The following is a 112209-nucleotide window of genomic DNA, read 5'->3' as shown; positions in this document are numbered from 1 at the left end:
CGAACGCGCGAATTGCATAATGCCGAGCGCCGGAACCCGGATCATTTCCTTTGAAACGATGCGGGGAGCCGCGCAAGTATACCGGGCGCACGCAACACGCCGCGCTTGAACTGTTGCGGCGCGGCGATGTCGATATACTGACCTCGCAGCAAGCTGGCCGCTCCTGCAATGCCGGAAGGCCGCACAACCCGCGCCACCAAACCTGATTAGAGAACGGGTGCCATGAAACGCTATTTGTCTATTTGCTTCGCTTTCCTCCTTGTCTCGCTGTCCTTCGCAGGCGAGGCACTCGCACAAACGAGTCCCGATGCCGTCGTGAAGAACGCCGTCGAAGGCACCGTCAACGCGATGAAGGCCGACCCGCAGGCGCGCGGCGGCGACATGGCGAAGATCACGCAGCTCGTCGAGACGCGCTTCCTGCCTGCCACCGACTTCCAGCGCACCACGCGCATCGCGGTTGGGAAGGCCTGGGCGAGCGCCACGCCCGAGCAGCAAAAGCAGCTCTACGACCAGTTCCAGACGCTGCTGGTTCGCACCTATGCGGCTTCACTTGCGCAATTGCGCGATCAGGACGTGAAGTTCAAGTTCGACGCCCCCAACATCGATGCCAACGCGAAAGACACGGTCGTCGAATCGCACGTCATCTCCACGGGCGGCGACAATCCCGTGCGCTATCGTCTGGAGAAGACGCCGCAGGGCTGGAAAATCTACGACATCGACATGATGGGCGCTTGGCTCATTCAGGTCTATCAGCAACAATTCGCCGGCCAGTTGCAAAAGGGCGGCGTCGACGGTCTCATCAAGTTCCTTTCCGAGCACAACGCCCGTTCGGCGGGCTGACGCTCGCGTCTCTCTGGCAGGCCGGCCTCATGTTCTGCGGTGCTCCACCGCGAACTTGATCAGCTCGGCCTGTCCATCGATATCCAGTTTGCGCTTCAAATTCAGCCGATGCGTTTCCACCGTACGCACCGACAGTCCATGCTGCAGCGCGATCTGCTTGCTCGATAAACCTTCGGCCAGCGCATCGAGAATATCGAGCTCGCGCGGCGTCAGACGTTCGAGCGGCGTCTGCATCGACTGTGCCTGAATCATGCGCGCGGCGAGCCCGGCGCTGAAAAAGGTCTTCCCGGCGAGCACCGCATCGATCGCCTGAATGATCTCGGTGGCGGGCGAATCCTTCAGCACGTAGCCGCTCGCGCCCGCGCGCACCGCCTGCTTCACATACTCCACGTTGTCGTGCATCGACAACATCAGCACGCGGATGCCCGGGTGCCGCTCGTGAAAAAGCGCCGCCAGTTCGATGCCGCTCATGCCGGACATCCCGACGTCCATCAGCGCGAGATCGGGCGGGTTCGCTTCGTCGGCGGCGAGCGCGAGCGCCTCTTTTGCGTTGCCCGCCTCGCCGATCACGGAGAGACGCGGCACGGAGTCGAGGCGGGCGCGCAGGCCGTCGCGCACGAGCGGATGATCGTCCACGAGAATGATGCGGGCGGGTTCAGCGCTCATCGGTATGTCCTTGAAGATTGGGTGCGGCGAGCGGCAGCGGCACGCTCGCGGTGATCGACGTGCGGCCGAGTTGCGAGCTGATCGCCAGTGTGCCGCCGAGCGTGTCGAGCCGCTCGCGCATGTTGCGCAGGCCGACGCCGCTCGCCGGGTCGGAGACTGCGCTGTGCGCATCGAAGCCGCGGCCGTTGTCGGTGATGTCGAGCGTGACGGCGTGCGTGGCGATATCGAGCGTGATCGCCGCGCGCGAAGCCTGCGCGTGCCGCGCGATGTTGGTCAGCGCTTCCTGCGCGATGCGAAAGAGCACGGTGTTGACGGGATCCGGCAGGGTGGTGCGCTGCGTCGCGCAGGGCTTGCCGTGGTCCATCGCTTCGAAACGCGCCTCGATGCCGTCGTGTCCGTCGAATTCTCGCGCGAGTTGCTCGAGCGCGGCGGCGAGACCGAGATCATCGAGCATCGCGGGACGCAGCGCATGCGAGATGCGGCGCACTTCGCGCAGCGTGCCGGAGAGGCGTCCGAGGCTCGTCGCGAGCGCGGCTTCAGCGGTCGGCTCGCGCGCCGCGCCGCGCTCGAAACGCGCGAGCGCCGATTCGAGCAGCAGCTTCACCGAGACCAGCATCTGGCTGATGCCGTCGTGCAACTCGCGCGACAGCCGCGCGCGTTCCTGTTCCTGCGAATCCACGACTTGCCGCGCGAGGCGCTTCAGTTTCGCATCGGCGCTGCGATGCTCGCTGATGTTCAGCACCGCGCCGCACACCGCGATGATCGCAAGCGCGGCGAGCGCGATCGCGCCGATCCACATCAGCGTGCGTTCGATGTTCGCGGCCGCCTGCGCATCGATGCGCGCCAGCGTCGTTTCGACATCTTCCAGATAGATGCCCGTGCCCATCATCCAGCCCCAGCGTTCGAGCGGCACCACGTAGCCGAGCTTCGGCGCGAGGAGGCCCGTGGACGGCCGCCGCCAGACGTAGCGCACGTAGCCGCCGCCTTTCGATGCCTGCTCGACGAGTTCCTGAATGGTCAGCGCGCCGTTCGGATCGCGCATCAGCCAGAGATCGCGTCCGACGAGATCAGGCTGGCGCGGATGCATGAGCGACGTGCCGTGCATCGTGTAGACGAAAAAGTAGCCGTCCTGTCCGAAATCGAGGCGCTGCAGCGCGTCGAGCGCGAGGCGGCGGCGTTCGTCGTCGCTGCGCGGATCGGTGGCGGGTGCATCGTAGTACGGTGCGATGGCGCTCTTCGCGATCTCGACGTAGTGCCGCAGCTCGATTTCCTTGCTCGACATGTACGCGGCCTGCGTGGTGTCGTGCTGCGCCTGCGCGAGCGATTGCGCCTGCTGGCGCACGCCGTAGGTGATGCCGCCGATCGCCAGTGCGAACGGAACGATCGCGAGCAGGAAGATCTTAGCCTTAAGGTTCATCGATACAGGGTTTTCCGCTACGTGAAGCCACGTAGCGCGCATACGTAGTTATGCGCTTGTAAGCGCCGTGGCGAAAGCGAATACTACCGCCCAATGCGCTATCACGGCGCATCCATCGACCTGACGGGTCAATAACTAAGGAGACGCCATGAATCGGGCTTCCGGATTCCTGGGCTGGATCGCGCTCGCGCTATTGGGCGCGTTCGCATTCGGCACTATTGCACTCGCGCACGGCGAGCGCATCAGCGCGCTATGGATCGTCATCGCGGCGGTCTGCGTCTATCTCATCGCTTACCGGTTCTACTCGCGCTTCATTGCGTCGAAGGTGCTGCAGCTCGACGGCCTGCGCATGACGCCGGCCGTTCGTCATAACGATGGCCTCGACTACGTGCCGACGAACAAGTACGTGCTCTTCGGGCATCACTTTGCGGCGATCGCGGGCGCGGGTCCGCTGGTCGGCCCGGTGCTGGCCGCGCAGATGGGCTACACGCCCGGCATGCTGTGGATTCTCGGCGGCGTGGTGTTCGCGGGCGCGGTGCAGGACTTCGTCGTCCTGTTCATCTCGACGCGTCGCGACGGCCGCTCGCTCGGCGATCTCATCAAGATGGAGCTCGGCACCGTGCCCGGCGTGATTGCGCTTTTCGGCGCGTTCCTCATCATGGTGATCATTCTCGCGGTGCTCGCGCTGATCGTCGTGAAGGCGCTCACCAATTCGCCGTGGGGCACGTTCACCGTCGCGGCGACCATTCCGATCGCGCTCTTCATGGGCGTCTATACGCGCTACATTCGTCCGGGTCGCATCGGCGAGGTGTCGATCATCGGCTTCATCGGTCTGATGCTCGCGATCGTGTATGGCGGCCAAGTCGCCGAATCCGCGACGCTCGCGCCGTACTTCACGTTCACCGGCGTGCAGCTCGTGTGGATCCTGATCGGCTACGGTTTCGTCGCGTCGGTGCTGCCGGTGTGGCTGTTGCTCGCGCCGCGCGACTATCTGTCGACGTTCCTCAAGATCGGCACGATTCTCGGCCTCGCGATCGGCATTCTGATCGTCGCGCCCGAGCTGAAGATGCCGGCCTTCACGAAGTTCGTCGATGGCAGCGGGCCGGTGTGGTCGGGCAACCTGTTCCCGTTCCTGTTCATCACGATCGCGTGCGGCGCGGTGTCGGGCTTTCACGCGCTGATCTCGTCGGGCACGACGCCGAAGATGATCGATAACGAAGCCAACATGCGCTTCATCGGCTATGGCGCGATGCTGATGGAATCGTTCGTCGCGATGATGGCGCTTGTCGCCGCCTGCGTGATCGAGCCGGGCGTGTACTTCGCGATGAACAGCCCCGCCGCGCTGCTCGGCTCGACGCCCGAAGCGGTCGCGCAGACCGTGTCGAGCTGGGGCTTCCTGCTGACGCCGGACATGCTGACATCGACGGCGAAGGCGGTCGGCGAGACGACCATCGTGGCGCGTGCCGGCGGCGCGCCGACGCTCGCGGTCGGCATGGCGCACATTCTTCATCAGGTGATCGGCGGCCCGGCGATGATGGCGTTCTGGTATCACTTCGCCATTCTGTTCGAGGCGCTCTTCATCCTGACCGCCGTCGATGCGGGCACGCGCGCCGGCCGCTTCATGCTGCAGGATCTGCTCGGCACGTTCCATCCGGCGCTGCGCCGCACGGAGTCGCTGCCGGCCAACCTCGTCGCGACGGGGCTGTGCGTCGCCGCGTGGGGCTACTTCCTGTATCAGGGCGTGGTCGATCCGTTCGGCGGCATCAACACGCTGTGGCCGCTCTTCGGCATCTCGAACCAGATGCTCGCGGGCATCGCGCTGATGCTCGGCACCGTCGTGCTGTTCAAGATGAAGCGCGAGCGCTATGCGTGGGTCACGCTGTTGCCGACGATCTGGCTGCTCATCTGCACGTTGACGGCCGGCTGGCAGAAGATTTTCGACGCGAATCCGAAGGTCGGCTTCCTCGCGCACGCGGGCAAGCTGAAGGATGCGTACGACGCGGGCAAGGTGATGGCGCCGGCGAAGTCGCTCGCGGAAATGCAGCGCATCATCTTCAACGATTACGTCGATGCGGCGCTTGCCGGCTTGTTCATCTTCGTGGTGGTGAGCATCGCGGTGTATGGCGTGCTGGCGGTGTTGCGCGCGCGTCGCGAAACGAAGCCGACGGTGCGCGAGACGCCTTTCGAAGCGATGCCCGCCGGCGCGAGCGCGGCGGTTCGTTCGGGCCACTAGGGAGCGCGCGATGTTCACCGATCTTCGTCAAGCAGGACGGTATCTCGGCCAGGCGATGCGTCTGATGGTCGGGATGCCTGATTACGACGCGTATGTCACGCACATGCAGACGACGCATCCCGACAAGCCGATGATGAGCTACGCGGAGTTTTTCCGCGAGCGTCAGGAGGCGAGGTATGGATCGGGGGCGGGGAAGTGCTGTTGAGTTGATGGCGCTTGGCGGCAGTTGACGAGAACGCGACGGTGATGAGCCGTCGCGTTTTTTTATGCGTGCGGAAATGGCAATTTTCCACAACTTTAGACGCGCCCTCCGGAAACCCGCCACTCAAACGATGTTCAAAGCAAATTCGCTTTTGCACTTTTGAGGGACTTCAACATGACAGATCATCAAAAGCCGATATCTGATATGCAGCCATCGGCCAATGAAATCCTTTCGCCGCTTGAAGAGTTGCGCGGGAGCGTGCTGTTCTATATCGATCCGATGGAACCCGTCGGCGTAGATGATTGGGAGGCCATCAAGGATTAGAGGCGGCGAACATCGAAACAAAAAGGGCGGATGACCCAAGTCACCCGCCCCTCGCATTTCCACACGTTCAACGCGCGACTCAGTTCACCGCCGCCGCCGTTTTCGCACCCTTGTTCTTCTGCGTGCGGCCAATCTCTTCCAGCTTGATCTCCACGTGCTTCGAGAACACGTACTCGGCCGGACGCTGCTTGTCGATCGGCAGATCCTTCGCAAATGCGCCCGTCGTGCGCGGACCCGAAAGAGCGATCTTCGCGGCCTTCAGCGGATGCGCCACCGTATCCATCACGGCGGTCGCCTCGAAGCCGCAGTGGACCATGCAGTCCGCGCACTTTTCGTACTTGCCCGTGCCGTACTTGTCCCAATCGGTGGTTTCCATCAGTTCCTTGAAGGTCTTCACATAACCTTCGCCGACCAGATAGCACGGCTTTTGCCAACCGAACACTGTACGCGCCGGGTTGCCCCACGGCGTGCACTGATACGTCTGGTTGCCCGCGAGAAAATCGAGGAACAGCGTCGACTGGCTGAACGACCAGTTCTTGCCGTTGTTGCCGCGCTTGAAGATTTCGCGGAAGAGATTCTTGGTCTTTTCGCGATTCAGGAAGTGCTGCTGATCCGGCGCGCGTTCGTAGGCATAGCCCGGCGAGACCGTGATGCCATCGACGCCGATCGGGCCGAGCGTGTCGAAGAACTTCGCCACGCGCTCGGGTTCGGCATCGTTGAACAGCGTGCAGTTGATGTTCACGCGGAAGCCCCGGCGCTTCGCTTCCTTGATCGCGGCGACGGCCTTGTCGTAGGTGCCCGGCTGCGAAACCGAGTGATCGTGCGCCTCGCGGTCGCCGTCGAGGTGCACCGACCAGACGAAGTACGGGCTCGGCTCGTAGTCGTCCATCTTCTTTTCCATCAGCAGCGCGTTCGTGCAGAGATACACGAACTTCTTGCGCGCCATGATGCCCTTCACGATCTGCGGCATTTCCTTGTGCAGCAGCGGTTCGCCGCCCGCGATCGACACGACCGGCGCGCCGCATTCGTCGACGGCGCCGAGACACTCTTCCAGCGACAGACGCTGGTTCAGGATCGGATCCGGATAATCGATCTTGCCGCAGCCGTTACAGGCGAGATTGCAGCGGAACAGCGGTTCCAGCATCAGCGCGAGCGGGTAACGCTTGGTGCCCGTGAAGTGCTGCTTGAAGATGTAGGCGCCTACGCGGGCCTTCTGGAGCATCGGGATAGACAATTGCGTCCTCTCCTTATTCTTCGCGAGTCGCGGTTGCCGCAACGGCGGCGACCGGCTGAGTGAGCTTCGCGGGAAGTTTGAATTCGACCTTTTCCTCGCGGCCGTTCATCGTCGTGACTTCGACGGTTCCGAACGCGCGCAGGGCATCGATCACATGTTTGACCATTTCCTCGGGCGCCGAAGCACCCGCGGTGATGCCGACCGTCTGCACATTGGCAAACCACTCCGGCCTGATCTCTGAACCGTCCGCGACGAGGTAGCTCGGAACGCCGGTTTCGGCGCCGATTTCCCGCAGGCGGTTCGAATTGGAACTGTTGGTCGCGCCGACCACGAGCAGCACATCCACCTGGCTCGACAGCTCGCGCACGGCGGCCTGGCGGTTTTGCGTCGCGTAGCAGATGTCGCGCGTGTCCGGGCCGACGATATCCGTGAAGCGGCGCTGCAAGGCATCGATGATGCCGCGCGTGTCATCGACCGAAAGCGTGGTCTGCGTGACGTAAGCGACGGGCGTATCGGGCGCGAGGGTCATCTTCTCCACTTCGGCTTCGCTTTGCACCAGCACGACTTCGCCCGGAATCTGCCCGATCGTGCCTTCGACTTCCGGATGGCCCGCATGGCCGATCAAAATGAGCGTGCGCCCCTGCGATACATACTGGCGGCCTTGCACGTGAACTTTGGTGACGAGCGGGCAGGTGGCGTCCAGCACATCGAGCCCGCGCGTCTGCGCATCCTTCTCGACACTCTGCGCGACGCCGTGCGCGCTGAAGATCGCGACCGCGCCGTGCGGCACTTCATCCAGCTCCTCGACGAAACGCGCACCTTTGCTGCGCAGATTATCGACGACATGACGGTTGTGAACGATCTCGTGACGCACATAGACGGGGGCGCCATGTCGTTCGAGGGCCCGATCGACGATTTCGATCGCACGGACCACACCCGCACAAAAGCCGCGGGGTTGAGCAAGGATGATACGCATATTCGAACGAACTCCGACTGACGCGGGTTTCGGGGTTAGCCGGCGCGAAGCTCGCGCTTTCCTTTGATTCGGCCTTCACGACGCCTCGGAGACGTTAAAAACGCCCCGGGAAAGCAGACCGGAAAAAAAGACACGGTGATTTGGTCTGCGCGCCGAAGTTGACCGCGTATTCTAACCCGTTCCCTTTTTGGGTGCTCAATGCCCGCTTCACTGCGTGCAGCCGCCCGGCGCGTGCCGATACGGCAATTTTCAGAACCCAGTAAACTGTCGGACGCCTCGGACCGCATGGCGGCGCGACTTGCGCCGTTGCGCCCCGCCCGGCGGCCTTCCGGACAGACTCCCGGCGTCGTTCGATTTGTGTATTTTTCGCGCAACGCCTCGTCGACCGCGCCATCCGGCTGCGCCACTGTTTCCAAGCTAATTGTTTATTTCATGCTACTGATCGCCTGGCTGTCTTTTTTGATCTGGATCGTGCTGCTGTTCGCCCGCGGCGGCTTCTGGCGCGCGGAACCTGCGCCGGCGCTGTCCGGTACGACGGTACACGCCGTCGGCAACGCGGAGATCGCGCGTCGTGGCGCATGGCCCGCGCTCGTGGCCGTCGTGCCGGCGCGCAACGAGGCCGACGTCATCGGGCGCGCGGTCGGCTCGCTCCTGAAGCAGGACTACGCGGGCGCGTTCCATGTGATCGTCGTCGATGACCATAGCACCGACGGCACCGCCCGGGTCGCGCTCGCCGCCGCACGCGATCTCGGGCTCGAAGACCGTCTGACCGTGCTGACCGCGCAGCCGCTGCCGCCGGGCTGGTCGGGCAAGGTGTGGGCGCAGTCGCAGGGCATCGGCGCGATCGATTCGCTCGGTCTGCCCGCCGAGTTCCTGCTCCTGACTGACGCGGACATCTACCATCCGGCCGATGCCGCGACGCAGCTCGTCGCGCGCACGATTCTCGAGGACCGCGATCTGGTCTCGCTGATGGTGCGTTTGCGTTGCGATTCGCTGTGGGAGAAGGTGCTGATTCCGGCGTTCGTGTTTTTCTTCGCGAAGCTTTATCCGTTCGCCTGGGTCAACGACGTGAAGAAGCCGACTGCCGGCGCGGCGGGCGGCTGCATGCTCGTGCGACGCTCGGCGCTGGTGGAGGCGGGCGGGATCGAATCGATCCGTCAGGAACTGATCGACGATTGCAGTCTCGCTGCGCGCATCAAGCATCGCGCGGGCCGCAACGACGCGCGCCCGATCCGCCTCGATCTCGCCGATCGCAGCGAATCGCTGCGTCCGTACGATAGTTGGCGAGAGATCTGGAACATGATCGCCCGCACGGCGTTTACGCAGTTGCGCTATTCGCCGTTGCTGCTCGCCGGCACCGTGCTCGGCATGGCGGTGATCTATCTCGCGCCGCCGGTGCTCGCGCTGGCTTATGGCGCGCGGGCCTGGCCGGCGTGCGCGGCGTGGGCGTTCATGTGCATCGCGTATGGTCCGATGCTGCGCTATTACCGCAGATCGCTTTTGTGGGCGCCGCTTCTGCCGCTCGTTGCGTTGTTTTATGTGAGCGCGACGATCGGCTCGGCGGTGCGTTACTGGAGCGGGAAAGGCGGGCAGTGGAAGGCGCGGGTGCAGGCGCCGGGGCAGGAGGGATCGTAGGTGGGTTTTTGGTTTCGCCGGATCCCGTTTTCGTGTTGGTTTATTAGCACTGCCCCTCCCCGGGGCGGGGGTCACTTTCTTTGCTGCTGCAAAGAAAGTAACCAAAGAAAGCAGCTCGTTTAAGCCCGCGGTCACACGCAGTTTGGCCATGCTTGCCAGCCGGCGGTGGCACTCGCCTAAGTGTCGCCCTCGAAGGACATACCGGGCTTGGCTCGCGCACGGTCTGACACATCGTACCGCTCGCGTCACTGGTTCAGCACCAGATAGCTCCGGCCTGCTTCGCGGCCGACCGGTCAATCGGGTCGGCGCGTGCTTTCTTGCTAACGCCGCAATCTCACCGCATCGGTGGTGCGTTGGTTTCCTTCGCATACCCGACGGCAGCGCGCAGCGCTGTGCCGAAGCTATTTGGTGCTGAACCAGCGCGCTGAAACGTCTCGGGCGTCAGACCGTGCGCGAGCCAAGCCCAGTTGGTCCTTCGAGGGCGACACTTAGGCGAGGACCATTGGCGGCTGGCAAGCATGGCCAACGTGCGTGTGACCGCGGGCGATGAGAAGCTGCTTTCTTTGGTTACTTTCTTTGCAGCAGCAAAGAAAGTGACCCCCGCCCCGGGGAGGGGCAGTGCTAATAGACCGACACGAAACCGGGACCCAGCGAAGAAAAAGCCGAAGCCTATTTCTTAGTCAACATGGCATACAACTCAACGACCATGTTGGGCGAAAACGTAAACGGCACCCAACCATGCCCGGCATGACGCATGACCAGGAGCCGATCGCCATTGGCATATTTCTGAGTCGCCATGACGGGATTTTTAGTAGCCGCAAACCGCCATCCAGGCGCGATACCCCCCGGCTGCTCCGGCGACATCGACGCCCGCACGTTCGACAATTCCTCGATCAGCTCCGACACCCCCTCCGGGCTCAACTTCACCGTCTTGCCCGCAATCGTCATTTCAACTGCATCGCGTTCCGGACGCGAGACGACAAGCGTAGGCGGCTCGTTCAGACCGGGCGGTTCGGCGGGCGCGGCGGAATCGGCCGGTTCGCTCACGTCGCCCAACGCGGGCGGTTCATCCGGCGAAGCCGCAACGGACGTCGAAGCGGTTTCGGTCGATTCAACGGATGATCGGACAGATGCGGCGGCGGTCTCGAGGAGCGTGTCGAGGCTCGACTCAAGCGCGCCGAGCTGGTCTTGTAGATTCATGCGAGTGTGTCTGTGTCTGGCAAGCGGGCGGCGAGGCAACGATTCTACCCGCTCGAATTTGGCGAGGTCGGCACAGGTTGTAACCAATTGCACCGAAACTGCGGATTACACGACAGATTTCTTCGACGCCGATGGCGCAAAACAAAACCGGCATCCCCGAAGAGATGCCGGTTCATCGGGGCGCATGACGCGCCCGTATCGCCTTACTTCGCGCGCACTTCCGCGAGCGCGGCGTTGAGCGTCTTGCTCGGACGCATCACCGCTTCGAGCTTCTTCTCATCCGGCTTGTAGTAGCCGCCGATGTCCGCCGCATTGCCCTGCACGGCGGCGAGTTCGTCGACGATCTTCTGCTCGTTTTCAGCCAGCGTCTTCGCGAGCGGCGCGAACAGTTGCGCGAGTTCCTTGTCGTCCGACTGCGACGCGAGTTCTTGCGCCCAGTACATCGCGAGATAGAACTGGCTGCCGCGATTGTCGAGCAGGCCGGTCTTCGGCGACGGGCTCTTGTTGTTGTCGAGCAGCTTGCCGGTGGCGGCGTCGAGCGCCTTCGCGACGAGCTTCGCACGCGCGTTGTCGTTCTTGATGCCGAGCTCTTCGAGCGACACCGCCAGCGCGAGGAATTCGCCGAGCGAGTCCCAGCGCAGATGGTTTTCCTGCACGAGCTGCTGCACGTGCTTCGGCGCCGAGCCGCCCGCGCCCGTCTCATACAGGCCGCCGCCCGCCATCAGCGGAACGATCGACAGCATCTTCGCGCTCGTGCCGAGTTCCATGATCGGGAACAGGTCGGTCAGGTAGTCGCGCAGGATGTTGCCGGTGACCGAAATCGTGTCCATGCCGCGGATCACGCGCTCGAGCGTATAACGCATCGCGCGCACTTGCGACATGATGTGGATTTCCAAGCCTTCGGTGTCGTAGTCCTTCAGGTACGTCTCGACCTTCTTGATGAGCTCGGCTTCGTGCGGACGATACGGGTCGAGCCAGAACACCGCCGGCGTGCCCGAGTTCTTCACGCGCGTGACGGCGAGCTTCACCCAGTCGCGGATCGGCGCATCCTTCACGAGGCACATGCGCCAGATGTCGCCCTTCTCGACTTCCTGCGTGAGTCCTTCGATGACTTCGTTCGTCGCGTTATCGACGATGCGCGCCGTGCCGTCTTCCGCGATCTCGAACGTCTTGTCGTGCGAGCCGTACTCTTCGGCCTTCTGCGCCATCAGGCCGACATTCGGCACCGTGCCCATTGTCTTGGGATCGAAGGCGCCGTTAGTCTTGCAGAAGTTGATGATTTCCTGATAGATGCGCGCGAACGTGCTTTCCGGAATCAGGCACTTCGTGTCTTGCGGACGGCCATCGGCGCCCCACATCTTGCCGCCGGCGCGGATCATCGCGGGCATGGAGGCATCGACGATCACGTCGTTCGGCGCATGCAGGTTCGAGATGCCCTTGGCCGAATCGACCATCGCGAGCGCCGGGCGGTGCTCGTGGCACGCGTGCATGTCGCGGATGACTTCATCGCGCTGCGATTCCGGCAGCGTCTCGATCTTCGTGTACAGGTCGACGAGGCCGTTGTTCACATTGATGCCGAGTTCTTCGAAGAGCTTCGCGTGCTTCTCGAACGCATCCTTGTAGAACACCTTCACGGCGTGGCCGAAGACGATCGGGTGCGAGACCTTCATCATGGTGGCCTTCACGTGCAGCGACAGCATGACGCCGGTCTTGCGCGCGTCTTCCATCTGCTCTTCGTAGAACTCGACCAGCGCCTTCTTGCTCATGAACATGCTGTCGACGATCTCGCCGTCCTGCAGCTTGACCTTCGGCTTGAGCACGATGGTCTCGCTGCGCTTGGTGACGAGTTCCATGCGCACTTCGCGCGCCTTGTCATTCGTGACCGATTTTTCGCCGTGATAGAAGTCGCCGTGCTTCATGTGCGCGACGTGCGTGCGCGAAGCCATGCTCCACTCGCCCATGCTGTGCGGATGCTTCTTCGCGTAGTTCTTCACGGCGAGCGGCGCGCGGCGATCCGAGTTGCCTTCGCGCAGAACCGGGTTCACGGCCGAGCCGAGGCACTTTCCGTAGCGCGCGCGAATGGCTTTCTCTTCGTCGTTCTTCGGCTCTTCGGGGTAGTCGGGCAGCTTGTAGCCCTTCGACTGAAGCTCCTTGATCGCGCTCGTCAACTGGTGCAGCGACGCGCTGATGTTCGGCAGCTTGATGATGTTGGTGTCGTCGAGCTGCGTGAGGCGGCCGAGTTCGGCGAGGTTGTCGGGGACCTTCTGCTCGTCGGTCAGGAATTCGGGGAATTCGCCGAGGATACGCGCGGCCACGGAGATGTCGCTCGTCGCGACATTGACGCCCGCCGGCGCGGTGAAGGCACGGATGATCGGCAGAAAGGCGCTGGTCGCGAGCAGCGGAGCTTCGTCGGTCAGGGTGTAGATGATGGTGGGTTGCTGATTACTCATCGCTTGTCTCGACATCCGAAAACAGGTTGAAAAAAACCGCCGGCCTCGGCACCCCTCCGGCAACAAACCGCTATTCTGCCTGATTTTTGCGGGGCGCGCGTGTGAATCTCGCCGTGCGAGACGGGCCAAAACGGACGTTTTTCTTGCTATTTCAATGACTTAACTTTTTTCGAGTCTTATACAAGAGTTGCACTCCTGCGCCTCGTTGCCTCGGCCGGAACGTTTCATGAATGATTCCGTGCTTCATCCTGCGAGATAACCGTTCGCCCGGAACCAGTCGAGCGCATCCTTCAATCCCTGCTGGTACGGCCGCGCGCTGTATCCCAGCTCGCGTTCGGCCTTCGCCGACGTGAAGTACATCTTGTTCTTCGACATGCGCAGCGCGTCGCGCGTGACCATCGGCTCCTTGCCGGTCAGCTTGGCGATCAGCTCGGCGCCCAGCGCCACCGGATAGAGCGGCCCGCGCGGCAGCTTGATCGTCGGCGGTTTGCGTCCGACGAATCCGGCGATGTCCGCGAGCATCTGCTGCAAGGGCAGATTCTCGCCGCCGAGGATGTACCGCTCGCCGATGTTGCCGCGCTCCAGCGCCAGGAAGTGCCCGTTCGCGACATCGTCGACATGGACGAGATTCAGGCCGGTATCGACGAACGCGGGAATCTTGCCCGTCGCCGCTTCGACGATGATGCGCCCGGTTGGTGTCGGACGCACGTCGCGCGGGCCGATCGGCGTCGACGGATTCACGATCACTGCAGGCAGCGCGTTCTGCGCGACCATGCGCTCGACGGCGCGCTCGGCGAGCACCTTGCTGCGCTTGTACGCGCCGATGGTGCTCGCCGGGTCCGATGGCTTGGTTTCGTCGGCGATCGCGCCGGAGCTCGTCACCTTCAGGGTCGCGACGCTGCTGGTATAAACGATGCGTTCTACGCCTTCGGCCAGCGCCGCGCGCATCGTCGCCTCGGTGCCTTCGAGATTCGCGCGCTCGATCTCGCTCGGGTCCGGCGCCCAGATGCGGTAATCGGCGGCGACGTGGAAAAGGAATCGCACGCCCTTGAGCGCGGCGCGCATCGACGCTTCGTCGCGCATATCGCCGACGACGATCTCCGCATTCAGCGATTCGACGTTCTTGCGCGGGCTGGTCTTGCGCACGAGCACGCGCACGTCGAAACCCCGTTCGATGGCGAGCCGCGCGACCGCGGACCCGACGAACCCCGAGGCGCCGGTGACGAGCACGCGAGAGCCGGAAAAATCAGTCATTCTTACCTCGTTGAAAATACTGGCGCGGCCGTCTTTCGTAACAACTGCCGCGCGGGAAAGCATGCGCCGATCGGCTGCAAAGCCCGATGTGACAAGGGCTTGCGCGTCATGCTAAGGTCCGTGCCTGCTGCCGGCGCGTGGCCCGCGCAAAACATGAACAGAACCGGTGGACGATGCCTCTAGACACTCGAAACCTACGCTCCTGGATTTACCTCGCCATCGCGCTCTCGCTCGCGGTCGTGTTCAGCATCGATGTGCTCACGCCGATGCGCGTCGCGATCTGGATCTTCTACGTGCTGCCGGTCGTGCTGTGCGTCTGGGCCGACCGGCCGTCGGTGCCGATCGTCACCGCGGGCGCATCGGCCGTGCTGATGATCGCAGGATACGCACTCGCGGCCGCCGACCCGAACACGAGCCGCGACGTGCTCCAGATCAACCGCGCGATGGGCATCGTCGTGCTGCTCGCGCTCGCGGCGGTGGCGCATCTATATATCAAATCGCGGCTGGCCGTACAACGCACGACCTGGCTGCAACAGGGCATCGTGCAGCTCGGCGTCAAATTGCGCGGCGAGCAGTCTCCGGCTTCGATCGGCGTGAGCATCCTGCGTTCGATCATTCCGTACGTGGAAGCGAAAGTCGGCGTCGTCTATGCGCTCGACGGCGATGCGCTCGTGCGCGTCGGCGCTTGGGCGCTGCCGGACGAAGGCGGCGCGCCGGCGAGGATCGCGCGGGGCGAAGGGCTCGTCGGTCAGGCGATCGAGGAAGCGCGCGTGCTCGAACTGCGCGACGCATCGTCGCATTATCTGAAAGCCGGCTCCGCGCTCGGGTCGGCGACGGCCTCGCGCGTGCTGATCGCGCCGCTCTTCGCCGATGGCGATGTCGCGGGCGCGATCGAGCTCGGCTTCGTCGGCAACGAAGGACGTTTCGACGATGCCCGCGCGCTGCTCGACATGGCGTCGGAACCAATCGGCATGGCGCTGCGTTCGACGCGTTATCGCGCGCGTCTCGTCGAACTGCTCGAAGAAACGCAGCGCCAGAGCGAGGAATTGCAGGTGCAGCAGGAAGAGCTGCGCGTGTCGAACGAGGAACTCGAAGAGCGCGGCCGCGCGCTGCAGGATTCGCAGGGGCGTCTCGAACAGCAGCAGGCGGAACTCGAACAGACCAATGTCCAGCTCGAAGAGCATACGCAGCATCTGGAGCGGCAAAAGGCCGAGCTTCTGCAGGCGCAGCAGGAACTGACCGCGAACGCGCTGGAAATGGAGCGCGCGAGCCAGTACAAGTCGGAGTTCCTCGCGAATATGTCGCACGAACTGCGCACGCCGCTCAATAGCTCGCTGATCCTCGCGAAGCTCCTGCAGGACAACAAGCAGGGCAACCTGACCGATGAACAGGTGCGCTACGCGGCGACGATCCATTCGTCGAACAGCGATCTGCTTTCGCTCATCAACGACATTCTCGATTTGTCGAAGGTGGAGGCGGGACAGATGGACGTGCAGTTCGCGCCCACGTCCGTCGATTCGATCCTGCAGACGCTGCGGCAGTCCTTTGCGCCGGTTGCCGGAAGCAAGGGCGTCGACTTCGTCACGCAGCACGGCGAGAACGTGCCGCAATACTTCGTCACTGACAGCCAGCGGCTCCTGCAGGTGCTGCGCAATCTGCTGTCCAACGCGTTCAAGTTCACCGAGCGCGGCAGCGTGACGGTCGCGGTCGAGCGCGCGGGCGACAACGCGCTGCGCTTCGACGTGCGCGACACGGGCATCGGCATCGCCCGCGAGAAGCAGGACATGATCTTCCAGGCCTTCCAGCAGGCCGACGGCACCACGAGCCGCAAATACGGCGGCAGCGGCCTCGGGCTGTCGATCTCGCGCGAGTTCTCGCGTCTGCTCGGCGGTTCGGTGTCCGTGTCGAGCGAGCTCGGGCACGGCAGCGTGTTTTCGGTGACGCTGCCCATCGCGGTGCGTGAAGGCACCGTCACCGCGAAGCTCGATACGATCGCCCAAGCGAGCGAGCCGGCGTCCGCACCCGCGCCCGCGCCGATGCAGCCGCAGCCCATTCATCCGCCGGTCGCGATGCACGAACCGATGGCCATCGCCGACGATCGTGCCGACCGCAAGCGTCCGGGCCGCGTGATTCTCGTCATCGAGGACGATCAGCCGTTCGCCGGGATTCTCTACGATCTCGCTCACGAACTCGACTTCGACTGCGTGCACGCCGCCACGGCGACGCAGGGCGTCGAGCTCGCGCGCTCGCTCCAGCCGAACGGAATTCTGCTCGACATCGGTCTGCCGGATCAGTCGGGTCTCACGGTGCTCGAATGGCTGAAGCACGATCCGCTCACGCGTCACATCCCGATTCACGTCGTCTCCGCGACCGATCACGCCGACGTCGCGCTGCATCTCGGCGCAATCGGCTATACGCTCAAGCCGAGCGCGCGCGACGATCTCGCCCACGCGATCCGCAAGCTCGAAGCGCGCTCGTCGCAGGGCATGCGCCGCGTGCTCGTCGTCGAGGACGATCCGGCGCTGCGCCAGAGCATTCACGCGCTGCTCGCGAGCGAGACCGTGGGTATCGTGGAAGCGGGATCGATCGCGGAGGCCATCGAGGAAATGCAGCGCGCGCCGTTCGATTGCGTCGTGATGGATCTCGCGCTGCCCGACGGCTCCGGCTACGAATTGCTCGAACGCGTGTCGGCGGGCGGAGGGCAGGCGTCGCCGCCGGTCATCGTCTATACGGGACGGCTGCTGTCGCAGGACGAGGAGCAGCGCCTGCGCCGCTACTCGAAATCGATCATCATCAAGGGGGCGAAATCGCCGGAGCGTCTGCTCGACGAAGTCACGCTGTTCCTGCATAGCGTGGAAAGCGCGTTGCCGCCCGAGCAGCAGCGCATGCTGCGCGCGGCGCGTCAGCGCGACGACGTGTTCGAGGGCCGCACGATCCTGCTCGCCGAAGACGACGTGCGCAATATCTTCGCGCTCTCGCGCGTGATCGAGCCGCTCGGAGCAACGCTTGAAATCGCGCGCAACGGACGCGAGGCGCTCGAAGCGCTCGCGCGCCGCGGCGATATCGACCTCGTTCTCATGGATGTCATGATGCCCGAGATGGACGGCCTCACCGCGATGACCGAAATCCGCAAGCGTGCGGAACATGCGCGCCTGCCGATCATCGCGCTGACGGCGAAGGCGATGCCGAGCGATCGCCAGAAATGTCTCGAAGCGGGTGCGGACGACTACATATCCAAGCCCATCGACGTGGATAAGCTCGTGTCGCTGTGCCGCGTATGGCTGCGCCAGCGATGAACGGACCTATCTCTCAGATGAATGACGGCCGGCACGACGAAGAAGCGACGTTCGACATCGAACTGAAGCTGATTCTGGAAGCGATCTACCTGCGCTATCAGCACGACTTCCGGCATTACTCCGTGAGTTCGCTGAGGCGCAGACTCGCGCAGGCGGTGCACGATTTCGGTGTGCCGACGCTGTCGCATCTTCAGGAGCGCATTCTGCGCGACCCGGCTTTGTTCGCGCGGCTCTTTCAGTACCTCACGGTGCAGGTGAGCGAGATGTTCCGCGACCCGCAGTATTTTCGCGCGATCCGCGAGCAGGTCGTACCGATTCTGCAGACGTATCCGTCGATCAAGGTGTGGGTCGCGGGATGCAGCAGCGGCGAGGAGCTGTGGTCGCTCGCGGTGCTGTTCGCGGAGGAGAAGATCGCGGACCGCACGGTGTTCTACGCGACCGACATCAACGCCGAAGCATTGCGTCAGGCGGAAAGCGGCATTTATCCGCTGGAGCGCATGGCGGGCTTCAGCCAGAACTATCTGGCGGCGGGCGGCAAGCGTTCGCTCTCGGACTATTATCACGCGGCCTACGGCGCGGCGAAGTTCTCGCAGACGCTCAAGTCGCGTGTCGTGTTCGCGGATCATAGTCTCGCGACGGACAGCGTGTTTCTCGAAGCGCATCTGGTGTCGTGCCGCAATGTGCTGATCTATTTCGATCGCGCACTGCAGGATCGCGCGCTCGGCCTCTTCAGCGATTCGCTCGTGCGGCGCGGGTTTCTCGGTCTCGGCAGCAAGGAGAGCCTGCGCTTTTCCACGTACGCAGACCGTTTCGCGGACTTCAATCCGCGCGAGCGGCTTTATCAGAAGGTGTGACGATGATCGACGCGAACCGCATCGGGGCAGTCGTGATCGGCGCATCGGCGGGCGGCGTCGAGGCGCTCAATCAGTTGCTGCCCGCGTTGCCGAAGGCGTTCGCGCCGCCGGTGCTCGTCGTGGTGCATGTGCGTCAGGGGCAGCCGAGCCTCCTGCCCGGATTGTTCGCGACGCGCTGCGAGATGGCCATCGTGGAGCCTTTCGACAAGGACGAAATCGCGCCGGGCACCGTGTACTTCGCGCCGCCGGGCTATCACATGCTCGTCGAGGCGGAGGGCGGCGCAGCGCCGGCGATCGCGCTGTCGGTCGATCCGCCCGTGCGCTTTTCGCGGCCATCGGTGGACGTGCTGTTCGAATCGGCGGCGCATGCGTATGGCGAGCGGCTGCTCGGCATCGTGCTCTCCGGCGCGAACGACGACGGTGCGCGCGGCGCACGCGCGATCCGCGATGCGGGCGGCGCATGCTGGGCGCAGGACCCGGCGACGGCGAGCGCGCCCGCGATGCCGCTCGCGGCCATCGCGCAAGGCGCGGTGAACGAAGTGCTCACGCTGGATCACATGGCGATGCGGCTCACGCAGTGCATCGGCTACAGGCAATGAAGGAAGCAAGGCAAGGAGTCACCAGATGACGCAACCCATCCACGTGCTGATCGTCGACGACATCCGCAACAACATCACCGCGCTCGAAGCGTCGCTCGCGCGGCCGGATCTGTCGGTGCTGAAAGCCGAATCGGGACCGGCCGCGCTCGAGCTTCTGCTCAAGCACGAAGTCGCGCTCGCCATTCTCGACGTCAACATGCCCGGCATGGACGGGTTCGAACTCGCCGAGCTGATGCGCGGCAGCCCGCGCACCGCGCACGTGCCGATCATCTTTCTTACGGCGACGGCGCAGGACGCGAGCCGCACTTTCCGCGGCTATGAAGCGGGCGCGGTGGACTTTCTCTACAAGCCCTTCGATTCGCGCATCCTCAATTCGAAGGTCGATGTGTTCATCCAGATGGAGCGCCAGAAGCAGCAGCTCGCGACGCAACTCGCGACCGTGCAGCAACTGCTCGATGCGAACGAGATGCTGATGGCCGTGCTCGGCCACGATCTGCGCACGCCGCTCTCGGCGGTGATCGCGTCGGCGGAATATCTCGCGCGCTTCGTGCCGGACGAGAACGTCGCGAATATCGGCACGCGCATCAAGTCGAGCGGCATGCGCATGGTGCGCATGGTCGATCAGTTGCTGAACCTCGCGCGTCTGCGCGGCGGACGCGTGACCTTGCAGCCGCGCGCGGTGGAGCTGATGACGCTCGCGAAGAATATCGTCGACGAATACGAGGCGCGGGTCGGCGAAGGGCGCATTTTCGTGCTGCGCCAGGGCGATACGCTTTTGCAGGGCGACGGCGATCTGCTCTCGCAGGTGTTCTCGAATCTCATCGGCAACGCGCTGCAACACGGTCTCGAAGGCTCGGCGATTCAGGTGCGCCTCGACGGCAACGCCGACGACGTGATCATCACCGTGCAGAATGCGGGTGAAATTCCCGCCGACGTCCTGCCTACGATCTTCGCGCCGTATCGCTCGGGCCGGCGCCAGCATGAATCGAGCGGTCTCGGGCTCGGGCTCTACATCACGCGCGAGATCGCGCAGATGCACGGCGGCGATGTCAAGGCGCACTCCACCGCCGAATCCGGCACGGTGTTCGTGGTGACGCTGCCGCGCGTGCCGCATCCGCGTTCGGGCGAGCGCGCGGACATGGCGCAGCCTTTCCGTCTGAGTTGAAGAGCGTGGCTACAATGCGGCGTATCGACATCTGAAAGGAGTGAGCACGATGCCAGGCCCGGATCTGGATACGAGAATCGAAACCTATTACGTGCGGGTGCGCGGCGTCGTGCAGGGCGTCGGCTTCAGGCATTACACGGTCAGAAAGGCGCATGCGCTCGGCGTGCGCGGCTGGGTCGCCAATCTCGACGACGGCTCCGTCGAAGCGATCGTGCAGGGCGCGGCCAATCAGGTCGACCTGATGCTCGAATGGCTGCGACGCGGGCCGCCGCATGCCCGCGTCACCGATTTCCACAGCGAAGAGCGCCACGTCGAAAAACGTTACGAGCGCTTCGAGCAGCACTAACTCATTTCGCGACCAGCAGGCTCTCCGCGAACTGCCATTGCTCGTCGCGCCACTGATGCGTGCATTCGAAGCCCGCATCGGCGGCGATCGGCGCGACTTCATCGGCCGCATATTTGTGGCTGCTTTCCGTCCAGATCGTCTCGCCTTCGCGGAACTCGACGTGCAGGTCCGCGCCGCGCACGCGCACGGACAGCGCACGCTTCGCGCGCAGATGCATTTCGATGCTGCGCGCATCCGGGTTGAAGCGCGCGACGTGCTCGAAGGCATCGAGCGGGAAGTCGCCGGAGAGTTCGCGATTGATTCGCGCGAGCATGTTCAGATTGAACGCGGCCGTGACGCCGATCGGATCGTCGTACGCGGCGACGAGCACCGGCAGCGGCTTGATGAGATCGGTGCCGAGCAAGAGCGCGTCGCCGGGCTGGAGCATGCCGCGGATCGAGCGCAGAAACTTCGTCGCCGCGAGCCGCGCGAAGTTGCCGATGGTGCTGCCGAGAAACAGCACGAGCAGTCTTTCGCCATCCTTGCGCTTCGCGCTGACTTCGGACAATCCCGCGAGGTAATCGCGCTCGTGCCCGACGATCGACACGCGCTCGATATCGCTCAACTCGCGCCGGCACAACTGCAAGGCGGTGCGAGAAATTTCAATCGGATGGTAAGCGGTGGGCTGCTTTTTACACAGCGCCTCCAGAATGAGGCGCGTCTTGCGGCCGCTGCCGCTGCCGAGTTCGGCGACCTGGATGTCGCCCGGCATGGCCGCGACGATGTCCGCCGCGTGAGCCTTCAGCACGCGTTCTTCGGCGCGCGTCACGCCGTATTCGGGCAGCGCGGTGATCACTTCGAAGAGGGCCGAGCCGACTTCGTCATACAGATACATCGAAGGCAGTTCTTTTTGCGGACGCTTGCTGAGTCCTACGTACACGGCCTCTGCGAAGGCGTTGGAAAAGCGGGGCGACAGGGCAGGTTGAGTCATGACGTCTCCATCGATGCGGCGTTTTCTTCGCGTGCCATCGTCGAACATGACGGCACGGCGCGTGTTGCTGCGGATGCAATGACGTGAGCGGCGGATGTTCGTACGCGGCGCCGCCCGGACTTCGGGACCGGACCGGCACATGCCGGACCGACAAGGGTCGCCGATCATCGTGACCGGCTAAAGACAACCGCAAGTGACAGCGATCAGGCAGCGGAGTTCATGCGGAAATGCGAAGCATGAAGGAAGCAAAAAGCGGGCACGTCCGGGAATTTCGATTGAAGCGGGTTCTGAAAATTGCGCGCGTGCACCGTTAGAATGCGCGTTCAAGTTTCGTTCGGCTTGCAGTCACCTTCAGCGCGTAGCGCCTCTTTCGATGAATCAGCATGACCTGGGGCGCGGCATCGCGCTGTCCGTAGCCGCTTCCGCGCTCTTCGCGCTTATGTCCGGCTATACGAAATGGCTCGCGCCGCTCGACGGGCTCGACATCTTCGCGTGGCGAATCGTGTGGACATTGCCGGGCGCGCTCGCGCTCGTTGCGCTGCGCAAGCGCTGGCCGCAATTATGCGCGCTCGTCGCGAGGCTCGCCAAAACGCCGCAACTGCTGCTGGCGTTCGCTATTGCCGCCGCGCTGCTCGGCGTGCAGTTGTGGATCTTTCTCTGGGCGCCGTTGCACGGGCGCGCGCTCGAAGTATCGCTCGGCTATTTTCTTCTGCCCCTCGCGATGGTGCTGCTCGGCCGCTTTCACTACGGCGAGCGTCTCGACGGCTTCCAGTGGGCGGGCGTCGCCGCGGCGGCCGTGGGCGTCGCGCATGAACTGGTCATCACCCATGCGTTCGCGTGGCCGACGCTCGTCGTGATGCTCGGCTATCCGCCTTACTTCGTGTTGCGCCGCCGGCTCAATGCCGATCCGCTCGTGTCGTTCGCCGTCGAAATCATGCTGATCGCGCCCGTCGCCGCGATCATGCTGATCGTGCGGGGTTCGTTCGCGGATGTCGCGGGCGAGCCGCGTCTCGGGCTGCTGCTTCTGCCTGGACTCGGGGCGTTGAGCACGATCGCGCTCGCGTCGTACCTGCGCGCGAGCCGTCATCTGCCGATCGCGCTCTTCGGCATTCTCGGCTATGTGGAACCGGTGCTGCTCGTCGGCGTCGCTGTCCTGTTGCTCGGCGAGCCGTTTTCGGCGCGGCAACTCGGTACTTACGTGCCGATCTGGATCGCCGTCGTGCTGACCGGCGTGCACAGCGCGCGTCTGCTGATGCGCGAGCGGTCGCACAAGCGGACATTGCCGATGAGCGAGCACCACGCGAGCGTCGAGCATGAAACCGTCGCGGAGGAAATCGAGCGCGTGGACTGATCAACGCGCGGCGCGCGTTTCGATGGCATCGTGCAGATCGCGCATGAGGCCGAGGCCGAACATCAGCTCGACGAGTATGAAGAGCGGCCCGATCAACAAGCCGACGATATCGTCGACGAAAGCCGGCTTGCGATGTTCATAGCGCACATGCCCGACGAACTGAAACGCCCAGCCGATCACGAACATGCCGATGCCGATCGCGAGCCAGCTCCAGGTACTCTGTGACGCGGCCCACTGCCCGAATACCGCGCTCAACGCGGACACGATACCCATGCCGATGCCGAGCGGCACATCGAGCCAGAGATAGTAGAGCGTGGCGAGCGCGAACAGCACCCACGCAGGCGTGAGCAGAAACGCGCCCGACAATACGGGCCATGCGGGACGGCTCAGCAACGCGGCGATCGCGAGCACGATGAGCGGAATGCCGATGAAGTGCGTGGCAATGTTGCGCCTGTCGCGATGATATTCGGCGTATTGCGACAACTGATCGGTCAGTGTGCGCATGGAGGGCGTCTCCGTTCGTGTTCTTTTAATTCACGAATGATAAGCCGCTCGTCGATATCGGCAAGTAGAGCATTTCCTTTAGTCGCACGCAAAAAGTTGGATCAAAGGAAATGCAAAAAGGCGAGCCCGAAGGCTCGCCTGAATCGAACGCACTGGCTTGTTTATGTGCAATGCCCAGTGCGCGATGCGATGACGCTGGCCTCCCTTACTTCTTCGCCGCGTCCACCTTCGCATCGGCGGCCGTCTTGTTAGCGTCGCTTTGCGCCTCGACTTTTTCCTTATCGGCCTTCGCTTGCGCCACATTGGCATCCTTCGCTGCGTCCTGCTTCTTCTTGTCGGCCTTGGTTTGCGCAGCGTGCTTCTTCTTGTTGGCTTTCGCCTGTGCCTTGGTGGCATCACCGCGGGCGTCGGAAGCCTGTTCCGGCGTGGTCGCCTGCGCTACCTTCGCGGCTTCCTTGTTGGCGTCGGCTTGCGCCGATGCCTTGTCCTCGTTCGCCGATGCCTGCGCCTTCGCGGCATCGTGCTGTGCGTCGGCCTTCTTCTTGTTGGCGGTCGCCTGAGCCTCGGCTTTTTCGTTGTTGGCCTTCAATTGCGCTTTGCCGGCATCGGTTGCGGCGGTCTGCGCGAATACGGTGGTGACGAGCATGGCGGATGCGAGAGCAGCGACGATCTTCTTCATGGTTTGAAACTCCCTTTGATCTTTTCTTTGAGGACACGTGGCGCGCAGTGCGCCGCGTTGACGATGAAAACGCCGCGTCCATGGATCCAGTTGACGTCGTTCTGGTGACAAACGGTAACCAGTGGCTAGCAAATGAAACCGCGTGCGGTAAAAGCGGCTGCATCGTTTCTGGATGTCGAAGCGCGTTACCGACCGCGTCGCGAAAGCTGTTACCGATTGGCGAATTCAATTCCATTTGTAACGGCTCTTATGGAAGTTCGGCATCCGAATCGAATTCTTCCAAGGCGACTTTCCGAAGCGCTATTTGTAATCGTTGAAATGCACGGTTACCAACTGCTGCAGTTATTTCTTAGCTGTCTGCTTAAGATGATCTCCATAAACCCGGCCAAACGGGAAATGGAGAAGCTCATGAAACGCGCAGCACTTGTCTTGTTGATGATCGGTAGTTTGACTGTGGCAGGCCAGGCGTCGGCGCACGGACACGGCGGCGGTCATCGTGGCGGCGGCGGGGATGGCGGTGCGATTGTCGGTGCGCTGATCGGCGGTGCGGTGCTCGGCGCGCTGGTGACGTCGGTGGCGAGTGCGCAGCCCACGTATGCGCAGCCCGTCTATCAGCAACCCGCGTACGCGCAGCCGGTCTATGCACAACCGGCGCAGCCGCCCGGCTACTGCTACGACAACTACCGTGGCGCGTATGTGCCCTGCGGTTATTGATCAAGTGTCGGGCGCGGCACGTCCCTTGCGCTAATGCGAACACGGTCGTTGCATCCAATGCGCAGCGACCGATACGCAAATCAGGGAGACTTGCAATGAATGCGACTACGAAGAAGTTGGTTATTTCCGCGCTGATGTTGGGCTTGTCCGGCGGTGTCTATGCGCAAGCGGGCGGTGGTGGCGGCGCGGCAGGCGGCTCGGCGGGCGCAGGCGGCAATGGTTCGGCGGGTGCAGGCTCGGCGGCGGGCGGCAAGGGCGGTGGCGTCGGCATGGGCGGCGCTGGCGTCGGCGGTTCGGCGGATGGTTCGACCGGCACCGGCGTGAAGAGCGGCATGGGCAACGATGCGACCAACGGCATGAGCCAGGATCAGGGCACCGTGAAGCGCAGCGCGCCGAATAACGGCAACATGAATTCCGGCGGCATGAAGTCGGACGGCACCGGCAACCAGAAGGCGTATTGAATATAAAACGATGTCAGCGCGCTTGCGGGTGCGATCGCCGTGGCGTCATCGAGACGCGGAACCGGCATCCGCCTGGCGGAGGCGCGCGTAGCTTGACGAGATTTACTGTCCGCTCGCCGATGCTGCATCCGCGGATGCAGCGGGTTCGAACGTTTTGACGCGCAAGCTGACCTTTTCGGCGTAGGCGCGTGATCCGCCATAGTTCTTCAGCGCGGCATCGACATCGCCTTGCGCTGACTTCACATAGCCGTGCAGGATTGCCGAGCCGGTTTCGATGTTGTCTTCCGGGTCCGTCAGGTCCACGTTGCGCACGAGTTTCTTGTGCGCCGACGGCACCACCTGCATGAGGCCCGTCGCATTGTTCGGCCCCTTGGCCGTTTCCTTGAAGCGCGATTCGATCGAAATGATGGCGAGCAGGAGCGCCGGCGGAAGCGAATATTTCGACGCCGACGACATGACCGCCGCCGCGATGGTCTGCGCCTTCTCCCGCGCCACGCCGAATTTCCTCGTGAGCATTTCCGAAATCTTGTGACTCGCCTGCTCGGTCTTCGGGTCCGCCTGAGCGACGGACTGCGCGGCCGCGTCGCTTGCTGCGACCGGGCTTTCCTGCGCGAGCGCAGGCTGCGCTGCGCTCAGCGCTACGGTCAGGGCGGCAAAGATAGGAAGGAAACGGCGCATCGGACTCACGGATCAAAGCGGAACCGCATTATAGCCAGATAAAAAATCCTTGTGGATCATGCACTTGTATTAAATATGATGTTTCACCCCGCGAATCGGAATGAATTACGTGCGTTCCGCGCGCTTCGCCGAGGGCGCCGAAATGCCTTCGCCCGCGTCATTCGAGAGCCGCGCGAACATCGGCAACGAGGCCAGCACGACGAGCGCCGTGACGATGAATCCGCATGCGAGTTGCCAGCGCTCCGTGTGCGCGCTGCCGGAAACGAGCATCGTCGCCTGGATCGTGCCGGCCGCGACCGTCACGCCGATCGCCTTCATCAACTGCTGCGCGGTGCCCTGGAACGAGGTGGCGGCAGCGAGGCGCGCCTTGGGCACGTCGGCGAAGGCGAGCGCGCCCATCGTCGCGAAACTGAGCGAACGGCCGAGTCCGCCGAGCAGAAGCAGCAGGAAGATCGCGACGGCGGGCCAGGCTTGCGACATCGTCGAGCAGACGAGCAGCACCGCCGCGAACACGACGCTGCCCGTGCACAAAACGGTTCGGACCGAAAAACGCCGCAGCGCGAGCGCCGTCATCGGACGCATGCAGAATGAGCCGAGCGCGCTCGCGAACGTGACGAGACCGCTCGCGGTCGCGCTGTAGCCGAAGCCGGTCTGCAACGTCAGCGGAACGAGAAAGGGCAACGCGCCCGCACCGGCGCGAAACAGGCTGCCCGCGACCGTCGCCGCATGGAAGGTCGGAATCGACAGTAGCGAGAAGTCGATGGCGGGATTCGGCATGCGGCGGCAATGCAGCACCGTCACGCGAAACAGGAGCAGCCCGACCGCGACGCAGATCCACGGCACGCCGACGGGCAGCACGCCGCGCCCCGCGCTCTCGATGCCGATCATGAACAGACTGAGCGATGCGCCCGACAGCAGCATGCCGCGCAGATCGGGCGACGTCCGATCCTCGGGCGGCGACGGCGGCAGCAGCTTCCAGGTAAGCCACAGTCCGACGATGCCAACCGGTACGTTGACCCAGAAGATGCTGCGCCACGAGAGCGCGTCGGTGAGAAAGCCGCCGAGCGGCGGCCCGAGCAAGGGACCGACGAGCGCGGGCATCGTGAGCCACGTCGTCGCCAGCAGGAGTTCTTCGCGCTTGACGCCGCGAAACAGGATCAGGCGGCCGACGGGCACCATCATCGCGCCGCCGAGACCCTGGACGACGCGCGCGGCCAGCAGTTGCGGCAGATTCATCGCGGCGGCGCACGCGACGGACGCCAGCGTGAAAGTTGCAATCGCCCACATGAACACGCGGCGCGCGCCGAAGCGGTCGGCGATCCAGCCGCTCGCGGGAATGAACACGGTCAGCGCGACGAGATACGCGGTGATCGCGCTGGAGAGATGGACGGGGTCGACCTGGAGATCGCGGGCCATCGTCGGGATGGCGGTCGCGACGATCGTGCCGTCCATGTTCTGCATGAAAAGCGCGCTTGCGACGACGGCGGCGGTGATGCGAAAGTTGCCGCCTTTCACGATGCGTCGCTCGCTCGCGCGCCAAATGGGAAGGTTTGCATGGCGCACAGTCTAGCGCGATCCGCAAACGGGCGTGCCCGCTGGCTCGGCGGCTAACCGAGCGCGATGCTCGCGGCCATATCCATGAAATGCGGCAGCCCGGGCGTCACGCGATGCGCGTCCTTCGCTTCGTCGTCCCAGCGGCGCAACGCGATGGCGTCGTGCGCGTAGGGCTTTGCCAGAAACGCTTGCGCGGTTTCATCGTCGAACACGCCGCCTTGCAGTTGCAGGCTGCGCACCGAATCCGCCGACAGCCGCGCGTGATACGACGCATCGATCGCGCACAGGCAGCGCTTCGCATCGACGTGCAGGCGAATCGGTTCGAGCACGGCGTCGGAAAAGAGCGGGCGCAGGAAGGGCAGCGCGTAGTACTGGTGCAGATCGTCGATGCCGCGCTCGCTCGGCGTCTCGCCCTGCAGATTCAGCAGGTGCCCGAGGTCGTGCAGCAATGCCGCGACGATCAGCTCGGGGCTCGCGCCCGCCGCTTCGGCCAGCGCGGCGCTCTGCAACGCGTGCTGCAACTGCGTGACCGGCTCGCCGCTATAGGCGATCGAGCCGTGCTTGTCGAAGAGATGCCGGATGTCGTCGAGTGTAAGCGCCATCGTAAGGAAAGGGTCGAGCGGGTATGCTGAAGCGGGACAACACGAAATCGTCGCAGGAATTTATGACGCGACGATGGCCACGCGCAGAATCGATTCGACCATGCCTTTCTACTTCAGCCGACGCCCCGAACTCGCCGGACTCGATCGCGCCGCACGCCGCGACGTGCGCCGCCTCGCGTGGCAATTCGCTCAGCGCCACTGGACGCTGCATGCGCCGGCGTTCGTGTGGATCGTCTTCGTGCTGCTGCATACGCGCTATCACGTCGTGCCCGAGCGGCGCGATTATCTGCTGATCACGCTCGCGATCTTCGTGCTGGCGGTGGTCAATATCCGGTTTCACATCTCCCGCTATTTGAAGCCTGCACGCGCGATGTACGACGTGCTCGGCGGCAGGATCAGAGTCCGCTAGCCGCTCGTGTTGCAATGCCGCATCTGACGAAAGGACCCCGTTTTTAGCGTGTTACGATGATCGGCGATCCGTGTCCTCAGAAGGCAAGATGGCAACGCTATATCAGACGCTCGGCGTGGACGAGCACGCCACCGAAGAAGAAATCAAGCGCGCGTATCGCAAGGCCGCGATGCGTTGCCACCCCGACCGTAACGTGGGCAACGAAGACACTGCCCGCGCGAAATTCCTGGAGATCAAGGAAGCCTACGGAATTCTGTCCGACCCCGCGCAGCGCGAGGTGTACGACCGCATCTATGCCGACGAAATGCGTCGCTGGGAAGAACGCGTGCGTCAGGAAGAAGTTGAGCGCGAGGCACGTGAGGCGAAGGAGCGCGAGGCACGCGAGGCGCTCTATGCGGAGCGCGTATCGCTAGCAATGCGCTTTGCATCGCAAGGCTATAACCGCGATGTCGTGTTCGGCGTGCTGCTCGGTGCGCAGTGCGAGGAACCCGTGGCGCGCCAGATCGCGGACAGCGCAATTGCGCTGCATGAATCGCGACAAGCCAGGGGAGAAATCAAGGAACGAGAGGAAGAATCTGCAACGAACAGGAAGGAAGAGAAGGAGCCTGCCAGCGCCGATGCTGCGAATCCGCTCGGCGCGATGTGGTTTCAGTTCCTCAACAACCTTCGTTTCTGATCGCGCGCGGCGGGAGATCAGGCCGCGAGCCTTTCACCGCGCATATTGCTTTGCTTCGGCGCCGGCGGATAGACGCACCAGTGACCGTCATCGTGACGGAAGAAGAACAGCGCTCTCGCCGCCGCGCCGTGCAACGCTTCGACGCACACATAACGACGCCTGTCGGCACGCGTGCGGCTGAACTGTCTCACATGCACCGGCATGCTGCCCGGAGCGAGCCATTTTTCGACCTGGTAACGAAGGGACCGCTCATTCGCGTTTTTCATTTCAGTCTCCTGCGGCATTCATAGATGGGTTAACGGCCGAACCTGCCGATGTTTAAAGCCCGAATCCATGAAAACCCTGCCGCAACGCATCACGTTCTTCATAAAGCACTTGAACTCTACGCCTTGAATTCAGAGCAGTGCCCGTTTTTGCGAAATAGCAACAGCGAACTTTCACGCGCCTTCCGCCATGCCCCGTTCATGAAAAACGCGTAACGCCGTGAACTCATCGTCGTGCAACGCGATGCCGGGGTATGTGCGCGATCGGTCATATGAAATGGCCGATGCGTACGCTACCCGTCACTCGCTTTGAAGCGAATGTCGTGCCTGTGCGTGTGCGTGTTTATCAGAACGGACGCGCGAAGCTCAGTTCGTGGCCGTCGGGATCGGTGAGATGGAAGTAGCGCTCATTCCAGGGCGCATCGCGCGGCGCGAATTGCGGCTCGATGCCGTGCGCCAGCGCTTTCCGGTAGAACGCGTCCACGTCGGACACGTAGATGATCACGCGGCCCCAGAACTGAATCGGGCCGTGCGTTTCGCTGGTGAGATTGAGAAACGAACCGCCGAGCGCGAACGAAGTGAAGGCGTCGTTGGCGCCGCCATGCAGGATGCGAAAGCCGAGCGCTTCATAGAAGCGCACCGCGCGCGGCATGTCGTGCGTCGCGAGCGTGATCGCGCTCAGGCTTTCGACGTGCGCGTCGTCGTCCGGCGATGCCATGCTTTCGTTCGTCATCCCGGATGATGCTGATGCGACACGAGCGGCAACACCGAAAGATCGGGATGCGTGCCATCGACGATGCTCTTGCCGATATGCCGCGCATCGTCGACGGCATCCTGTGCGCTCTTGTAGGCGTCTTCGCCGTCGGCGTGGAAATGCACCGCTTCGCCGGGTATGTCCGCATTCGCGCCGGGCCGACACACATGTCCGATGTACACGTAACGATCCGCCTTGCCCGCCGCCGCGTGTTCGGGTGTCGGCTTCAATTGCGGCTGCACGTGAATCTCGAAACCTTCGTAGTCGAAAACGTGCCACTGAGCGGGATCGTCAGGCATGATCGCCTCCTTGGTGTAGTGTTCGCTCGCGTCGATCAACGTTACTCCAGTTGGCGCGATGAATCCACCGCGAAGGTCATTCACGTCAGATGAAAAGCGTGCTCACATAGATTTGACAGCGTCTTCGCGCGCAGCGGATACTTTTCGGCGCGCTATGCGTTCGCGCGTATACGTCTGCCGTTTTCCCGCATCGGGAGGCGCCGTGAAGCCAGCTACGACACATCGCACGGTTCTCGCGCGCGCCATGCCGCGCGCAGCCGCGCTCGTCGGCGACGTCACCGCCGGCACCGTGTCCACGCTCATGATGCTGTGCTACGCGATGAGCCTCGGCACGCTCATCTTCAGCGCCGATCTCGCGCGCTATGCCGAACTCGGCGTCCCGACCGCGCTCGTGAGCTGCATCGTCACCGCGTTCGTCATCGCGCTGACGAGTTCGATGCGCATAAACATCGGCGGCCCGGACAGCAATGCGACCGCGTTTCTGGTCGGCGTCGCGGCGGGCGTCGCGAGCAGCGTGCGCGCGAACGGCGGGTCGCCTACGGAAATTCTGCTGACGGTGCTCGTCGCCATCGCGCTGTGCTCGCTCGTGACGGGGCTGATTCTCTTCGCGATCGGTTCATCCCGACGCAGCCGCTCGCTGCAATTCCTGCCTTATCCCGTGATGGGCGGCTTTCTCGCGGGCACGGGCTATCTGCTGATCGCGGGCGCGTTTCGCGTGCTGACGGGCGTCGCGCTCGACTGGCACGCGCTGCCGCGGCTCCTGCAACTGCACTGGCTCGCGTGGGCGCCCGCGCTCTTCGTCGGCGCACTCGCCACGATCCTCGCCCGTACCTGGCGGCACGCGGCGGCATTGCCGATCACGCTCGCCATCGGCATCGCGCTCTTCTATGTGCTGCTGAGCATCGCCGGCATCTCGCCCGACGAGGCGCGCGACATGGGTCTCCTGCTCCAGCATGTGCCGACGCACGCGCTGCACATTCCCGAGCTGCATTTGCCGTCGTCGCTTGCGCGCGGCGAGATCGACTGGCATGCGATCGTCGCGCATCTGCCCGAGACGCTCATCGTCACGTCGGTGTCGGCGGTCACGATCATCATGAACTCGACCGCGATGGGCGCGGCCACCGGGCAGGACATCGACCTGAACCGCGAGATGCGCGCCGCGGGCCTCGCGAATATCGCGAGCGGTCTGCTCGGCGGGATGGTCGGCTATCAGTCGTACAACCGCTCGATGCTCAATGCGCGCGCCGGCGCGACGAGCCGCGCGGCGGGCGTGTTCGCCGCGCTCGCGTGCCTCTTCGTGCTGATCGCGTCGCCCGATCTCGTCTCGCTCTTTCCCGTGCCGGTGCTCGTCGGCATGCAGATCTACATGGGCCTGCGGCTCATGATGGACTGGCTCGTCGGCGCGTATCGCAAGCTCACGTGGCACGAATATCTGCTCGTGCCGCTGATTCTCGCGGTGATCGCGTTCTATGGCGTGATCGCGGGCGTCGTCGCGGGCGTGGTCGCGGCGTGCGTGACGTTCGCGCTGCTCTACGGACGCGCCGGCTGCGTGCGCATGGAGTTCGACGGCCGCACGCGCACCTCGAATGTCGAGCGCAGTATCGAGGAAACGCGCTTTCTGATCGATCGCGGCGATGAAATCTGCGGCGTCTGTCTGCAGGGTTTTCTCTTCTTCGGCTCGGCGAACTCGATGCTGCAACGCGTGCGCGAACGCATTCGCTCGCATGGGCCGCGTCCGGTAAGGCATGTCGTGCTCGATTTCGGCTGGACCAACGGCATGGACGCCTCCGTGTCGCTCGCGTTCGTGAAGCTGCGTCAGGCGTGCGCGGCGATCGGCGCGGATCTCGTGCTGACCGCGCTGCCGCACAACTCGCGCGCGCTGCTCAAGCGCACCGGCGCGCTCTCGCTCGGCATCCGCGAGTTCGACACCCTCGATGCGGGCCTCGAATGGATCGAAGCGCAGCAGCTCGCCAAGCTGACGCACGCGCTCGAACCGCGCGTCCCGGCGGGCGATTTTCGGGCGATGCTCGCGCCGCACTTCACGGCGCGCGCGCTGCAAGGGCTGGCCGATTTGCTCGACGTGTGGGATATCGGCGCGGGCGAGGCGCTCTTTCGGCGCGGCGATGCGGGCGATGCGCTCTATATCGTCGAGGAAGGGCGCGTGACGGTGTCGCTGCCGCTCGCGGACGGCCGCTCGGTGAGGCTGCGCTCGTTCGGGCCGGGGACGATCATCGGCGAAATGGCGGTGTACACGAACGCGCCGCGCAGCGCGGATGTCTTCGCCGACGAGCCCGCGCGCCTGCGCCGTCTCACGCTCGCCGCCTTGCGCAAGCTCGAACTCGACGATCCGCTGACCGCGCAGGAATGGCATCGCTTCGTCGTGAAGATGATGGCTTCGCGGCTTGCTGTCGCGGATGAAGCATTGCGCGCGGCCTCTTGATCGTTGCTTCATCGACCGGTATGTTGAAGGGCACATCGACGAGGCCACGATCATGATCCCCACGTTTCGCGCGATGCTCGCGATCACGCTTGCCTTCTTCATGAGCGGCGCGCTCGCGCAGCAGGCGCCGCAGTCGATCGCGATGCTCGATTGCACGCTCATCGACGACAACGCCGCCTACAACGACGCCGAGATCGATCGCATTCAGACCGAGCGACTCGCGGTCGTGAGCGGCGCGTTGCGCGATGATCTGCGCCAACGCGCGCTCTTTCGCGTCGCCGACAATGCGCGGGCGAGCGATCTGATCGCGTCGCTGAAAAGCACGCAGGACATGAACGCGTGCAACGGCTGCGAACGGCGTGTGGCGAAAGAACTGGGCGCGTCGCGCGTCGGCGTGTGCTGGGTGCAGAAGATCAGCAACCTCATTCTCAACATGAACCTTCGGGTCGAAGACGCGGACAGCGGCGCGATGCTCTTTCAGCGCTCCGTCGACATACGCGGCAACACCGATCTCTCCTGGAAGCGCGGGGCGAAAGCGCTCGTCGATCTCCTTGCGAGCGATCCGTCCGCGACGCGCTGAATCCCGCAATGCGGCTTCCCCCGCCGAATTCGGGAATTTCTCCCGGCCGATGCCGTTGCCACGGCAGCGCCGATTAAGCTAAGTTGGATTTGCAGGCATGCGCGCCGTGCGATGCGCCGCGCGCGTGCGCCCGTGAACTCGAACAAGCCTAACGAAACCGCTGGAGACGACCATGCAAGTCAGATTCAAGGCGGCGCGCATCGCCTGCGCGTCGGTGCTCGCGCCATCGCTCGCACTCGCCGCGAGCCTCGCGCAGGCCGCCGCGCCGACCGCCTACGTGACGACCGAGAACGCCGGAGTCGGCGTGATCGATCTCGACAGCCTCTCGCTCTCGAAAACCTGGGATGTCGGCAAGGACGGCCCGCGCGGCCTTTCGCTGAACAAGGATGGCACGCGTCTGTACGTGGCGAACAAGGCGACGAGCGACCTGTCCGAGATCGATACATCGACGGGCAAGGTCGTGCAGCGCGTGAAGATCGGCAAGAACCCGGAGTTCGTGCGCGTGTTCGGCGGCTATGCGTATGTGACTTACGAGCCGGGCGAAAGCGGCGGCCCGCCGAAGCCGGGCGAACCTGAAAAGGATGACGACGCCAACTCGCCGCCCGCCGAAATCGCCATCGTCGATCTGAAGACGATGAAGGTCACGCATTCGGTCAAGAGCGGGCACGAGACCGAGGGCGTCGAGTTCTCGCCCGATGGCAAGCTGATGCTCGTGACCAACGAGGGCGACGACACGGTGTCGGTGTATCGCGTCGGCACCGGCAAGCCGGTGCGCACGGTGAAGCTCGACAAGGGCTCGCGCCCGCGCGGCATCAAGGCGTCGCCGGACGGCAAGCAATATGTCGTCACGCTCGAGAACGCGAACAAGTTCGTCGTGCTCGACGGCAAAAGCCTTAAGACCGTGAAGACCGTCGATACGAAGACGGGCCCGTATGGCGTCTCGTTCGATCCGTCGGGCAAACGGCTCCTGGTTGCGGCATCGCGCGACAAGACCTTGCAGGTGTTCGACGGCGCGACCTACGAGCACGTGCAGGACGTGCCGGTCGGTCAGCGCTGCTGGCACTTCAGCTTCACGCCGGACGGCTCGAAGCTGCTGCTTGCGTGCGGGCGCTCGAACGCGGTCTACGTGCTCGACGGCTCGGATTACAAGGAGGTCAAGCAGATCGGGGATCTGCCGCTCGCGTGGGGCATCGTCACGTATCCGCCGAGCGCGGGGTCGATCGTCGGGCGTTGAGCGGATGCGTGGTTCACATCGGGGAAATGGCCGCGCGTGCGGCCATTTCGTTTTCACTTCCACGCGTAACGCATTCCCACCCACACGCCGCGCGGCGCGCCCACGCCGAGGAACTGCTCGTTCACCGTCGCTCCGTTATTGAACGTGTGATTGGGTCCGTCGAAGAAGTTCTGCCCGAGAATCGCGAAGTTCGCGTAGCGCTTGTTCAACAGGTTCTTCACCGTCGCATAGACCTGGAGTTGCTTGGTCACGTTGTAGGTCGTGTCGAGGTCGATCAGGAAATAACCCGCGACGCTGCCATTCACATCCTGATTGTTCTCGTCGCCACGCGCGAAGATGTTGCTGCGATACGTGAGATTCGCGCCGATGTTCCAGCGCGCGAACGGGTTGTAGTCCACCCGCATCTTCACCGTGTTCGCCGGAATGCCCGGGATGCGGTCGCCCGAATGCACGGTGATGTTGCCGTTGTCGTCCGCGCTCGAATTGCTCGCGCTGCTCTCGGTCCACGTCGAGCGATAGGTCGCGTTCACATAGCTATAGCTCGCCGCGACGCCGACCGGTCCCCACTGCGTGCGGCCCGCGAGTTCGAAGCCTTGCCGACGCGTCTTGCCGACGTTCTGAAAATACCCGAGCGTGCTCGCCGCGCCCTGGCTGCTGACGAACTGGATATCGTCGGTCAGCGTCGTGCTGTAGGCCGCGGCGCTCCACTGCGTATGGCTGCCGATACGCCCGCGCGCGCCGATTTCGAACGTCTTCGAGATCACGGGCTTCAGGTCCGGGTCCGCGATGAAGTCGTTGGGCAGCGAGCAGGGCGCGGCCGGGTCCGCGCACGCGAGCTCGATGGCGGTCGGCGAGCGCATGCCTTCGTTGTACGTCGCATAGGCGGTGAAGTACGGCGTCGGATTCCAGTTGAACCCGACAGCCGGATTGAAGCGCGAGAACGTGTGATTCCCGTCGAGCAGCGGCTGCACGCCGCTTTCATCGCCGATGGTCGCCTTCGCCCAGTTGTAGCGGCCGGCGAGCGTCATCGACCATTGCTCGTTGAAGGAGAACGTGTTCTCGAAGTAGATGCCCAGATTCGAGTTGTGCGTCTTCGCGTCCGTGGTCGGCACGAAGGGGCCGGTGCCGATGGTCGCGCGGTTCTCTTCGAACGTGGCCGGCTGCTCGGCCTGGCTGAAGTGCGAATTCGCGAAGTCGCCCGCCGCGCCGATGATCAATTGATTGTCATGGCCTAGCAGATTGTTGAGCAGCGTGAGTTGCAGGCTCGCGCCGTAGCTGTCCGTCACGATCACCGACTGATCGTTGAAGGCTTGCGTGAGTTCGTCGGCATCGTCGCCGTCCGGATCGAAATCGTCGTTGACGTTCGAACTCACGTTCTTGTTGCGATAGTGCCGGTAGTACACGTTGCCGCTCAACTGCACGTTCGGCGTGAAGTAATGCTCCGCGTTGATCGTCAGATAGCCGACCTGGTTTTCGTTCGTGTCGGGGAACGTATAGGCCTGACGGAAATTGTCCATGAACGAGCGCGGGATCGTCTGCGAGCCGTTCAGCGTGTTGTCCGCGCCGCCCATCGACACGGAGATGGTCGTATCGGCATCGGTGTAGCGGATCTTGCCGAACGCCTGGCGGATGCGGCTCGAATTGTGATCGGCCCAGCCGTTGTCGTTCGTGATGTTCGCGGTGAAGTAGTAATCCAGATGATCGCCGATCACGCCACCTTGCTCGATTTGCGCGTACTTGCGCCCAAACGAGCCGAAGCCTACGTCCACGTTGCCGCCCGGATTGCTGCGGCCGTTCTTGGTCGTCACGGCGACCGCCCCGCCGAGCGTGTTCAGGCCGAAAGTCGGATTCGAGCCGGGGATGATCTGCATCGTCTGGATCGCGGCCTGCGGAATCAGATCCCAGTTGACGACATCGCCGAAGGGCTCGTTGATGCGCACGCCGTCCATGAACACCGACAAACCCTGCGGCGTGCCGAGCAGCGGCGAGGCGGTGAAGCCGCGATAGTTGATGTCGGTCTGCCACGGATTGCCCTGAGCGTCGTTCGTATGGACGCTGACGACGTTCTTCTCCAGGTAATTGCCGATCGTGGGCGAATGCTGCGCCTCGATCTCCGAGCCCTTGATGGTCTGCACGTTCGCCGGCACTTTTTCGAGCGGCGTGCCGACGCCGACGAGCGGCGTGGTCCCGACGACGATGATCGATGGCAGCTCCGTGTTAGGCGGCGTTTGCGCCTGCGTTGCCGAAGCTGCCGGCGGTGTTTCCGCCGCATCGGTCGAAGGCGGCGTTTGCGCCCACGCGGCCACCGTGATGCTCGCGAACGCGCCGCCGAAAACGAGCCGCATCCCTGCTCGGGGTTTGAACGGATGCGCGGGCGCGGGCAGGCGCGGCATGCTTCTCATCGTCGTCTCCTCTTATATTTCGATCCACGCTTCGAGTATGTTTCTTTCAATGAAAGCGTCGCATAAGAATGAACGCGTGGACCGGGAGCTTTTCCCGATCTTGCAGGGAAGCGCTCCCAATCGCGTTCCGGCTACTCCGCAGCACGATGACCCCGTGCGTAGAATGCATTCCGTGATGCCATCCGAATCCCTGCCCTCTCTCGCGAAAGACGCAGACCGTCGCGCGCCGCGCTCGCCGGCATGGCGCGATCTGGCCTGCGTGCTTGCGGTCACGCTCGTCGCCGGCGCGCTCTTCGCACGCTTCGATTTCAGCGAGTACGCGTTTCGCCTGACGCGCAGCGCCGAGCGCTTCCAGCTCGACGAACTGCCGCCGACGCTCGTCGTGCTCGCGATCGGCTTCGCGTGGTTCGCATGGCGGCGCTATCGCGAGGCGCAGTCGGAAGTGCGCCGGCGGCGCGTGCTGGAGGAAGAGGCCGAGCATCTGCTCGCGGAAAACCGGCGGCTCGCGAGCCAGGCGCTCGCCGCGCAGGAAACCGAGCGCCGCCATCTCGCGCGCGAACTGCACGACGAGCTCGGCCAATATCTCAACGCGATGTCGCTCGATGCCGGGCGCATCCGCGATCTGTCGGCGGGACGCGAGGCGGAGGTTCATCGGCTGTCGCTGTCGCTGATGCAAAGCGCGGCGCATGTGTATCGCGAGATCGGCGGGATGATCCGCAGGCTGCGTCCCATCGGGCTCGATGAATTCGGCTTGCCGACCGCGCTCGAACATTGCGTCGACGGCTGGCGCGAGCGTTTGCCCGATGCGACGTTCACGCTCGCCGTCGAAGGCGACTTCGACAATCTGAGCGATGCGCTCAACATCACGCTCTATCGGCTCGTGCAGGAAGGGCTTACGAACGTGTCGAAGTTCGCGCGGCGCTCACGCGTGGAGATTTATCTGGCGCGCGCGCCGCAGGAAATCGTCGTGACGATGGCCGACGACGGGCCGGGCGTCGATCTCGCGAAGCCGCGCGACGGGCTCGGACTGATCGGCATGCGCGAGCGCGTCGAAGCGCTCGGCGGGGAGTTTCATATCGCCAGCGAGCCGGGCGGCGGCTTCCTTTTTTGCGCGCGCGTGCCGGCTCAGGCGGGGCTGCCGTTGCCGACTTCGGGGCCGAACGAAGCAGCAGCCGACGACGCGAAATCGGCGAAGTGAAGGCCCAGGCGATTCGCGATCTGCGCAAGCTGCACGCCATTGTCCGCGCCGAATTTCTGCCGGATCACCGATTGATGATTCGCGACCGTCTTCTGACTCAAACCCAGCTTCTCCGCGATGTTCGGCAGCGTATAACCCTGCACCAGCAGACGCAGCACCTCGAACTCGCGCGCGGATAACTGCCGTCCGGGCGGCCCTTCCTGAATCGTAGCGCGCAATGCCAGCGCCTGCGAAATATCCGGGCTCAGATAGCACGCGCGACGCGCGACGGAACGCACCGCTTCCACGAGCACATCGGGCGCGCTCGCCTTCGTGACATAGCCGCGCGCGCCGGCATCGAGCGCGCGTCGCACAAAGATCGCTTCCTCGTGCACGCTGAAGATGAGCACATGCGCATGCGGTTCGCGCGCCAGCATGCGCCGCATCGCCTCGATGCCGCTCGCGCCGGGCAGCGCGAGATCCATCACGACCACATCCGGCTGCAACGCGCAAAACTTCTGGTACGCCTCGGCGGCATCCGCCGCTTCGCCCGCGACACTCACGTCGGGACTCAGTTCGAGCAGACGCTTGTAGCCTTCACGCACGACGGCGTGATCGTCCACCAGCAGCACGGAGATATCGGCAATCATGGCTTGTCTTCTCCTTCTTCTGAACCATTATCGCGAGCAAGGGCCGCGATGCGCTTCGAGTTCGCATCGTTGCGGAACATGATGGGTTGCTCCTGCGGTTCCTGCCTTGCCGTTGCCGCGCGGACCACTTCGATCACGCGCTCGTGATGCGGGGACTTGTCGCACACCGGGTCCGCATTCGCGGGGTCTTGCGTCAGCAGATACGCCTGACAGCGGCAGCCGCCCATGTCGATGGCTTTCTCGTCGCAACTGCGGCACGGCTCCTTCATCCAGCCGAAACCGCGAAAGCGATTGAAGGCATCGCTCTCGTACCAGATGTCCTTGAGCGGCATCTCGGTGACGTTCGGAAACGTGAGGCCCGGCAGCGAGCGCGCGGTGTGGCAGGGCAGCGCGGCGCCATCCGGTGCGATGCCGAGAAACACCGAGCCCCAGCCGTTCATGCAGCGCTTGGGCCGGCGCTCGTAGTAATCGGGCACGACGAAAAAGATCTTGCACTTGTCGCCGATCTCATTGCGATAGCGCTCGACCACCGCCTCGGCTTCGTCGAGTTGCGCTTTCGTCGGCATGAGCTGCGCGCGGTTCGCATGCGCCCAGCCGTAGTACTGCGTGTTCGCGAGCTCGAGATATTCGGCGCCCATCGCGAGCGCCATATCGATGATGCGTCCGATATGCGGCAGGTTATAGCGATGCAGCACGCAGTTCAGCACCATCGGAAAGCCGTACGCCTTGATGAGGCTCGCGACGCGCTTCTTGTAGTCGAAGGTCTTCGTGCTGGACAGAAAGTCGTTGAGTTCCTGCGACGAATCCTGAAACGAAAGCTGGATGTGATCGAGCCCGGCATCCTGCAATGCGCTGATGCGCTTCTCCGTCAGACCGATGCCCGACGTGATGAGGTTCGTATAGAAACCGAGCTTGCGCGCTTCCCCGACGAGCGTTTCGAGATCGTCGCGCAGGAGCGGCTCGCCGCCCGAAAATCCGAGTTGCGCTGCGCCTAACGCACGCGCCTGACGCAATACGTCGATCCATTGACCGGTATCGAGCTCGCGCGTGTGGTCCGCGTAGTTCACCGGGTTGTAGCAGAACACGCAATGCAGCGGACAGCGATACGTCAGCTCCGCGAGCAGCCACAGCGGCGGCGCTATCGGCACGCCTTCGTGCTCGGGCTTCGCGATCGGTTCGGACAAGTCGGTCATGACGCTACTCCAGCCAGCCGCGCGCACGCGCACCGGCGATGAACGCGCGCACGTCGTCGCCGAGGCCGTTCGCATTGAACGCCTGCTCCAGATCCGCGACGAGCGCGGGAATGTCGCGCGTGCCGTCGCAACGCAGGAGAATCTGCGCCGCGCTTTGATTGAGCTTCACCATGCCTTCGGGATAAAGCAGCACGTGCGCATCCTGCGCCGGCTCCCATTGCAGCCGGAACAGGCGCTTCAGTTTCGGATGCAAGGAATCGTCGGGCGCTTCAACGGCCTCTTGCTTGCGTTGAGTCGGATTCGTGTCGCTCATTGCGGGAACGCCTTTTCGATCGAATCGAGCATGGTCCAGAGAATATCGAGCTTGAATTGCAGGATATCGAGCGCGCGTTGCTGCGCCTCGCGCGTCGTGAAATGCGCGAGCGTCACTTCGAGACCGTGCTCGACATCGCGCTGGGCGAGCGACACGCGCGAGCGGAAATACGAAAGCCCTTCCGGCTCGATCCATGTGTAATGCTCGGGCCACGTCGCGAGCCGATCCTTGTGGATCTGCGGCGCGAACATTTCGGTAAGCGACGAGCACACCGATTCCTGCCACGGCGCGCGCCGCGCGAAGTTCACGTAGGCATCGACGGCGAAGCGCACGCCCGGCGTCACGAGCTTCAGCGACCACAGATCGTCGCGGGAAAGACCCACTGCATCGCCGAGGCGCGCCCATGCCTCGATGCCGCCCGGCTGATCGCCGTAGCCGTCGTGATCGAGAATGCGGAGCACCCAGCGGCGGCGCGTTTCGCGATCGGGACAATTCGACATTACCGCCGCATCCTTGAGCGGAATGTTGATCTGATAGTAGAAGCGGTTCGCGACCCAGCCGCGTATCTGTTCCTTCGAGCATCCGCCGCTGTTCATCGCCACATTGAACGGATGATGGATGTGATACGCCGTGCCCTTCGCGCGCAACTGCGCTTCGAATTCCTCGCGCGTCCACGCGGGTCCATCGTCCTTCACTTTCGAGAAGATCGGGCCTGTGGTCGGGTTGAGCATCGGGTCGAACATCGGGCGGTCTCCAGTATCCGGTGCGAATGTCATAGCTCGAAGGTCATGCCGTCGTGCGCGACTTCGATGCCGTGCTCCGACAGGATGCGTCTTTCGGGTCCATCCTCGATGAGGATCGGATTCGTGTTGTTGATATGGATCAGCACCTTGCGGACGTCCGCGCGATCGATCGAATCCAGCACTTCGATCATGCCGCCCGCGCCGCTCTGCGCAAGATGGCCCATGTCCTTGCCGGTCTTCTTCGTGAGCTTCAGCGCGATCATTTCGTCGTCGGTCCACACCGTGCCGTCGACGAGCAGCAGGTCCGCTTCGCGCATCGCGTCGAGCACGCGCGGTTCCAGTGCGCCGAGACCGGGAGCATAGAACGCGCGCTTGCCGGTCGCGGTATTCGTGAACATCAGGCCGACGTTGTCGCCCGTTTCCGGTGCATCGCGATGCGGCGAATAAGGCGGCGCCTTGCTCGACAAAGGCAGTGCGTCGATGGTCACGCGCGGCAGTTCGGGCACGGAGAACGATGCGCCATCGAGCGCAATGCGCCTGTGCTCCACACCGCAGTAATGCGAAAGAATCGACGTGAGCGGGAAGCCCGTCGAGAGGTCCTGCCACACGGCGTCGGTCGTGTAGAGCGGCAAGGGCGTGCCGCGCTCGCGCAGCATCAGGAGGCCCGTGACGTGATCGATCTGCGCATCCATCGTGACGACGGCGGCGATGCCCGTGTCGCGCACGCGGCGCGCGGGTTGCAGTTCGGGATTCGCCGCGATCTGCGCCAGAATGTCGGGCGAAGCGTTGACGAGCAGCCAGTCCTCGCCGTTATCGGTAACGGCAATGGAAGACTGCGTGCGCGCGTGCGCCGCAATGGTGCCGCGCCGCACGCCGTCGCAATTGCGGCAGTTGCAGTTCCATTGCGGAAAGCCGCCGCCCGCCGATGAACCGAGCACGCGTATTTTCAAGGGAGCATCCTCCGCAAGAGACCGTCGCGGTCGATCAGTTGATGCTTCATCGCGCCGAGAAAATGCAGGATGACCAGCGCGGCCATGATCCACGCGAGATATTCGTGGATGCCGAAAAAGATCTGCCGCAACTGCTTGTCGTCCCAACCCCATTGCGGCAGTGGGATGCCCCAGAGCTTGGTGCCGAATTTGTTGAACGACGAGCCGAGATAACCGGTGAGCGGCATCGCCACCATGCCTGCATATAAAAGAGCCTGCGTAATGCTCGCGGCGGCGCGTTGCCACGTTCGCATCGGCGGCAGAGGCGGCCGGCCATAGGCCAGGCGTACCAGGATGCGGATCAGCACCAGCAGGAAAACCGTGATTCCAAGCGACTTGTGGAAGTTGATGAGGTCCGATTTGAACGGCAGCCCGCGCGGCAGGCCGACCATATAGAAGCCGATACACAGCATCGCGATGATCGCGATCGCGATGAGCCAGTGCAACGCGATCATCGGGCGTGCGTAACGCTCGCTCGCGGCACCGATGCCGCCGTCGCGCGAGGTCGCGGATGTCCGCGCGGTGCTCATCGCATCTCTCCTATGAATGGCCAACAATCCATTGTTCATCTCCAGGCTACGAATTGGCGATCAGCAATTCCCCCCGTCCATCCACCGCGAGGTCGCCAGCGTAGCGTCGCGGCAACACATGACCGGCGAGTGTCGAAAAGGGCGCGATTTCACGGGCGAGCATGCGCGTGAACAGCAGCCAGAACACGTCGAAACCGCGGCCGCCTTCGGTGAAGGTCGGCGGAATGCGAGATGGCGCGTTTGTCAGCAACACCGTGCCGCGCCGCATCCCGTATCCCAAGTGTGCGCCCACTTTTCCTCCGATGCAGACCGAACCCGCGATCAGCCGCGACGCCGCGAAATCGCCCGCATCGCCCGCGACGAGCACCGTGCCGCGCCGCATGCGATCCGCGAGACGCGCACCCGCGTCGCCATGAATCGTGAGCGTGCCGCCCGTCATGCCTTCCATGTCGCCGGGCAACGCGCCCGCCGCGAAATCGCCCGCGTCGCCGTGAATCGAGAGACGGCCCCCTTGCATCTCGCACGCGGCGAAAGCACCTGCGTCGCCTTGTATGTGCAACTCGCCGCCGGACATCTTTATGCCCGCGTAATCGCCTGCGCTGCCGTGCACCGTTAGCGTGCCTTCGGTCATGTTCGCGCCGATGCGATCGAGCCAGTGCGCATCACCTTCGATCGTCAGCGACGGCGCTTCGTTCTCGATCAGCGCGATATCGAAGAGATCGCCGAGCGCGCACGTTTCGCCCGCGCCTTGCAGCACGATGCGCGGCAATTCGGTCCGCGAAGCAACCGCAAGTTCGACAGGCAGCAATTTCGACCCATCGACGCGAAAGCCCGGCGCATTTTTTACGCGCAACGTGATCGCGTTCATGCGCGGCTCCCGTCGATGTCCTTCGACAGTTCATGCAGCTTGAAGTGATACGGCCCGAGCTTGCCGCCGTAATTGCCCGCGGAAACGCGCAGCACGCCGCCCGCGCGGCCGATCTTCGTGGCGGCGGCGATGCCGGCCGTCATCGCGGCGCCGACATCGGCGTCGGTCAAGCCGTCGATCACGATTTCGAGCACGCACGCGACATCGGGCGTCAGCTCGCTCTTCTTCGACAATCCGACGAGCGTCGGACAGAACGCGTCATTCGTCGATGCCGTCGCGCCCGCATACTTCGAGCCGATCTTCGAACCCGAACGCACGACGCCGCCCGGAAACGGCGTAATGACGTTCGGCAAACGATGCATCGCAGCGACGGCGGATTCGGCGGCATGCAGCGCGCTGTCGATATCGCGCGCAAGAAAGAGCAGATTGCCGCCGCCGACCGCTTTCACGGTCGCGGTGAATTCCTCGCAGACGAACTCGCCGTCCATCACGGGCACGCGCCAGTAACGCGTGCCGTCGAGCACTTTCGATATCTGATAGCCGTCGCCGAAAAAACGCAGCCCAGCGCCGAGCGGCGCGTTGTCGGAAAGCGGCGCGCGCGTGGTTGCGGGATCGATGCCGCCATAGACCGCCGTCGTCGGGCACGTCAGCACGCATTGCCCGACGCGCCGCGCGATCTGCTTGGCCAATTCCTTCGACGATATCGCGAAGATCAGCACCGCGACGCCCGGCCTGCCATCGGGCGTTTCATCGCCGGTCAGATCGCGTTCGATGCCCGCCTCGCAGCCGCAATCGATGACGGACGTGGCGAAGCCTGTCAGTGAATTGGCCGCATGCCGCGCCCACGTCGAGGTATGCGCGGTGATGACGAGGCGCGTCGCCTTCATCGGGAAGGCTTCGGCGAAGGTGTCGTCGATCTGCGTGTCGTTGATGCGCATGCGTCAACTCCCGCTCGCCGCGAAGCACGCGACGGGCAAGAGCCGCCCGCCGTTGCAGCACGCGCAGATTTCGTCGTCGCCGATCGCAATATTTTCGAAGCGCGTGGCCAGTTTCGCCTCTGCATACTCGCGCACGCGCTTTTCGATCGCGCGATCGTACTCGGGGCTCACGTAGTGGATGCCGCCAGTGGGCGTGGCGAGCAGCGTGCCGTCGCGCGCGATCAGCTCGCCGTCCTTGAACACGTACGCGGGCGATGTGAACATGCGCTCGCGGTCCGCATCGTCGCGATACACGGCGATATCCGCCGCCGCGCCCGCGCCGAGATGGCCGCGATCCTTCAAACCGAGCAGTTTCGCGGGACCGGCGCGCGTGATGATCGCGATGTCGTAGAGCGAGAATTCGCGCGTGATTTCGCCGAGCGCGCTCGCGGTTTTCGCATCGGCGTTGAGCTTGTCGAGCTGCTCGTCGCGAAAGGACTTGTCCATCAGCAAGCGGATCAGGTGCGGATAGCTCGTGAAGGGCGCGCCGTTCGGATGATCGGTGGTCATCGACACGCGCCACGGATCGTCGACGAGCAGAAAGATTTCCAGCCCGATGATCCATTGCAGCGCGTTCACGAAGCTCTGTTCGCGATACTTGAACGGCACGACGCCGCAGCCCGCATCGCATTCGATATCGCCGAGCACCCATTTGCGCGGGCGGGCCATCGGTGCGTTTTTGAACTGCATCATCGTGTCGCCGGAAGCCGTGACAGTCTGACCGAAGATGATCTGGCCGACATCGATCGTCACATTGGGCCGCGCGTTCACCGCTTCGGCGATGGCCCGCGCGCCCGACGAGAACTTGCGCGGGCCTTCGGTCCCGTAGCTATGAAACTGGATATGCGTCAGATGAATGGGCAGGCCATCGGCTGCGTCCATCGTCCGGATCGTCGATTCAATGTTGCCCGGCACGCCGAGATTGCTTGCGTGGACATGCAGCGGATGCGGCACGCGCAGATCGGTGAGTGCGCGCGTGAGCGTCTTCAATACATCGCGCGGCGTGATGCCGTAATGCACGTGCTTTTCATCGACATCGAGCGAGCGCTGATTGAACTTGAACGCCGAAATGCCGCCGGGATTCACAACCTTCACGCCGAGCGCCTTGCTCGAATCGATCGTCCAGCCGACATAATCGCGCAGACGTTCGAAGTCCTCGTTCGCGGCGAGCATCTGGAGAAATAGCTCGTCGTTGCCCATCATCACGTAGGCGCCGTGATCGATGATCGGCGTGTCGCCCATTTCCAGATGCGCGTGGCGCGCGTTCGATGCGATCATCGCCGGTTCGAACGCGGCCGTGTAGCCCATTTCCGCATATCGATAGCCTGCGGCGAGCGTACCCGGCGCGCATACGCCGCACGAAGGCAGACGCATATAGCGGCCTTCGTTCGGGCGATCGGGCACGGCGCGCGGATCGTCGCGATGATCTTCGGGCAGCAGCAGACGCGACAGATTCGTCTTGCCACCGCCGATATGCGAATGCAGGTCGATGCCGCCCGCCATCACGATCATGCCGCTTGCATCGAAATCGTGTTCGATGCTTTCTCCTTGCGCATGATCGACGATGCGTCCATCGCGGATATAGATGTCGCGCTTCTCGCCGTTCACGCCGTTCGCCGGATCGTAGAGCGTGCCGCCCTTGAGACGCGCGAGGCTCATGACGGCCTCCGTGCCTGCGTGAGTTGCGAGGCAATCGCGGCGACCGTCGGCAGCGCGACATCGCGTGCGGGGTAAAGCTGCGCGACCACGGATGTATCGACGCGAAACAGATGGCCGCCGCTGTCGATGCCGGGCGTCGCGACCGGAATGAACACGGTCGGGCCTTTGCGCGCGGGCAGTGGCGTCGATGGATGGCCGAGGATGATGGCGGGCACGTCGTCGTCGAGCGATGCGGGGAGCGGCTCGGGCGCGAAGCTCGATACCCAGAGCAGCGCATCGATTTCGCCGCGGTTCAGGAGCGTTTCGGTCCGATAGCGATGCGCATCGTGATCGAGCGGCAGGCCGTATGCGACGCGCGTGCGCGACGGAAAGCCCGAGAGCCATGTGATCGTTTGATTGACGGATGCGGCGCCGTCGTCGCCGGTGAGCGCGAGTGCGCCTGCGCGCGCGGTGCGGTTGATCGCCTTCACGATGCGTTGCAGCGCCTCGATCGCGAGCGCCGCGTGTTTGGTCGGCAGCGTCGCAGGCTCGTAGATGAACGCGGTGTATTGCGCTTTTGTGATGCGCTCTGTGAGTGCGACGAGTTCCGCGACCGGAATCGGGCGGCCGCCTTCGACGTGCGCGGACCAGAGCGCGAGCGTATCGAAGGGATCGGTGTTCGACGCGATCGATTCGGCGCGTGCGTTTGCTGCTTTATCGATGTCACATCCGACGAATACGACACTTACGTCGCGGTCTTCGCGGATGGTGCGTTCATAGAAGCGCGGATAGCGCCGCGAGGGCTCGCACGCAAACACGATGACGAGATCGGCGCGCGAGCGCACTTCGGAGAGCGTCGTGAAGAAGGAACCGCGATCTTGCAGCGCGCGGTTGCTGTCGGCGAGCGTGTCGCCGTGAAGGTGATCGAGGATCGCGCCGCAATGCGCGGCGAGTTCATAGAGCGCGCGGGCGCCGGCCACGTCGGTTGTGAGGCCGCCGAAGAGCGGCCGATGTGCGTTCGACAGGATCGCCGCGGCATGAGAGAGCGCCGACGCTAGGTCGGTGTCTTGCCCGTCTATCGCGGGTTTGCGGTTTGCATCCTGCGGACTGTAGCTTGCAAGGGATGCTGCGAGCCGCGGGCATGCGGTGGACGGTGCTGCGAGCCGTCGATCGTCGGTTGGTGCGAGCGTTATGTCGTCGCATAGCATCGGGCAGAACGGACAGGTCCAGGGGTTTCTTGCTGTGGCCTGTGGGTTCGGTGTTGTTGAGGACTCGGGCATGGTCGTGCTTGTAAGCAAGGTCTATGCCGTATTTGGGTTTTTTGGTTTCTCGCCGGATCCCGTATTCGTGTCGGTTTATTAGCACTGCCCCTCCCCGGGGCGGGGGTCACTTTCTTTGCTGCTGCAAAGAAAGTAACCAAAGAAAGCAGCTCGTTTAAGCCCGCGGTCACACGTAGTTTGGCCATGCTTGCCAGCCCGCGGTGGCACTCGCCTAAGTGTCGCCCCCAAAGGCCCATCGGGCTTGGCTCGCGCACGGTCTGCCGCCCGAGAGGTTTCAGCGCGCTGGTTCAGCACGAACGAGCTTCGGCACAGCGCTACGCGCTGCCGTTGGGTATGCGAGGGAAACCGTCGAAGAAGAAGCACATGCAAACCCGATTGACCGGTCGGCCGCGAAGCGGGCCGGAGCTATTTGGTGCTGAACCAGTGACGCAAAACAGTTGGTGCGGCAGACCGTGCGCGGTCCAAGCCCTTATCTGCTTGTGGGGGCACTCGCTATTGCCGGGCCATTAGGCCAATCGTCTGTGCCGCGGCCGGCATGAAGTGCTTAGGCTGGGGATAGCTGTTTCTTTGGTTACTTTCTTTGCAGCAGCAAAGAAAGTGACTGCCGCCCCGCACAGGGGCAACGCCAATAGACCGACACGAAACCGGGATCCGGCGAAACCAAAAAACCCCCAAAAAAAACTGCTCCGCAATGCAACACACTGTCACCTATGCATCACTGAATGCAACACGTGCTTGCCAAAGGATTACAAGCGCAATCAAAGCCCACCCCCCTTGGCACAGATATTGAGTTCAGAGGTCGAAAGCCCCGCGATGCACATCGCGCCGACCCACGGTGCCATCGTGAATCGCGGAGGCCACGAGCCACGCATATGCGCCGCTGTCATCGGCACGAGCGAGATCATCGTCATTGCGGATACCGCCTGCGCCGATCAGTTCACGCGCACCGGCGAGCGCCCGCACGGAGGTGAAGGTATCGAGATCGGGCCCGGCATAAGCACCGACGTGATCGAGCGTCATCACGATCACACGCGACGGCCACCACGAACTCTCGGCATGGAGCGAACCGAGCGCGAGCCCGCCGCGATAGTCGAGCGAAAGGATAGGCTCGAAACCGCAAGCCGATGCTTCCGCGACCGCGCCGATGTCGAGCAACGTCTCGGTGCCGAACACGGGCACGATCGCGGCGGGCGACGCGGCCCGCGCGAGCCGCGCGATACGTTCGACGAGCGCACGCATCGGCGCGAATGCGGTGAAGCCCGCGTCGAGCCAGATGCGAAAGCCCTCGCCAAGGGCATCGCAAATAGCGGCGAGCGCATGGTCGTGCGCGCCGCGCTGCAGGATCGCGCCCAGATCGGCGACGTACAACGTGCGCGCGCCGGTGGCGGCGACGAGCGCACGGGCGATCGCAACCGGATCGCTCGTGGCGCACAAAGAGGACTGGATCGGCCGATAACGCGAACGCTCGCCGCGCACTGCGCGCACCGCGTGGCCGTCGAGCAGATCGAGAACGGGTATCACCTGCATGGATGGCTTTCCTTTGACCAAGATCTTTGTATTCGAGTATCTCACCGGCGGCGGCATCGATCCGGACGCCGCGGGCGCAGGCAGCCTCGCCGACCTCTCCGCGCTGATCGTCGAGGGCCGCGTGATGCGCGACGCCATCGCCGCCGATCTGCGCGCGCTGCCGGGCATCGAAGTGACCGTCGCCAGTTCGCGCTTCGAGCAGCTCGACGACGCACAAGGCTACGTGCGCGCGCAACCCGGCGAGCCGGTCATACGCTTCGTCGCCCGCGTGGCGCGCGAGCACGACTATGCCTGCATCGTCGCGCCCGAGTGCGACGGCTTGCTCCTCAAGCTTTACGACGCCGTCGGCCAGGCGCGCTGGCTCGGCTGCGCGAAGGAAGCGATCCGCGCGGCATCGAGCAAGAGCGCGACGGCCGCGTGTCTCGCCGCGCGCAGCATTCCGGCGACGCCCGCGCTCGAACCGGAGAACGCGTCCGCCGGGATCGGGCGACGCTGGGTCGTCAAGCCCGACGACGGCGCGGGCGGCCTCGACACCTACGTCTACGACGACCTCGCCGCCGCGCGCAACGAATACGCGGCGCGCGCGGAAGCGGGCCGCAATCCCGTGTTGCAGGAGTGGATCGACGGCGAGCCGCTGAGTCTTTCGCTGATTTGTCGCGAACGACTGTCGCGGCTCGTGAGCATCAATCGTCAGCGCATCGGTTTGTCGGACGCGGCGGGATCGGAACGGCGCGCGCGCATCGTGCAGTTCGATGGTGTCGATGTCGATCGCATCGACCGGCACGGTCCGCAAGGGCGCGCGCTCGAACGGCTCGCGTTGCGCGTCGCCGAAGCGTTTCCGGGTTTGCGAGGCTTCGTGGGCATCGACATCGTGTGGCATCCGGAACGCGGGCCGGTCGTGATCGAAGTGAATCCGCGTCTGACGGTCGCGTATGCCGAGTTGAGCCGGCGCGGCGGCAGGAATCTCGCGGCGGAACTGCTCGCGGCGCATCGCGTGCCCGGTTTCGACGGCGACGCCGGTTTGCTGCGCGCGTGCGGCGGAGCGGCGTCATGACGGCATCGACTTCAGCGGATGCGCCGGTGTTCGGCTGGGACGTGGGCGGCGCACACGTCAAGGTGTCGATGGCGACGCGCGCGGGCGTGCTCGCCGATGTCGCGCAATGGGCGTGTCCGCTGTGGCAGGGCATTCCGCATCTGGAACGCGTGATCGACGCGATGTTCGAGCGCTGGCCCGCCGCCGCCGATGCGTCCGCGCGTCACGCCGTCACGATGACGGGCGAAATGGTCGATCTCTTCGCCGACCGCGCGGAGGGCGTGCGCACGTTGACGCGCACGCTCGCGCAGCGGCTCGGGCCGCGCACGATGTTCTTCGCCGGCGACGGCGGCTGGCTCGCGCGCTCGGCGTGCGCGGACGGCTGGCGCAAGGTCGCGTCGGCGAACTGGCTCGCGACCGCGCAGTGGGTCGCGACGTGCGTGCCGGACGCGGTGCTCATCGATATCGGCAGCACGACGACGGACATCATCCCGATCGTCGGCGGCCGTGTCGTGGCGCGCGGCGCGAACGACGCCGAGCGGCTCATCAGCGGCGAACTGGTCTATCAGGGCATCGTGCGCACGCCGTTGTGCGGGGTCGCGCATCGCATCGCGTTTCGCGGCGAGACGAGCGGCGTGATGAACGAATGGTTCGCGACGACGGCCGATGTGTATCGACTGACGGGCGAGTTGTGGCCCGAGCACGACCAGCATCCGAGCGCCGACAACGGGCCGAAGACGGAGGCCGCGAGCCGTGCGCGTATCGCGCGGATGATCGGCCGCGACGCCGCCGATGCGAGCGATGCCGAATGGCGGCGCTTTGCGCAGAGCTGGCGGCACGAGCAGTTGCGCGCGCTGGAGACGAATCTCGCGCGCGTGATCGCGCGGGATGCGGCGCTGGCCGCTGCGCCGATCGTCGGCGCGGGCTGCGGGCGTTTTCTGGCGGCGTCGCTGGCGCGGCAGGAGGCGCGCGGTTATATCGATTTCGCGCGGCTCGCGGGCGTCGCGGACGACGACGCGACGCGCGCCGAGTGGGTATCGACGTGCGCGCCGAGCGTGGCGGTCGCGCTGCTGGCGTCGATGGCGGCGAAGGGCGCGGCAGGCAACGAAGCCCGTCCCCGCGACGATGCATCGCCGCGCGCGGCGTGATAGCGTGCGAAATATAGCGTAGCGAAGACGGCGTATCGAAACCGGGTGCGTGGCCCGGCGGCATCATCGAACGAGGACAGGAACATGTGGGTGGTGAAGATCGGGGGTAGCCTCAGCCACGACCCGGCGCTGCGCGAGTGGCTGACGCGGCTCTGGGAAGTGGGCGGAGGGCGCGTCGTGATCGTGCCGGGCGGCGGCGATTTTGCGGACGCGGTGCGGCAGTATCAGCACGAATGGCAGTTCGACGATCTCGCGGCCCACAACATGTGCCTGCTCGCGATGGCGCAGTATGCGATTCTGATGCAGGGCGTGGTGCCGGAGCTCGTGCTGGCGTCGAACGAGGATCGCATTCGGCGGGCATTGCGAGATGGGCGCGTCGCGGTGTGGGTACCGACGGATCTGATGCGCGCGACGCCCGATTCGATGACCAACTGGGATACCACTTCGGATAGTCTTGCCGCGTGGCTTTCGACGTTGCTCAATGCCGAGCGGCTGATGATCGTGAAGTCGTGTGATGTCGATGCGGATACCCCGCTGGAGTCGCTCGCCGCGAAGGGCATCGTGGATCGGCGGTTTCCTGCTTATGTGCGGGATGCGAATTATATTGTGGAGATTTTTAGTAAGGCTGATGCGGCGGTTATGAGGGATCGGTTGTTGAATGTGGCGGTTTGAGGGTTTTTGTCGCCGGATCCCGATTTCTTATTGGTTTATTAGCACTGCCCCTGTGCGGGGCGGCAGTCACTTTCTTTGCTGCTGCAAAGAAAGTAACCAAAGAAAGCAGCTCGTTCAGGCCCGCGGTCACACGCACGTTGGTCAGGCTTGCCAGCCCGCGGTGGCCCTCGCCTAAGTGTCGCCCTCGAAGGCCCAATCGGGCTTGGCTCGCGCACGGTCTGCCACATCGTACCGCTTGCTTCACTGGTTCAGCACCAAATAGCTCCGGCCCGCTTCGCGGCCGATGGGTCAATCGGGTTTGCGCGTGCTTCTTTGCTGATGCCTCTCCCATAGATGGTTTCCCTCGCATACCCAACGGCAGCGCGTAGCGCTGTGCCGAAGCTATTTGGTGCTAAACCAGTAACGCGAGTGGCGCGACGCGTCAGACCGTGCGCGATCCAAGCCCGGTATGTCCTTTGAGGGCGACACTTAGGCGAGTGCCGCCTGCGGCTGGCAAGCGTGGCCAACGTGCGTGTGACCGCGGGCCTAAACGAGCTGTTTCTTTGGTTACTTTCTTTGCAGCAGCAAAGAAAGTGACTGCCGCCCCGCACAGGGGCAGTGCTAATAAACCAACACGAAAACGGGATCCGGCGACAACCCAAGCAACCCGCCCAAACTAACCCCCAAACCCATGCAAAGCCCGAACCCACATCCCCACGCGGCTGGGATCAAGCCGCCCCCCCCTCCCATGACGCTCATCACACAGCGCCCCGCGAAACCCGGCAATATCCGGCGCAAGCCTGCGAATCCTGTCGAGATCGCCCCAGCCAAGAGAACCAGCGACCGCAATCATCGTCCCGCGAGCGCGCGCATCGACGATGCATGAAGCAAGCGCGTCCGCATCGACGCAATCGAACAACGTCCGTCCGTCCTTGCTCGCCGTATCGAACACGATGCCGACAAAGCCCAATTGAACCGCCAGCGCGGCCAGCTCACGATCCACGCCATCATCCGATAGCAACACCGGCACCACCGCCGCCGGCAAGCTCGCCAGATGCCGCAAGCAGGCGGAAGCGCCAGCACCGGGCGTCACCCCGACCTTCACATAATCGACACCCGCCGCCGCGACATCGAGCACGCGCGCAGTCATCTCGTCGAGCGCATCGTTGGGCAAGTCGCCGATGGTCGCGCTGATCGGCCGCACCGCATAGCGCGCGCGCAACGCCCGCACGATAAGCGCAATATCGCCGATCACCACGCCGCCCAGCGCGCCCGCGTCCGGCTCCTTCAGGTCGATCAGTTCCGCGCCGGCGTCGGCGGCATCGAATGCTTCGTCGGCCGAGCGGACGCTCGCGAGCAATGCGGTCATCGTGAAAACTCCAATGGAAATGCCACGGAAGATGCTTCAGGTGAGCGCTTTGGCGCGATGCGCCTCGATTGCCCGCAAGAGCCATTGCCATGCTTCACGCTCGACATCGCCAGCGGTCTTGTCGATCGCGATCTTCAGGTATGCAATCTCGCTGTCCACTTTCTCCGCCGGCAGCATGAAGAGCCGGCTCACCAGAATCGCGCCTTCGACGACAGCGGCCTGCGCGCGATTGAAGCCCGCAAACGGCGCGTGCGTCGCGCGATGCACGCATGCCATGCGCAGCGTCGGACGCGTTTCGTCGTCGACAAGTTCAGCGAGACGCAGCTCGGTATGCGCAAGCGTGGATGCGAGCCGCACGCTCGGCACCGTGTCCGCGGCGAGCGTCGGCCAGTCGCGCGCGTAGCCCGTCACGCAGCCCGCGAACACGCGCACGTCCGTCGTGAAGTTGATGACGGCGCTCTGCGTCGCGATGACGTTGTCGAGCGTCGTCGATGGCCGGAACGGCGCGAGGATCGCGAAACCGTCCTCGAAACGCACGCCCATCGGCGCGATGTGGGGCCGGCCATCGCGATCCGCGGTCGTGACGATGGTCTCGTAAATCATGATGGTCGGCGAAAGTCTTCGAAGCCGCACGAAATGACCGCGAAACGCTTCGGCGCGGCTTCGTGCGGGTTTGATCCGCGTTTAGCGGGTGGCGATATACATCGTGATTTCAAAACCAAAACGCATATCGGTGAAGCTTGGCGTGGTCCATTGCATGCGCGTTCCTCCATGTGAGTTGGGTTGATGCCTCGGTTACCGCTTCAATGATTTGCCGATGCGGACGAATCCGCCAGGCGGCCGGGAGGGGGCCGGCACTTCGACGATGCAAGCGCCATGCCAACGGCATGAAGCGGATGCCGAAGAACGCGGCTCGCTCATCGTGAGCGCCGACTGTGACGAAATCAGAACAAAGTGTCCCACTCGCGCAGCCACAAACGCATCAGGGCTAATCCCGACTAAGGCATCGCTTATGGTCCGGCAAGTTATTCGTGAATTCCTTTCCTCGCGGCCAGTGCGTAGTCTGGAATCACAGCGGGCAACACAAGCGCGACGGTCGCTTCGGACATCGGGGCGCACGTCACTCTCATCTCACTGTCGAGGAAACGGAATGAACGACTTCAGCAAGGCCGCCGTCGAGGCGGCGCGCAATCCGTCCGATCCGCGCTCGCGCTATGCGGCCGGCGTCATGAAGTATCGCGAGATGGGCTACTGGCAGCCCGACTACACGCCGAAGGATACGGACGTGATCGCGCTCTTTCGCATCACGCCGCAAGCGGGCGTCGAGCCGGAAGAAGCGGCCGCCGCCGTCGCGGGGGAATCGTCGACGGCGACGTGGACCGTCGTGTGGACCGACCGTCTCACCGCGTGCGACATGTATCGCGCGAAGGCGTATCGCGTCGAACCCGTGCCGAACGCACGCGCCGACGAGCCGCAATACTTCGCGTACATCGCCTACGAGCTGGATCTCTTCGAGGAAGGATCGGTTGCGAACCTGACGGCGTCGATCATCGGCAATGTGTTCGGATTCAAGCCGCTGAAGGCGCTGCGTCTGGAGGACATGCGCATTCCGGTTGCGTATCTGAAGACATTCCAGGGCCCGCCGACGGGCATCATCGTCGAGCGTGAGCGGCTCGACAAGTATGGGCGGCCGCTGCTCGGCGCGACCGTGAAGCCGAAGCTCGGGTTGTCGGGAAAGAACTATGGACGTGTCGTGTATGAAGGACTGAAGGGCGGTCTCGACTTCCTGAAGGACGACGAGAACATCAACTCGCAGGCCTTCATGCACTGGCGCGACCGCTATCTCTTCGCGATCGAAGCCGTGAATCGCGCGCAGGCCGAAACCGGTGAAGTGAAGGGCCATTACCTGAATGTGACGGCCGGCACGATGGAAGACATGTACGAGCGCGCCGAATTTGCCAAGGAACTGGGCTCGTGCATCGTGATGATCGATCTGGTGATCGGCTGGACCGCGATTCAGTCGATGTCGAAATGGGCGCGTCGCAACGACATGATCCTGCATCTGCATCGCGCGGGGCATGGCACGTACACGCGGCAGCGCAATCACGGGATTTCGTTCCGCGTGATCGCGAAGTGGCTGCGCATGGCCGGCGTGGACCATGCGCATGCGGGCACGGCGGTGGGCAAGCTGGAAGGCGATCCGTTGTCGGTACAGGGCTATTACAACGTGTGCCGCGACGCGCGCAATGAGCCGGATCTGTCGCGCGGCATTTTCTTCGATCAGCCGTGGGCGGGTTTGCGCAAGGTGATGCCGGTGGCGTCGGGCGGCATTCACGCAGGACAGATGCATCAACTGCTCGATCTCTTCGGCGATGACTGCATTCTGCAATTCGGCGGCGGCACGATCGGGCATCCGCAAGGTATTCAGGCCGGTGCGACGGCCAATCGCGTTGCGCTCGAATCAATGGTGAAGGCGCGGAATGAAGGGCGCGATATTGCTAATGAAGGACCGGAGATTCTTGAAGCTGCTGCGCGGGGGTGTACGCCGTTGAAGCAGGCGCTCGATACCTGGCGCGATGTGACCTTTAACTATGCTTCGACGGATACGCCGGATTTTGCTGTTACTGCTACGGCGGTGTAAGGGGTTTTTTTCTTCGCAGGATCCCGTATTCGTCTCGGTCTATTAGCACTGCCCCTATGCGGGGCGGCAGTCACTTTCTTTGCTGCTGCAAAGAAAGTAACCAAAGAAAGCAGCTCGTTCACGCCCGCGGTCACACGCACGTTGGCTATGCTTGCCAGCCGCAGGCGGCACTCGCCTAAGTGTCGCCCTCGAAGGACTTACCGGGCTTGGCTCGCGCACGGTCTGACACGCTAGAAGTTTTAGCGCGCTGGTTCAGCACCAAATAGCTTCGGCACAGCGCTACGCGCTGCCGTGGGGTTTGCAAGGGAAACCATCTATAGGAGAGGCATTAGCAAAGAAGCGCGCGCAACCCGATTGACCGGTCGGCCGCGAAGCGGGCTGGAGCTATTTCGTGCTGAACCAGTTTCTTGTGTGGTGCGATTTGTCGGACCGTGCGCGGTCCAAGCTCTTGTCTGCTTGCGGGGGCACTCGCTACTGCCGGGCCATTAGGCCAATCGTCTGTGCCGCGGCCGGTGTGAAGTGCTTAGGCTGGGGATAGCTGTTTCTTTGGTTACTTTCTTTGCAGCAGCAAAGAAAGTGACCCCCGCCCCGGGGAGGGGCAGTGCTAATAGACCGACACGAAATCAGGACTCTACAAACGCATAAGCAAACGATAAGGATGCCGAAATGAAAATCACCCAAGGAACATTCTCCTTCCTTCCCCCCTTAACCGACGAGGAAATCTCCAAGCAAATAAATTACGCCCTAGACCAGGGCTGGTCATGCTCAGTGGAATACACCGACGATCCCCATCCCCGCAACACGTATTGGGAAATGTGGGGCTTACCGATGTTCGACCTCCGCGATGCCGCCGGCGTCCTGATGGAGGTGAACGAATGCCGCAAGACGTATCCGAACCACTACATAAAAGTGAACGCCTTCGACTCGGTGCGTGGCTTCGAAACGATGCGTCTGTCGTTCATGGTGAACCGCCCGGAGCAAGAAAGAGGCTTCCGCCTCGAACGCCAAGACGACAAAAACCGCGTCCAGCGCTACGCAATCCGCACCTACGCAACCGATCGCCCGAGCGGCGAGCGCTATTGATGAGGAGAAGACATCATGAGCGCCGCAGCCACGCTCGAAGAAGAAGCGCCTCTTCAAACCACAGCCGACCTGATGGCGCTCTACCGCGAATCGCGCATCGGCGAAGTGCTGGCGGAACTGGATCGCGATCTCATCGGTCTCGCGCCGGTCAAGACGCGCATCCGCGAGATCGCCGCGCATCTGCTCGTCGAGCGCGCACGCAAGACGCTCGGTATCGCGTCGGGTGCACCCACGCTGCACATGTGCTTCTCGGGCAATCCCGGCACCGGCAAAACCACGGTTGCGCTGCGCATGGCGCAGGTGCTGCATCGGCTCGGCTATATCCGGCGCAATCATCTCGTTTCGGTGACGCGCGACGATCTGGTCGGCCAGTACATCGGCCATACCGCGCCCAAAACGCGCGAAGTGCTCAAGCGTGCGATGGGCGGCGTGCTCTTCATCGACGAGGCTTACTACCTGTATCGCCCGGAGAACGAGCGCGACTACGGGCAGGAAGCCATTGAAATACTGCTGCAGACGATGGAGAACCAGCGCGACGATCTCGTCGTGATTCTCGCGGGATACGAATCGCGCATGGAGACGTTCTTTCACAGCAATCCAGGCTTCCGCTCGCGCATCGCGCATCACCTCGTGTTTCCCGACTATGCGCCCGACGAGCTTCTGCAGATCGCCGAGCACATGCTGACCGACATGCACTATCGCTTCGACGAAGACGCGCGTTGCGCCTTCGAAGCGTATCTCGCGCATCGCATCAAACAGCCGAACTTCGCCAACGCGCGCTCGGTGCGCAATGCGCTGGATCGCGCGCGTCTGCGTCAGGCGAATCGTCTGTTCGCCGCCGCCGAAAACGGCAGCGCCATCGCCGACGCCGATGCATTGATGCAACTCGACGCAAGCGATATCCGCGCGAGCCGTGTGTTCACCGATTCACGATGAAGAAAGGAGAGCGCGATGCAGGATGGACGCACGACCTTATCGAAGTTCCTGATCGACACGCTGGACCGCAAGCCCGGTCCGGAAGCCGCGAGCGGCCTGTCCGCGCTTCTTATCGACGTGGCCGCATCGATCAAGACGATCGCCGCCGCATTGACGCGCGGCGCGCTGGGCGGACAGCACGGCTCGGCGCAATCGATCAACACGCATGGCGAGGAACAGAAGAAGCTCGACCTCGTGACCAACGATATCTTCCTGCAACATTGCGAGTGGGACGGTCTGCTCGCGGGCATGGTGTCGGAAGAAATGGAGCGCGTCTATGCGATTCCCGAGCCGTATCCGCGCGGTGAGTATCTGCTCGCGTTCGATCCGCTCGATGGCTCATCGAACATCGACATCAACGGCGTGGTCGGCTCGATCTTCTCCGTGCTCAGACGCGGCGGCGATGAAAGCGGCCCGCCGGATGACGCATCGTTTCTGCGCCCCGGACGCGAACAGGTCGCGGCGGGCTATGCGATCTACGGACCATCGACGATGCTCGTGCTCTCCGTCGGCAACGGCACGCACGGCTTCACGCTGGAGCGCGATGTCGGCAATTTCGTGCTCACGCATTCCGATATCCGCATTCCCGAGGATTCGTGCGAGTTCGCGATCAACGCATCGAACGAGCGCTTCTGGGAGCCGCCCGTGCGCCGCTACGTGCAGGAATGCAAGGACGGCCGCACCGGTTGCCGCGCGCAGGACTTCAACATGCGATGGATCGCGTCGATGGTCGCGGAAGTGCATCGCATCCTCATGCGCGGCGGCGTGTTCATGTATCCGCGCGACTTCAAGACGCCCGAGATGGAAGGACGCCTGCGTCTGCTCTATGAAGCGAGCCCGATGAGCTTCATCGTCGAGCAGGCGGGCGGGCTGTCGATCACGGGACGCGAGCGCATTCTCGATGTCGAGCCCGAGGCATTGCATCAGCGCGTGCCGGTGATTCTCGGTTCGCGCAATGAAGTCGAGCGCATTCAGCGCTATCACGGCGAATACGATCGCGGCGAGGACAAGCCGTTCACGTCGCCGTTGTTCAAGGAACGCTCGCTGTTCCTGCCGGAGACGGAAGCGTAGAAACGCATCTGAAACAGCGCTCATTACATGAATACCAGGGAGGCAGCGCATGTCAGTCAAACATCCGATCGTCGCGGTGACCGGTTCCAGCGGCGCCGGCACGACCACCGTCATGAAGAGCTTCACGCATATCTTCAGGCGCGAAAAAATCAATGCGCAGATCGTCGAAGGCGATGCGTTTCATCGTTACGATCGTCTCGGCATGCGCGAGGCGATGAAGCAGAGCGAGCGCGACGGGCGCGTCAATTTCAGCCACTTCGGGCCGGAAGCCAATCTGCTCGAAGAGCTCGAATCCTTGTTCGATACCTACGGCCGCACGGGCGGCGGCCAGTTTCGTCACTACGTGCACGATGAAGGCGAAGGCGCGCAGTACAAACAGGACGCGGGCACTTTCACGCCGTGGGAGGACGTCACGCCCGGCACCGACATGATGTTCTACGAGGGCCTGCACGGCGGCGCCGTGACCGACAAGGTCGATGTCGCGCGCCATGCGGATCTGCTCGTCGGCGTCGTGCCGATCATCAATCTCGAATGGATTCAGAAGCTGCATCGCGACCAGACGATGCGCGGTTATTCGCACGAGGCCGTGGTCGATACGATCCTGCGCCGCATGCCCGATTACGTGAACTACATCTGTCCGCAGTTCTCGCGCACGCATGTGAATTTTCAGCGCGTGCCGACCGTGGATACGTCGAACCCGTTCACCGCGCGCGAGATTCCGCAGCCTGACGAGAGCTTCGTCGTGATCCGCTTCGCGAAGCCGAAGGGCATCGACTTTCCCTATCTGCTGACGATGCTGCACGACTCGTTCATGTCGCGGCCGAATGTCATCGTCGTGCCCGGCGGCAAGATGGGTCTCGCGATGCAGCTCATCTTCACGCCGATGATTCTGCAACTACGCGACCGACGCGCGCGCGCCTAGAAAGACTTCTCATCTTGTATCAAAGGAGGCATCTCATGAATGCCGTCGCTGAAGCTTTGCCCAGACTTCACCGCTCACCCGATACGCGACAGATGGCGAACGCGCTGCGCATGCTCGCCGTCGATGCCGTCAGCCAGGCGAACTCCGGCCATCCCGGCATGCCGATGGGCATGGCGGAGATCGCGGTCGCGCTGTGGGGGCGTCATCTGAAGCACAATCCCGCCGATCCGGACTGGCCGGATCGCGACCGCTTCGTGCTGTCGAACGGTCATGGCTCGATGCTGCTCTATGCGCTCTTGCATCTGAGCGGCTATGACTTGTCCATCGACGAGATCAGGCGCTTTCGCCAGATGGGCAGCAAGACGCCGGGGCATCCGGAAGTGGGCGTGACGCCCGGCGTCGAAACGACGACCGGGCCGCTCGGTCAGGGATTGACGAATGCGGTCGGCATGGCGCTCGCCGAGGCCTTGCTCGCGCGCGAATTCAATCGGCCGGGACATGAGATCGTCGATCATCGCACGTATGTTTTCGTGGGCGATGGCTGTCTGATGGAAGGCGTGTCGCATGAAGCGGCGTCGCTCGCGGGCACGTTGCGGCTCGGCAAGCTCACCGTGCTCTATGACGACAACGGCATTTCGATCGATGGCCATGTCGATGGCTGGTTCACCGACGATACGCCGAAGCGCTTCGAATCGTACGGCTGGCACGTCGTGCGCGCGGTGGATGGCCACGATGTCGAAGACGTGTCGCGTGCGTTGCAGGAAGCGCGCGAGTCGGATCGTCCGACCCTGATCTGCTGCAAGACGGTGATTGGCCTGGGCGCGCCCAACATGGCCGGCACGCACGACGTGCACGGCGCGCCGCTTCCCGCCGACGAAGTCGAAGCGACGCGCCGCGCGCTCGACTGGACGCATGCGCCCTTCGAGATTCCGTCATCGGTTCGCGCGCTTTGGGACGCCCGCGAGGCCGGCGCGACAGCGCAGGAAGCGTGGCATCGCCGCATGGACGCGTATCGCCGTGTGTTTCCGGATGAGGCCGCCGAGTTCGAGCGTCGCGTGCGCGGCGCGCTGCCCGCGAACTGGCGCGACATGGCGCATGCGCTCGTGCGCGACGCGGATCGCGCGCGGCAGACGGTGGCGACGCGCAAGGCATCGCAACTCGCAATCGAAGGTCTGTCGCGCGCGTTGCCCGAACTGCTGGGCGGCTCGGCCGATCTGACCGGATCGAATCTCACGCGCTGGAAGGATGCGGTGGATGTGAGCGCAGCGCCCGAGAAGGGCAACTATATCCACTTCGGCGTGCGCGAGTTCGGCATGAGTGCGGTGCTGAACGGCGTCGCGCTGCATCGTGGCTATCTGCCGTTCGGCGGAACCTTCCTCACGTTTTCCGACTACTCGCGCAACGCGTTGCGTATGGCCGCGCTCATGAAAGCGCGCGTGGTTTTCGTCTTTACGCACGATTCGATCGGCCTTGGCGAAGATGGTCCGACTCATCAGCCGATCGAGCATGCCGCGAGCCTGCGCATGATTCCGGGCCTCGACGTATGGCGTCCCTGCGATACGGTCGAAACGATGCAGGCGTGGGTGAGCGCGGTCGAGCGCGACCGGCCTTCGTGCCTGCTGCTGTCGCGCCAGAACCTGCCTTTCGTGCCGCGCGATGAAGCGCAGATCGATGGCATCGAGCGCGGCGGCTACGTGCTTCTCGACTGGCCATCGACATGCGAACGCGATGCGCGCCGCGTCGTGCTGATTGCGACCGGCTCGGAAGTGGCGCTCGCGCTCGCGGCCGTCGAGCCGCTGAAGGAAGAGGGCATTCTCGCGCGCGTCGTGTCGATGCCATCGACGACCGTGTTCGATCGCCAGTGCAACGTGTGGCGCGAACGCGTGATGCCCGAAGGCGTGCCGCGCGTCGCCATCGAGGCGGGCGTCACGGCGTTCTGGCGGCAGTATGTCGGATTGAATGGCGGCGTGATCGGCATCGACCGCTTCGGCGAATCCGCGCCCGCGAGCGAATTGTTCGCGCACTTCGGCGTGACGACCGCCGCGCTCATCGATGAAGCGCGCCGCGTGGCGGCCTGAATCTTCGCACCCTGCATGGAGACATCACGATGGCTTTCATCGCATTGAGGCAGTTGCTGGATCACGCGGCGGAGCACGCTTATGGCGTGCCGGCCTTCAACGTCAATAACATGGAGCAGGTGCACGCGATCATGCAGGCGGCCGAGGCGACGAAGAGCCCGGTGATCCTGCAGGCTTCGGCGGGCGCGCGCAAGTATGCGGGAGAGCCGTATCTGCGGCATCTGGTGCTCGCGGCCGTCGAGGCGCATCCGGATATTCCGGTGGTCCTGCATCAGGATCACGGCGCGAGTCCGTCCGTTTGCCAGCAGGCGATACGCTCGGGCTTCACGTCCGTGATGATGGATGGCTCGCTCATGCCCGATCAGAAGACGCCCGCCGAATACGAGTACAACGTGGATGTGAGCCGGCGCGTCGTGGAGGCGGCGCATTCCGTGGGCGTGTCGGTGGAAGGCGAGCTGGGCTGTCTCGGATCGCTGGAAACGGGGCGCGCGGGCGAGGAAGATGGCGTCGGCGCGGAAGGTGCGTTGAGCCACGATCGATTGCTGACCGACCCCGACGAAGCGCGCGCGTTCGTCGAGGCGACGGGCATCGACGCGCTCGCGATCGCCATCGGCACTTCGCACGGCGCGTACAAGTTCAGCCGCCAGCCGACCGGCGATATCCTCGCGATCGATCGCATCGCCGAGATTCACGCGCGCATTCCGGACACGCATCTCGTGATGCACGGGTCTTCTTCGGTGCCGCAGGAATGGCTTGCGATCATTCGCGAGCACGGCGGCGAAATTCCGGCGACGTTCGGCGTGCCGGTGGAGGAAATTCGGCGCGGCATCGCAAACGGCGTGAGGAAGGTGAACATCGACACGGATATCCGCCTCGCGATGACCGGCGCGATGCGCAGGGCGATGGCGTCGGCGAAGTCGGAGTTCGATCCGCGGCATGCGTTGAAAGCGGCGACGGCGGCGGCGCGGGACTTGTGTATCGAGCGCTTCGAGGCGTTCGGGTGTGCGGGGCATGCTGATCGGATCAGGCCGATGGCGCTGGAGGCGATGGCGAAGCGATATCACTGAGGGAGCGCCGCTCGTTGGTTTGGGACGGGCGGCGCTGGCTCAGGCGGGGATCGTGGCGTCAAGGTATTCGGAAAGTTCACTGTCGACTGTCAGAAATCTGAGCACTTCCGTTCGCGCCTGCGCGACTAACAGACGATCGAACGGATCGCGATGCAGGTCAGGCATGTCCCGTACCGCGAGAGCATGTTTGAGCTGGACCGGAAGCACGATGAACGGTTGCGCTCCAAGCTCGTCGATGGTTCGTGCGGCGCGCGGGTCCAGCTTGCCGCGCGCCGCCTTGATCGACAGCTCCCAGATGGTGGCCGTACTGACGTACACCTGCTCCGCCTCATCTATCGACTTGCGAATACGAGCGGGTAGTCGCCGATCTTTCGACACACGCCAGATGTAGACGTGAGAATCGAGCAATACACGCATCATCGGCTCTCGTGAATGACGTTCGCCTCTTCCGGGAAAATAGGACCGTTGTACATCTGGTCGATGATGTCATCGGGCAAAGGCTTGAAGGATTCGTCCTCGAAGACGCTCTCGTCTTCGGGATCGAACACGATGATCGAACCGGTGGCTTCAGGTTTGTCGTTATCGAAATTCTTGACCGACCGTACCTTGAGCAACAGCACCGGACGCTCGCCACCGATAGCCACATCCTTTCCGTCCGCCACGAGATCGAGGAGCTTCTGCAAATCCTTCTGCGCCTCTTCAATACTGAAAATATACACGATTACTCCGGATAACTAACAAGAGATCCCATGCTATCCGACTCCGACCAACCCGCCAATATGCCGAACGGCCAACCCAGCAAATTGGGAGCTATCTCATGCCCACAGAATCTCCGACCGCGGAACTCGGCGCGACAGCCTCCGCATTCACGCTGCCCGCGACCGACGGCCAGACTTACACGCCCGACTCGCTGAAGGGCGCGAACGGTCTCGTCATCGTGTTCATGTGCAATCACTGCCCTTACGTGAAGGCCGCGATGCCGAATCTGATTCGCGATGCGCGGGCGCTGAAGGACATCGGAGTCAATGTGGCGGGCATCAATTCGAACGACGCGACCGTCTACACCGACGACGCATTCGATCGCATGGTCGCGCTCACGAAAGCATGGAACCTGCCGTTCCCTTATCTGCACGATGAAACGCAGGAGATCGCACGAGCCTACGGCGCGGTCTGCACGCCCGAATGCTTCGGCTTCGACCGCGATCTGCGGTTGAGATATCGCGGCCGTATCGACGCATCGCGCAAGGAAGCCTTGCCCGACGCGCGCCGCGATCTGTTCGAAGCGATGCGCGCGATAGCCGCAAACGGCGAAGCGCCCGAAGCGCAATACCCGGCGCTCGGATGCTCGATCAAATGGAAGCCCTAGCTCTTCTTTTTGGTGCTGCCGGGCGCATGCCACGCCATCAGATCCTCGTCCGGCCGATCGACTTCGCATCCCCAGTCGAGCGGCTGATCCTGATCGAAGCGCTTGCCTAGCTGCCAGGCGATCTCCGCGCGCGCAAGCTGCACGCCGAGATAAAACGCATGACCGCCATCGCTCTCGACCTTCAGCTCGGGGTAGAGCGCGAACGGATCGACCGCGACATGATGACCATCGCGGTTATAGACATGAATGCCGTCCGCCGATACCTGCACGCGAAAATTCGGATCGCGTATCGCGGCGGCGAGGGCGGCGATCTCGTCGGCGTTATACGGAAAAGGCCGTTTCGCATGCAGCGCCGACAGATCGGCGGAAATGCCTTTGGGCAGCGTCTGCGTTTCGCGTGCGGCATGCATCACGCGGCGCGCGACATCGGCTTCGCGAACGGCACGCCTTGCATGAAGACTCACCGAAGTCGTCAACACGGCAGCGATGCGCAACTCGGCCGCCATGCCGAACAGCACCGCGTTGATGCCGCTCGTGTCCGCCTCGGTCAGCTCGGTCACGTTGCCGACGCCCATCATGATCGGCACATCGGGATAGCGTTCGCGCAACGACACGTAACGCGCGATGGACGCCGCGAGCCCGAACGGAATCGGATCGAGAATCGGGTCGGCGAGAAAGGGGCGGCCGCGCTTCGTCATCGCTTCGATCGCGGCATCGAGCGAGGCGACGTCGGCGGGTTCGCGCGGCACCAGAATCGGCGTCGATGCAATTTCATCCGCGATCCACAACGTGTCGGCGTTGAGACTCATCACATAGTCCGCGCCCGCGCGTCCGCCGCGCACGAGCTCTTCATCGCGCATCGAATCGACGCTCACGCGAAAGCCTTGCTCCTTCAGCATCGCGACCGCATCTTCGAGATGCGGGAAGGGCGTCTCCGGTAGGCAGCCGACATCGATTACATCCGCGCCCTGACGCTTGTATTCGCGCGCGCGCGTCGCAATGCCGTCGAGATCGAGGCGCGGCGCATCGACGATCTCCGCGAAGATTTCCGTCTCGTAGCGCGACAGGTCCACATGCCGCGCTTCGCGCCCGAAAAACTGCGGCAAGTCCTTCACTTCCTCGGGGCCACGCTCGACCGTCACGCCGTAATGGGCGGTGAGGGCATCGAGATCGCCACGGCATCGGCCGGGCACGATCATGCGGCTCGTGCGTTCGCTCAAAGGCGTTTCGACGCGTCGCCGGATCATGTCGGCGGTCATCAGGCCCGCGACCTGCAGGCCGATCTCGCGGACTTCCCATGTGAAGGGCGAACCGGCGGCGGCGGGCGCGATGCTTTCGAGTACCTGATGAAGGCTCAACTGCGCGAGCCGCCCCGTCAGGAAGACGATGTGTTCCATGCGAGCTTCAGGTCCGACAGGCGTTGATCGAGCGCGGCCTTGAGATCGTCGAGCGAGCGGGCCACGGTGGTATGCGCGAAGCGCGCGAGCCGCTCGACGTTCTCGAACTCGATCGCGCGCGGCCTCACTTCGACCCATTCGTGCGGGGTCTGCGTGATGACGCTCGGCGCGGTATCGCATGCGAATACGATGCCCGGCACGCATTGCTTGCCGGCTTGCGCATAGAGGTTGGTGGGCAAGGTGTCGGAGATGCCGAACGCGCATTTGGCGACGGTATTGCTCGTCGCGGGCGCGATCACGACCGTGTGATATTCGCCGTGATAGATCATGCCGACGGGCACGCTGCTCGCGCTGTTGTCGCGAAACACCTTGAAGTGCTCGCGCAGCTTGGCGAGCGTCCAGCCGTAGAGCGGCAAAACTTCCTCGCCGGCAGCGGAAAGAAACAGATCGACGCCCGGCAGTTGCCGAGCGAGCGCGATCGACTCCTCCAGCATATGGCCGGAGCCGGTCACGCACCACGCGAAACGCGCGTCGGGCTTGAACTCGTCGAGCCGGCGGGCGGGCGTGGGTTCCGTCATGCGTCGGGCGTGTCGTGCGACAGTCGAATATGCAGACGATGCATCTTCCGGTACAGCGTATTGCGGCTGATACCGAGCACTTTCGCGACATTGCTCACGTTCCAGCGATGCTCGTCGAGCAATTGCAGCACGGTCTCGCGCTCCTTCACCTGGATCGCGTTGAGCGACGATGTATCGGCGTCTTCGGTCAGATGCGGCGCCGGCGCAACCGGTGCGCGCGCCGTAGTCTGCGTGATCGGTGCGGCGCCGTTCACGATCTCCGCCGGCAGATGCGCGCAGCGGATCTCGGGGCCGTCGCAGAGCGCGATCGCCATTTGCAGCACATGTCGCAACTGGCGGATGTTGCCCGGCCACGGATACGACAGCAGCGCCTGCCGCGCTTCGGCGGAGAGCGCGGGGGGATCGTCGGATTCGGTTTCGAGAATATGCGCGATGAGCGCGAGCGCATCGGCGCGTTCGCGCAGCGGCGGCAGATTGATCTCGATCCCGTTCAGCCGGTAATACAGGTCCTCGCGGAACATGCCCGTCTGCACGAGTTCGACGAGATTGCGGTGGCTCGCGCTGATCAACTGGAAATCCACCTTCACGATGGTTTCCGCGCCGAGCGGCGTGACCTCGTGCTCTTCGAGCACGCGCAGCAGACGCGCCTGCAACGTGAGCGGCATGTCGCCGATTTCATCGAGAAAGAGCGTGCCGCCGTTCGCCTGCACGATCTTGCCGCGCCGTCCTTCGCGCTGCGCGCCGGTGAATGCGCCCGCGCGATAACCGAACAACTCGCTTTCGATCAGATTCTCCGGCAGCGACGCGCAGTTCACCGCGACGAACGGACCCGTGCCGTTCGGGCTGATGCTGTGCAGCGCATTGGCGAACACTTCCTTGCCGGTGCCCGTCTGGCCGCGAAGGATGATTGGAATCTTGCGCTGGATCACGCGCGCGGCGAGCTGGATCTGCGAGGCCATGCGCGGATCGCCGAATTCCAGATGCGCGAGCTTGTCGAGACGGCCGGCGGTGGCCGTCTCGCGCATGTCCTTCTTCGGCGCCTTCGGGCGCGCGGCGGGCGCGGACAGGTCGCGCGAGACGGGATCGTTCATCAGGATGCGCGTCGCGCCGCTGCCGCCTTCGCGCGGCGTCTGCGCGGTGAGGAAGAAGCGGCTGTTGGCCTTCGCGCTATAGACCGTCACGGGGTGGAACGAGCCGCGGATGCTGCGCGCGATCATGTCCTCGAGCGATGCATTGAACGCTTCCTCGATGCGCTTGCCGCACAGTTCGCCGGGCGAGCGCAGATCGAGCTGGAAGAGTGCGCTGCGGCTTGCGGCGAGCACGACGCCATCGTCGCTGACGGCGAGCTTGCCCGCGTGCAGCGTGCCGACGAACTCGGGACGGCTGTGGAAGTGAATCATGTTCGCGTGCCGGTAGCGCGCATCGATCAGACGATTTTCGATCATCTGCCGCGACATGCCGACAAGCACGAGCGAATGCTGTTGCAGGAGCTTCGAGCGGCTCGTCACGTCGAGCACGCCGACGACGGTGCCACGCTCGTCGAAGATCGGCGCGGCCGAGCAGGTGAGCGAGGTGTAGCGCGGATAGAAGTGCTCGTGCTGGCATACGGCGATGCAATCGCGCTCGATGAGGCAAGTGCCCATGCCGTTGGTCCCGGCTTCGCGCTCGCTCCACAGCGCGCCGACGCGCAGGCCATCGGCCGCGACTGCTTCGCCGAACGGCACCGACGACACCTGATGCACGATGACGCCGTCCGCATCGACGAGCACGACGGCGAGTTCGGGGTCGGCGAGCTGCTGATACAACGTCGTCATTTCCAGCTTCGAGCACGCGATGAGATCGGTCGCGGCTTCGCGGCGATCGTTGAGCTCGTGCTGCGTGAGCACGGGCGGCATGACGAAGCGGCCCGGATCGAGCCTGAATTCCGTGAGGCACCGCAGCCACGATTGCGCGACCGAATCGCTGGCGCGGCGTGCGGCCAGCGGATTATTGACGATGTTCAGCACTTCCCGGACATGCGTGTCTACGTCAGCAAGCGACGACATGGGGGCAAGTCTCCGTTGCGCCGCGTTCCGGTGCGCGCGTGTCGCGCGGCCGTCCGGCGCCGAATCTGTTGTGTTTTACGCTGGCGCTGCGGCTTTCTCTGCCTGTTTCGATTTCGCGGATATTTCCGCTCGCAGGCGCGCCTCGTGGCCGGGTGGTCGGGATGGTTCAGGTGCTGTCTGGGACCCAATCCGGCCCGGTTCTCAAAAACTTTACATCCTTAGACGCGTAGGTTCAATAAGTAGTCGCATAGAGTAGGGCGAACTCGCCCGGTTTTTGCTTGCAGCTTACGGATGACTTCGGCGATGGGCGTCGGGGGTTCTTTAGGGCCGCTTTGCGCGGCGATGAGCATATGGGCCGATTCGAACCGATTCGCGAAGCTGTTTATGTTGCGCCGCAACCTGCTCTTTCCGATGGGCGCGCTGGCGGTGCGATGGATATCGTGTATATCGAGGGACTTACGGGGCAGACCGTTATCGGAATCGACACGAGCGAGCTGCATGATCCGCAGCCGGTGCGGCTTAGTCTCGCGATTGGCGTGCCCTCGATTCGCGCTTGCGTGACCGATCGGATCGAAGATACGGTGAATTATGCGGCAGTGCGGGAGGCGGTTCTTTCGCTGCTCGCGTCGCATGGGTTGCAGTTGCTTGAGGCGCTGGCTGAGCGCATCGCACAGCGGGTCATCGCGGATTTCGGGGCGCATTGGGTGCGGGTCGAGCTTGCCAAGCCCGCGAAGTTTGATGATGTCGAGGCGGTGGGGGTTGTGATCGAAAGGCGGCGGGTTGTCGATGGTCGGGGTGGGGGTGGGCCCGTTAGTCTTGCCTGGATTGGGCGGGGGTATGTGCCGGGGTGAGTTGGTTTTGGTCGCCGGATCCCGTATTCGTGTCGGTCTATTAGCACTGCCCCTCCCCGGGGCGGGGGTCACTTTCTTTGCTGCTGCAAAGAAAGTAACCAAAGAAAGCAGCTCGTTCAGGCCCGCGGTCACACGCACGTTGGCCATGCTTGCCAGCCCGCGGTGGCACTCGCCTAAGTGTCGCCCTCACAGGCCCAACCGGGCTTGGCTCGCGCACGGTCTGACGAGCTAGACGTTTTAGCGCGCTGGTTCAGCACCAAACAGCTTCGGCACAGCGCTACGCGCTGCCGTTGGGTATGCGAGGGAAACCGTCGAAGAAGAAGCGTGCGCAGACCCGATTGACCGGTCGGCCGCGTAGCGGGCCGGAGCTATTTGGTGCTGAACCAGTTTGTTCTGTGGTGCGATGTGTCAGACCGTGCGCGATCCAAGCCCCGCGAGACCTACGAGGGCACTCGCTATAGCCGGGCCATTAGGCCAATCGCCTGTGCCGCGGCCGGTGTGAAGTGCTTAGGCTGGGGATAGCTGTTTCTTTGGTTACTTTCTTTGCAGCAGCAAAGAAAGTGACCCCCGCCCCGGGGAGGGGCAGAGCTAATAGACCGACGCGAAATCAGGACTTCACGGAACCGGGACCCGCCGAAAAAAACCTCACTTCGCCGCAGCCTTCTGAATCCCGCAAGCCTTATAAGCATCCCTCTGCAACTCCCGAAACTTCCTGGTCTGAGCCTTAGCCCGATCGACACGAAACTCCGCCCCACCTTCCCCGCCTAAAGCCGCGTATTTAGAAAACGTAGACTGCTCGACATAGTCGTCATAAGTCAACACCTGAGCGATCTTGTCGATCGCACACGAGCACTTGTACACGTTGGCGAAATCGTGCCCATTGTCGTCCATGCATCCGAGGACATATTCCACGCGCCCTTCGGTCGGATAATCGTGACTCTTGGCGGGCGCGCCACCCCCGGTACCCGTCGCGGCGATCGACAGCGGCGAAATCAGCGAGAGGCAGGTGAGCACCGTCAACGCGCAGCAACGTGGGGTCATGCGATAAGCCTCGTAGTTGTAATGATCCAGTTCGGCCGGCACGCAAACAGCAGCTACGTACCGGCCACGCACCGCTTCAGTCCGGCGAGAACGGATGCGACATCGTTCCCTTCTTCGATACTACCTCTTGCGCCGACGGCTCGCCCGCCACCGCGCGCGCGAGCGCTTCCTTCGTCGCCTGATAGTTGAAGTCGTGGATCTTCTGGTCGTCGTCCGCCTCCCAGTGGATGAACACGCCGACGCAGATGAACAGGTCGTCGGCTTCATCGGCGGGAATGACGCCGCCTTCCACACTGTCGGCGACGGCCATCGCCACCGCGCGCTGCGCCGGGCCGAACATCTGCACCGCCTGTTTCGCGCCCTTGATCGTCACCTTGTTGAATAGAATCGTGTTCGGCTTGGTCAATAGATTCGGCGCGACCACCGCGAGCAGCGACGTGAAGCCATCCTTGTTGTTCGTGAGCGCGTGGCAGAACGCGGTCTCGGCAGCGGAACCTCGCGGTCCGATGATCAAGTCGATGTGCGCGACTTCGTTGCCATCGCCGACGAGCGACTCTCCTACCATGACGCGGTTGATCTTGGCCATGCTGTTCCTCCAGTGATGTGTGGTTCCAGGGACTAGCGACTTGCTCTCGACTCGCGACGGTAAGAATCAAAGCCGCGCAAGGCTCAGGGTTCGACCGGCGTTCCGATCCGACCGCTCAACCGCGAAACTCCTAACATGTTCCGTGCCAATTTTTTGTCCGCGCGGGCAGACTTCATGCATTCATTGTCGATATCACCAGCCCGACGAAGAGCGTCGCCACCGCGAGGTCCGCGCTCGTGCCCGGATTGATGCCGCGCGCCTTCAGTTCGGCATCCCAGTCGTCGAGCGCCGGCGACTCGACAGGGCTGCCCGCCGAGCGCCAGTTCGCGCGATGCCGCGCCGCGTCGCGGGTGACACTTTGCGCCACCGCCGCGCCCTGCTTGCGCACTATGTGCGAATCGGGCCAGCCAGAGAGAAACGCGAGGAACGCGTCGAGCATCGCGCGATGTTCCGTCGACGCCGTGACCGGGCCCGCCGCGCCGAATACATCGGCGAAACCGTTCTCATATTGACGCGCGATGCTGTCGCGATCCGCCGCGAGCGTCATCGCCGCGCGCAAGGTCACGGTCGGCGGCGCGTGGACAGGCTGCTCGGGCGCGTCGCCCAGGCCGCCCGGATTGGCGAGCGCAATCGCACGATAGGCGAGGCGCGCATCGTCGATGTCCAGCTCCGCGAGCACGCGCTCCGTCGCCCGATGCCAGCGCGCCGCATCGACCGGTTCGTTCGCATCGAAACGCTCCAGCGCGGCGCACAAGGGCGCGGCGAGCAGCACGATGCCGAGATTCGTATTGCAGCCGGCTGCATCGAAGGTGCGGCGCACGGCGTCGAGAATGCGCGCGCCCACGCGTGCATGCGGCGTGAAGAGGCCCGCCGCCGCCGCGCCCGCGCTCGCGATGAATTGCGCCGACGTCATGCCGTGTCCCGCGCTCGCGACGCTTACGTTGCCCGGCTTTCTCGTCTCGACGTCGAGGCGGCACGCGCGCAGGAACGCGGTGCGCGCGCGGATGGCGAGCGGTGCGTCAGAAGCGCTCATTGCCGCTGGCGAGCGCGAGCGCGCCTTTCGATGCAGGCAGCTTGCGATCGAGCAGATCGTCCACGATGAGCGCCGCGATATCGACCGGCGTCACCGTTTGCAGGCCGCGCCACGCCGCCACGCCGTTCACTTCGAGCACGACCGGCCGCCCGCCCTCCGAGGCAATCAGATCGACGCCCGCGTAATCGAGCCCGAGCGCCGACGTCGCGCGCACGGCGATATCCGCGAGGGCGGGTGACAGTTCCGCTGCCTCGCAGCGCGCGCCGCGCGCGAAGTTGTGAATCCAGTCCTCGCCGCCGACGCGCTTCATCGCCGCCACCGCTCGCCCGCCGATCACGAGGACGCGCCAGTCGAAGCCGGGCGCGCCTGCATCGACATAGCGCTGGAGATAGGCGACCTGACTGAAGGATTTGAGCGACGGCAATTTCAAGCCGGGCTTCTTCAGCCCCTTGCCTTGCGAACCGAAGAGCGGCTTCATCACGACCTGACGGCCCGCCGCCGCTTCGCGCATCAGCACGCGCTGCGCATGCGCCGGGGATTCGCCGGCCCACGTCGCGGGCGTCGGCACGCCGTAGCGATTGAGCAGGAAGCTCGTCATCGACTTGTCGACGCTGCGCTCGATCGCGCGCGCATCGTTATAGACGGGCACGCCGCATTCGCGCAGCGCGTGCAGGATGCCGAGCCTCAACGTCACCTGTTCGAACGTGCCGCCCGCGATGCCTCGTACCAATACCGCATCGGGCAGCGTGTGACCGAAGCCGGGAATCGCGAGTCCGTGCGGCTTCCATGTCGTGTCGATGCGGCAATCCGCGAGATCGACGCAGCGCGCCTCCACATCGCGCGCGCGGAAGGCTTTTTTAAGGCGTCCGGTGTGCCAGCCGGTTTCGTCGGTCATGATGGCCACACGCAATGCCGGCACGCTCATGACGCGCTCCATTGCTTCTCCAGCAGCGCTTTATCGACCTTACCGCCGTGATACGTCGCGCCGCTTTCCAGGCTCGACACCCACACTTCGGCGGGCGCGAACAGCGCCGGGTCGATCTGGTAGAAGTCGTAGTGGAACGACGTGAAGATGTCGGCGAACGGACGGCCATAGTCGCGCGCATTCGACGACGGCAATTCGGCCGCAAGGCGCTTCGCGACGGCATCGCCCTTCACGGTCAGATGCACGCGGCCGCCGTAGAGAATCGCGTCGTTGGTGCGGCCCATCGCCTGAATGCCGTCGGGCGCGGGCGGCGGAAGCGGCGCGCTGCCGCTGCCCTCGACGATTTCCGCGAGATCGACGCCCAGCACGTGCGTCTTGTGCAGCGCAACTTCCACGACGCGCGCAACGACCTGCACCGTGCCCGCCACAGACTGTGTCGGCGTCACGGCGATCACGAGACGCTCCGGCGCGAGGCCGCAATCGTTGAGCACCTTGTCGATGACGACCTGCGGCGGCAGACGATCCACCTCCATCACGAGCGCGCCGCGATCGTGCCGGTCGCGATAACCGAGTTCGTCGAATAGCGGCTCCTTGCACGCGAGCGCGCGCGCCGGACCCGAACCGAGCGAGAAGAATTTCTTGCCGCCCGTCTGTTCCTTGGTCGCCGAAAGGCTCCAGCCCGCGTACTGGCTCGCGAGGCAAGCGAGGACCGGATTGCTCGTATGCACCTCGATGAAAACCGGCCAGAGCGGCGCGCTATCCAGGGCGACGCGCCGCGCGACGCGCCCGAGGCCGCCCATGCAGATGCGCGCGATCAGGATGCCCGCGTCGGCGCTGCCTTTGGCGTTCACGCCCGCATCGACGATCACGGTGCCGCCGTCCGTGCGCGTCACATCGACGTGAAGGCGCGCGGCATCGTCGATGAGACGCGCGACGAGCCGCTCGCTCGATGCGTTGACGCTCATCGCGGCGTCGGCCTGGAAAGTTGAAGTCATGGTCTGGATAAGGTGTCGATGCGTTGCAGGAGGCGCGCGTGCTCGCGGTCCAGCGCGTCGCGCAAGTCGGAGAACGCGGGCGCGGACACGGTCATCGTGCAGACCGGCTGGCCCGCTTCGATGCGCGCGCCGACGAGCGGCACGTCGTGGCACGCGGGATCGTCGAAACATGCGTCGCTGAATGCGCGCGATGCGGTAAAGCCTTCGTGCGCGAACACGACGCGCTGCCCCGCGTGAAGCGGCGGCGTGTGCGCGGCCGTGTCGGGCGCGTGCGGCAGCTCGCCGTGCAGACACGCGTCCAGATGCGCGCCGATCAGTCCGCGCGGCCACGCGTCGGGCCACGCTGCTTCGTAAAGCGCCATCGTCGAGGACGGGCGCGTGTTGATTTCGAGCACGCTGAACGTGTCGCCGTCGAGCAGGAAGTCGATGCTGTTGAGGCCGGTCAGGTCCGTTTGCCAGACGATCCTGTCGATGGCCCCGACGATGCGCGCCGCGATCTGCCGCGGCAAGCGCACCGGCCCGAGCGAGCCCGCGTGCACGAAGGGCAGGCGTCCCGCTGCGACCGTCAGTTGCTCCGCGAAGCCGATCACCGTGGCTTCGCGATGCGCGGCGACGAAGAGCGCGGACATCGAACGGCCTTGCGCGAGCCGCTGAAAATACGCGTCGGCGGGTATGCGTTCGACTGCATCGGCCCATTCGATATGCGTGCCGCCGCAACCGTCGGAGCGCTTGACGAGCCATCCGTGGCGATCGTCGGGAGGCGTGTAGCGCACTTCCGGATGCGCGATGTGCGCCTCGTCGAGCAAGGCGAAAAAGCGCCGCGGATCGCGCACCGCGGCCGCCTGCGCCCCGTTGCCGATGAAGCGCGGCACGCGCGGCGCGCGCGCGAGTTCGCCCGCGAGCGATTCGAGGCCGCTCGTCACGATGAGGCCGAGCATGCGCGGCAGGCGCGCCGCGCGTTCGAGCGCATCGTAGAGACGCGCGCGATCGATCGACAGACCATTGCCGCCGATATCGAACCACATGCCCGCGTGCTCGCGCGTGTCGCGGTCGCCGAAAATATCGAGCGCGACGACGTTCAGCCCCGCGCGCGCCGCCGATTGCGCGACGAGCCGCGCAGAAAGTCCCGCGACGGCGACACGTGGCGCGCGGGCGACATCGGCGGGTGTCATGAGCTTTGTCCGGCGACGATCGCGCGGGCTTCGTCGAATGCTTCCGGAAAGCCGAGATAAACGGGCTTGCCGCCCGTGCGCATGCGCAAAAAGAGCCGATGCTCGGCCTGATATTTCACATTGCCGATCGCGAGCGCGCCGATGCCGACGGCGTCCTGACGCGCCGCGCCCGCGAGCGGCTTGCCGTCGTCCATCACGTTGACGCCGGCGATGCCTTCGGGCGGCACGGCGTTGACATCGGCGGCGATCAGGAGGTTCTTCGCGTGCGCGAGATCGGCGGACTTCATCACCTGCACGCCCGCGACGGCGGTGGCGAACACCACTTCCGCGCGCGCGAGCTCGCGATGCAACTGATCGGGCGAGCCGGTCGCGACGCCCGAGGTCGCGATATCGAAGCGGCGATTGATCTCGTCGCTCACCTGCGTCGCGCGCGACTGGCTCGAATGGCTCGCCACGGCGACGTCCGCGCCGAGCGATGCGGCCATCGCCGCCGCCACGCGCCCGACTGCGCCCGTGCCGCCGAGTATCAGCACGCGCTTGCCGCCGAGATCGACCGAATGCGCGGCGCGCAGATGCTTTTCCGCGAGCGCGACGAGCGCGGCGGCCGTGGTGTACGCGCCGCTCGGATCGGTGAAAACGGAGACTTCGAAGGGCGGGACCATTGCGTTGCGGGCTTTTTCGAGCATGTCGGCGGCGAGCATCACGTCCCGTCCGCCGATGAAGATGCCGGTGCGCGACACGCCCTTCGGCCCGCGCGAGAAGATCGCGTCCTGCGTGAGCTGCACGACGCTGTCCTCATCGACATTGCAGTAGGGCACGAGGATCTGATAGCCCGCGTCGGCGGCCATGTTCACGTCGAACGGGCTCATTTGCGGCGTGCTGGTGAACATGTGCAGGACGTAGGGTCTTTCGGTGGCTTCGGGCATGGCGATGGACTCGTTGGGCGTGTTGGTGTCGATTGAATCTGTCGATGCGCGCCGCGTGCTCAGGCAGCGTTCGCGCCGTGATGACGATGATCGGCCGCGCGCCACGTCGCGCCGCGATTGCGTCCCGCGGCGATGGTGAACGTGAGCGGCACGCCTGGCGAGACGCGCTGCGCGGCCGCGAGCGCGCGTTCGGCGTCCTGTGCGCTCGCGACGAACGCGAAGCCGACCGGACCCCACGAGGTCTGGCCGATGCCCGCTTTCGTCTCGGCGGCGACGGCTTCGAGCGCGCGCGCGACGGCGGGGCTGGCGAACACGCCGCCCTGCACGGGCGCGAAGTATTCGCCGATGGTCTGTTGCAGGTCGGAGATGGCGTCGGCGTAAGTGTCGAAATCGCTTTCCGCGACGGCGGGCAGGATGCGCATCAGCACGAGATGGGCGAGATGCGCGGCGAGCGGCGCGGGGAAGGGCGCAAGCGAGGCGAGGCCGCGCTTTTCTTCGTCGCCGTGGAGGCCTTCGCGCGAGGTGTCGTCGATGAGCAGCACGCGCCATGCTTCCGGGAAGGGCTGGCGTGCGATGAGCGGCGGCAGTGCGGTCGAGGACACGTTGCGCGTGTCGCGTCCGCCGTCGACGATCAGGCCGCCGTGATCGAAGCCATGAATGCCGATGCCGGAACGCGCGCCGCGCGCGAGGATTCTGGCGATGTCGGCGGTGGTGGCTGCGTGGCCGCGCACGCGGGCGAATGCGGTGCCGAGCGCCAGCGCCAGTTGCGTGCCGGAGCCGAGGCCTGTGTGGGCGCGCGGTGTTTCGTGTATTTCGATGTCGATTGCCGGGCCTTGGCCCAATGCCGCTTCGAGTTGCCCGAGATGCTGTTCGATGCGTCCGCGCTGGGCATCGCTGACCGCGCCTTCGATGATCGCGGTGCGTCGCGATGCGGGCGCATGACGCGCGGTGATCCGCGTGCCGTGTGCGTCGATGGCGAGTCCCACGCTGCCGAATGCGCGGCCCAGGGAGCCGTTCGGATCGATGAAGCCGAGATGCAGGCGCGATGGCGATTCGACGGTGATCGCCGTGGGCGAGAGGCTTCCGGGGGAGGTCGGCATCGGATGGGGTTCCTTTGGGACGGAATTTTTTGAGGCCTATGGGATAGGCAAATCCTGTACCAAGTTGGTTTTTTGTCGGCGGATCCCGTTTTCTTTTTGGTTTATTAGCGTTGCCCCTGTGCGGGGCGGCAGTTACTTTCTTTGCTGCTGCAAAGAAAGTAACCAAAGAAACAGCTCTCCCCAGCCTAAGCACTTCACGCCGGCCGCGGCACAGGCGATTGGCCTAATGGCCCGGCAGTAGCGAGTGCCCCCAAAGGTCTCACGGGGCTTGGACCGCGCACGGTCTGAGACATCGCACCACACAAGAAACTGGTTCAGCACCAAATAGCTCCGGCCCGCTACGCGGCCGATGGGTCAATCGGGTGCGCGTGGGCTTCTTCTTCGACGGTTTCCCTCGCATACCCAACGGCAGCGCGTAGCGCTGTGCCGAAACCGTTTGGTGCTGAACCAGCGGGCTAAAACATTTGGTGCGGCAGACCGTGCGCGAGCCAAGCCCGATTGGGCCTTTGGGGGCGACACTTAGGCGAGGGCCATTGCGGGCTGGCAAGCGTGGCTAACGTGCGTGTGACCGCGGGCGGTGAGAAGCTGCTTTCTTTGGTTACTTTCTTTGCAGCAGCAAAGAAAGTGACCCCCGCCCCGGGGAGGGGCAGTGCTAATAGACCGACACGAATGCGGGATCCGGCGAAACCAAACCCCGCCACACCGGGATCCAGCGAAATCAACCCCCCTCATACTTGATATACCGAAACCGCTGATCATCGGAAGGCGTGCCCTCAAGAGGTCCATCTTCCTTCCCAGGTTGCCACTGAATAACTTCTTCGATCTTCGAAGCCAGAGCAAAGTCCTTATCGGTAATCCCCTTAGCGGAATGGGTCTTGAGCTTGACGATGACGAACGCATAAGAAACGGTCAGATCCGGATGATGCCAGGCCGCTTCGGCTAGATGCCCGACGGTATTGACGACCATGAGCGTCCCTTTCCAGCTTTCCGTTTTGAACTTGCGTCTGAGCCAGCCATCCTCCACATACCAATGCTTGAGCGCACCGGTCAGACGCTGCTGGATCTCCTCATCGGAATAGACCTTCTCGGCTTGAGCCATGGCGAAGCCTCCAAAAAAAAGAAATCGACCAGCCAAGTATGCGCCAAAGAAAACATGCTGCAACGCGTCATGTCACACGGTCCATTCCTGTGTTCCATGCCGCTCATTTTTTCGCGTATTTGACACAGTATGTGTCGCCACCCGACAGGAACCCGCCCACTTGCGACACGATCGCCCGTCAAATTCCCGATTTGAAGCAGCGTGAGTTAAACCGGCATGGAATATGCAATTGGCCTCTCTACGCAAGAGTCCGGCTATGTACTGGACTAGGCGCAACTCGTTACCCGCATTTGAAGGCGCGCACGATGCACCCGGTAGCGTGGTCATCCCTGGGTCGGAGGCATCACCATTCTGGAGGAGACATGAACTTACGCACCCTGGTTCTTGGACTGGCGGTGGTCGCGACGGCTGGCCTGAATTCATATGTGGCCCAGGCCGACTCGCAACTCGATAGCCTGATCAAGAATCCCTCGAACTGGGCGGCGCAAGCGGGCGATTACTCTAATCACCGCTATAGCACGCTCAAGCAAATCAACGAAAACAACGTCGGCAAGCTACAGGTTGCCTGGACCATGTCGACTGGTGTGCTGCGCGGCCATGAAGGCTCGCCGCTCGTCATCGGCGACACGATGTATATCCACTCGCCGTTCCCCAACAAGGTCATCGCCATCAACCTGAAGGATCAGACCTTCATCTGGCAATACCAGCCGAAGCAGGACAATCAGGTCATCTCGGTGATGTGCTGCGATACGGTCAACCGTGGCCTTGCATATGGCGACGGCAAGATCTTCCTCCAGCAAGCCGATACGAAGCTCGTCGCGCTCGACGCCAAAACCGGCGACGTCGTCTGGACCGCGCAGAACGGCGATCCGAAGAAGGGCGAAACCAACACCAACGCGCCGCACGTTTTCGGCGACAAGGTGCTGACCGGCATCTCGGGCGGTGAGTTCGGCGTTCGCGGACGTCTCGTCGCATACAACATCAAGGACGGCAAGGAAGTCTGGAAGGCGTATAGCGTCGGCCCCGACAACGAGATGATGATCGATCCGCAATCGACCATGACGTGGACCGACGGCAAGATGACGCCGGTCGGCGCGGACTCGTCGCTCAAGAGCTGGCAGGGCGATCAGTGGAAGTACGGCGGCGGCACCACGTGGGGATGGTACGCATGGGATCCGAAACTCAACCTTGTGTACTACGGCTCGGGCAATCCGGGCACGTGGAACCCGACGCAACGTCCGGGCGACAACAAGTGGTCGATGACGATCTTCGCGCGTGATCTCAACACGGGCAAGGCGAAGTGGGTCTATCAGATGACGCCTCACGACGAGTGGGACTATGACGGCGTCAACGAGATGATCCTCTCCGATCTGAACATCGGCGGCAAGAAAGTGCCCGCGATCGTTCACTTCGACCGCAACGGCTTCGGCTACACGCTGAATCGCGAATCGGGCGAACTGCTCGTCGCGCAGAAGTACGACCCGGCGGTGAACTGGGCCGACAGCGTCGATCTGAAGAGCGGCCTGCCGATCCGCAATGCGAGCTATTCGACGCAGAAGGCCGGTCCGGATCACAACGTGAAGGGCATCTGTCCGGCGGCGCTCGGCTCGAAGGACCAGCAGCCTGCCGCGTTCGACCCGGGTACGTCGCTCTTCCTCGTGCCGACCAACCACGTCTGCATGGATTACGAGCCGTTCCAGGTCGACTATGTGTCCGGTCAGCCGTTCGTCGGCGCCACGCTGTCCATGTTCCCGGGCCCGAACGAGAAAGGCGCGATGGGTAACTTCATCGCGTGGGATGCGGCCAAGGGCAAGATCGTGTGGTCCAAGCCGGAGAAGTTCTCGGTATGGTCCGGCGCGCTCGCAACGGCCGGCGGCATCGTGTTCTACGGCACGCTCGAAGGCTATATCAAGGCAGTGCGCATCAAGGACGGCAAGGAGCTGTGGAAGTTCAAGACGCCGTCCGGGATCATCGGCAACGTGTTCACTTATCAGTATCAGGGCAAGCAGTATGTCGGCGTGTATTCGGGTATCGGCGGCTGGGCCGGCATCGGCATGGCTGCGGGTCTCGAGAAGTCGACGGAAGGCCTGGGCGCGGTCGGCGGCTACAAGGAGCTCGCGAAGTACACGGCTCTTGGCGGCACGTTGTTCATCTTCGCGGTTCCTGGCGGCTGATCTTCCCGGTTGATGTACGTCAGTCTGTGGCAATGCGCGGCGGCTGCAATGGCCGCCGCGCCGAAATACCCCTTATACAAGACATGTTCAAGGAGTCAGACGTATGAAAGGCCGATCACTCTTGCTGCTGACGATGACGCTTGCTGCGTCGTCGGCTTCGTTTGCCCAGACGCCTCCGGGCCCGGGACAGATGAAGCCGGTCGCGTATAAGGTCGTCGATGGCAACAAGGTCGACAGCGAAACGCTGCAAGGATGGAAGACCTGGCGCGCGCTGGCGTGCGAACGTTGTCACGGGGCGAAGCAGGAAGGAATGGTCGGCCCGTCGCTGATCGATGCTTTCAAGACGCTCGACAAGAACGAATTCCATCGCACGGTATTCGGCGGGCGCGTGGACAAGGGCATGCCCGATTTCAGTTCCAGTCAGATGATGCAGAAGAACTGGGAGAATCTCTTCGCGTATCTGAAGGGACGCTCCGATGGCAAGATCAACCCGGGCGATCTGCAGGCAATCGATGCAAAATAAGGACGTTGCATCACCGATGATTGCTCTATTTCCCGGAGGTGTCGATGTCTGATCGCAATGCAAGCCGCGCCGCTTCGTTCCGATTCGCAGCCGTGCTATGCGCGGCGCTCGCGACGTTCCCGGCGCAACAGGCGTTCGCGCAAGGCGCGGGCGGACCGCCCCCAGACTTGCCGAACAACGATGGCGCGGACGGCGTGCTGCGCGTGTGCGCCGATCCCAACAACATGCCGCTCTCGAACAAGAAGGGCGAGGGCTTCGAGAACAAGATCGCGAGCCAGATGGCGAGCGATTTCGGCTACAAGCTCGAATACACGTACTGGCCGCAGCGCATGGGTTTCGTGCGTAACACGCTGCGCGAGAAGGTGCCGCAGACGGAGCGCTTCAAATGCGATCTGATCATCGGCGTGCCGAAGGGTTATGAGCTCACCGCGACCACGCGTCCCTATCTGCATTCCACTTACGCGATGGTGTTCCCGAACAAGCCCGAATACGCGAGCATCAAGACGCCTTCGGACCTCATGAATCTGCCGCCCGAGCAGTTGAAGAAGATGAAGCTCGGCATCTTCGTGAAGAGTCCCGCGACGGACTGGCTGCTCAGTCATGACCTGATCGGTCAGGCGGTGTCGTATCAGGGACAAAGCGGCGATCCCGAAGCCTTTCCGGGCGAGATGATCGAACATGATCTGGCGCAGGGCAATGTAGATGCGGCTTTCGTGTGGGGGCCGATCGCGGGTTATTTCGCGAATCGCTCCGATAACAAGGTGCGTCTCGTGCCGTTCCCGCCGGGCACGCCGATCCGTTTCGACTACGAGATTTCGATGGGCGTGCGATACGGCGAGAAGGCGTGGCGTGACAAGGTCGATAACTGGATTGCATCGAATCAGCCGAAGATCGATCAGATTCTGTCGAGCTATCAGGTTCCCTTGCTGCCGTTGCAGCCGGAAAACGCGCAATGAAGCGAACATACGGGGGTTCGTTTCGTGCATGGGCCGTGGCGTGCGCTGCACTGACGATGACGGTCGGTGCAGTGGCGGCGGACGCGCCCGCGTCCGGTGCGTCCGCGCCGGGCGTCGACATCAAGCCGGCCGAGCAACTGCTCTTCATGCAGCCTCATTTGAATGGCGTCGAGCCGCAGACCGAGCTTGATTATGCGGTGGACTATTCCGGGCCGCCGTCGAGGGTCAAGGATACGCTGCGCGTGCTCGTCGTGAGTCCGGGTAACAGCAAGAACGATGCGCATGTGACGGATCGCACCGGTGATGTCAATGTGCCGGGCGGGCTGCCGTGCAATCCGGCGATCATCTATTTTCTCGAGCACGACGTTGCCGCGATGGAGCAACTGACGGGCGGTCAGCGGCGCTACTTCCAGCAGCGTGTGCGGATGGCGCTGGCGGCGGGTCCGGCGATCACGCCGGTTTCGAGCGAATCGCTCGGGCTCGGCAAGCATGAGAAGGCGCGGCAGGTTGTTATACAGCCGTATTTGAACGATCCGAATGCGGAGCGGTTCGCCAAGTACACGGGCAAGCGCTATACGTTCGTCATGGCCGATGATGTGCCCGGGCAGTTGCTTTTGATTCGCACCGAAGTGCCAGGGGAAGGGAATGATTTTGCGCATCCTTTGCAGAAGGAGACGATCGCGTATCAGGGGACGCTCAAGAATATGAGTCAGCCAGGGAGCGCACCGGTGAAGCCCTCGAATGTGCCTCGGGCTAGTCGGTGATTTTTGTTTTTTTGTTGTTGCCGGATCCCGGTTTCGTGTCGGTTTATTAGCACTGCCCCTGTGCGGGGCGGCAGTCACTTTCTTTGCTGCTGCAAAGAAAGTAACCAAAGAAAGCAGCTCGTTCAGGCCCGCGGTCACACGCACGTTGGCCATGCTTGCCAGCCGCAGGCGGCACTCGCCTAAGTGTCGCCCTCGAAGGCCCAATCGGGCTTGGCTCGCGCACGGTCTGACGCGCTAGTTGTTTCCAGGGCACTGGTTCAGCACGAAAGAGCTTCGGCACAGCGCTGCGCGCTGCCGTTGGGTATGCGAGGGAAACCATCGAAGAAGAAGCGCGCGCGCACCCGATTGACCCATCGGCCGCGAAGCGGGCCGGAGCTCTTTGGTGCTGAACCAGTTTGTTCTGTGGTGCGATGTGTCGGACCGTGCGCGGTCCAAGTCTTTGTCTGCTTGTGGGGGCACTCGCTACAGCCGGGCCATTAGGCCAATCGCCTGTGCCGCGGCCGGCGTGAAGTGCTTAGGCTGGGGATAGCTGTTTCTTTGGTTACTTTCTTTGCAGCAGCAAAGAAAGTGACCCCCGCCCCGGGGAGGGGCAGTGCAAATATACCGACACGACCACAGGCCACCCATAGAAGCCCAAGCAAACCCACCTCCCCAAAACCCCTCGTGAACTTCATCCGTTCCCTAACCCTGCGCCAGCTGCAAATCTTCGTGATAGCCAGCCGCTGTCCGAGCTTCGCGCGCGCGGCCGAGGAACTGCACCTGACGCAACCCGCGGTATCGATGCAAATCCGTCAACTGGAAGAAGCCATCGGACTGCCCTTGTTCGAACGCGTCGCCCGTCGTCTCGCGCTGACGGAAGCCGGCGAAAAGCTATCGCATCACGCAACCCGCATACTGGGCGAAATAAAAGACGCCGAAGACGCGATGATGTCGCTCACGCAAGCCGACAGCGGCTCGATCGCGGTGAGCATCGTCAGCTCGGCGACGTACTTCGCGCCCAAGCTTCTCGCGCTCTACAGACAGCAGTATCCAAAGGTCGACGTGCATTTCTCCGTCGGTAACCGCGAGACGCTTCTGCGTTTGCTTCAGGACAACGCAACCGACCTCGCCATCATGGGCCGGCCGCCGCCCGAACTCGGCACGACGGCCGAGCCGCTTGCCTATCATCCGCATGTGATCGTCGCGCCGCTGTCGCATCCGTTGCGTCACGCGAAGGCATTCGATCTGCAGGAGCTCGCGAACGATACATTCCTCCTGCGCGAACCCGGCTCGGGCACACGCGCGGTCGTGGAGCATGTTTTCAAGCAGAACCTTTTCGTGCCCGCGCGCAGCGTCACGCTCGGCAGCAACGAGACCATCAAACAGGCGGTAATGGCGGGAATGGGCGTGAGCCTCATCTCGCTGCACACGTTGTCGCTGGAATTGCGCACCGGTGAGATCGCCGTGCTCGACGTGAACGGCACGCCCGTCGAACGGACCTGGCAACTCGTGCATTCACGCTCGAAACAACTGTCGCCCACGTGTCTCGCGTTTCGCCGCTTTCTCCTCGAACACGCCGAACCGTTTCTGGAGCGCGAATACGCGCAGTTCGGTTTGCGCCGGCCCAGACGCCTCGCCGAAGCGGGCGGCGTCCGATGAGCGTCGCGCAGGCCTCACGTCTTGTCGCGTTCGTCATACTATTTACATGCGCGACGATTGCGCGCGGTGAGACCGCGCTATCGGTCAGGCAAATCGCGGCGGGCAATTACGCGCATCGCGGTCACGACGATGTCGCGACTCCCGAAAACGGCGGCGATATCGCGAACGTGGGCTTTATCGTCGGCACGCGCTGCGTCGCGGTAATCGATACGGGCGGCACGCTCGCCGAAGGCCGCGCGTTGCGCGCCGCAATACGCGCCGTCACACCGCTGCCGGTTTGTTATGTCATCAACACGCACATGCATCCGGATCACATCTTCGGCAATGCGGCATTCAAGGGCGATCGTCCGCAATTCGTGGGCAGCGCGGCGCTCGCGCAAGCCGAGGCCTCACGCGCGGACAACTACATGCGCGCGCTGAACCGCGAACTGGGGAGCGCGGCGGCGGGCAGCGAGATCGTCCCGCCGACGAAGACTATCGACGGCACCGGCACGCTCGACATCGGCGGACGCACGCTCACGCTGCGCACATGGAAAACCGCGCATACCAACAACGATTTGACGGTATACGATGAGAAGAGCGGCACGTTGTGGACGGGCGATCTTTTGTTCGTGCGCTGCATTCCCGTCGTCGATGGGAGCGTGACCGGCTGGCTCGACGATATCGCGCGCATTCGCCAGATGAATCCGCGTCATGTCGTGCCGGGGCACGGCCCGCTCGATCCGCCGTGGCGGCAATCGCTCGACGCCGAGGAACGCTATCTCGCGGACCTGGCGCGCGATGTGCGTGCGGCCATCAGGAAGGGCGAAACGATCCAGCAGGCCGTCGACAGCATCGGCGTCGACGAGAAGGACGACTGGCTCCTCGTCGACATGTATCACCGTCGCAATGTGACGGCCGCTTATGCGGAGCTCGAGTGGGAGCAGTAGTGCAGCATTGGAGGGACATCATGAACACAGCATGGTCCGGCGCTCGCGCGATGTCGATGGCGAGCCTCGCCGCAGCGCTCCTCGCGCCATATGCCGCGCAAGCGGCGCAGCCCGACGACGATCCCGACAAGGTGGCGCGCTGGCTCGACTTCAAGGAAGGCACGTTCAAAGGCCGGGCGATCGACCCGCACGGCGATGCCGTCATCAAGCTCGATGCGCCCGCGCGCGCGGCGGACGCGTCCGTCGTGCCAATCGCGGTGAACGCGCAATTCCCGCAGACGCCCACGCATTACATCCGCAAGCTCTATCTTTTCATCGACGAGAACCCCGAGCCTTATGCGGGTTCGTTCGAGTTTACGCCGGAATCCGGACTCGCGACGATCGAGACGCGGGTGCGCGTGGAAGACTACACGTTCATGCGCGTGATCGCGGAGACGAACGACGGCAAGCTCTATAGCGCGATTCGCTTCGTGAAGGCATCGGGCGGCTGTTCCGCACCCGCCGACAAGGACGAGGACGCCGCCGAGCGCGCTGCCGGACAGGTCAAGATTCAGGCTGACGGGCAGGCGGTTGCGGGCAAGCCCGAGCTTGCGCAAGTGATGGTGCGCCATCCGAATCGCACCGGCATGGCGATGAATCAGGTCACGCGCAACTACGCGTCGGCATACTTCATCCGCAAGGTCTCGGTCACGTATGCGGATAAACCGGTGATGATCGCGAACGTCAATTTCTCAATCAGCGAGAACCCGAATTTCCGTTTCTATTTCGTGCCATCCGGGACCGGCGAATTAAAGGCGCATATCGAGGATACGAAGAACAAGCAGTGGGAAGGCGCCGTGGCAGTGAGCGCGCAACCGGGCGGCGCGCAAACATCGGCGATGAAATGACGGCGTGCCGATTGCGGGCGCTCGTCTGCATGCTGCTCTGTGCATTGAGCACGCTCGCGCACGCGGCGATGAGCGGCATGCCCGCGCCCGTCGCGATCGCGCCGGGCGTGTACGCGTTCCTCGGCGACAACGATGCGGTCGCGCCCGCGAATCACGGCATCGTGTCGAACAACGGTTTCATCGTCGGGCAGGATGGCGTCACGGTGATCGACACGGGGCCGTCGTATCGCTATGGCCGCGCGATGATCGAAGCGATCCGCAAGGTCACGCCGTTACCGGTGAAGCTCGTCATCATCACGCATCAGGCACCCGAGTTCGTGTTCGGTGCAGCCGCGTTCCGTGACGACGACGTGCCGATCCTCGCACACGCGCGCGCCGCACAACTGATCCGCGAGCGCTGCTCGATCTGCCTCGCTAATCTGCGTAAGACGCTCGGCGAAGATGAAATGGCCGGCTCGCGCGTGACGGTGCCCGATAAAACGGTGAACGGCACGACGGAAATCGAGAGCGGCGGGCGCAAGCTGCAACTGCTGCACTTCGGGCCCGCGAGCACGCCCGGCGATCTCGCCGTGCTCGATACGCAAACCGGCGTGCTCTTCGCGGGCGGGCTCGTCTCGAACGGACGCATCCCCGAATTGCGCAACGAGCAGATTCCCGGCTGGCTCGCCGCGCTGGAGAACCTGCATGCGCTCGACCTGAAGACGGTCGTTCCCGGCTTCGGCGCGCCATTGCGCGGCGACGACATCATGCGCACGGGCGATTATCTTCGCGAGCTGGATGTGTCGGTAAAGCGTGCCTACAAGAGCGGCATCGGTCTCACCGAGGCAATGCATACCGTGCAGGTCCCCGCGTTCAAGGACTACAAGCTCTATGCGATCGCGCAGCCGCAGAACGTGCAGCGCATCTATCTTCAGCTCGAAAAGCAGTGACGCGTTGACGCAAGCCTTCTTCTAACGCCGTACAACCACCAGGAGACACCACGATGGCCCAGCTCGTAGCGCTATACAAGCACCCGTCCGACCCGAAAGCATTCGACGAATACTATGCTTCGACCCATGCGCCGCTCGCGAAGACGCTGCCGGGCTTGCGGCGCTACGAGATCAGCACGGGGCTGGTCGTGGCGGCGTCGGGCGATTCGCCCTATCACCTCGTCGCGCTATTGCAGTTCGATTCGCTCGAAGCCATTCAGACCGCGCTTGGCTCGCCCGAAGGCCAAAAGACCGCCGGCGATCTCGCGAACTTCGCGCAGGCCGGCGTCGAGCTATTGATGTTCGATTCGAAAGAAGCCTGACACTGCTTACGCCTTCGGGGACGCGCGCGCGTCTCCGAAGCGCCTCGTCTTTCCTCAGTCTATTCCCCGAAATCCTAGACCCGCATCGTTGAATGGGGATGCTGCACGGTTTTGTATCCATCGATACAATACGTTTTGTATCGACCGATATAGAACGTCGGTCCCTTCAATTCGATGGAGCAGGGCTATGGCGCGACCGCGCAATTTCGACGAGGACAGCGTGCTCGATGCCGTTGCCGAAGCGTTCTGGACGCATGGCTACGAAGGCACGTCCACGCGCGACCTCGTGCAGTACACCGGCCTTACGCAGCCGAGTCTCTATAACGCTTTCGGCGACAAGCGCGCGCTCTTTCTGCGTGCGCTCGATCACTATCTCGAACACACCTTGCGCGAGCGCATTCAGCGGCTCGAATCGTCGATGACGCCTGACCGCGCGATCACCGCGTTCTTTCGCGAGATCGTCGAGCGTTCCGTATCGGACGAACATCGGCGGGGCTGCATGCTGGTCAATGCGGCGCTCGGCGCATCGCCGGAAGACGATGAGTTTCGCGAACTCATCGCCGAGGAGATCGCGCTGATGCGAGCGTTCTTCGAGCGCTGCATGAAGGCCGGTCTGAAGAGCGGCGTTATCGAGCGCGTGATGTCCGCCGACGCTGCCGCCACCAGCCTCCTCGCCGTGCTGCTCGGCGTGCGTGTGCTGGCGCGCGTCGATCCGAAGCCCGCGTTGCTGAGCAATGCCGTCGGGCCGACGCTGGCGATGCTCAAGCTGCCGCCGCTCGGTCTCACCGCCGGCAAGCGCTAACCCTCGCACCTTTCACGTCACTTTGTCCGGCCGCGTGCAAACGCAACGCGCCGCAGGAGTCGTCACCATGTCGGATCAAACGATATCGGCCATTCGCGCCGACCAGCACACTTCACTCGATGCCCGCGCGCTATTCGCGATGCTCGCGGGCTTTTGCGCGAGTCTCGTCGCGATCGGCCTTGCACGCTTCGCTTATACGCCGCTCATTCCGCCGCTCATCGAGGCGCACTGGTTCACGTCGTCGCAGGCGGTGACGCTCGGCGCCGCGAATTTCGCGGGATATCTGGCGGGCGCGCTTATCGGCCGCGCGATTGCCAAAGCGCTCAGCAATCGTCACGCGCTGCGCCTTTTGATGGCGATCGCAACGGCCGCGTTCTTCGCATGCGCGTTTCCGTTGTCGATCGCATGGTTCTTCGCGTGGCGCTTTCTGTCGGGTCTGTCGGGCGGCGCGATCATGGTGCTCGTCGCGACCACGATCCTGCCGCATATCCCTGTCGCGCGTCGCGGCTTCGCGAGCGGCATGATCTTCATCGGACTGGGCTTCGGCATCGCGGCATCGGGCACGCTGATTCCGAAGCTCCTGCATCACGGCCTGCATGACACGTGGATGGGTCTGGGCATTTTCTCGCTCGCACTGACCGCGATTGCCTGGTTCGGCTGGCCCGCATCGAATCCTCCCGTGGCTGCGCAAGCCGCGACGACACAAACGGATGCGCACGGCGGCACGCGTCTGCGCCTCCTGTACGCGCAATACGCTGCGAACGCGCTCGGCCTCGTGCCCGTGATGATTCTGCTCGTCGATTGCATCGCGCGTGGTTATGGCCGTGGCGCCGATGTGGGCGCGAGCTATTGGGTGCTGTATGGCGTGGCCGCGATTTTCGGGCCGCTGATCTGCGGCAATGCGGGCGATCGTTTCAGCTTCGGCATGGCTTATCGTTTCGCGTTGGCGTTGCAGGCATGCGCGGTGGCGTTGCTGGCTTTATCGGCGAACCCGTATGTGATCGGCGCCGCAACAGTCGCGCTCGGCATTTCGACGACGGGCATCGTGCCGCTCGCGCTCGGCCGCGTGCATGAACTCCTGCCACACGATCATGCCGAGCAGCGCGCGGCGTGGAGCCGGGCGACATCGGCATTCGCGCTGTGCCAGGCGCTCGCGGGCTATGGCTATTCGTTCCTGTTCTCGCATACGCATAACAACTACGCGCTGATCTTCGCGTGCGGAGCGTTGGCGCTGACGGTCGCGTTCATTGCGGATCTCGTCGTGAATCGCAGGCGCGCCGAAGCCTAATCGATGCGGCCGGAGGACGAATCGCCTGATTCCTCTTCCGGATCCGCTACGCTCAGGTCTTCGCGCCGATGGTTGATCACGAGAAATACGCTCATCAATACGAGAAACGCGACGACGAGCATCGCGGCATTGATGAGCACGCGCTCATAGCCGAGTTCGGCGACGTTGATGAACGGATAGGGATAGAAGTCGGAGAGACTTCCGCGCCAAAGCGTGATGCAAAGATAAGAGAGCGGATAGACCAGCCAGAGCGCACATCGTCGCAATGACAGATGAAAGCGCGGCACGAACAAGAACCAGTACAAGGCTGCGAGCGCCGGCACGAGCGTGTGCAGCGATTCGTTGACGAGCGCGCGATAACCCGATGGTGTCCAGAGATATCGCAGCAACGCGTTATAGGCGATGCCGACGAACACGATATATACGACGACCGCCGTCACGACAGTCGGTTTTCGAAACAATCGCGCGATGGGGAATTGCGCACGTGTCGCGACGCACGTGAAGCAAAGCGCGGTCAGCAGCACCGTGAGGTTCGTCAGATAGCTGCTCATGCGGGCAATGCCGTCGAACACGGTGAAGCCGCGATGGACCACGCGCGCGATGGTGATGTCCACTTGCGCGGCGAACGCGAGCCACGCGATCATCGCGATGGCTGCCGCGACCGCGAGCGATGCGGTGCTCGGTGTGTGAAGCGGCAAGTCGGGCTCTTGCCGGGGAGGTTGGGCGGGTGCTTTCGACATGACGCCCATTTTACGTGTCGGGCGATCATGAGCGGCAATGCAAAAGCTCGCGTCGGCGGCGTTCAATTCAGTAAATTCCTATATTTGGGGATGTTACTCGCGCGGTAATTTTCGGGCTGCCCAGGGGGGCGCTTGGATAGTGGGAAGAAGACGCCGAACTGGATTCCCTTCGGACTAAGCGTTATAAGCTCAGACACCGGTCACAACAAGCCCAGCTCGCGCGCTGGGTTCGTTATCAAGGAACGGCTGGCAGTGGTGTGATGATCTCTTGCCGTGCTGGACGAGCACGCAGACGCAGAGATCTACGGGAAGCCTGCTTGTTCAATCCGCCGCGCCGGCGAACCTGGTCCAACGACGCAGTGTTCAAGCTCTAGCAACTGGATTGCCGAAGCTCACTACTTTTGGCGTGCTCTCAGCACGCTCTATGAAATATATGAACCAAGATTGCGCAGTGATGCGTCGGCGTATTTCGCTCGTGGTGCCTTTTCATAACGAAGCCGCGGTAATTAGCCAGTTTTTCGTTTCTGTCACTTCTGTATTGCGCGGTCTGAAAGACGTGGATTACGAAATTGTTTGCGTCAACGATGGCAGTACCGACACCACCCTCGATATGTTGCTGATGGCTTGCAAGCACGATCGGCATGTACTCGTCGTGGATTTGTCGCGAAACTTTGGTAAAGAGGCAGCGTTGACCGCGGGTATCGATGCCGCGACCGGCGATGCGGTGATTCCCTTCGATGCAGATCTACAAGATCCGCCCGAAGTCATTCCTAGACTTATCGAGCGATGGCGAGAAGGCTACGACGTGGTGCTTGCGAAGCGCGCCGAACGCAACACGGACACTTGGACCAAGCGCGGCACTGCAACGCTGTTCTATCGCGTTCACAACGCTATTTCCGAGACGCTGATTCCAAACGATGCAGGCGATTTCCGGTTGATGTCGAGGAACGTTGTAGAAGCCCTTAAACAACTGCCGGAAAATCGGCGATTCATGAAGGGCCTTTTTGCCTGGGTGGGCTTTCGCACGACGCAGATCGAATACGTCCGCCTTTCCCGTGCAGCGGGAAAAACGAAATTTTCGGCCTGGAAACTATGGAATTTTGCGCTCGAAGGACTCACGAGCTTTGGCACATTGCCGCTGCGTGTCTGGACATATATCGGCGGCGCTACCGCGTCTTTTGCAATTCTCTACGCGCTTTATCTAACTCTGCGCACGCTGCTTCGCGGCGTTGATGTTCCTGGTTATGCATCGATTATCACGGCGGTGTTGTTTCTCGGTGGTGCACAACTCGTGGGAATTGGCGTGATCGGCGAATATGTCGGCCGCATTTACATGGAAGCGAAACGACGCCCTGTCTATATCGTGCGCAAGGTCTACGGGTCGAACGGCTCGTGACATTTCGCACTCGCAATACGCGAGCACCGCGCCTGACGATTCAGCGCATATCCCTGAACCATAAATCTCCGATGTCAGACACTACACTCGTCCGGCCCAATGCCGCCACCTCGGCAACATCCATTATTGATGATGGCCGCACTCGACACCTCATCTGGTTGCTGCCTGTTCACGCGATCGTCTGGATCATCTGCGCGTGGCTTTCTCGCGGCAATCTCGACACTCAGGGCGACATGGTCGAGAACTACGTGTGGGGTATCGAATGGCAGGCCGGCTACGCCAAGCACCCGCCGCTATTCGCGTGGATCACGGCCGCATGGTTCCGCGTCTTTCCACACACGGACGTTGCCTATTTCGCGCTTTCAGCAGTCAATGCGATGATTGGCCTCCTCGGCATCGTCGCGCTTTCGCGGCGCTTCGTACCTCGCAGGCTTGCCGTAATAGCGGGGCTCGCGATGGCCATCTCGCCGCTCTACTCGAACCTCGCGATCAAGTTCAACGCAAACTCGGTGCTGCTCTCGGTGTGGCCGTGGACCGCTTACTTTTTCGTGCGCTTCATGCAGACGCGCAGTTGGCTAGCGGCGATTGCAGTCGGAGTGCTGGCGGCCGCCGCAGTGCTCGGCAAGTACTTTTCGATCGTGCTGCTGATCGCGCTATTCGTTGCGATGCTTGCGCGGCCGGCCTGGCGCGCACGCTTTTTTGACTGGCGCGTGCTACTGGTCGCGGCGACAGGTGCGGTCGTGCTGGCACCGCACATTCACTGGCTCGTAATCAATCACTTCCCGACCTTCAATTACGCTAACGAACGCACTGGTGGCTCATTTCTGGCCGCAGCGGCGCGTTTCGGCGTCTATACGCTCGCGCAGATTGGCTATCTTGCGCTGAGCTTTGTCGTGACGCTCGTGCTGGTGCGTGAGCGACGAGGTCAGGCTGCCCGGCTCATGGCCGCGAGCGTCGCGAAGCCTTCGCTCAACCCGGACCTCTGGTGGCTCGCTCTCGGCCCCCTCATTGTCGTAGGCATGATCGCCGTTCTGTCCAGAACACAAATGGCCTCGGTATGGGGCATGGCGCAATGGTTCGCCATAGTGCCCTTGTGGCTGGCCGTTCTCGACCGCGCCGGCTTCTCGTTCAGGCCTGAGCGGGCGTTTCGTACACTCGTCTGCTACTGGCTGATCGTGTTCGTAGCCGCGTCTGCGATCGGCTACATTGGTGCGCTCCGCAACACCGACGATGCCGCCGAACCACGTGCGGAACTCGCCGAAGCGGCGCACTTCATGTGGAAGCAGCGCTTCCAGCACGAGATTCCCGTGGTGGCGGGTTCGGGCCATGAAGCGCAATCGATCGCCTTCTACAGTGACGGCAACACCCGCTACTGGGACATGTCAAAGCCTGAAACGACGCCTTGGTTGAACATGGCGGACCTGAAGCGGCGCGGCGCGCTATTCGTCTGCAGTGAACTCGATGCGCCATGTATAGCGGAATCCAAAAAGATAACCGGTACGATGCCAGTCAGTGTCGCCGTCAGCAAGCACGCGTGGAGACGCTCGCTGCCGGCGCGACATTACCTTCTATTTGTCCTGACGCCGCTTCACTGACCGCAACCCCGCCAATCATCCCAGCTTGACCGCCGCATCCCGCAACGCCGTGCGCAACCCTTCCTCGACTACCGGATGATAGAAAGGCATCCGCAGCATTTCATCGACCGTGAGATTCATCTGCAAAGCCCACGCGAGCAAATGCGCGATATGCTCCGCATCCGGCCCGATCCATTCCGCGCCGACAAAGCGGCGGCTCGCGCGATCGACATACACATGCATCAGCCCGCGATTTCTGAGCATCACGCGGCTGCGCCCCTGATCTTCGAAACTCACTTCGCCCGTCACGAACGCGGCTTGCATCAAGTCGGCGTGACGCGCTCCGACCATCGCGATGCCAGGGTCCGTGAACGCAATCGCGATCGGCGCGCGACGCTCGACCGGCGCGACATGCGGATAGCGCGCCGCGTTCGTACCCGCCGCGCGACCTTCATCGGCGGCTTCGTGAAGCAAGGGCAGCACGCCGTTCGCATCGCCAGCGATGAATACCGGATGCGCGCCCGCCTGCAAGGTCAGCGGGTCATAGACAGGCGAGCCATCGTCATCGAGTGCGAGCGACGTGTTTTGCAAACCAAGCCCGCCGATATTGGGCTTGCGTCCCGTGGCCACGAGTACGTAATCGAACGTGTCTTCGATCAGTTCTCCCGCGCCGGATACATAGCGCAAGCGCACTTCATCGCCTTCGCGCGCGGCCGCTTCGACTTGCGCACGCGGTTCGAAATGAAACGCCTCGCTGAACACGCGTTCGGCATATCCGCGCACATCCGGATCGCTCAAAGGCCCGACGCGCCCACGCGCACCCAGCAGCGATACCCGTACGCCCAGTCGCGCCAACGCCTGACCGAGTTCCAGCCCAATAACGCCCGCGCCGATCACCGCGACGCGCTTCGGCAGGTCATCCCATGCGAACACGTCGTCGTTGATGACGGCCCGATCGCCGAGCGCGCGATACATCGCCGGCATGACCGGGCTCGATCCCGTCGCGATCACGACGCTCTTCGCGTGCACCTTCGTGTGCTCGCCCACCAGCAACAGGTTGTCGTCGATGAAACGCGCGTAGCCGGTGAGCTTGTCCGCTTCGGGCATCGCATCGACACCTGCGACGACGAAGCTCACGAAGCGATCGCGCTCACGCTTCACGCGCGCCATCACCTCGCGCCCGTCGATGCGCACCGCGCCGTCGATATGCACGCCGAATGCATCGGCGTGGGTCGCGTGGTGCGCGGCTTCGGCGGCGGCGATGAGGAGCTTCGAAGGCATACAGCCGACGCGCGCACACGTCGTTCCGTGCGCGCCGCCTTCGATGAGAACAGCCGAAGCGCCCGCCGCCTTCGCCGCGCGATACGCGGAAAGCCCCGCGCTGCCTGCACCGATGATGGCGACATCCGTATGGATCGTGTTCATGATGTAGTCCCGAATGGTTGTTGCATTTGCGACCATCATGACGCGCTGCACGCGAAACGCGAATACTCGTTCGGATCGATTTCCTGCTCAATCGTCTCAAACGATTCGCGCCGAAGTCATGTATTCATCTAGACGTCTCATGCGCGTCACCGTGTCGTCATCTTCGCTTCCTAGAATCTCCCGAACGTTTCAGCGCGCCCTTTGAGCGCGCCAATCGAGGGAAGCTTATGGACGCAATTCGCATCGAGCGTCTCACCAAGACGTTCAGGAATGGCCGCAAGGCGCTCGACTCCGTCGATCTGCGCGTGGAGGAGGGCGAAATGGTCGCGCTCATCGGCGCTTCGGGATCCGGCAAGTCGACGCTGCTGCGGCATATCGCAGGCTTTACGGCATCCGACCCCGCGCCGTCGCATGTCACGCTGCTCGGCCGGCCGATCCAGCAGAACGGCAGGATCGTGCGCGAAGTGCGGTCGATCCGCCGCGACGTCGCCTTCGTGTTTCAGCAATTCAATCTCGTCGGACGCCTTTCCGTGCTGACCAATGTGCTGATCGGCGCGTTGTCGCGCGTGTCGTTGTGGCGTCGTCTCGCGGGCCGTTTTCCACGCGGCGAGCGTTCGCTTGCGATGGAATCGCTCAGCGCGATGGGCATCGGCGAGCACGCGTTCGAGCGCGCGAGCAATCTGTCCGGCGGCCAGCAGCAACGCGCGGCACTGGCCCGCGCGCTCGTGCAGCGCGCGCGCATCGTGCTCGCCGATGAACCGATCGCATCGCTCGATCCTGAGTCGGCGCGCCGCGTCATGGAACTGATGCAGACGCTCAACCGCGAGCACAACCTGACGGTCGTCGTATCGCTGCATCAGATCGATGTCGCGATGAAATATTGCCCGCGCACGATCGCGCTGCGCGATGGCCGCGTCGTGTTCGACGGCGCGAGCGAGCGTCTCACGCCCGTCGTGCTGCGCGAGCTGTACGGCGCGTCGGCGGACGAACTGCTCGCGCAGCACAGCGCGCCGAGCGCGGACACGCGAGCTTCGCGAGCATTCGCATCGGCCGCGAGCGTCTGAGTTTCCAACCCAACATCAACCCTGGATCGCATCATGAAAACAGCCCGTTTCTTCCTGGCCGGCGCCGCGCTCGCGTCCTGCTTTCTGACGCAGATCGTTCATGCCGAAACGATCAACTTCGGCATCATCTCGTCGGATTCGTCCGCCGCGCTCAAAGGGCGCTGGCAGCCCCTCATCGACGATCTGAACAAGCAGACCGGTCTCGACGTGAAGGCGTATTTCGCGACCGACTACGCGGGCATCATCGAGGCTATGCGCTTCAACAAGGTGCAGGTGGGTCACTTCGGCAATGCGTCGGCGATCGAAGCCGTCGATCGTTCGAATGGCGAAGTCTTCGCGAAAGTGAAGTACAAGAACGGCGAGGCGGGTTATTACTCGCTGCTCATCACGAACGTGAACAGCAAGTGGAAGTCGCTCGATCAGGTGCTGAAGAACTCGAAGGACATCAATCTCGGCTTCGGCGATCCGAACTCGACATCGGGGACGCTCGTGCCTTCGTACTATCTGTTCGCGAAGAACGGCATCAATCCGAAGAGCGCGTTCAAGAGCGTGCTGCCGTCGAGCCATGCGGCGAACATGCTGGCGGTCGCGAACGACAAGATCGATGTCGCGACCAATAGCACCGACATGCTCGACACCATCAGGACGCAACATCCGGCGCTGTATCCGAAGATCCGCGTGCTGTGGCAGTCGCCGCTGATTCCGTCGGACCCGCTCGTGTGGCGCCGCGATCTGCCGCAGGAAACGAAGGACAAGCTGAGCAACTTCTTCTACCACTACGCTGAAAAGGATCCGCGCGAGCAGGCGGTGATGGCGGCGATCTCGGGTTATTCGGGCTTCGCGGAATCGTCGGACGCGCAGCTCGTGCCCATTCGTCGGATGGCGCTCTTCCAGAAGAAGGAGCAGGTGCAGAACGATGCGCTTCTTGACGCCGCCGACAAGCAGGCGAAGATCGCGGCGCTCGATCAGAAGATCGCCGCGCTCGACAGCACGGCGGCGAAGTAAATGAAGCCGCTCGACGTAGCCACGTTCGAGGCCGGCATCGTCCGTCCGGTCCATGCGAGCGCGCCCAAGCGTAGCTGGACGTCGATGCTCGGGTGGATCGTCGTGATCGCCGTGCTCGGATTGTCATGGAAGAGCGCCGACATGCGTCCGCTCGATCTGCTCGGCGCATCGGGCAACATGAGCCAGTTCGCGCGCGACTTCTTTCCGCCCGACTTCAGCGAATGGCGCACGTATGTGCATGAAATGAGCGTGACGCTCGCGGTCGCGGTGTGGGGCACGGCGCTCGCGCTGGTTTGCGCGGTGCCGTGCGGCTTGCTCTCGGCGCAGAACATCGCGCCGGTGTGGATCTCGCAGCCGGTGCGACGTCTGATGGACGCGTGCCGCGCGATCAACGAGATGGTCTTCGCGATGTTGTTCATCGTCGCGGTCGGGCTCGGGCCGTTCGCCGGCGTGCTCGCGCTGTGGGTGCATACGACCGGCGTGCTTGCCAAGCTATTCGCCGAAGCGGTCGAAGCCGTTGATTCGAGGCCGGCGGAAGGCGTGCGCGCAACGGGCGCGAGCAGTCTCGATGAAATCGTCTACGGCGTGCTGCCGCAAGTATTGCCGTTGTGGATCTCGTTCGCGCTGTATCGCTTCGAGTCGAACGTGCGTTCGGCGATGGTCGTCGGCATGGTCGGCGCGGGCGGGATCGGCGTGGTGCTGTATGAAGCGATCCGCTCGTTCAACTATGCGCAGACGGCGGCGGTGATATTGATCGTTATCCTAATCGTCTCGCTGATCGATCTCATCTCCGGCTGGGTGCGCGAGCGCGTGATCTGAACCGCTCATGAGCTTTCGATGCAAGCGCCGAGATCAGGCGCTCGCGTCGTTCCAACGGTTTCCCTTGCATACCCGACGGCAGCGCGTAGCGCTGTGCCGGAGTTCTTTGGCGCTGAACCAGCGCGCTGAAACATCTAGCGTGTCAGACCGTGCGTGAGCCAAGCCCGGTTGGTCCTTCGAGGGCGACACTTAGGCGAGGGCCACGGGCGGCTGGCAAGCATGGCCAACGTGCGTGTGACCGCGGGCCTGAACGAGCTGCTTTCTTTGCCTACTTTCTTTGCAGCAGCAAAGAAAGTAGGTGCCGCCCCGCACAGGGGCAACGCTAATAAACCAACACGAATACGGGATCCGGCGAAAAACCCTGAAGCGTGCGCGGCAAACCGAGCCAAGCACCTCTCCATTCCCAGCACGAATTCAGATCCCGCCCGTGTACGCGAGCACATCAAGAAATTGCGTCCCAGCATCGGCGAGCATACCGGAGTTATCGATCTTCACCACATGCGCATGCGATGGCAATTCAAACGCGGGGCGCCGCGCAAGACGCGCTTCGATCTGCCGCGCATCCTCGCGTCCGCGCCGCGCGAGCCGCGCGGCCAGAACCGACGGCGTTGCATCGATATGCACGAAGCGCGCATCGGGATAACGCTCGAGCGCGAGTCCCGCATGCTGCCGCGAACCGTTCACGACGACGGGCATACCGCGCGCGAGCCACGCATCCAGTTCGATGCCGATGCCATAGCGCAGCCCGAGACTGGTCCAATGCATCGCGAAGAGGCCGTATGAAAGCCTCGAAGTGAATTCGTCATGCGTAAGCGCGATATGGTTCTCGCCGTCCGCGACCGTGCGCGTGATGTAGCGGTGCGCGAACATCACGCGCGCGCCGATACGTTCGCGCGCGAAACCGAGCAGCGAGTCCTTGCCCGCGCCCGATGGTCCCATCACGTAGATCAACTTCGTGCTATCGACTTCGGTCATGCCACGTCCTGTGCGTTGTTGAACGGCAGGCGCTGCCATAACGTGAAGGGCGCGCCCGGCTCTGGTTCGATGAAAAGCGCCGCGCCATGCATCGGCAAGGGGCCGAGCATGTCGATGCGCCGCATCCAGTCCGACACGATCGACGCGCGCGTGTTCGCATCGTCGAGTGAATCGGAGAGCGTCATGTGAAAGCGATATTCGTCGAACACATACGGATAGCCCCATGTACGCAGAAGCTCGATTTGCCGCGCGCTCATGCCTTCCGCAATGCGTCGTTCGATGCTTTCACGCGTAGGCATTGCACGCAGCGCGGAGAGGGCCTGCAGCGCACTGGCGGCGAGTGTGCGAAGCGTCGCCTCGTCGCTGGCTTCGGCGGGCCGCAGCGCGACGAACCGGCCCAGTTCGGCGGCCTTCACAGGCATCTCGAAGCGCTGCACGGCGCTTGCCCATGCGAGTGCACAAGCGAGCACGTCCGCGAGTTCGATGCCGGGCGCCATGTGAAAGGGCGCGACGAGCGTCGCGTGCCAGCCGTATCGGCGCGGCGCGTGCGTCACGTCATAAGCGGCGGTTGCAATCTCGCGTCCGTTTTCGGGATCGCGCCCGAGCCATTCGCATCCCTCGCGCCACCACGCGGAGGACGCGGGCGGCGCGTAATAGAGCGCCACGCGCGGATGTCCGGCGACGCTCATCGATCGTGCTCGACCATCAACTGCACGCGATCCGCCGCGAAATGCGTGATGCCGTACTTGATCGGCACACCGTCCTCGTCGACATCGACGTTTTCGACCCACAGCACCGGCTGCTGACGATTGATCTGCAAGCGCCGCGCCACGTCCGACGAAGGCAGCACGCTGCCGATGCGGCTCCATTTGCGCGTGTAATCCTTCACGCCGAACTGCTCCAGCGCGGCGCTCACGCCGCCCGCCGCTTCGATGGTCGCGGGCAGGTCGTTGAAGCGCGTGGCCGGATACCAGCTGCGCGCATAGGTCATCGGGATCCCGTCGGAATCCTGGCGCGTCTCGATCTGATAGACGAGCGTGCCCGCGCGCACGCCGAGCGCTTTCGCGACGGCCGGATCCGCCTTCACGCGCTCCGAGCTCAGCACGACGCCTACCGAAGTGAGCTTCTGGCGGCGCAGGTTCTCCGTGAAACGCGTGCGGCGCCCGATCTGATAATCGATCGCGCCCGGCTGCACGAACGTGCCGCGCCCCTGCTCGACGCTGACGAGGCCCGTCGCGGCGAGCCGCAACATCGCGCGGCGCACCGTATGACGGTTCACGTCGAAGCGTTTGGCGAGCTCGGCCTCGCTCGGCAGACGCCCTTCGTCGCCGAAGCTCTTCGCGGCGATCTCGGCGGCGAGGATCTGCTCGATCTGCCGCCAGACCGCGACCCCCGCGCCGCGCTCGACCGCATGCAGAGGCGCGGCATTTTCGTTCGATGTCATTGCGCTGTCATTCCTGTCGGTTTGAATATCGATCTATCGAATTGTAGTGCCCAATTCGTGATGGAAATGTGAAAACCACACCACATGACCAAACGTCTAGACGACTAGATAAGATGACGAGTAGCATATGACAGTCAGATCCTTTCGAACATAGGGAAAGCGATGGGTAATTCATTGGAGTCGCGGGGCGCTCGGGGTCGCCGCGAATGGATGGCGGTGCTGGCGCGCACGCCGCGCGATGCGCTGAAACAGGCGCTCGACGCCGCGCTCGAAGGGGCGAAGGCGCCTGAGTACGAGTGGCTGCGCGCGCCGGATATCGGGCTTGCGATGGTGCGCGGGCGCATCGGCGGCACGGGCGATGCGTTCAATCTCGGCGAAACGACCGTCACGCGAGCGACATTGCGACTGCGCACCGGTGACGGCGGAGCGCCGGTCGGCGTCGCCGTGCACATGGGCCGCGACAAGGAGCGCGCGACGCTCGCCGCGCTCGCCGACGCGCTCCTGCAAATGCCCCGCTATGCGGACAGGTTGCAGACGCACCTGATCGAACCGCTGGCCGCGCGCATCGCCGATGAACGGCGTCGCAAAGAGGCCGAAGCGGCCGGGACCAGGGTCGAATTTTTCACGATGGTGAGAGGCGAATGATGAGAATCGACATGACCCGGCTCGTGCCGGGCTTCAACGACACGATCCACGACGCGCAGCGCGTGTTCCGCGCATTGCTGGATGCGTTGTCGCGTCCGGGCAGCATCGTCGCGATCGACGCCGCGCTGCCGGACAATCACGCGATGCGCGATGCGCTCGCCGGGCGCGTGCCGCTCGCCGCGTTCGCGTCCCTGCTCGCGCTGACGGATTATTCGACGCCGGTTTTCATCGAACACGAAGACGACGTGCTGGGCGATGCGCTGCGCTTCCACGCGAGCGCGCCCCTGACACGCGATCGCCGCGAGGCCGCGTTCGCCTATATCGACGACGCGCGCGACATGCCTTCGCTCGATGCGTTCTCGCACGGCGATCCCGAAGCGCCCGAGGATGCCGCGACGCTCTTCATCCGCGTGCCCTCGCTGACAGAAGGCGAGCCGCTCGTGTGGCGCGGTCCGGGTATAGCGGAGTCGCGCACGGTCGGCATAGCGGGCTTGTCGCGCGAGTTCTGGCGCGAGCGCGCGGCGCTCACCACGCTCTTTCCGTGCGGCATCGATTGCTACTTCGTCGCGGGCGGCTCGCTCATCGGCCTGCCGCGCACGACGCATGTGGAGGTGAACTGATGTACGTCGCGGTCAAGGGTGGCGAACGCGCCATCGAACGTTCATGGGACGTGCTCGCGAAGCAGCGTCGCGGCGATCTCGCCGTGCCCGAGCTTTCCGTCGCGCAGATTCGAGAGCAGATGCGGCTTGCCGTCGCGCGCGTGATGACCGAAGGCTCCGTCTACGACGAAGACCTCGCCGCGCTCGCGATCAAGCAGGCCGCGGGCGATCTCGTCGAAGCGATCTTTCTGCTGCGCGCGTATCGCACGACATTGCCGCGCGTAGGCTACACGCTGCCGATCGATACGGAAGCGATGTGCGTCGAGCGTCGCATCTCGGCAGCGTTCAAGGATATCCCCGGCGGCCAGATGCTGGGCGGCACTTACGATTACACGCAGCGTCTGCTCGATTTCAGCCTGCTCGCCGAAGGTCAACAAGCTGGCGATGTACCTATCGCTGGTAAGGCAGCCGAAGAAAGCGCGATGCCGCGCGTGCTCTCCATGCTCGACAGGGAAGGCCTGATCGAGCAGGAGCGCGCGCACGAGAACGCGCCGCCGCCGGGCGATCTGTCGCGCGAGCCGCTGTCGTTTCCTGCCAATCGTTCGACGCGCCTGCAAAACCTCGCACGCGGCGACGAAGGATTTCTGCTTGCAATCGGCTATGCGACTCAGCGCGGCTACGCGCACAGTCATCCGTTCGCGGGCGAGATTCGTCACGGTGAAGTCGCGGTGGAAATGGTCGTCGATGAACTGGACTTCGCGATCGAGATCGGCGAGATCGATGTCACCGAATGCCAGATGATCAACCAGTTCGCGGGCAGCGGCGACGTGCCGCCGACCTTCACGCAAGGCTACGGCCTCGCCTTCGGTCATTCGGAGCGCAAGGCGATGGCTATGGCCCTCGTGGATCGCGCATTGCGCGCGGAAGAACTGGGCGAAACGGTTGGTGCGCCCACGCAGGATCCCGAGTTCGTGCTGTATCACAGCGATAACGTGGAAGCGTCCGGTTTCGTGCAGCACCTGAAATTGCCGCATTACGTCGATTTTCAATCCGAGCTGGAACTGCTGCGCCGCCTGCGCGCGGCGCATCGCCCGGATGACAACAAGGAGAATGCGGCATGAACGCACTCACCGAAGGCTATAACTTCGCGTATCTCGACGAGCAGACCAAACGTATGATTCGCCGCGCACTGCTCAAGGCGGTGGCGGTGCCGGGCTATCAGGTGCCATTCGCGTCGCGCGAAATGCCGCTTCCGTATGGATGGGGCACGGGCGGCTTGCAGGTGACCTCCGCGATCATCGGCGAGCGCGATACGCTGAAGGTCATCGATCAGGGCTCCGACGAGACGACCAACGCGGTGAACATTCGCCGCTTCTTCGCGCGCACCGCGGGTGTGGCGACCACCACGCGCACGGCGGACGCGACCATCGTGCAGACGCGTCACCGCATTCCGGAGACGCCGCTGACGGACAAGCAGATCATCGTCTATCAGGTGCCGATGCCCGAGCCGCTGTACCGGCTCGAACCGCGCGTGACGGAGTGCAGGAAGCTCCATGCGCTCGCGGACTACGGCCTCATCAACGTGAAATATTATGAGGATATCGTGCAGCACGGCAGCATCGCGAAAACCTACGACTATCCGGTGCTGGTGAACGACCGTTATCTGACATCGCCCTCGCCGATCCCGAAGTTCGACAATCCGAAGATGCACATGAACGCCGCATTGCAGCTTTTCGGCGCGGGCCGCGAACGGCGCATCTATGCGATTCCGCCTTATACGAAAGTGAGAAGTCTCGATTTCGAGGATCATCCCTTCAGCGTGCAGAAGTGGGAACATGCGTGCGCGCTGTGCGGTTCGCGCGAAAGCTTTCTCGACGAAATGATCGTCGACGATCAGGGCACGCGCATGTTCGTCTGCTCCGACAGCGACTACTGTCACAGCCGTCGCGACGATGAAGAGGTGGCGCAATGAACGCACTGCTGAAAGCGACGCGACTCACGAAGCGTTATGACGGACGCGGCGGTTGCGTCGATGTCGATTGCGATGTCTATCCGGGCGAAGTGCTGTGCATCGTCGGCGAATCGGGCTCGGGCAAATCGACCTTGCTGAATGCGCTCGCGTTGCGCAGCGAAATCGACAGCGGTGCGCTCACGTACACCACGCGCGAAGGCGAGGCGCTCGATCTCCTGACGCTCACCGAAGCACGCAAGCGTCTTCTCTCGCGCACCGAGTGGGGCTTCGTGCACCAGAACGCACGCGATGGCCTGCGCCGCAACGTATCGGCGGGCGCGAACATCGGCGAGCCGCTGATGGCGATCGGCGCGCGCCACTATGGACGCCTGCGCGAAACGGCCACCGACTGGATGAGCCGCGTCGAACTGGATGCGGCGCGCATCGACGAATTGCCTTCGGCGTTTTCGGGCGGCATGCAACAGCGCCTGCAGATCGCGCGTAATCTGGTGACGGGCCCGCGCCTCGTGTTCATGGACGAGCCGACCGCCGGCCTCGATGTATCCGTGCAGGCGCGCCTGCTCGATCTGCTGCGCACGTTGACGAGCAAGCTGCATCTCGCCGCCGTGATCGTCACGCACGATATCGGCGTCGCGCGTTTGCTCGCGCATCGGCTGATGGTGATGAAAGACGGGCGCGTCGTCGAGAGCGGTCTCACGGACCAGGTACTCGACGATCCGCAACATCCTTACACACAGACGCTCGTCGCGTCCGTGCTGCCCGTTTGAGGTGCGAGACATGACCATGAATGCCTTTGTCACGAACGACAAGCTGATGCTCCAGGCGCACGGCATCGAAAAGACCTTCACGCTGCATCAGCAGGGCGGCGTGCGTATCGCCGCGCTGTCGGGCGTCTCGCTCGATGTCGAACGCGGCGAATGTGTCGTGCTCGCGGGCGCATCCGGCGCGGGCAAGAGCACGTTCCTGCGCTGCATGTACGGCAACTATCTCGCGACGCGCGGCACCATCGCGATTCGTGACGATAGTCGCGCATCACGCCATATCGTGCTGACCGAAGCCGCGCCGCACGAGATCATCCGCCTGCGCAATACGACGATGGGCTACGTGAGCCAGTTCCTGCGCGCGATCCCGCGCGTGTCGTCGCTCGATCTCGTCGCGGAGCCGCTCGTGTCGCGCGGCGTGGACGAAGACGAAGCCCACGCCCGCGCGAGCGCATTGCTCGAACGCCTCAACGTGCCGCGACGTCTGTGGGCGCTCGCGCCCGCGACCTTCTCGGGCGGCGAGCAGCAGCGCGTGAATATCGCGCGCGGGCTGATCGCCGCGCATCCGCTTCTATTGCTCGATGAGCCCACCGCGTCGCTCGATGCCGAGAACCGCGACGTGGTCGCCGATCTGATCGTCGAGGCGCGCGGGCAGGGCGCGGCGATCGTCGGCATCTTTCATGACGAGGACACGCGCGAGCGCGTCGCGACCCGCATCGTGCGGCTCGCGAGCGTAAATGGCGCATCCGTTCAAACCGATTCCGGAGTGTTGCAGACATGCTGATCAAGAATGCGCGCATCGTGACGCGCGACGAGGAGTTCATGGGCACCGTGCGTGTCGCGGACGGACACATCGCGGAGATCGCGCCGGGCAATACGGCGGCGCGCGAAGCCGTGGACTGGGAAGGCGATTATCTGCTGCCGGGTTTCGTCGAGCTGCACACGGACAACATCGAAAAGCATCTCACGCCGCGTCCGGGCGTGCTGTGGAATCACGAAGCGGCGATCATCATCCATGACGCGCAGGTGGCGTGCGCCGGGATCACGACCGTGTTCGATGCGCTCGGCGTCGGTTCGCGTCCCGAAGAGGGCGTGCGCGGCCGGGAGCTTCAGGTGCAATGCGCGAAGTCGATCGGAAAGTTCGTCGAGCGCGATCTCCTGCGCGCCGAACACTTCCTGCATCTGCGCTGCGAAGTGGGCACGACGGATGTCGTCGAAGTGTTCGATTCGCTGTCGTCTCATCCGCTTTTCAGGCTCGCGTCGGTGATGGATCACACGCCGGGGCAGCGGCAATGGCGGGACCACGAAAAGTGGCGCAAGTATCAGGAGCGTCACGGCAAGTGGAGCGACGAGCACACGAACAATATTCTCGCCGAGCTGGCCGAACAGCAGGCACGTTATGCGGCGAAGCATCGCGCGGATATCGTCGAGCGTTGCAAGGGCTTGAACATCTCGCTCGCGAGTCACGACGACACGCTCGTCGAGCACGTCGAGGAAGCGGCGCGCGACGGCATCGCACTCGCCGAATTTCCGACGACGCTCGACGCGGCCCGCGCCGCGCGCGAGCACGGCATCGCGACGATCATGGGCGCACCGAACGTCGTGCGCGGCGGTTCGCATTCGGGCAATGTGTCGGCGCTCGATCTGGCGCGCGAAGGGCTGCTCGACATTCTGTCGTCGGATTACGTGCCGTCGAGTCTGCTGATCGCCGTGTTCGATCTCGTGAGCAAGGCGGGCTGGTCGCTGCCGCGCGCGGTCGCGACGGTGTCGTGGACGCCGGCGCATGCGGCCGGTCTGACCGATCGCGGCGCCATCGCGACGGGCCTGCGCGCGGACCTCGTGCGCGTCGCGTCGGTGGACGGCGTGCAGGTGCCGCGCGAGACTTATCGCGCCGGACGCCGCGTGGCCTGACGCGCGGCGCTTCATTTCCTTCCCGACAGCCACACGTCAGCGCTTCGTCATACGCGGGTAAGCCCGCGTTGACGAAGCGCAAGCTTGTTCAGTATTGTCACACGCGAGTTCGCTATGTGAATCGGTGTTCGTCTAACGAACTTTTTGCACCGATTCCGCGCGATTGACCGGTGGCTGCGGCCCGCATTTCAACGAAAAAAACGCTTGCGGGAAGCGGTTTCAATTCCGGGATGCGACCTTTCCAGGCGCGCGCCCATCATTGAAAAGGGAATGAAGTGAGTAGAAGTCCTGCCGTGAACGTACAGACGTTCATCAACGATCATCCGTTCTCGCCGTTTCAGTGGCTCATCTTCGGGATGTGCTTCGTGATCGTCCTTCTGGATGGTTTCGATACCGCCGCGATCGGCTTCATTGCGCCTTCGCTCGTCACCGAATGGCAGATCAGCCGGCCGGCGCTCGCGCCTGTCCTGAGCGCGGCGCTCTTCGGGCTCGCCGCGGGCGCGCTGCTTTCCGGGCCGCTGTCGGACAAGCTCGGCCGCCGCGTGATGCTGCTCTCGTCGGTGCTGCTGTTCGGCGTCGCGTGTCTCGCGTCGTCGTTCTCCGCCGACATCACGCAACTGACGGCGCTGCGCTTCGTCACCGGCCTGGGGCTCGGCGCCGCCATGCCGAACGCCGTCACGATGATGGGCGAATTCTGCCCCGACAACCGCCGCGCGACGCTCATCAACCTGATGTTCTGCGGCTTTCCGCTCGGCGCGGCTTTCGGCGGCTTTCTCGCCGCGTGGATGATTCCGCATTTCGGCTGGCGCAGCGTGCTGATGCTCGGCGGCGTCGCGCCGCTCGTGCTGTCGGTGCTGCTCATCGCGACGCTGCCGGAATCGGTGCGCTATATGGTGGCGAAGGCGAAGCCCGTCGAGAAGATTCGCGCGACGCTCGCGCGCATCTCGTCGGACGCCGCGCAGGCGGGCTCGTTCTTCATGACCGAAGCCGCGCCCGCGGCGGCCGGGCAGAGCGGCATGAGCGTGGTGCTGTCGCGCTCGTACATCGTCGGCTCGGTCATGCTGTGGCTCGCCTACTTCATGGGCCTCGTGATCTTCTACGCGTCGATCAACTGGATGCCGATCCTGCTCAAGGAATCCGGGCTGACGCCGCAAAAAGCGACGCTCATCTCCGCGCTGTTCCCGCTCGGCGGCGTCGGCGCGGTGCTGTGCGGCGTGCTGATGGACAAGTTCAACGCGAACCGCATCATCGCGGCGTGCTATGCGCTGACCGCCGTGAGCGTGTATCTGATCGGTCAGGCCGTGGGCAACGTCGGCCTGCTCGTGCTCGTCGTGTTCCTCGCGGGCGTGCTGATGAACACCGCGCAATCGTCGATGCCCGCGCTGGCCGCTGCGTTCTACCCGACGCAAGGACGCGGCACGGGCGTCGCGTGGATGCTGGGCATCGGGCGCTTCGGCGGCATCGCGGGATCGTTCCTCGTCGCCGAACTGGCGCGCCTGCACTTCAGCTTCGGCGCCATCTTCGCGACGATCGCGGTGGCGGGGCTGGTGTCGGCGGTTGCGCTGCTGATCAAGCAGGCCGCGCATCCGCAGACGGCGATGGCGAGCGATCTCAAGTCGACGGAGCCGGTCGGGCATTGACTCGACGCAGATGTGAGCAGAGGTGATCGCGCCCCGCGTGACTTCGGTCACGCGGGGCGTTTTCTTTTGTGCGGGTGCATTGCGACGCTGCCCGTACCCCTCAAGAACGCAATCCGCTTGCCGTTAATTTGCATACGGCTTTCGATTGCAGGGCCACGTTGCGCCTTCGCATGCAAACGTAAAACCGCCCACGATCGGAAGCCGCAAAGCGAGCGCCTGCCCCGGCGCTTCCATCGGCTCCTTCAACCAGATCGTGAAAAAACTCTCCTTCAAGACCAAGCTCATGAGCACCGTGGGCTTCGTATGGCTCAGTCTGATTCTTCTGTGCGCGCTCAACGCGATCTCCACGAAACACTCGCTGATGCGCAACCGTGAAAGCGCGCTCGCCGAACAGGTTCAATCGGCGACGAGCGTCGTCAGGTTCTATGTCAAGCAGGCGCAAAGCGGCGCATTGCCCGAGGAAGAAGCGAAGAAGCTGGCGATCGCCAGCGTGCGCGCGATCCGCTACGGCACGAGCGGTTATCTCGGCATCCTCGATTCGAAGCTGTTCCAGGTGCTGAACCCCGTGCGCCCGGACACGGAAAACAAGATCAACGATTTCGTCGATGCCACCGGCAAGCATTTCACCGGCGAAATCGTGAAGCACGGTCTCGACGGCTCGCATCTCACGACCTATCTCTATCCGAAGCCCGGCGAGACCGAGCCGCTGCAAAAGCTTACCTACGGCGACTACGTGCGCGAATGGGACTGGCACGTGTACACGGGCGCGTATATCGACGATATCGACGCGGCCTTTCACGCGATCGTGCTCAAGTCGCTGCTGCTCATCGGCGTGATCGGCGCGGCGCTGACGTTGGCGATGACGCTCATCATCCGCGGCGTGCTGAAGAGTATCGGCGGCGATCCGCGCGATGTGTCGATCGTCTGCCAGCGCATCGCGGCGGGCGACCTCGCGCAGTCGGTGCAGGTGAAGCCGGGCGACGATTCGAGCCTCATGCATTCGATGCACACGATGCAGTCGCGCCTCACGCAGACGATCGCGCAGATCAAGCTCGTCGCGGACGGCATCACGGCGGCGTCGCGCGAAATCGCCGACGGCCATCACGATCTGTCGTCGCGTACGGAGGAGCAGGCGGCGTCGCTGGCGGAAACGGCATCGAGCATGGAAGAGCTCACGTCGACCGTGCGCCTGAATTCCGACAACGCGGGGCAGGCGAGCGAGCTTGCGGCGAGCGCGTCATCGACGGTCGAAAGCGGCAGCGGTGTCGTGCTCGGCGTCGTCGCGACGATGGACAAGATCGCGGGCAGCTCGGAGAAGATCGTCGACATCATCGGCGTGATCGAAGGCATCGCGTTCCAGACCAACATTCTCGCGTTGAACGCGGCCGTCGAAGCGGCGCGCGCGGGCGAGCATGGGCGCGGCTTCGCGGTGGTCGCATCGGAAGTGCGGGCGCTCGCGCAGCGTTGCGCGGCGGCGGCGAAGGACGTGAAGACGCTCATCGACGAATCGGTGACGAACGTCACGGCGGGGCAGGATCTCGCGCAGCAATCCGGCGACACGATGAAGCGGATTCTCACGTCCGTCACGCGCGTGAACGACATCATGAGCGAGATCTCGTCGGCGTCGTCGCAGCAGACGCAGGGCATCGAGCAGGTCGGTGTCGCGATCACGCAGATGGACGCCGTCACGCAGCAGAACGCGGCGCTCGTCGAGCAGGCGACGGCGGCCGCCGCCGCGCTCGCCGTTCAGGCCGAGGAACTTAAGAACGCGGTCTCGGTGTTCAGAACCTGAACGCCTTTCATCGAGGACACACCGTTTGCGAAACGTCAGACCGTGGCATGTCGCGTGCTGACCCGTATGGTGCGAACCGGCCGCGGCGCGAGCGCCGCGGCCAGCAGGCAGATCAAGCCGCAAGCATCGCATTTTGCCAACAGCAAACAGGAGTGTCCGACATGAAACGTTTCGCCCTTTCCACCGCCGCTGGCGCTATCGCTCTCGTCTGTGCTTCCGCTTTCGCGCAGGACAATCCGCCTAGCTCGAACACGGGCCTTCAGGCCGGCGACAACGCGCAGACGACGACGCAGCACGCGCAGTCGAAGTCGCACAAGACCTCGCATTCGAAGAAGATGCAAAAGAGCGCGACGAGCGCGGGCCCGTCTACCGATCCGGGCGACACGGCGACGCCGAGCGGTCCGGGCGCGCCGGTCAGCGCGAGCGGCTCCGGCAAGTAACGCGTTACGCGCGATGACATGACGAACGGGACGCCGCGTGGCGTCCCGTTCGCTTGAGGCGCTTGCTCAACGCACGAAGGTGCCGAGACCGTCCTCGTCGTAATACTCCAGCGTCACGCGATCGCTCAGGAACGATACCTTCGATATCGTGCCGGGATTCGCGTTCTCGTTGACGAGCGTGAACGTGAAAACATCGCCGTCCCAGTGCGAGAGCGGCAGGGTCATCGGACGCGGGCCGATGAGAACCGCGAGCGCGCCGCCCTGATCGACGACCTGAATCGGCCCGAAGTAATCGTTCTTGTACGTGCCGACATACGTGGACAGCGCACGCGCGGGCAGCGGCGACGCGGGCGGCGTAGCACCGACGAGCGAGCCGCTCGGCGCCGAAAGCGGCGCGAGCGCTTCGTTGTAGAGCGCGAACCAGTCACGCTGGATCGAGCCGTATTGCACGAGATCGAAGAATTGCTGACCGAGCGCTTCCGGCACGCCGATCGGAAACGCGTTCGTCAGCGCGACGATCGCGAGATTCGTCGACGACACGACCATGAAGCTCGTCGCGCCGCCCGCGCTGAACGCGCCGGAATGTCCGTACGACGCGCGCCCCGCACTCGTCTGCCCCACGTTGAACCCGTAGCCGTAGTAGCCCGCGGGACTGCCGTTGCCGGGCGGCGAGCTTTGCACTTGTGCGGTGATGGCGGCGGTGAGCGCGGTTGCATCGACGACGCGATTGCCGTTGAAGACGCCGGTGCCGAGCATCATCGCGAGCCACTTCGCCATGTCGTTGACCGACGCACTCACGCCGCCCGCGGGCGATTGCGCGTCGGGCATCGTCCCCAGACCCTGCACCCACTGATTGCCGCGCCTGACGTGCCCGGTCGCGCGGTTTGCGCGCGCGATGAAGTCCGCATAACGCGAGCTCGTGCTCGTCATGCCGAGCGGCTTGTAGAGCATGTTTTCGGAGAGCGTCGCCCAGTCGATGCCCGCGGCCGCGGCCACGGACTCCGCCGCCGCCGTAAGCCCGAAGTTCGTGTAGAAGTACGAATGACGAAACGGATGCAAGGGCAGAAAGCGCAGCCGCTGCAGAACTTCCGTTTGCGAGTAGCCCATGTCTTCGAGCTTGTCGCCTGCGTGGTCGGGCAAGCCGGACTGATGCGAGTAAAGATCGCCGATGGTCACCGCCGCGCTGACGTCATCCTTCGACAGCGTGAACCACGGCAGATGCGCGCGCACCGGCGTATTCCACGCGATGCCGCCCGCGCCGACCTGATGCGCGACGACCGAAGCGCCCACCGGCTTCGACATCGACGCGAGCTGAAACACGGTATCGGCATCGACGGCTTGTCCCGAACCGACGAGCCGTGTGCCGAAGCCCTTCGCGTAGACGGTCTGCGTGCCGCGCACGACGGCGACGGCCATGCCGGGCACGCCGGTTTTGCTCAGCAGGTCGTTGGCGAGTGTGTCGAGCTGGGAGAGGGCTGCGTTGACTTGCGCGTCCGGCACGGGGCCGGTTTGGTTACCGTTCGAAGAAGTCGATGCGTTGGCGTCGTCTGAATCCGAACCGCCGCCGCACGCGGCGATCGTGCTGCACAGTGCCGCGCCCAGAAAGCGGCGGCGTCCCTCTGAAGGTCTCATACTCGCGTCTCCCCGATGTCGCGCACGGCGCGCGCAGAGCGGATTCTATATTGGAAACTATCCGTCAGGCGCGTGTCGTATGAAGGAAAGGGAGAGACGCGTCGTGCTCGCCGCCTTACTTCGCGAACAGCGACGACATGTCGGCGAACGCCTTGATCTCGACGGCATTGCCCGACGGATCGAGAAAGAACATCGTCGCCTGCTCGCCGACTTCGCCCTTGAAGCGCACATGCGGCTCGATGATGAAGCGCGTGCCCGCGGCGCGCAGCTTGTCGGCGAGTTCTTCCCATTGCGGGATCGACAGCACGACGCCGAAGTGGCGCACCGGCACGGCGTCGCCGTCGACCGCGCTCGTCGAACGATGCCCGGCTTCCTCGGGCGCAAGATGCGCGACGATCTGATGCCCGTAGAAATCGAAATCGACCCAGGCGTCGGAGCTGCGGCCTTCCGGGCAGCCGAGCAATTCGCCATAGAACTCGCGCGCGGCGGCGAGGCTGTGAACGGGGAATGCGAGGTGGAACGGCGGCATGGCGTGCTGGGTCGTGCTCATGGCGGTGAATCCTTTGATCGACGTGTGGGGAACGAGATCTCAGTGTATTGACAAATAAATGTGTTGAAAAACGATATATTGCGGGAGTCAGCCCCACTATTTTCGATGAATCGACATGCTGCGCGAACTTCAGACTTTCATCGCGGTGGCGCGCCACGGCACGTTTGCGGGTGCGGGCGCGCATATCGGCCTCACGCAATCGGCCGTGAGCGCGCAGATGCAGCGCCTCGAAGCGCATCTCGGCGTCACGCTGTTCGACCGCACCGGCCGTTCCG

At 63.5% G+C, this 112209-nt stretch carries 110 protein-coding genes (1 of these 110 running past the window's edge); 58 read left to right on the top strand and 52 right to left on the bottom strand.

All coding sequences use genetic code 11. The features are described 5' to 3' along the window. The first annotated feature begins 222 nt into the window (after positions 1–222). Complete coding sequence (locus tag IAG25_RS13855) at positions 223–840, top strand: MlaC/ttg2D family ABC transporter substrate-binding protein (RefSeq protein ID WP_187605361.1); 618 nt, start codon at positions 223–225, stop codon at positions 838–840. A 27-nt stretch (positions 841–867) separates the two neighbouring features. Here the strand turns inward: IAG25_RS13855 and IAG25_RS13850 are convergent, their stop codons facing one another. Both IAG25_RS13850 and IAG25_RS13845 read right to left on the bottom strand, forming a co-directional pair. Then, positions 868–1506 (bottom strand): response regulator, encoded by a 639-nt coding sequence (locus tag IAG25_RS13850; protein ID WP_187605360.1) that lies wholly within the window; start codon positions 1504–1506, stop codon positions 868–870. Further along, a complete protein-coding gene (locus tag IAG25_RS13845; RefSeq protein ID WP_187605359.1) occupies positions 1496–2923 on the bottom strand; it encodes a cache domain-containing protein in 1428 nt (475 codons plus the stop codon). Before IAG25_RS13845 ends, IAG25_RS13850 begins: the two co-directional genes overlap by 11 nt. A 148-nt stretch (positions 2924–3071) precedes the next feature. Between IAG25_RS13845 and IAG25_RS13840 the strand changes: the two genes are divergently transcribed. The 3 genes from IAG25_RS13840 (at position 3072) to IAG25_RS13830 (ending at position 5682) form a co-directional block, all read left to right on the top strand. After that, entirely contained in the window at positions 3072–5156 is a 2085-nt protein-coding gene (locus tag IAG25_RS13840) for a carbon starvation CstA family protein (RefSeq protein ID WP_187605358.1), read from the top strand. A gap of 10 nt (positions 5157–5166) precedes the next feature. Then, positions 5167–5361: a YbdD/YjiX family protein gene (locus IAG25_RS13835; RefSeq protein ID WP_035502870.1), complete on the top strand. Its 195-nt coding sequence runs from the start codon at positions 5167–5169 to the stop codon at positions 5359–5361. A 171-nt stretch (positions 5362–5532) separates the two neighbouring features. After that, on the top strand, positions 5533–5682 hold the full coding sequence (locus IAG25_RS13830) for a hypothetical protein (RefSeq protein WP_187605357.1): 150 nt from the start codon (positions 5533–5535) through the stop codon (positions 5680–5682). A gap of 79 nt (positions 5683–5761) precedes the next feature. On the opposite strand, the gene hpnH is transcribed toward IAG25_RS13830, so the two are convergent. Together hpnH and ispH are read right to left on the bottom strand one after the other, a co-directional pair. Then, on the bottom strand, positions 5762–6916 hold the full coding sequence (gene hpnH, locus IAG25_RS13825) for an adenosyl-hopene transferase HpnH (protein WP_187605356.1): 1155 nt from the start codon (positions 6914–6916) through the stop codon (positions 5762–5764). Positions 6917–6929: 13 nt separating this feature from the next. Continuing rightward, the gene (ispH, locus tag IAG25_RS13820) at positions 6930–7892 is read right to left on the bottom strand and encodes a 4-hydroxy-3-methylbut-2-enyl diphosphate reductase (RefSeq protein WP_187605355.1); all 963 of its coding nucleotides are present in this window, start codon (positions 7890–7892) and stop codon (positions 6930–6932) included. A 432-nt stretch (positions 7893–8324) separates the two neighbouring features. Between ispH and IAG25_RS13815 the strand changes: the two genes are divergently transcribed. Then, complete coding sequence (locus tag IAG25_RS13815) at positions 8325–9527, top strand: glycosyltransferase (protein ID WP_187605354.1); 1203 nt, start codon at positions 8325–8327, stop codon at positions 9525–9527. A gap of 669 nt (positions 9528–10196) precedes the next feature. On the opposite strand, the gene IAG25_RS13810 is transcribed toward IAG25_RS13815, so the two are convergent. From IAG25_RS13810 to hpnA, 3 genes are all read right to left on the bottom strand, one after another. Beyond that, entirely contained in the window at positions 10197–10727 is a 531-nt protein-coding gene (locus IAG25_RS13810) for a hypothetical protein (protein WP_187605353.1), read from the bottom strand. Positions 10728–10930: 203 nt separating this feature from the next. Further along, the gene (locus tag IAG25_RS13805) at positions 10931–13177 is read right to left on the bottom strand and encodes an NADP-dependent isocitrate dehydrogenase (RefSeq protein ID WP_187605352.1); all 2247 of its coding nucleotides are present in this window, start codon (positions 13175–13177) and stop codon (positions 10931–10933) included. 243 nt (positions 13178–13420) lie between these two features. Then, entirely contained in the window at positions 13421–14431 is a 1011-nt protein-coding gene (gene hpnA / locus IAG25_RS13800) for a hopanoid-associated sugar epimerase (protein WP_187605351.1), read from the bottom strand. Between the two features lie 173 nt (positions 14432–14604). On the opposite strand from hpnA, the gene IAG25_RS13795 reads away from it, so the two are divergent. From IAG25_RS13795 to IAG25_RS13775, 5 genes are read left to right on the top strand one after another with little or no spacing between them, the layout of a single operon-like run. Further along, the gene (locus IAG25_RS13795) at positions 14605–17727 is read left to right on the top strand and encodes a response regulator (protein ID WP_187605350.1); all 3123 of its coding nucleotides are present in this window, start codon (positions 14605–14607) and stop codon (positions 17725–17727) included. A 17-nt stretch (positions 17728–17744) separates the two neighbouring features. Next, complete coding sequence (locus tag IAG25_RS13790; RefSeq protein ID WP_187605349.1) at positions 17745–18581, top strand: CheR family methyltransferase; 837 nt, start codon at positions 17745–17747, stop codon at positions 18579–18581. 2 nt (positions 18582–18583) lie between these two features. Continuing rightward, positions 18584–19180 (top strand): chemotaxis protein CheB, encoded by a 597-nt coding sequence (locus IAG25_RS13785; RefSeq protein WP_187605348.1) that lies wholly within the window; start codon positions 18584–18586, stop codon positions 19178–19180. A 25-nt stretch (positions 19181–19205) separates the two neighbouring features. Then, entirely contained in the window at positions 19206–20345 is a 1140-nt protein-coding gene (locus tag IAG25_RS13780) for a hybrid sensor histidine kinase/response regulator (protein ID WP_187605347.1), read from the top strand. Positions 20346–20394: 49 nt separating this feature from the next. After that, on the top strand, positions 20395–20691 hold the full coding sequence (locus IAG25_RS13775) for an acylphosphatase (protein WP_061175015.1): 297 nt from the start codon (positions 20395–20397) through the stop codon (positions 20689–20691). Between the two features lies 1 nt (position 20692). On the opposite strand, the gene egtD is transcribed toward IAG25_RS13775, so the two are convergent. Continuing rightward, positions 20693–21661, bottom strand: coding sequence for an L-histidine N(alpha)-methyltransferase (gene egtD / locus IAG25_RS13770; protein WP_187605346.1), 969 nt, complete (start codon positions 21659–21661; stop codon positions 20693–20695). Positions 21662–22034: 373 nt separating this feature from the next. Here egtD and rarD point away from each other — a divergent pair, with 373 nt between their 5' ends. Continuing rightward, positions 22035–23012: an EamA family transporter RarD gene (gene rarD / locus IAG25_RS13765; RefSeq protein ID WP_187605345.1), complete on the top strand. Its 978-nt coding sequence runs from the start codon at positions 22035–22037 to the stop codon at positions 23010–23012. On the opposite strand, the gene IAG25_RS13760 is transcribed toward rarD, so the two are convergent. Further along, positions 23013–23516, bottom strand: coding sequence for an Mpo1 family 2-hydroxy fatty acid dioxygenase (locus IAG25_RS13760; RefSeq protein ID WP_187605344.1), 504 nt, complete (start codon positions 23514–23516; stop codon positions 23013–23015). Between the two features lie 205 nt (positions 23517–23721). Continuing rightward, complete coding sequence (locus IAG25_RS13755; RefSeq protein WP_035506862.1) at positions 23722–24195, bottom strand: hypothetical protein; 474 nt, start codon at positions 24193–24195, stop codon at positions 23722–23724. A 408-nt stretch (positions 24196–24603) separates the two neighbouring features. On the opposite strand from IAG25_RS13755, the gene IAG25_RS13750 reads away from it, so the two are divergent. Together IAG25_RS13750 and IAG25_RS13745 are read left to right on the top strand one after the other, a co-directional pair. Further along, positions 24604–24909 carry a hypothetical protein gene (locus tag IAG25_RS13750; RefSeq protein WP_035506984.1) on the top strand — a complete coding sequence of 102 codons (306 nt, stop codon included), beginning with the start codon at positions 24604–24606 and terminating at the stop codon, positions 24907–24909. 95 nt (positions 24910–25004) lie between these two features. Continuing rightward, positions 25005–25370 carry a hypothetical protein gene (locus tag IAG25_RS13745; RefSeq protein ID WP_187605343.1) on the top strand — a complete coding sequence of 122 codons (366 nt, stop codon included), beginning with the start codon at positions 25005–25007 and terminating at the stop codon, positions 25368–25370. Between the two features lie 102 nt (positions 25371–25472). Here IAG25_RS13745 and IAG25_RS13740 read toward each other — a convergent pair whose 3' ends face one another. The 3 genes from IAG25_RS13740 to IAG25_RS13730 all read right to left on the bottom strand — a co-directional run bounded on the left by IAG25_RS13740 (position 25473) and on the right by IAG25_RS13730 (position 28204). Beyond that, the gene (locus IAG25_RS13740) at positions 25473–26048 is read right to left on the bottom strand and encodes a transglycosylase SLT domain-containing protein (RefSeq protein ID WP_187605342.1); all 576 of its coding nucleotides are present in this window, start codon (positions 26046–26048) and stop codon (positions 25473–25475) included. Between the two features lie 105 nt (positions 26049–26153). After that, positions 26154–27563: a DHA2 family efflux MFS transporter permease subunit gene (locus IAG25_RS13735; RefSeq protein WP_187605341.1), complete on the bottom strand. Its 1410-nt coding sequence runs from the start codon at positions 27561–27563 to the stop codon at positions 26154–26156. Positions 27564–27655: 92 nt separating this feature from the next. Next, positions 27656–28204: a phosphonate degradation HD-domain oxygenase gene (locus IAG25_RS13730; protein WP_187605340.1), complete on the bottom strand. Its 549-nt coding sequence runs from the start codon at positions 28202–28204 to the stop codon at positions 27656–27658. A 73-nt stretch (positions 28205–28277) separates the two neighbouring features. On the opposite strand from IAG25_RS13730, the gene IAG25_RS13725 reads away from it, so the two are divergent. Then, positions 28278–28613: a hypothetical protein gene (locus IAG25_RS13725; RefSeq protein WP_255503683.1), complete on the top strand. Its 336-nt coding sequence runs from the start codon at positions 28278–28280 to the stop codon at positions 28611–28613. A gap of 88 nt (positions 28614–28701) precedes the next feature. Then, the gene (locus IAG25_RS13720) at positions 28702–29289 is read left to right on the top strand and encodes a J domain-containing protein (protein ID WP_187605338.1); all 588 of its coding nucleotides are present in this window, start codon (positions 28702–28704) and stop codon (positions 29287–29289) included. 17 nt (positions 29290–29306) lie between these two features. On the opposite strand, the gene IAG25_RS13715 is transcribed toward IAG25_RS13720, so the two are convergent. The 3 genes from IAG25_RS13715 to IAG25_RS13705 all read right to left on the bottom strand — a co-directional run bounded on the left by IAG25_RS13715 (position 29307) and on the right by IAG25_RS13705 (position 30605). Continuing rightward, positions 29307–29555 carry a hypothetical protein gene (locus tag IAG25_RS13715; protein WP_187605337.1) on the bottom strand — a complete coding sequence of 83 codons (249 nt, stop codon included), beginning with the start codon at positions 29553–29555 and terminating at the stop codon, positions 29307–29309. A 343-nt stretch (positions 29556–29898) separates the two neighbouring features. Then, positions 29899–30270 (bottom strand): VOC family protein, encoded by a 372-nt coding sequence (locus tag IAG25_RS13710; RefSeq protein WP_255503681.1) that lies wholly within the window; start codon positions 30268–30270, stop codon positions 29899–29901. Positions 30271–30281: 11 nt separating this feature from the next. After that, complete coding sequence (locus tag IAG25_RS13705; RefSeq protein WP_187605335.1) at positions 30282–30605, bottom strand: hypothetical protein; 324 nt, start codon at positions 30603–30605, stop codon at positions 30282–30284. A gap of 244 nt (positions 30606–30849) precedes the next feature. Between IAG25_RS13705 and IAG25_RS13700 the strand changes: the two genes are divergently transcribed. The 3 genes from IAG25_RS13700 (at position 30850) to IAG25_RS13690 (ending at position 34859) form a co-directional block, all read left to right on the top strand. Continuing rightward, entirely contained in the window at positions 30850–33045 is a 2196-nt protein-coding gene (locus tag IAG25_RS13700) for a SulP family inorganic anion transporter (RefSeq protein WP_187605618.1), read from the top strand. A 52-nt stretch (positions 33046–33097) separates the two neighbouring features. Then, positions 33098–33625, top strand: a complete 528-nt coding sequence (locus tag IAG25_RS13695; RefSeq protein ID WP_187605334.1) for a DUF3280 domain-containing protein — start codon at positions 33098–33100, stop codon at positions 33623–33625. A 172-nt stretch (positions 33626–33797) separates the two neighbouring features. Beyond that, a complete protein-coding gene (locus IAG25_RS13690) occupies positions 33798–34859 on the top strand; it encodes a YVTN family beta-propeller repeat protein (protein ID WP_187605333.1) in 1062 nt (353 codons plus the stop codon). A gap of 53 nt (positions 34860–34912) precedes the next feature. Here IAG25_RS13690 and IAG25_RS13685 read toward each other — a convergent pair whose 3' ends face one another. Continuing rightward, positions 34913–37261 carry a TonB-dependent receptor gene (locus IAG25_RS13685; protein ID WP_187605332.1) on the bottom strand — a complete coding sequence of 783 codons (2349 nt, stop codon included), beginning with the start codon at positions 37259–37261 and terminating at the stop codon, positions 34913–34915. 175 nt (positions 37262–37436) lie between these two features. Here IAG25_RS13685 and IAG25_RS13680 point away from each other — a divergent pair, with 175 nt between their 5' ends. Continuing rightward, the gene (locus IAG25_RS13680) at positions 37437–38459 is read left to right on the top strand and encodes an ATP-binding protein (protein ID WP_187605331.1); all 1023 of its coding nucleotides are present in this window, start codon (positions 37437–37439) and stop codon (positions 38457–38459) included. Here IAG25_RS13680 and IAG25_RS13675 read toward each other — a convergent pair. The 11 genes from IAG25_RS13675 to IAG25_RS13625 all read right to left on the bottom strand — a co-directional run bounded on the left by IAG25_RS13675 (position 38387) and on the right by IAG25_RS13625 (position 49146). Continuing rightward, positions 38387–39088, bottom strand: a complete 702-nt coding sequence (locus IAG25_RS13675; protein WP_187605330.1) for a response regulator — start codon at positions 39086–39088, stop codon at positions 38387–38389. The genes IAG25_RS13680 and IAG25_RS13675 overlap by 73 nt on opposite strands. After that, entirely contained in the window at positions 39085–40281 is a 1197-nt protein-coding gene (gene pqqE, locus IAG25_RS13670) for a pyrroloquinoline quinone biosynthesis protein PqqE (RefSeq protein ID WP_187605329.1), read from the bottom strand. Before pqqE ends, IAG25_RS13675 begins: the two co-directional genes overlap by 4 nt. 4 nt (positions 40282–40285) lie before the next feature. Next, a complete protein-coding gene (gene pqqD / locus IAG25_RS13665) occupies positions 40286–40594 on the bottom strand; it encodes a pyrroloquinoline quinone biosynthesis peptide chaperone PqqD (protein WP_238293435.1) in 309 nt (102 codons plus the stop codon). Next, complete coding sequence (gene pqqC / locus IAG25_RS13660) at positions 40591–41337, bottom strand: pyrroloquinoline-quinone synthase PqqC (protein ID WP_187605328.1); 747 nt, start codon at positions 41335–41337, stop codon at positions 40591–40593. The genes pqqD and pqqC overlap by 4 nt, the downstream gene beginning before the upstream one ends. A 29-nt stretch (positions 41338–41366) precedes the next feature. After that, positions 41367–42287, bottom strand: a complete 921-nt coding sequence (gene pqqB / locus IAG25_RS13655) for a pyrroloquinoline quinone biosynthesis protein PqqB (protein WP_187605327.1) — start codon at positions 42285–42287, stop codon at positions 41367–41369. After that, complete coding sequence (locus tag IAG25_RS13650) at positions 42284–42856, bottom strand: cytochrome b (protein WP_187605326.1); 573 nt, start codon at positions 42854–42856, stop codon at positions 42284–42286. The genes pqqB and IAG25_RS13650 overlap by 4 nt, the downstream gene beginning before the upstream one ends. Before the next feature lie 46 nt (positions 42857–42902). Beyond that, a complete protein-coding gene (locus IAG25_RS13645) occupies positions 42903–43724 on the bottom strand; it encodes a formylmethanofuran dehydrogenase subunit C (RefSeq protein WP_187605325.1) in 822 nt (273 codons plus the stop codon). Further along, positions 43721–44662, bottom strand: coding sequence for a formylmethanofuran--tetrahydromethanopterin N-formyltransferase (gene fhcD, locus IAG25_RS13640; protein WP_187605324.1), 942 nt, complete (start codon positions 44660–44662; stop codon positions 43721–43723). Before fhcD ends, IAG25_RS13645 begins: the two co-directional genes overlap by 4 nt. A 3-nt stretch (positions 44663–44665) precedes the next feature. Beyond that, positions 44666–46360 (bottom strand): formylmethanofuran dehydrogenase subunit A, encoded by a 1695-nt coding sequence (locus IAG25_RS13635; protein ID WP_187605323.1) that lies wholly within the window; start codon positions 46358–46360, stop codon positions 44666–44668. After that, positions 46357–47619, bottom strand: a complete 1263-nt coding sequence (locus tag IAG25_RS13630; RefSeq protein ID WP_187605322.1) for a formylmethanofuran dehydrogenase — start codon at positions 47617–47619, stop codon at positions 46357–46359. Before IAG25_RS13630 ends, IAG25_RS13635 begins: the two co-directional genes overlap by 4 nt. 792 nt (positions 47620–48411) lie before the next feature. Continuing rightward, on the bottom strand, positions 48412–49146 hold the full coding sequence (locus tag IAG25_RS13625) for a HisA/HisF-related TIM barrel protein (protein ID WP_187605321.1): 735 nt from the start codon (positions 49144–49146) through the stop codon (positions 48412–48414). 13 nt (positions 49147–49159) lie between these two features. On the opposite strand from IAG25_RS13625, the gene IAG25_RS13620 reads away from it, so the two are divergent. From IAG25_RS13620 to IAG25_RS13610, 3 genes are all read left to right on the top strand, one after another. Continuing rightward, positions 49160–50200, top strand: a complete 1041-nt coding sequence (locus tag IAG25_RS13620; RefSeq protein ID WP_187605320.1) for an ATP-grasp domain-containing protein — start codon at positions 49160–49162, stop codon at positions 50198–50200. Then, positions 50197–51327, top strand: a complete 1131-nt coding sequence (locus tag IAG25_RS13615) for a hydantoinase/oxoprolinase family protein (protein ID WP_187605319.1) — start codon at positions 50197–50199, stop codon at positions 51325–51327. The genes IAG25_RS13620 and IAG25_RS13615 overlap by 4 nt, the downstream gene beginning before the upstream one ends. 84 nt (positions 51328–51411) lie before the next feature. Then, a complete protein-coding gene (locus IAG25_RS13610; RefSeq protein WP_187605318.1) occupies positions 51412–51999 on the top strand; it encodes an amino acid kinase family protein in 588 nt (195 codons plus the stop codon). 655 nt (positions 52000–52654) lie between these two features. Here IAG25_RS13610 and IAG25_RS13605 read toward each other — a convergent pair. From IAG25_RS13605 to pqqA, 3 genes are all read right to left on the bottom strand, one after another. Beyond that, a complete protein-coding gene (locus IAG25_RS13605) occupies positions 52655–53347 on the bottom strand; it encodes a (5-formylfuran-3-yl)methyl phosphate synthase (RefSeq protein WP_187605317.1) in 693 nt (230 codons plus the stop codon). A 36-nt stretch (positions 53348–53383) separates the two neighbouring features. Then, positions 53384–53950, bottom strand: a complete 567-nt coding sequence (locus IAG25_RS13600; protein ID WP_029672370.1) for a DUF447 domain-containing protein — start codon at positions 53948–53950, stop codon at positions 53384–53386. A gap of 81 nt (positions 53951–54031) precedes the next feature. Beyond that, positions 54032–54106 carry a pyrroloquinoline quinone precursor peptide PqqA gene (gene pqqA, locus IAG25_RS13595; protein ID WP_008354335.1) on the bottom strand — a complete coding sequence of 25 codons (75 nt, stop codon included), beginning with the start codon at positions 54104–54106 and terminating at the stop codon, positions 54032–54034. A 391-nt stretch (positions 54107–54497) separates the two neighbouring features. Between pqqA and IAG25_RS13590 the strand changes: the two genes are divergently transcribed. The 7 genes from IAG25_RS13590 to fba all read left to right on the top strand — a co-directional run bounded on the left by IAG25_RS13590 (position 54498) and on the right by fba (position 63184). Next, complete coding sequence (locus IAG25_RS13590) at positions 54498–55988, top strand: form I ribulose bisphosphate carboxylase large subunit (RefSeq protein ID WP_187605316.1); 1491 nt, start codon at positions 54498–54500, stop codon at positions 55986–55988. Positions 55989–56654: 666 nt separating this feature from the next. Next, on the top strand, positions 56655–57071 hold the full coding sequence (locus IAG25_RS13585) for a ribulose bisphosphate carboxylase small subunit (RefSeq protein ID WP_187605315.1): 417 nt from the start codon (positions 56655–56657) through the stop codon (positions 57069–57071). Between the two features lie 15 nt (positions 57072–57086). Next, positions 57087–58007: a CbbX protein gene (gene cbbX, locus IAG25_RS13580; protein WP_187605314.1), complete on the top strand. Its 921-nt coding sequence runs from the start codon at positions 57087–57089 to the stop codon at positions 58005–58007. A gap of 15 nt (positions 58008–58022) precedes the next feature. Next, the gene (locus IAG25_RS13575; RefSeq protein WP_187605313.1) at positions 58023–59117 is read left to right on the top strand and encodes a class 1 fructose-bisphosphatase; all 1095 of its coding nucleotides are present in this window, start codon (positions 58023–58025) and stop codon (positions 59115–59117) included. A 49-nt stretch (positions 59118–59166) separates the two neighbouring features. Next, a complete protein-coding gene (locus IAG25_RS13570) occupies positions 59167–60039 on the top strand; it encodes a phosphoribulokinase (protein WP_187605312.1) in 873 nt (290 codons plus the stop codon). Positions 60040–60074: 35 nt separating this feature from the next. Continuing rightward, positions 60075–62117, top strand: a complete 2043-nt coding sequence (tkt, locus tag IAG25_RS13565; protein WP_187605311.1) for a transketolase — start codon at positions 60075–60077, stop codon at positions 62115–62117. Positions 62118–62146: 29 nt separating this feature from the next. Then, the gene (gene fba, locus IAG25_RS13560; protein ID WP_187605310.1) at positions 62147–63184 is read left to right on the top strand and encodes a class II fructose-bisphosphate aldolase; all 1038 of its coding nucleotides are present in this window, start codon (positions 62147–62149) and stop codon (positions 63182–63184) included. A 39-nt stretch (positions 63185–63223) separates the two neighbouring features. Here the strand turns inward: fba and IAG25_RS13555 are convergent, their stop codons facing one another. Further along, positions 63224–63604, bottom strand: coding sequence for a type II toxin-antitoxin system VapC family toxin (locus IAG25_RS13555; protein ID WP_309243938.1), 381 nt, complete (start codon positions 63602–63604; stop codon positions 63224–63226). After that, positions 63601–63903, bottom strand: a complete 303-nt coding sequence (locus IAG25_RS13550) for a hypothetical protein (RefSeq protein ID WP_029672361.1) — start codon at positions 63901–63903, stop codon at positions 63601–63603. The genes IAG25_RS13555 and IAG25_RS13550 overlap by 4 nt, the downstream gene beginning before the upstream one ends. 98 nt (positions 63904–64001) lie before the next feature. Here IAG25_RS13550 and IAG25_RS13545 point away from each other — a divergent pair, with 98 nt between their 5' ends. Further along, the gene (locus IAG25_RS13545; RefSeq protein WP_187605309.1) at positions 64002–64550 is read left to right on the top strand and encodes a thioredoxin family protein; all 549 of its coding nucleotides are present in this window, start codon (positions 64002–64004) and stop codon (positions 64548–64550) included. Here the strand turns inward: IAG25_RS13545 and IAG25_RS13540 are convergent. Genes IAG25_RS13540 through IAG25_RS13530 form a run of 3 tightly spaced genes read right to left on the bottom strand, consistent with a single transcriptional unit; the run spans position 64547 to position 68570 of the window. Next, positions 64547–65947, bottom strand: coding sequence for a DUF6513 domain-containing protein (locus IAG25_RS13540; RefSeq protein ID WP_187605308.1), 1401 nt, complete (start codon positions 65945–65947; stop codon positions 64547–64549). The genes IAG25_RS13545 and IAG25_RS13540 overlap by 4 nt on opposite strands. Then, positions 65926–66525 (bottom strand): flavoprotein, encoded by a 600-nt coding sequence (locus tag IAG25_RS13535; RefSeq protein ID WP_187605307.1) that lies wholly within the window; start codon positions 66523–66525, stop codon positions 65926–65928. The genes IAG25_RS13540 and IAG25_RS13535 overlap by 22 nt, the downstream gene beginning before the upstream one ends. Continuing rightward, positions 66522–68570, bottom strand: a complete 2049-nt coding sequence (locus IAG25_RS13530) for a sigma-54-dependent Fis family transcriptional regulator (protein ID WP_029672357.1) — start codon at positions 68568–68570, stop codon at positions 66522–66524. Before IAG25_RS13530 ends, IAG25_RS13535 begins: the two co-directional genes overlap by 4 nt. A 350-nt stretch (positions 68571–68920) precedes the next feature. Here IAG25_RS13530 and IAG25_RS13525 point away from each other — a divergent pair, with 350 nt between their 5' ends. Beyond that, entirely contained in the window at positions 68921–69421 is a 501-nt protein-coding gene (locus IAG25_RS13525; protein ID WP_255503678.1) for a dihydroneopterin aldolase, read from the top strand. A gap of 645 nt (positions 69422–70066) precedes the next feature. On the opposite strand, the gene IAG25_RS13520 is transcribed toward IAG25_RS13525, so the two are convergent. The 9 genes from IAG25_RS13520 to IAG25_RS13480 form a co-directional block, all read right to left on the bottom strand. Further along, a complete protein-coding gene (locus tag IAG25_RS13520) occupies positions 70067–70462 on the bottom strand; it encodes a hypothetical protein (protein ID WP_187605616.1) in 396 nt (131 codons plus the stop codon). Positions 70463–70538: 76 nt separating this feature from the next. Continuing rightward, on the bottom strand, positions 70539–71048 hold the full coding sequence (gene fae / locus IAG25_RS13515; protein WP_029672354.1) for a formaldehyde-activating enzyme: 510 nt from the start codon (positions 71046–71048) through the stop codon (positions 70539–70541). Between the two features lie 172 nt (positions 71049–71220). Beyond that, positions 71221–72081, bottom strand: a complete 861-nt coding sequence (locus IAG25_RS13510) for a triphosphoribosyl-dephospho-CoA synthase (protein WP_187605306.1) — start codon at positions 72079–72081, stop codon at positions 71221–71223. Further along, complete coding sequence (locus tag IAG25_RS13505; protein WP_255503677.1) at positions 72068–73006, bottom strand: ATP-grasp domain-containing protein; 939 nt, start codon at positions 73004–73006, stop codon at positions 72068–72070. The genes IAG25_RS13510 and IAG25_RS13505 overlap by 14 nt, the downstream gene beginning before the upstream one ends. Further along, positions 73003–74001, bottom strand: a complete 999-nt coding sequence (gene mch / locus IAG25_RS13500; RefSeq protein ID WP_187605304.1) for a methenyltetrahydromethanopterin cyclohydrolase — start codon at positions 73999–74001, stop codon at positions 73003–73005. The genes IAG25_RS13505 and mch overlap by 4 nt, the downstream gene beginning before the upstream one ends. Further along, the gene (locus tag IAG25_RS13495) at positions 73998–75173 is read right to left on the bottom strand and encodes an ATP-grasp domain-containing protein (protein ID WP_187605303.1); all 1176 of its coding nucleotides are present in this window, start codon (positions 75171–75173) and stop codon (positions 73998–74000) included. Before IAG25_RS13495 ends, mch begins: the two co-directional genes overlap by 4 nt. Continuing rightward, positions 75170–76099 (bottom strand): NAD(P)-dependent methylenetetrahydromethanopterin dehydrogenase, encoded by a 930-nt coding sequence (locus tag IAG25_RS13490; RefSeq protein ID WP_035510865.1) that lies wholly within the window; start codon positions 76097–76099, stop codon positions 75170–75172. The genes IAG25_RS13495 and IAG25_RS13490 overlap by 4 nt, the downstream gene beginning before the upstream one ends. 59 nt (positions 76100–76158) lie before the next feature. After that, positions 76159–77199 (bottom strand): beta-ribofuranosylaminobenzene 5'-phosphate synthase family protein, encoded by a 1041-nt coding sequence (locus IAG25_RS13485; protein ID WP_187605302.1) that lies wholly within the window; start codon positions 77197–77199, stop codon positions 76159–76161. A gap of 718 nt (positions 77200–77917) precedes the next feature. Continuing rightward, positions 77918–78298: a 4a-hydroxytetrahydrobiopterin dehydratase gene (locus IAG25_RS13480; RefSeq protein ID WP_187605301.1), complete on the bottom strand. Its 381-nt coding sequence runs from the start codon at positions 78296–78298 to the stop codon at positions 77918–77920. 362 nt (positions 78299–78660) lie between these two features. Between IAG25_RS13480 and IAG25_RS13475 the strand changes: the two genes are divergently transcribed. The 11 genes from IAG25_RS13475 (at position 78661) to IAG25_RS13425 (ending at position 89550) form a co-directional block, all read left to right on the top strand. Next, positions 78661–80472 (top strand): methanol/ethanol family PQQ-dependent dehydrogenase, encoded by a 1812-nt coding sequence (locus IAG25_RS13475; protein ID WP_187605300.1) that lies wholly within the window; start codon positions 78661–78663, stop codon positions 80470–80472. Between the two features lie 103 nt (positions 80473–80575). Beyond that, the gene (locus tag IAG25_RS13470) at positions 80576–80995 is read left to right on the top strand and encodes a c-type cytochrome (protein ID WP_187605299.1); all 420 of its coding nucleotides are present in this window, start codon (positions 80576–80578) and stop codon (positions 80993–80995) included. Positions 80996–81039: 44 nt separating this feature from the next. Further along, entirely contained in the window at positions 81040–81951 is a 912-nt protein-coding gene (locus IAG25_RS13465; protein WP_187605298.1) for a substrate-binding domain-containing protein, read from the top strand. Then, positions 81948–82715 carry a hypothetical protein gene (locus IAG25_RS13460; RefSeq protein WP_187605297.1) on the top strand — a complete coding sequence of 256 codons (768 nt, stop codon included), beginning with the start codon at positions 81948–81950 and terminating at the stop codon, positions 82713–82715. The genes IAG25_RS13465 and IAG25_RS13460 overlap by 4 nt, the downstream gene beginning before the upstream one ends. Positions 82716–83378: 663 nt before the next feature. After that, positions 83379–84353, top strand: a complete 975-nt coding sequence (locus IAG25_RS13455; RefSeq protein WP_035510980.1) for a LysR family transcriptional regulator — start codon at positions 83379–83381, stop codon at positions 84351–84353. Beyond that, a complete protein-coding gene (locus tag IAG25_RS13450) occupies positions 84350–85282 on the top strand; it encodes a quinoprotein relay system zinc metallohydrolase 2 (RefSeq protein ID WP_187605296.1) in 933 nt (310 codons plus the stop codon). Before IAG25_RS13455 ends, IAG25_RS13450 begins: the two co-directional genes overlap by 4 nt. A 20-nt stretch (positions 85283–85302) precedes the next feature. Continuing rightward, positions 85303–86169 (top strand): quinoprotein dehydrogenase-associated SoxYZ-like carrier, encoded by an 867-nt coding sequence (locus IAG25_RS13445; protein ID WP_222946496.1) that lies wholly within the window; start codon positions 85303–85305, stop codon positions 86167–86169. After that, positions 86166–87098 (top strand): MBL fold metallo-hydrolase, encoded by a 933-nt coding sequence (locus IAG25_RS13440; RefSeq protein WP_187605295.1) that lies wholly within the window; start codon positions 86166–86168, stop codon positions 87096–87098. The genes IAG25_RS13445 and IAG25_RS13440 overlap by 4 nt, the downstream gene beginning before the upstream one ends. Positions 87099–87151: 53 nt before the next feature. After that, a complete protein-coding gene (locus IAG25_RS13435) occupies positions 87152–87460 on the top strand; it encodes an EthD family reductase (protein WP_187605294.1) in 309 nt (102 codons plus the stop codon). Between the two features lie 187 nt (positions 87461–87647). Beyond that, a complete protein-coding gene (locus IAG25_RS13430; RefSeq protein WP_187605293.1) occupies positions 87648–88262 on the top strand; it encodes a TetR/AcrR family transcriptional regulator in 615 nt (204 codons plus the stop codon). 67 nt (positions 88263–88329) lie between these two features. After that, the gene (locus IAG25_RS13425; protein ID WP_187605292.1) at positions 88330–89550 is read left to right on the top strand and encodes a YbfB/YjiJ family MFS transporter; all 1221 of its coding nucleotides are present in this window, start codon (positions 88330–88332) and stop codon (positions 89548–89550) included. On the opposite strand, the gene IAG25_RS13420 is transcribed toward IAG25_RS13425, so the two are convergent. Then, positions 89547–90290 (bottom strand): Pr6Pr family membrane protein, encoded by a 744-nt coding sequence (locus tag IAG25_RS13420; RefSeq protein WP_187605291.1) that lies wholly within the window; start codon positions 90288–90290, stop codon positions 89547–89549. The two genes, IAG25_RS13425 and IAG25_RS13420, sit on opposite strands and share 4 nt — an antisense overlap. Positions 90291–90714: 424 nt before the next feature. Here IAG25_RS13420 and IAG25_RS13415 point away from each other — a divergent pair, with 424 nt between their 5' ends. Beyond that, on the top strand, positions 90715–91686 hold the full coding sequence (locus tag IAG25_RS13415) for a glycosyltransferase family 2 protein (RefSeq protein ID WP_304502660.1): 972 nt from the start codon (positions 90715–90717) through the stop codon (positions 91684–91686). Between the two features lie 71 nt (positions 91687–91757). Further along, complete coding sequence (locus tag IAG25_RS13410; protein ID WP_187605290.1) at positions 91758–93281, top strand: glycosyltransferase family 39 protein; 1524 nt, start codon at positions 91758–91760, stop codon at positions 93279–93281. Between the two features lie 15 nt (positions 93282–93296). Here IAG25_RS13410 and IAG25_RS13405 read toward each other — a convergent pair whose 3' ends face one another. Continuing rightward, positions 93297–94685, bottom strand: a complete 1389-nt coding sequence (locus IAG25_RS13405; RefSeq protein WP_187605289.1) for a dihydrolipoyl dehydrogenase — start codon at positions 94683–94685, stop codon at positions 93297–93299. A gap of 227 nt (positions 94686–94912) precedes the next feature. On the opposite strand from IAG25_RS13405, the gene phnC reads away from it, so the two are divergent. The 3 genes from phnC to phnE all read left to right on the top strand — a co-directional run bounded on the left by phnC (position 94913) and on the right by phnE (position 97573). Then, the gene (gene phnC, locus IAG25_RS13400) at positions 94913–95749 is read left to right on the top strand and encodes a phosphonate ABC transporter ATP-binding protein (protein ID WP_187605288.1); all 837 of its coding nucleotides are present in this window, start codon (positions 94913–94915) and stop codon (positions 95747–95749) included. Between the two features lie 33 nt (positions 95750–95782). Continuing rightward, the gene (phnD, locus tag IAG25_RS13395) at positions 95783–96754 is read left to right on the top strand and encodes a phosphonate ABC transporter substrate-binding protein (RefSeq protein WP_187605287.1); all 972 of its coding nucleotides are present in this window, start codon (positions 95783–95785) and stop codon (positions 96752–96754) included. An 84-nt stretch (positions 96755–96838) separates the two neighbouring features. Next, a complete protein-coding gene (gene phnE / locus IAG25_RS13390) occupies positions 96839–97573 on the top strand; it encodes a phosphonate ABC transporter, permease protein PhnE (RefSeq protein WP_238217339.1) in 735 nt (244 codons plus the stop codon). A gap of 414 nt (positions 97574–97987) precedes the next feature. Here phnE and phnN read toward each other — a convergent pair whose 3' ends face one another. Genes phnN through phnF form a run of 3 tightly spaced genes read right to left on the bottom strand, consistent with a single transcriptional unit; the run spans position 97988 to position 99992 of the window. After that, on the bottom strand, positions 97988–98548 hold the full coding sequence (phnN, locus tag IAG25_RS13385; RefSeq protein ID WP_187605285.1) for a phosphonate metabolism protein/1,5-bisphosphokinase (PRPP-forming) PhnN: 561 nt from the start codon (positions 98546–98548) through the stop codon (positions 97988–97990). Next, positions 98545–99237, bottom strand: coding sequence for a DUF1045 domain-containing protein (locus IAG25_RS13380; protein WP_187605284.1), 693 nt, complete (start codon positions 99235–99237; stop codon positions 98545–98547). The genes phnN and IAG25_RS13380 overlap by 4 nt, the downstream gene beginning before the upstream one ends. Next, entirely contained in the window at positions 99234–99992 is a 759-nt protein-coding gene (gene phnF, locus IAG25_RS13375; RefSeq protein ID WP_187605283.1) for a phosphonate metabolism transcriptional regulator PhnF, read from the bottom strand. The genes IAG25_RS13380 and phnF overlap by 4 nt, the downstream gene beginning before the upstream one ends. Before the next feature lie 162 nt (positions 99993–100154). Here phnF and phnG point away from each other — a divergent pair, with 162 nt between their 5' ends. The 10 genes from phnG (at position 100155) to IAG25_RS13325 (ending at position 109752) form a co-directional block, all read left to right on the top strand. Continuing rightward, positions 100155–100637, top strand: a complete 483-nt coding sequence (gene phnG / locus IAG25_RS13370) for a phosphonate C-P lyase system protein PhnG (protein ID WP_187605282.1) — start codon at positions 100155–100157, stop codon at positions 100635–100637. Continuing rightward, a complete protein-coding gene (gene phnH / locus IAG25_RS13365) occupies positions 100634–101257 on the top strand; it encodes a phosphonate C-P lyase system protein PhnH (protein ID WP_187605281.1) in 624 nt (207 codons plus the stop codon). Before phnG ends, phnH begins: the two co-directional genes overlap by 4 nt. Next, positions 101257–102357, top strand: a complete 1101-nt coding sequence (locus tag IAG25_RS13360) for a carbon-phosphorus lyase complex subunit PhnI (RefSeq protein ID WP_187605280.1) — start codon at positions 101257–101259, stop codon at positions 102355–102357. The genes phnH and IAG25_RS13360 overlap by 1 nt, the downstream gene beginning before the upstream one ends. Next, positions 102354–103208, top strand: a complete 855-nt coding sequence (locus tag IAG25_RS13355) for an alpha-D-ribose 1-methylphosphonate 5-phosphate C-P-lyase PhnJ (protein WP_187605279.1) — start codon at positions 102354–102356, stop codon at positions 103206–103208. Before IAG25_RS13360 ends, IAG25_RS13355 begins: the two co-directional genes overlap by 4 nt. Further along, entirely contained in the window at positions 103205–103975 is a 771-nt protein-coding gene (phnK, locus tag IAG25_RS13350; RefSeq protein WP_187605278.1) for a phosphonate C-P lyase system protein PhnK, read from the top strand. The genes IAG25_RS13355 and phnK overlap by 4 nt, the downstream gene beginning before the upstream one ends. A 10-nt stretch (positions 103976–103985) precedes the next feature. Next, positions 103986–104753, top strand: a complete 768-nt coding sequence (gene phnL / locus IAG25_RS13345) for a phosphonate C-P lyase system protein PhnL (protein WP_187605277.1) — start codon at positions 103986–103988, stop codon at positions 104751–104753. Beyond that, positions 104747–105880, top strand: a complete 1134-nt coding sequence (locus IAG25_RS13340; RefSeq protein WP_187605276.1) for an alpha-D-ribose 1-methylphosphonate 5-triphosphate diphosphatase — start codon at positions 104747–104749, stop codon at positions 105878–105880. The genes phnL and IAG25_RS13340 overlap by 7 nt, the downstream gene beginning before the upstream one ends. Positions 105881–106155: 275 nt before the next feature. Beyond that, positions 106156–107520, top strand: coding sequence for an MFS transporter (locus tag IAG25_RS13335; RefSeq protein ID WP_187605275.1), 1365 nt, complete (start codon positions 106156–106158; stop codon positions 107518–107520). 253 nt (positions 107521–107773) lie between these two features. Then, positions 107774–109312 (top strand): methyl-accepting chemotaxis protein, encoded by a 1539-nt coding sequence (locus IAG25_RS13330; RefSeq protein WP_187605274.1) that lies wholly within the window; start codon positions 107774–107776, stop codon positions 109310–109312. A gap of 161 nt (positions 109313–109473) precedes the next feature. After that, the gene (locus tag IAG25_RS13325) at positions 109474–109752 is read left to right on the top strand and encodes a hypothetical protein (protein WP_187605273.1); all 279 of its coding nucleotides are present in this window, start codon (positions 109474–109476) and stop codon (positions 109750–109752) included. A 66-nt stretch (positions 109753–109818) separates the two neighbouring features. On the opposite strand, the gene IAG25_RS13320 is transcribed toward IAG25_RS13325, so the two are convergent. Next, positions 109819–111384 carry a serine hydrolase gene (locus IAG25_RS13320; protein ID WP_187605272.1) on the bottom strand — a complete coding sequence of 522 codons (1566 nt, stop codon included), beginning with the start codon at positions 111382–111384 and terminating at the stop codon, positions 109819–109821. A gap of 115 nt (positions 111385–111499) precedes the next feature. Continuing rightward, positions 111500–111934: a VOC family protein gene (locus IAG25_RS13315; RefSeq protein ID WP_187605271.1), complete on the bottom strand. Its 435-nt coding sequence runs from the start codon at positions 111932–111934 to the stop codon at positions 111500–111502. Positions 111935–112049: 115 nt separating this feature from the next. Between IAG25_RS13315 and IAG25_RS13310 the strand changes: the two genes are divergently transcribed. Next, a protein-coding gene (locus tag IAG25_RS13310; RefSeq protein WP_187605270.1) for a LysR family transcriptional regulator crosses the window boundary here: on the top strand, positions 112050–112209 show its start. It continues 779 nt past the right edge of the window; the window shows 160 of its 939 coding nt (coding positions 1–160); the start codon lies at positions 112050–112052; its stop codon lies off the right edge, out of view.

It is taken from the genome of Caballeronia sp. EK (assembly GCF_014384845.1).
GTDB classification, from domain to species: Bacteria; Pseudomonadota; Gammaproteobacteria; order Burkholderiales; family Burkholderiaceae; genus Caballeronia; species Caballeronia jiangsuensis.
This window is presented reverse-complemented; position numbering and strand designations above follow the sequence as displayed.

What these genes read in the sequence shown, in the direction of transcription:
- IAG25_RS13855 (WP_187605361.1), top strand. Translation starts at nt 223, where the DNA reads ATGAAACGCTATTTGTCTATTTGCTTCGCTTTCCTCCTTGTCTCGCTG.
- IAG25_RS13850 (WP_187605360.1), bottom strand. Translation starts at nt 1,506, where the DNA reads ATGAGCGCTGAACCCGCCCGCATCATTCTCGTGGACGATCATCCGCTC.
- IAG25_RS13845 (WP_187605359.1), bottom strand. Translation starts at nt 2,923, where the DNA reads ATGAACCTTAAGGCTAAGATCTTCCTGCTCGCGATCGTTCCGTTCGCA.
- IAG25_RS13840 (WP_187605358.1), top strand. Translation starts at nt 3,072, where the DNA reads ATGAATCGGGCTTCCGGATTCCTGGGCTGGATCGCGCTCGCGCTATTG.
- IAG25_RS13835 (WP_035502870.1), top strand. Translation starts at nt 5,167, where the DNA reads ATGTTCACCGATCTTCGTCAAGCAGGACGGTATCTCGGCCAGGCGATG.
- IAG25_RS13830 (WP_187605357.1), top strand. Translation starts at nt 5,533, where the DNA reads ATGACAGATCATCAAAAGCCGATATCTGATATGCAGCCATCGGCCAAT.
- ispH (WP_187605355.1), bottom strand. Translation starts at nt 7,892, where the DNA reads ATGCGTATCATCCTTGCTCAACCCCGCGGCTTTTGTGCGGGTGTGGTC.
- IAG25_RS13815 (WP_187605354.1), top strand. Translation starts at nt 8,325, where the DNA reads ATGCTACTGATCGCCTGGCTGTCTTTTTTGATCTGGATCGTGCTGCTG.
- IAG25_RS13810 (WP_187605353.1), bottom strand. Translation starts at nt 10,727, where the DNA reads ATGAATCTACAAGACCAGCTCGGCGCGCTTGAGTCGAGCCTCGACACG.
- IAG25_RS13805 (WP_187605352.1), bottom strand. Translation starts at nt 13,177, where the DNA reads ATGAGTAATCAGCAACCCACCATCATCTACACCCTGACCGACGAAGCT.
- hpnA (WP_187605351.1), bottom strand. Translation starts at nt 14,431, where the DNA reads ATGACTGATTTTTCCGGCTCTCGCGTGCTCGTCACCGGCGCCTCGGGG.
- IAG25_RS13795 (WP_187605350.1), top strand. Translation starts at nt 14,605, where the DNA reads ATGCCTCTAGACACTCGAAACCTACGCTCCTGGATTTACCTCGCCATC.
- IAG25_RS13790 (WP_187605349.1), top strand. Translation starts at nt 17,745, where the DNA reads ATGAATGACGGCCGGCACGACGAAGAAGCGACGTTCGACATCGAACTG.
- IAG25_RS13785 (WP_187605348.1), top strand. Translation starts at nt 18,584, where the DNA reads ATGATCGACGCGAACCGCATCGGGGCAGTCGTGATCGGCGCATCGGCG.
- IAG25_RS13780 (WP_187605347.1), top strand. Translation starts at nt 19,206, where the DNA reads ATGACGCAACCCATCCACGTGCTGATCGTCGACGACATCCGCAACAAC.
- IAG25_RS13775 (WP_061175015.1), top strand. Translation starts at nt 20,395, where the DNA reads ATGCCAGGCCCGGATCTGGATACGAGAATCGAAACCTATTACGTGCGG.
- egtD (WP_187605346.1), bottom strand. Translation starts at nt 21,661, where the DNA reads ATGACTCAACCTGCCCTGTCGCCCCGCTTTTCCAACGCCTTCGCAGAG.
- rarD (WP_187605345.1), top strand. Translation starts at nt 22,035, where the DNA reads ATGAATCAGCATGACCTGGGGCGCGGCATCGCGCTGTCCGTAGCCGCT.
- IAG25_RS13760 (WP_187605344.1), bottom strand. Translation starts at nt 23,516, where the DNA reads ATGCGCACACTGACCGATCAGTTGTCGCAATACGCCGAATATCATCGC.
- IAG25_RS13755 (WP_035506862.1), bottom strand. Translation starts at nt 24,195, where the DNA reads ATGAAGAAGATCGTCGCTGCTCTCGCATCCGCCATGCTCGTCACCACC.
- IAG25_RS13750 (WP_035506984.1), top strand. Translation starts at nt 24,604, where the DNA reads ATGAAACGCGCAGCACTTGTCTTGTTGATGATCGGTAGTTTGACTGTG.
- IAG25_RS13745 (WP_187605343.1), top strand. Translation starts at nt 25,005, where the DNA reads ATGAATGCGACTACGAAGAAGTTGGTTATTTCCGCGCTGATGTTGGGC.
- IAG25_RS13740 (WP_187605342.1), bottom strand. Translation starts at nt 26,048, where the DNA reads ATGCGCCGTTTCCTTCCTATCTTTGCCGCCCTGACCGTAGCGCTGAGC.
- IAG25_RS13730 (WP_187605340.1), bottom strand. Translation starts at nt 28,204, where the DNA reads ATGGCGCTTACACTCGACGACATCCGGCATCTCTTCGACAAGCACGGC.
- IAG25_RS13725 (WP_255503683.1), top strand. Translation starts at nt 28,278, where the DNA reads ATGGCCACGCGCAGAATCGATTCGACCATGCCTTTCTACTTCAGCCGA.
- IAG25_RS13720 (WP_187605338.1), top strand. Translation starts at nt 28,702, where the DNA reads ATGGCAACGCTATATCAGACGCTCGGCGTGGACGAGCACGCCACCGAA.
- IAG25_RS13715 (WP_187605337.1), bottom strand. Translation starts at nt 29,555, where the DNA reads ATGAAAAACGCGAATGAGCGGTCCCTTCGTTACCAGGTCGAAAAATGG.
- IAG25_RS13710 (WP_255503681.1), bottom strand. Translation starts at nt 30,270, where the DNA reads ATGGCATCGCCGGACGACGACGCGCACGTCGAAAGCCTGAGCGCGATC.
- IAG25_RS13705 (WP_187605335.1), bottom strand. Translation starts at nt 30,605, where the DNA reads ATGCCTGACGATCCCGCTCAGTGGCACGTTTTCGACTACGAAGGTTTC.
- IAG25_RS13700 (WP_187605618.1), top strand. Translation starts at nt 30,850, where the DNA reads ATGCCGCGCGCAGCCGCGCTCGTCGGCGACGTCACCGCCGGCACCGTG.
- IAG25_RS13695 (WP_187605334.1), top strand. Translation starts at nt 33,098, where the DNA reads ATGATCCCCACGTTTCGCGCGATGCTCGCGATCACGCTTGCCTTCTTC.
- IAG25_RS13690 (WP_187605333.1), top strand. Translation starts at nt 33,798, where the DNA reads ATGCAAGTCAGATTCAAGGCGGCGCGCATCGCCTGCGCGTCGGTGCTC.
- IAG25_RS13685 (WP_187605332.1), bottom strand. Translation starts at nt 37,261, where the DNA reads ATGAGAAGCATGCCGCGCCTGCCCGCGCCCGCGCATCCGTTCAAACCC.
- IAG25_RS13680 (WP_187605331.1), top strand. Translation starts at nt 37,437, where the DNA reads ATGCCATCCGAATCCCTGCCCTCTCTCGCGAAAGACGCAGACCGTCGC.
- IAG25_RS13675 (WP_187605330.1), bottom strand. Translation starts at nt 39,088, where the DNA reads ATGATTGCCGATATCTCCGTGCTGCTGGTGGACGATCACGCCGTCGTG.
- pqqE (WP_187605329.1), bottom strand. Translation starts at nt 40,281, where the DNA reads ATGACCGACTTGTCCGAACCGATCGCGAAGCCCGAGCACGAAGGCGTG.
- pqqD (WP_238293435.1), bottom strand. Translation starts at nt 40,594, where the DNA reads ATGAGCGACACGAATCCGACTCAACGCAAGCAAGAGGCCGTTGAAGCG.
- pqqC (WP_187605328.1), bottom strand. Translation starts at nt 41,337, where the DNA reads ATGTTCGACCCGATGCTCAACCCGACCACAGGCCCGATCTTCTCGAAA.
- IAG25_RS13650 (WP_187605326.1), bottom strand. Translation starts at nt 42,856, where the DNA reads ATGAGCACCGCGCGGACATCCGCGACCTCGCGCGACGGCGGCATCGGT.
- IAG25_RS13645 (WP_187605325.1), bottom strand. Translation starts at nt 43,724, where the DNA reads ATGAACGCGATCACGTTGCGCGTAAAAAATGCGCCGGGCTTTCGCGTC.
- fhcD (WP_187605324.1), bottom strand. Translation starts at nt 44,662, where the DNA reads ATGCGCATCAACGACACGCAGATCGACGACACCTTCGCCGAAGCCTTC.
- IAG25_RS13635 (WP_187605323.1), bottom strand. Translation starts at nt 46,360, where the DNA reads ATGAGCCTCGCGCGTCTCAAGGGCGGCACGCTCTACGATCCGGCGAAC.
- IAG25_RS13630 (WP_187605322.1), bottom strand. Translation starts at nt 47,619, where the DNA reads ATGCCCGAGTCCTCAACAACACCGAACCCACAGGCCACAGCAAGAAAC.
- IAG25_RS13625 (WP_187605321.1), bottom strand. Translation starts at nt 49,146, where the DNA reads ATGCAGGTGATACCCGTTCTCGATCTGCTCGACGGCCACGCGGTGCGC.
- IAG25_RS13615 (WP_187605319.1), top strand. Translation starts at nt 50,197, where the DNA reads ATGACGGCATCGACTTCAGCGGATGCGCCGGTGTTCGGCTGGGACGTG.
- IAG25_RS13610 (WP_187605318.1), top strand. Translation starts at nt 51,412, where the DNA reads ATGTGGGTGGTGAAGATCGGGGGTAGCCTCAGCCACGACCCGGCGCTG.
- IAG25_RS13605 (WP_187605317.1), bottom strand. Translation starts at nt 53,347, where the DNA reads ATGACCGCATTGCTCGCGAGCGTCCGCTCGGCCGACGAAGCATTCGAT.
- IAG25_RS13600 (WP_029672370.1), bottom strand. Translation starts at nt 53,950, where the DNA reads ATGATTTACGAGACCATCGTCACGACCGCGGATCGCGATGGCCGGCCC.
- IAG25_RS13590 (WP_187605316.1), top strand. Translation starts at nt 54,498, where the DNA reads ATGAACGACTTCAGCAAGGCCGCCGTCGAGGCGGCGCGCAATCCGTCC.
- IAG25_RS13585 (WP_187605315.1), top strand. Translation starts at nt 56,655, where the DNA reads ATGAAAATCACCCAAGGAACATTCTCCTTCCTTCCCCCCTTAACCGAC.
- cbbX (WP_187605314.1), top strand. Translation starts at nt 57,087, where the DNA reads ATGAGCGCCGCAGCCACGCTCGAAGAAGAAGCGCCTCTTCAAACCACA.
- IAG25_RS13575 (WP_187605313.1), top strand. Translation starts at nt 58,023, where the DNA reads ATGCAGGATGGACGCACGACCTTATCGAAGTTCCTGATCGACACGCTG.
- IAG25_RS13570 (WP_187605312.1), top strand. Translation starts at nt 59,167, where the DNA reads ATGTCAGTCAAACATCCGATCGTCGCGGTGACCGGTTCCAGCGGCGCC.
- tkt (WP_187605311.1), top strand. Translation starts at nt 60,075, where the DNA reads ATGAATGCCGTCGCTGAAGCTTTGCCCAGACTTCACCGCTCACCCGAT.
- fba (WP_187605310.1), top strand. Translation starts at nt 62,147, where the DNA reads ATGGCTTTCATCGCATTGAGGCAGTTGCTGGATCACGCGGCGGAGCAC.
- IAG25_RS13555 (WP_309243938.1), bottom strand. Translation starts at nt 63,604, where the DNA reads ATGATGCGTGTATTGCTCGATTCTCACGTCTACATCTGGCGTGTGTCG.
- IAG25_RS13545 (WP_187605309.1), top strand. Translation starts at nt 64,002, where the DNA reads ATGCCCACAGAATCTCCGACCGCGGAACTCGGCGCGACAGCCTCCGCA.
- IAG25_RS13540 (WP_187605308.1), bottom strand. Translation starts at nt 65,947, where the DNA reads ATGGAACACATCGTCTTCCTGACGGGGCGGCTCGCGCAGTTGAGCCTT.
- IAG25_RS13535 (WP_187605307.1), bottom strand. Translation starts at nt 66,525, where the DNA reads ATGACGGAACCCACGCCCGCCCGCCGGCTCGACGAGTTCAAGCCCGAC.
- IAG25_RS13530 (WP_029672357.1), bottom strand. Translation starts at nt 68,570, where the DNA reads ATGTCGTCGCTTGCTGACGTAGACACGCATGTCCGGGAAGTGCTGAAC.
- IAG25_RS13525 (WP_255503678.1), top strand. Translation starts at nt 68,921, where the DNA reads ATGGGCCGATTCGAACCGATTCGCGAAGCTGTTTATGTTGCGCCGCAA.
- IAG25_RS13520 (WP_187605616.1), bottom strand. Translation starts at nt 70,462, where the DNA reads ATGACCCCACGTTGCTGCGCGTTGACGGTGCTCACCTGCCTCTCGCTG.
- fae (WP_029672354.1), bottom strand. Translation starts at nt 71,048, where the DNA reads ATGGCCAAGATCAACCGCGTCATGGTAGGAGAGTCGCTCGTCGGCGAT.
- IAG25_RS13510 (WP_187605306.1), bottom strand. Translation starts at nt 72,081, where the DNA reads ATGAGCGCTTCTGACGCACCGCTCGCCATCCGCGCGCGCACCGCGTTC.
- IAG25_RS13505 (WP_255503677.1), bottom strand. Translation starts at nt 73,006, where the DNA reads ATGAGCGTGCCGGCATTGCGTGTGGCCATCATGACCGACGAAACCGGC.
- mch (WP_187605304.1), bottom strand. Translation starts at nt 74,001, where the DNA reads ATGACTTCAACTTTCCAGGCCGACGCCGCGATGAGCGTCAACGCATCG.
- IAG25_RS13495 (WP_187605303.1), bottom strand. Translation starts at nt 75,173, where the DNA reads ATGACACCCGCCGATGTCGCCCGCGCGCCACGTGTCGCCGTCGCGGGA.
- IAG25_RS13490 (WP_035510865.1), bottom strand. Translation starts at nt 76,099, where the DNA reads ATGCCCGAAGCCACCGAAAGACCCTACGTCCTGCACATGTTCACCAGC.
- IAG25_RS13485 (WP_187605302.1), bottom strand. Translation starts at nt 77,199, where the DNA reads ATGCCGACCTCCCCCGGAAGCCTCTCGCCCACGGCGATCACCGTCGAA.
- IAG25_RS13480 (WP_187605301.1), bottom strand. Translation starts at nt 78,298, where the DNA reads ATGGCTCAAGCCGAGAAGGTCTATTCCGATGAGGAGATCCAGCAGCGT.
- IAG25_RS13475 (WP_187605300.1), top strand. Translation starts at nt 78,661, where the DNA reads ATGAACTTACGCACCCTGGTTCTTGGACTGGCGGTGGTCGCGACGGCT.
- IAG25_RS13470 (WP_187605299.1), top strand. Translation starts at nt 80,576, where the DNA reads ATGAAAGGCCGATCACTCTTGCTGCTGACGATGACGCTTGCTGCGTCG.
- IAG25_RS13465 (WP_187605298.1), top strand. Translation starts at nt 81,040, where the DNA reads ATGTCTGATCGCAATGCAAGCCGCGCCGCTTCGTTCCGATTCGCAGCC.
- IAG25_RS13460 (WP_187605297.1), top strand. Translation starts at nt 81,948, where the DNA reads ATGAAGCGAACATACGGGGGTTCGTTTCGTGCATGGGCCGTGGCGTGC.
- IAG25_RS13450 (WP_187605296.1), top strand. Translation starts at nt 84,350, where the DNA reads ATGAGCGTCGCGCAGGCCTCACGTCTTGTCGCGTTCGTCATACTATTT.
- IAG25_RS13445 (WP_222946496.1), top strand. Translation starts at nt 85,303, where the DNA reads ATGAACACAGCATGGTCCGGCGCTCGCGCGATGTCGATGGCGAGCCTC.
- IAG25_RS13440 (WP_187605295.1), top strand. Translation starts at nt 86,166, where the DNA reads ATGACGGCGTGCCGATTGCGGGCGCTCGTCTGCATGCTGCTCTGTGCA.
- IAG25_RS13435 (WP_187605294.1), top strand. Translation starts at nt 87,152, where the DNA reads ATGGCCCAGCTCGTAGCGCTATACAAGCACCCGTCCGACCCGAAAGCA.
- IAG25_RS13430 (WP_187605293.1), top strand. Translation starts at nt 87,648, where the DNA reads ATGGCGCGACCGCGCAATTTCGACGAGGACAGCGTGCTCGATGCCGTT.
- IAG25_RS13425 (WP_187605292.1), top strand. Translation starts at nt 88,330, where the DNA reads ATGTCGGATCAAACGATATCGGCCATTCGCGCCGACCAGCACACTTCA.
- IAG25_RS13420 (WP_187605291.1), bottom strand. Translation starts at nt 90,290, where the DNA reads ATGTCGAAAGCACCCGCCCAACCTCCCCGGCAAGAGCCCGACTTGCCG.
- IAG25_RS13415 (WP_304502660.1), top strand. Translation starts at nt 90,715, where the DNA reads ATGAAATATATGAACCAAGATTGCGCAGTGATGCGTCGGCGTATTTCG.
- IAG25_RS13410 (WP_187605290.1), top strand. Translation starts at nt 91,758, where the DNA reads ATGTCAGACACTACACTCGTCCGGCCCAATGCCGCCACCTCGGCAACA.
- IAG25_RS13405 (WP_187605289.1), bottom strand. Translation starts at nt 94,685, where the DNA reads ATGAACACGATCCATACGGATGTCGCCATCATCGGTGCAGGCAGCGCG.
- phnC (WP_187605288.1), top strand. Translation starts at nt 94,913, where the DNA reads ATGGACGCAATTCGCATCGAGCGTCTCACCAAGACGTTCAGGAATGGC.
- phnD (WP_187605287.1), top strand. Translation starts at nt 95,783, where the DNA reads ATGAAAACAGCCCGTTTCTTCCTGGCCGGCGCCGCGCTCGCGTCCTGC.
- phnE (WP_238217339.1), top strand. Translation starts at nt 96,839, where the DNA reads ATGCTCGGGTGGATCGTCGTGATCGCCGTGCTCGGATTGTCATGGAAG.
- phnN (WP_187605285.1), bottom strand. Translation starts at nt 98,548, where the DNA reads ATGACCGAAGTCGATAGCACGAAGTTGATCTACGTGATGGGACCATCG.
- IAG25_RS13380 (WP_187605284.1), bottom strand. Translation starts at nt 99,237, where the DNA reads ATGAGCGTCGCCGGACATCCGCGCGTGGCGCTCTATTACGCGCCGCCC.
- phnF (WP_187605283.1), bottom strand. Translation starts at nt 99,992, where the DNA reads ATGACATCGAACGAAAATGCCGCGCCTCTGCATGCGGTCGAGCGCGGC.
- phnG (WP_187605282.1), top strand. Translation starts at nt 100,155, where the DNA reads ATGGGTAATTCATTGGAGTCGCGGGGCGCTCGGGGTCGCCGCGAATGG.
- phnH (WP_187605281.1), top strand. Translation starts at nt 100,634, where the DNA reads ATGATGAGAATCGACATGACCCGGCTCGTGCCGGGCTTCAACGACACG.
- IAG25_RS13360 (WP_187605280.1), top strand. Translation starts at nt 101,257, where the DNA reads ATGTACGTCGCGGTCAAGGGTGGCGAACGCGCCATCGAACGTTCATGG.
- IAG25_RS13355 (WP_187605279.1), top strand. Translation starts at nt 102,354, where the DNA reads ATGAACGCACTCACCGAAGGCTATAACTTCGCGTATCTCGACGAGCAG.
- phnK (WP_187605278.1), top strand. Translation starts at nt 103,205, where the DNA reads ATGAACGCACTGCTGAAAGCGACGCGACTCACGAAGCGTTATGACGGA.
- phnL (WP_187605277.1), top strand. Translation starts at nt 103,986, where the DNA reads ATGACCATGAATGCCTTTGTCACGAACGACAAGCTGATGCTCCAGGCG.
- IAG25_RS13340 (WP_187605276.1), top strand. Translation starts at nt 104,747, where the DNA reads ATGCTGATCAAGAATGCGCGCATCGTGACGCGCGACGAGGAGTTCATG.
- IAG25_RS13325 (WP_187605273.1), top strand. Translation starts at nt 109,474, where the DNA reads ATGAAACGTTTCGCCCTTTCCACCGCCGCTGGCGCTATCGCTCTCGTC.
- IAG25_RS13320 (WP_187605272.1), bottom strand. Translation starts at nt 111,384, where the DNA reads ATGAGACCTTCAGAGGGACGCCGCCGCTTTCTGGGCGCGGCACTGTGC.
- IAG25_RS13315 (WP_187605271.1), bottom strand. Translation starts at nt 111,934, where the DNA reads ATGAGCACGACCCAGCACGCCATGCCGCCGTTCCACCTCGCATTCCCC.